A 114,581-nucleotide genomic window follows, 5' to 3' on the forward strand; every position below is an offset into this window, starting at 1 on the left:
CTGCGGCACCAGGCCAGCCAGCGCATGGGGCAGTTGCATAGACAGCCCACGCGCCTGGACCTGCGGATCTGCAAAGACCTGCGCCAAATCATTGATTGGCCCGCACGGCACGCCAACCGCCTCCAGCTGCGACACCCACTCAGCCGTAGTCTTGAAAACTGTTGCCTGCCTTATAAGGGGCACCAGCACTGCGCGATTGGCGACACGCTGCTTGTTACTCGCAAAACGCGGGTCATCACTCCACTCGGGCCGACCAGCCACTTCAGCAAACTTGCGAAACTGACTGTCGTTACCCACCGTAAGGATGAAGTCGCCATCGGCCGTAGGAAAATCCTGATACGGCACGATATTAGGATGAGCATTGCCAAGGCGCTGCGCAGCGACACCTGTAGTCAGATAGTTCATCGCCTGATTCGCCAGGCAAGCCACCTGCACATCCAGCAGCGCCATATCAATATGCTGACCGCGGCCACCCTGCTGCCGATGGGCCAGGGCCGCCAGAATTGCCACCGTCGAGTAAAGACCAGTCAATATATCCGTCAGCGCCACACCAACCTTTACCGGCCCCGCACCCTCGTCGCCCTCAGGCCGACCAGTCAAACTCATCAGGCCGCCCAGACCCTGAATCATAAAGTCATACCCGGCCCGCTTGGCGTAAGGCCCGGTCTGTCCAAACCCGGTAATCGAGCAGTAGATCAACTCTGGATTCAACGCCTTGAGCGACCCATAGTCCAACCCGTAGGCCTCCAGCCCGCCAACCTTGAAGTTTTCGATCAAGATGTCGGACTTCGCAGCCAGTTCTCGCACCAGTCGCTGACCTTCCGGCTTGGTGAAGTCGATCGTCACTGACTGCTTGTTACGATTGGCCGACAGGTAATACGCTGCCTCCCCCGTACTCTCGCCATACGCATCCTTCAGGAACGGCGGCCCCCAGGCACGTGTGTCATCACCATTGCCGGGGCGCTCGACCTTGATGACCTCAGCCCCGAGGTCAGCAAGTATCTGCCCCGCCCACGGCCCGGCGAGAACCCGCGACAAATCCAGCACCCGCAAATGCGACAAAGCACCCATGAGCCGAGCTCCTGTTAATAGAACGCCTGAAGACCGGTCTGCGCACGCCCAAGAATCAAGGCATGCACGTCATGCGTCCCTTCATAGGTATTCACTACTTCCAGGTTGACCAGGTGACGCGCCACGCCGAACTCATCGGAAATACCGTTGCCGCCCAACATGTCGCGAGCCATACGGGCGATATCCAGCGACTTGCCGCACGAGTTGCGCTTCATGATCGATGTAATCTCCACCGCCGCAGTGCCTTCATCCTTCATCCGCCCCAGACGCAGGCAGCCTTGCAACGCCAGGGTAATCTCGGTCTGCATGTCAGCCAGCTTTTTCTGAATCAGCTGAGTCGCTGCCAAAGGCCGCCCAAATTGATGGCGATCCAGGGTGTACTGACGCGCGGTGTGCCAGCAGAACTCGGCAGCACCCAATGCACCCCACGAGATCCCGTAACGCGCCGAGTTGAGGCAAGTAAAAGGCCCCTTCAGACCGCGAACATCCGGAAAGATATTCTCTTGAGGCACAAACACGTTATCCATAACGATTTCGCCCGTGATGGATGCACGCAAACCAACCTTGCCGTGAATCGCAGGCGTGCTCAGACCCTTCCAGCCTTTTTCCAGAACAAAGCCACGAATGTCGCCTTCATCATCCTTGGCCCAAACCACAAACACATCCGCGATCGGGCTGTTGGTGATCCACATCTTGCTGCCCGTCAGGCTGTAGCCGCCATCCACAGAGCGAGCACGGGTAATCATCGCACCCGGGTCGGAACCATGGTTCGGCTCTGTCAGACCAAAGCAGCCAATCCATTCACCCGAGGCCAGCTTGGGAAGATACTTCTGCTTCTGCGCCTCAGTACCAAACTCATTGATCGGAACCATCACCAGAGACGACTGCACGCTCATCATTGAGCGATAACCCGAGTCGACCCGCTCTACTTCACGGGCAATCAGACCGTAGCTGACATAGTTCAGACCGCTGCCGCCGTACTGCTCAGGGATCATCGCCCCCAGCAAACCTGTCTCACCCATCTCACGAAAGATCGCCGGGTCGGTCTTCTCATTACGGAAAGCTTCAAGAACACGCGGCGCCAGCTTGTCCTGGGCAAATTGCTCAGCGCTGTCGCGCACCATGCGCTCCTCTTCAGTCAGTTGCTGATCCAGCAACAGTGGATCAATCCAGTTGAAGCTTGCTTTACCCGCCATCAGAGAACCCTCGTGAAATAGATCAAATGTCGTAGATCGATCCTAGGCCGCCCTTAATAGAAGGACAAACGAGGATTACGCACCCTGTTGTGATAATTTCTCACTCTGTAGCCGATGAAAAAGCCATTTATGGCCGTCTTTAGTGAGGATGTCGTACATGCGCCGCAAAATCCCCAGCACCACAGCCCTGATCAGCTTTGAGGCAGCGGCGCGCCACGAAAGCTTCACCAAGGCCGCACAAGAACTATCTCTCACCCAAGGGGCCATTTGCCGACAGATAGCCAGCCTCGAATCGTTCATTGGCGTAGAACTGTTCAGACGCTCCAAACGCGGGGTAAAGCTGACCGAAGCTGGCCTTTCCTACAGTCGGCGGGTTGCAACTCAACTGGATGCAGTAGAACGGGACACCCTGTCCGTCATGGGCCAACAAGGCGCCAACACCATTGAACTGGCCCTTGTCCCTACCTTCGGCACGCAATGGCTGCTACCCCGCCTGAAGGACTTTCAGCAACAACACCCGGACGTCACGGTCAACCTGACCAACCGAACACGCCCCTTCCTGTTCGCCGACACCGATTTTGACGCGGCCATCTACTTCGGTGATGCCGACTGGTCCGGCACATCGTCCTACCGCCTGATGGGTGAAAACCCGGTACCGGTATGCAGCCCTTCTTTACTGGGTGCAGCCCAACATCTGAGCGCAGAAACCCTCGCAGAACTGCCCCTGCTGCAACAAACCACTCGCCCCTACGCCTGGCGACAGTGGTTTAACGCACAGGACATGAACGTGCCACGCGACATGACCGGCGCACGTTATGAGCTTTTTTCGATGCTGGCCCAGGCCGCCATGCACGACATGGGGGTAGCCCTGATCCCGCCTTTTCTGATTCAGCGCGAACTGGCCGAGAAGCGCCTGGTAATTGCCAATGAACGCCCGCTTTCCAGCACCAAGGCTTACTACTTAATGATCCCCGAGCGCAAAATTGAATCGGCCTCTCTGCAGGCCTTTCGCGACTGGCTGATCAAGCAGGCCGCGATCTACAGCCTTACCTGACTCCCCGCATCGTCCGGACAAACTATGTAGTGACGCATAAAAAAGCACTACATATATAAGCAAATGTCGCTATTTTACACTCGTTACTTTTGTCTAACTGGACAAACCTGCAAGGCAGTAACCACGCGGCCTGCAGGGTATTTCCGAAAGTTATGCTGCGATAACCAAAAGAAATCTGAAAAAAACTCAAAAACCCCCTCAAATCATTACAGGCCATGTATTCAAAGGGCTGCAGCTGACCCTTGCGACATTCGGTCACTGCATGACTTGTAGTTAATATCCCGTCACCCTCCATAAGTTCTTGAAGGCCAAAAAAATCGACGGCAGAATGCCCCGCCCCACCTGCATTCAGGCGGGGTCGTGCTGATCGGCCGCCCCAGATGCACCACCCGTAGTGCGCTGGCTTTCTTATAAAAGATCACGCAGGAGATATGACGTGCACATTGGTGTTCCTCTCGAAACCCAACCGGGTGAAACGCGGGTTGCTGCAACCCCCGAAACCATCAAGAAGCTGATCGGCCAAGGCCATAAGGTGACTGTTCAAAGTGGCGCCGGTGTTAATGCCAGCGTTATTGACAGCGCCTATGAAGCTGCAGGCGCGACTATTGGCAGCGCCACAGATGCATTCAGCGCCGAGCTGATTCTGAAAGTCGTCGCCCCGAACGACAGCGAACTGGCCCTGATCAGTAGCGGCACCGTACTGATTGGCATGCTCAACCCGTTCAGCAATGAAACCATTGCCAAACTGGCCGAACGCGGGATCACCGCCTTCTCTCTTGAAGCCGCCCCCCGTACATCCCGTGCGCAAAGTCTTGATGTGCTGTCATCCCAGGCCAACATTGCCGGTTACAAGGCAGTTCTGGTCGCCGCTCACCACTATCCGCGCTTCATGCCGATGCTGATGACCGCCGCCGGAACCGTTAAAGCTGCACGGGTGCTGATCCTGGGTGCCGGTGTTGCGGGTCTGCAGGCGATTGCCACCGCCAAGCGCCTGGGTGCCGTCATCGAAGCGTCGGATGTACGACCTGCGGTTAAAGAGCAGATCGAATCCCTGGGCGCCAAATTTGTCGACGTACCCTACGAAACCGACGAAGAACGCGAATGCGCCGTCGGCGTCGGCGGTTATGCCCGACCAATGCCTGCCAGCTGGATGCAGCGCCAGGCTCTGGCCGTTCACGAACGCGCCAAGCAGGCCGACATTGTTATCACCACCGCACTGATTCCGGGACGCAAGGCACCTGTGTTGCTGAGTGCAGAAACCGTCGCGCAAATGAAGCCCGGTTCTGTGGTCATCGATCTGGCAGCGGCCCAGGGCGGCAACTGCCCGCTGACCGTTGCCGACCAGGTCGTGGTCGAGCACGGGGTCACCATCGTCGGCTACACCAACCTGCCTGCCATGGTTGCCGCAGACGCCTCCGCGCTCTACGCCCGCAACCTGCTGGACTTCCTCAAGCTGGTCTTCACCCCTGAAGGGCAGTTCCAGATCAACCTTGAAGACGACATCGTCGCCGCGTGCCTGATGTGCCGCGACGGTCAAGTCGTGCGCAAAAACGGCTGAGGATAAAAACATGGAAGAGCTCATCTCCCCCGGTATCTACAACCTGATCATCTTCGTGCTGGCTATCTATGTCGGTTATCACGTGGTCTGGAACGTAACCCCTGCATTGCACACGCCCCTGATGGCCGTCACCAACGCCATCTCCGCCATTGTGATCGTGGGCGCCATGCTTGCCGCCGCACTGACGGTCACGCCACTGGGTAAAACCATGGGCACCCTGGCGGTCGCACTGGCAGCCGTAAACGTATTCGGTGGATTTTTGGTCACCCGGCGCATGCTGGAAATGTTCAAGAAGAAAGCACCTAAAGCCAAAGAAGAGGTGCGCAAGCCATGAGCATGAACCTGGTCACTGTTCTTTATCTGGTTGCATCGATCTGCTTTATTCAGGCGCTGAAAGGCCTGTCGCACCCGACCACCTCACGCCGCGGCAACTTCTTCGGCATGCTTGGCATGGGTCTGGCGGTAATCACCACCGTCGGCCTGATCTACAAACTGGGCAGCGAAATTGCGACCGCAGGCATCGGCTACGTGATTGTCGGCCTGCTGGTAGGCGGCACCGCAGGCTCGATCATGGCCAAACGTGTCGAAATGACCAAAATGCCTGAGCTGGTCGCTTTCATGCACAGCATGATCGGCCTCGCGGCAGTCTTCATTGCCATCGCTGCAGTGGTAGAGCCGCAATCGCTGGGCATCGTCAAACATCTGGGCGACGCCATCCCTGCCGGTAACCGTCTGGAACTGTTCCTCGGCGCGGCCATCGGTGCCATTACCTTCTCCGGTTCGGTCATCGCCTTCGGCAAGCTCTCGGGCAAATACAAGTTCCGCCTGTTCCAGGGCGCACCGGTACAGTTCAACGGTCAACACAAACTGAATCTGGTACTGGGCCTGGCCACGCTGGCACTGGGCATCACCTTTATGCTGACCGGCAACCTCAATGCCTTCGCACTGATGCTGGCATTGGCGTTCGTACTGGGCGTGCTGATCATCATCCCGATTGGCGGCGCCGACATGCCGGTCGTGGTCTCGATGCTTAACAGCTACTCCGGCTGGGCAGCGGCAGGCATCGGCTTCTCGCTGAACAACTCGATGCTGATCATTGCCGGCTCGCTGGTCGGCTCTTCGGGTGCGATCCTGTCGTACATCATGTGCAAGGCGATGAACCGCTCGTTCTTCAACGTGATCCTCGGCGGCTTCGGTGGCGCAGTCGATACCGCAGGCCCGGCAGGCTCGAAAGAAGCGCGCCCGGTGAAATCCGGCTCGGCTGACGACGCCACGTTCCTGCTGATGAACGCCGACACCGTGATCATCGTCCCGGGCTATGGCCTGGCTGTGGCACGGGCCCAGCATGCACTTAAAGAACTGACCGAGAAGCTGACCCATCGCGGCGTGACCGTGAAGTACGCCATTCACCCGGTAGCGGGCCGCATGCCCGGCCACATGAACGTACTGCTGGCCGAGGCAGAAGTGCCTTACGACCAGGTGTTCGAGATGGAAGACATCAACTCCGAGTTCGGCCAGGCCGACGTGGTGCTGGTACTGGGCGCCAACGACGTGGTCAACCCGGCGGCCAAGAACGATCCTAAATCGCCGATTGCCGGCATGCCGATCCTCGAAGCCTATAAAGCCAAAACCGTCATCGTTAACAAACGGTCCATGGCTAGCGGCTATGCCGGTCTGGATAACGAATTGTTTTATCTGGATAAAACAATGATGGTCTTCGGCGACGCGAAGAAAGTTATTGAAGATATGGTTAAAGCGGTCGAGTAACATCCCCGCCCCTGCAACACCGAGAACCCCGGAGCTGAATTGGCCGGGGTTTTTCTATTTATAAAGAACCCGACCAAAGGCTCTAAATCGGCCGCTGGCATTCGACCATGGTAGCGGGACGAAAGGCTCTGAAAATGAATAGACTGCGCCTCTTGCTTCCGTTGCCCGAGATAACAATCCATGTACCGTGAACGTATTCGCCTAACTTCCCTACACGACAAGGTCATGAGCGCCGCAGAAGCCGCCGACCTTATCAAAGACGGCATGACCGTCGGCATGAGCGGTTTTACCCGTGCCGGCGAAGCCAAGGCCGTCCCCCAGGCATTGGCCGAACGCGCCAAGCTGTCGCCGCTGAAAATCACCCTGATGACCGGCGCCAGCCTGGGCAACGACCTCGACAAGCAATTGACTGAAGCCGGCGTACTGGCTCGGCGCATGCCGTTCCAGGTCGACAGCACCCTGCGCAAGGCCATTAACGCCGGCGAAGTGATGTTCATCGATCAGCATTTGTCCGAAACCGTCGAGCAATTGCGCAACAAGCAACTGACCCTGCCGGACATCGCCGTTATCGAGGCCGTCGCAATTACCGAGCAAGGTCATATCGTTCCAACGACCTCCGTAGGCAATTCCGCCAGCTTCGCGATTTTCGCCAAACAGGTGATTGTCGAAATCAACATGGCGCACAACCCGAATCTGGAAGGTCTGCACGACATCTACATTCCGACCTACCGTCCGACGCGTACACCGATCCCGCTGGTCAAAGTCGACGACCGCATCGGTAGCACCGCGATCCCGATCCCGGCGGAAAAAATCGTCGCCATCGTGATCACCAACAAGCCGGACTCTCCGTCCACCGTGTCCGAGCCGGACAGCGAAACCGACGGTATCGCCTTCCACCTGATCAATTTCCTCAAGCAGGAAGTTGAAGAAGGGCGCATGACCAACAAGCTTGGTCCGCTGCAGGCAGGCATCGGCAACATTGCCAATGCGGTAATGTGCGGCCTGATCGACTCGCCGTTCGAAGACCTGACCATGTACTCCGAAGTACTGCAGGACTCGACCTTCGATCTGATCGACGCTGGCAAGATGAGCTTTGCTTCGGGCAGCTCGATCACCCTGTCCAGCCGTCGCAATGCCGACGTGTTCGGCAACCTCGAGCGCTACAAGGACAAACTGGTCCTGCGCCCGCAAGAGATCTCCAATCACCCGGAAGTGGTTCGCCGCCTGGGCATCATCGGAATCAACACCGCACTCGAGTTCGACATCTACGGCAACGTCAACTCCACCCACGTTTGCGGCACGCGGATGATGAACGGCATCGGTGGCTCGGGTGACTTCGCCCGCAACGCACACCTGGCGATCTTCGTTACCAAGTCGATTGCCAAAGCCGGAGCTATTTCCAGCGTTGTGCCGATGGTCAGCCACGTCGACCACACCGAGCACGACGTCGACATCCTGGTCACCGAGCAGGGCCTGGCCGACCTGCGTGGCCTGGCCCCACGCGAGCGCGCACGGGTCATCATCGACAACTGCGTGCACCCGGACTTCCGCGAAGCGCTGAACGATTACTTCAACAAAGCCTGCGCTATTGGCGGCCACACGCCGCACATACTGCGTGAAGCCCTGAGCTGGCATATCAACCTCGAAGAAACCGGGAAAATGCTGCCGTAACTCCCGTTCTAGACAGCCGCTGACAAAAAACACTATTTGCCAGCGGCTTTTTTTGGCGTAAATTTCAAAAACTGTACTACTGTACCGGTCAATTCATGGCCCTTCCCCGCCTTCCCCCTGCCAAAACAGTCCGTTTCGCACCACATTGGTGCTGACAGGTACAGTTGTGCTCATTTATGGCCGTACAGCACCCCTAAACAGTTAACTGGCCCATCGCAATACAGTTGAACTGTATCTACTGTGTATGGACACAGAAGAGGATCATTGGCATCAGTTAAACCACTAGCCAATGCCGCCACAAGCGGAAGGATGCCGTCATGGAACGTACACTCAGTTCCGATCTGTTCAACGAAAGCAACACAGTAAACAACCAGGCTTCCATGCCTTTGCGCGTTCTTGCCAACTTGATGTTGTGGCAGCGCCGAATCTCCAGCCGCCATCAACTGGCTCGCCTGGACTCGCGTCTTCTGGCTGATGCCGGGATTAGCGAAGCACAGCGTTACGAAGAGCTGAGCAAGCCGTTCTGGCGCTAATGAGCGCTCGCTGGCCCTGACCACCGGTCTATCGCCAGCACCCTGAATTGAAAAAACAGAACCCGTCGCGGATTACCGCTGACGGGTTTTGTCGTTTATGGGGCGAATTTTTAAGAGGCCATAGCCAGACAGGTACAGCTTCTAAAAACATTAAAACAGACAGGTACAGTTACACAAATACTTGATCCAAAGCACTTTGCGTACTCCAATCGGCAAAACATCCTTTGCTCAGCGCTGCCCTGCGCCTACTATTCGAGCCATAAGCGTCTATTTTAATAAGCTCATGTTTTGGAGTCTCACCATGCCCACCCTTCGTCTGTTTAGCGCCGCTGCCTTGCTGACCCTTGCTGCAAGCGCCAATGCCTCAAGCTTTATCGTTACCACCGATAGCATCGTGGGCACCCTCAAGGCCACTTCCGACCTGACGTCCGACGCCACCGGTTCGTTCCGCGACAACAAGATCGTGCGTGCTGCACGTGACGACGCCGCCAGCTTTGTAGCCAGCGAAGGAACCATTCGCGGTGTGAAACTGGAAAGCGCATTCGAGGCCATCCGCCAGCAAGCACCACAGTTGCAGGCCACCGACGCTCAACTGGCCCAGGCAATCCTGACCATTTGATTTTCGGATACGCCTGCCCCCTGTGGGGCAGGCTTGCCCGCAGAAGAAACACTGCGCTGCGCCGCTTCATGAAGAACCCCGCCTCGCGCTGGCTCTGCCCCGGCCATTACGCTAGCCTTGAGTCTCATTCCAACTGCCTCGAGACCCATGCGCTTTTCCTCTTTAGCTCTGCTTGCACTCTGCTGGACACACACAGCCCATGCCTTCGATCTGACCACCCAGAATGTGGTGCTCAGTGGTTACGTCACCAGTAAAGTGACGTCCGCGCCCTTTGATCACAAACTGATACGTGCCGCCCAGGATGATGCTGGCGTCTTCATTGCCAGTGACGGCCAACTGCGAGGAGCGCAGCTGGAATCTGCCTTGCGCTGCCTGCGCCGGAGTCATCCAGAATTGAGTGTCAGCGACCTTGAACTGGCACAAGCAATTCTCGTCCAATAAATACCCGCATTTTCTGGAGATGTTTCATGCGTAGCCCTTTAATTGTCGCGACCCTGGGTCTTTTGCTGCTCGCCGACGTGGCACAGGCACAGACCCTGGTCCAGACCAGCAACATCATTGTGCGGGCCTTTGGCCGCACCATTGACTTCACCTCGGACACCACCACCTCGATCCGCGACTCCAAAGTCGTGCGCGAGGCTCAGGATGACGCCGCCACTTTCGTTGCCAGCCAGGGCGACATTCGCGGTGTGCAGCTGGAATCAGCCTTCAGCACCCTGCGTGAGCGTGTCCCCGAAGCCCGTACCGCCAGCGACCAGGTCCTCGCCGAAGCCATACTCGCACTGTGAGGCGGTTAACGCGCTGGTTCTTCGTTTGTGGCCTGCTGCTTGCGGGCAGTGCCCAGGCCGCTCTGCATCTGCAACTCAAGACCGAAGGCCTGAGCCCGGCTGAACAACAGGCCAGCCAGGCTCTGCTGGACGAGGCCATGCAGAGCCTGCCACCGCGTTTTATCGAGCAGCTGGACCGACAGATTCTGGTGGGCTGGACCGATGACATGCCAAGCAATGCCTACGGCCAGGCGTCGCTGGTGTCAGAGCTGGACCTCAATCGCAAGCTGCTGGCCGGGCTGACCGACGGTTCTGCCGCCACCCTGCAGACCAACCGTCCCCACGGCACCGTGCGCCGGGAAATGCTCGCCACTGTGCTGCACGAACTGACCCACATCTACGACCGCGCCCGACTCTGGCCCGCCGCAGAGCGCAGCCTGATCCTGCGCTGCAGCAGACAAAGCAACAGCTCCGGAATCATTGGCCTGCCCGATCAATGCCGCGGCCAGACCGAACGCCGCTTCACCCTCAGCGATGATCCACGGCTGCTCGACCTGGCCGGCTGGCAGCAATATGTCGGACGCCGTGGCGAGCGCGAGCAAGACAACCACCAGATCGTTCGCAGCCCGGACCTTTACGAAGTCACCAACCCCAAAGAGTTTGTAGCGGTCAACATGGAGTACTTCCTCCTCGACCCGGCCTACGCCTGTCGCCGCCCAGCCCTCTACCGCTACTACAAGGCGCATTTCGGCTGGGCCCCGGCGGCCAGGGACGAATGCCCCAAAGGCTTCGCCTTCCTCAACGCCGGTAACGACTTTGCCCTGCAGCCCCTGGGCACCGTCGACCCGGAGCGGGTCTACGCCGTCGACTACCTGCTGGCCGAGGCCAACCAGGAGTGGGCCAGCCGCTGGGGCCACAGCATGCTGCGCCTGGTGATCTGCGCCCCCGGACGCCCGCGCGGCCCGGACTGTCGCCTCGACCTGCAAGAACACCTGGTTCTGTCCTACCGGGCATTCGTCAATGACGTACAGCTTTCAAGCTGGGACGGCCTGACCGGGGCTTACCCGTCACGCTTGTTTGTGTTGCCACTGGCCCAGGTTATCGACGAATACACCAAGACCGAACTGCGCAGCCTGGCTTCGGTGCCGCTCAAGTTGAGCCGCCCCGAAATTGAAGAAGTGGTTGAGCACGCTGCCGAGATGCACTGGAGCTATGACGGCAACTATTACTTCATCTCCAACAACTGCGCGGTGGAAACCCTGAAGCTGCTGCGCAGCGGTAGCGACAATAGCCAGCTCAAAGGGCTCGACAGCATCGTGCCCAATGGCCTGCTTGAAGTGCTTGAGGGCCGCGGGCTGGCCGACACCAGCGTGCTGGAGGATCCGAAAGAGGCCCTGCGCCTGGGTTACCGGTTTGACTCCTACCGCGACCGCTATCAAGCCATGTTCGACGTGCTCAAAACCCGCCTGCCAATCAAACAGACCACGGTTGAAGACTGGCTGGCCCTGAATGCCGACGAACGCCGGCCGTGGATCGAGAAGGCGGACCTGCGCTCGAGTGCTGCGCTGTTATTGCTTGAGCAGGCCAGCTTTCGTCGACAACTGCTGCTGGCCCAGGACGAGGTCAAGCAAAAGTACCTGGGCGCCCGCGGGCTCAAGGATGGCGGCATGGATAAAGCCAATAAAACCCTGCAGCAGATTCTCGCCACCAGCGGCTTTCTCAGCCGCCCGGCCGAGTTGCTCGGCAGCAGTGGTTATGGCCTGCCGCAAGCCAAAGAGTGGGAAGTGCTCCAGTCCGAAAGCAGCCAGCGCCAGCAGCAACTGCTGCGCCTGACCACTGACCTGGACCAGGAAGTGCGCGGCCTGCTTGAACCGGCCCGGGCGGCGGAAATTGCTGCCACCGAAGCCAACGTCAAACAGATCGGCGAGCACTTGCGGGCGATTCATAAAGCGTCAGGCGGGTTGCAACTGCCCTGATTCTGCTAACCCCCCCTGCAGGAGCGAGCTCTTTAGCCTGGCTGAAAACAGCTCGCTCCTGCAGGACTTGCCCGGCGTATCTCAGGCTCCCGGCACAAAGTGCTTCTGCACGGTGCCGTGGGCGATCAGCCGCGAGAGGTAGTTCATTTTCTCGGCATCCTGATCGACAAAGCGGAACGTCAGTTGCAACCAGTCACTGTCCGGCCTGGGCTCGTAAGCCACGATGGCATGCAGATAGCCATTGAGGCGCGCAACCTCGGCGTTCTCGCCCTGCTCAAGGTCCAGTACCGCACTGGCCAATACCTGAGGCAGCACTTCACCGCGACGCACCACCAGCAGCGCTTCCTTGAGGCTCAGGGCCTTGATCACGCACGCCTGGGTGCCGCTGGCCAGGCGCAGCTGCCCTTGACCCCGACCAGCCGGCACCTGAGCGGCAGGTTTTGCTGCTGGCGCCACCGGACGTGCAGCCGCAGCAGGAGCCGGGGTGATTACTTGGGCCTTGCCACCGGTCAGTGCATTCAGCGAGTCGTTACCGAAGGCGCTGCTCAAGCGTGCAGGTGCACTGCTCATCACGGCATCCAGCAAACCCGCCTTGGCAAAAGCCTTCTTCACCTTGGTCAACAACTGCTCGTTGGTGAAGGGCTTGCTGACAAAGTCTGAGACCCCGGCCTGAATCGCCTGAATCACATTTTCCTTGTCCCCGCGGCTGGTCACCATAATGAACGGCAGGGTTTTCAGATGATCCTGCTCACGGCACCAGGTCAGCAGTTCAAGGCCGGACATCTCCGGCATTTCCCAGTCGCACAGCACCAGATCGAAAGTCTCACGGGTCAGCAATGCCTGGGCTTTACGGCCATTGACTGCGTCTTCGGTCCTGATGCCCGGAAAATAGTTACGCAGGCAATTTTTAACCAGATCGCGAATAAACGACGCGTCATCCACCACCAGCACACTGACCTTGCTCATCGACTGCTCCTTTAAAATCCTGACCACCCTGCCCGCATTCAAAGCAATGTGCCAAGACCGACAGGCACCCCAACGGCATTAACGTTCGCAGAGCGCCTTGAATATGAATGCCAAAAACCAAAACGCCCGGCTAGAGCCGGGCGTTTTTTATCTCAGGCAGTCTTATTTATCGTCAGCAGACTGCACAACATTAGCTTTATCACCGCCTGTGCCTTCAACTTCTTCGCGCATGCGCTTGAGGCCCATGTGCCGCACGTCCGTGCCGCGCACCAGATAAATCACCAGCTCGGAGATATTGCGCGCATGGTCGCCAATACGCTCCAGCGAACGCAGAACCCAGATGATGCTCAACACACGCGAGATCGAACGCGGGTCCTCCATCATGTAAGTGGCCAGTTCGCGCAGTGCGGTCTTGTACTCGCGATCGATGATTTTGTCGTACTGGGCTACCGACAGCGCGAGGTCGGCATCGAAGCGGGCGAACGCATCCAGTGCATCACGCACCATGTTGCGTACCTGATCGCCGATGTGCCGCACTTCGACATAACCCCGGGGCGCCTCACCTTCTTCACACAGCTGAATGGCACGGCGAGCGATCTTGGTCGCTTCGTCACCGATGCGCTCCAGGTCGATCACTGACTTGGAGATACTGATGATCAGGCGCAGGTCAGAGGCTGCCGGCTGGCGACGGGCCAGAATGCGCAGGCATTCTTCGTCGATGTTGCGCTCCATCTGATTGATCTGATCGTCTATCTCGCGCACCTGTTGGGCCAGGCCCGAGTCGGCCTCGATCAACGCCGTGACGGCATCGTTGACCTGTTTCTCCACCAGGCCGCCCATAGCCAGCAAGTGACTGCGTACGTCTTCGAGTTCCGCGTTGAACTGCGCGGAAATGTGATGGGTGAGGCCATCCTTTGAAATCATGGTTTTGCTCCGCAAAAGCTTCAAGCGACCAGCTTCAAGCTGCAAGTTGATTGTGTCGTTACGCCAAACTGCATTTACTTGCCGCTTGAGGCCAACGGCTGCAGCTGCTGCTAGCCATAGCGCCCGGTGATGTAGTCTTCGGTCTGTTTCTTGGCCGGGTTGGTGAACAAGGTATCGGTGTCGCCGTACTCAACCATCTTGCCCATGTACATGAACGCGGTGTAGTCCGAAACCCGGGCTGCCTGCTGCATGTTGTGGGTCACGATCACGATGGTGAACTTGGACTTGAGCTCGTAGATCAGCTCTTCGACTTTCAGGGTCGAGATCGGGTCGAGTGCCGAGCACGGCTCATCGAGCAGCAGTACTTCAGGCTCAACTGCGATGGTACGGGCAATCACCAGACGCTGTTGCTGGCCGCCGGACAGACCCAGGGCCGACTCGTGCAGACGGTCCTTGACCTCATCCCACAGCGCCGCGCCCTTGAGTGCCCACTCTACCGCTTCGTCGAGCACGCGCTTTTTGTTGATGCCCTGGATCCGCAGACCGTAGACCACGTTTTCGTAGATGGTCTTGGGGAACGGGTTGGGTTTCTGGAACACCATGCCGACGCGCCGACGCAACTCGGCCACATCCTCGCCCTTGCGGTAGATGTTGTTGCCGTACAGGTTGATCTCGCCCTCGACACGGCAACCGTCCACCAGATCGTTCATCCGGTTGAAGGTGCGCAGCAAGGTGGACTTGCCGCAACCCGACGGGCCGATAAACGCGGTAACCCGTTGCTTGGGGATGTTCAGGCTGACGTCGAACAGCGCCTGTTTTTCACCGTAGTAAAGGTTCAGGCCCGGTACTTCAATGGCGACGGCTTCGTCAGCCAGGCTCAGGCTCTGTTTGCTGCGGCCCAGGGCTGACATGTTGATGCCGTGGGTGGGAGATTCATGCTGCATGGGTTGCTCCATACGCTAAAAATTCATTTCGCTTACCTCTGGCCGCTTATCAGGGCCAGAGGTTTACATGATTATTGTGGGAGCCGGCTTGCCGGCGATCCGGACAACGCGGTGTACATCTGAACCGTCGCGATGCCATCGCTGGCAAGCTCCCACATGACCCTTACGTGTATCAATCAGCTTTCCAGCGCCTTGTACTTCTCGCGCAGGTGGTTACGAATCCATACCGCCGACAAGTTAAGCGTTGCGATCACCAGTACCAGCAGCAGCGCGGTGGCGTATACCAGCGGGCGTGCGGCTTCGACATTGGGGCTCTGGAAGCCCACGTCATAAATATGGAAGCCCAGGTGCATGATCTTCTGGTCAAGGTGCAGGTACGGATAGTTGCCATCCAGCGGCAGCGACGGGGCCAGCTTGACCACGCCCACCAGCATCAGCGGCGCCACTTCACCGGCCGCACGGGCCACCGCGAGGATCATGCCGGTCATCATGGCCGGGCTGGCCATCGGCAGCACGATCTTCCACAAGGTCTCGGATTTGGTGGCACCCAGCGCCAGCGAGCCTTCGCGAACGGTACGCGGAATACGCGCCAGCCCTTCTTCAGTGGCCACGATCACCACCGGCACCGCCAGCAGCGCCAGGGTCAGCGAGGCCCACATCAGGCCCGGCGTACCAAAGGTCGGCGCCGGCAGTGCTTCGGCGAAGAACAGCCGGTCCACCGAGCCGCCCAATACATACACAAAGAAGCCCAGCCCAAACACGCCGTACACAATGGCCGGGACACCGGCCAGGTTGTTGACCGCAATGCGGATCACCCGGGTCAGGGTGTTTTGCTTGGCATATTCGCGCAGATACACCGCCGCCAGCACCCCGAACGGCGTGACGATCACGGCCATGATCAGGGTCATCATCACGGTGCCGAAAATTGCCGGGAAGATCCCGCCTTCAGTGTTGGCTTCACGGGGGTCCTGAGTGAGGAACTCCCAGATATTGCTGAAATACATCCCCAGCTTCTGCCAGCTGTTCATCGCGTTCGGCTGGTAGGCCTTGACCACCTTGCCGATGCTGATTTCCAGCTCTTTACCGTTGGCGTCGCGGGCCGTGAGGCTGTCGCGATTGAACTGCGCGTGCAAGTCCCCCAAACGCTCTTCGATGGCTTTGTAGCGGGCGTTCAGTTCGGCCCGTTCCGACTCCATGTCAGCTTGCGCTTGCGGGGTGAGCTTGCCGTCCAGCTCCAGCTTGCGACCATGCAGGCGGATACGCTCCAGCCCGTAGTTGATCGCACCGATGTCTTTCTTTTCCAGCTGGCTGAGTTGTGCCGCCAGTTCATTGATACGTTTGACCCGGGCTTGCAGTTCAGGCCAGGCCGCAGCACCTTCGGCGATTACTTTGCCGTTTTCTTTCACGTTGACCAGATAGCCGTAAAAATTGCCCCATTCGCGGCGCTCGATGGCCATCAGCTCCGGCGGCGTGGACTGGTTGGTCAGCCACTCGCCGACCACCCAAGTGAAGTCGTTGCCGTTCAGGTCACGGTTACCGACCTTGATCAGCTCCCGCGTCATGAACTCGGGGCCTTGATCGGGCACCGGCAGGCCGGCGCTTTTAAGACGCTCGCGCGGTACTTCTTCCTTTTGCACCACCTCGCCGATCAGCACGTGATTGGCATTACCCGGTACGTCGTACTGCGCGTGCACCAGGTCTGCCGGCCAGAAGTGACCCAGACCACGCACCGCGATGACCGACAACAAACCGATGGTCATGATGACCGCGATGGAAACCGCACCACCGCTGATCCAGACGCCGGGAGCGCCGCTCTTGAACCAACCTTTGAGGGAGTTCTGTTTCACAGACTTCTACCTTCCTTAAAGCGACGAATATTTCTTGCGCAGACGCTGACGAATCAGCTCGGCGAGGGTGTTCATGACGAAGGTGAACAGCAGCAGTACCAGCGCCGAGAGGAACAGCACGCGGTAATGACTGCCGCCCACTTCCGACTCCGGCATTTCCACCGCTACGTTCGCCGCCAATGTGCGCAAACCTTCGAACAGGTTCATTTCCATGACCGGGGTGTTGCCGGTGGCCATCAACACAATCATGGTCTCGCCTACCGCACGGCCCATGCCGATCATCAGCGCCGAGAAAATCCCCGGGCTGGCGGTCAGGATGACCACCCGGGTCATGGTCTGCCACGGTGTGGCACCCAGCGCCAGCGAGCCCAGGGTCAGGCCACGCGGCACGCTGAACACGGCGTCTTCGGCAATCGAGTAGATGTTCGGGATGACCGCAAAGCCCATCGCCAGACCCACCACCAGAGCATTGCGCTGGTCGTAAGTGATGCCCAGGTCGTGGGAGATCCACAGGCGCATGTCGCCGCCGAAGAACCAGGCTTCCATATACGGGCTCATATACAGCGACAGCCAGCCCACAAACAGAATCACCGGGATCAGGATCATGCTTTCCCAGCCGTCCGGCACCCGCAGGCGGATCGACTCAGGCAGGCGGCTCCAGGTGAAACCCGCCACCAGGATGCCGATGGGCATCAGCATCAGCAGGCTGAAAATCCCCGGGAGATGGCCCTCGACATAAGGCGCCAGGAACAGACCGGCGAAGAAGCCCAGGATTACCGTGGGCATCGCTTCCATCAGCTCGATCACCGGCTTGACCTTGCGCCGCAGGCTCGGGGCCATGAAGTAAGCGGTGTAGATCGCGGCAGCAACAGCCAGCGGAGCGGCCAGCAACATGGCGTAGAACGCCGCCTTCAACGTACCGAAGGTCAATGGCGCAAGGCTCATTTTCGGTTCGAAGTCGGTGTTGGCAGCCGTCGACTGCCAAACGTATTTAGGTTCGTCGTAGTTCTCGTACCAGACCTTGCTCCACAACGCGCTCCAGGACACTTCCGGGTGCGGGTTTTTCAGGGTCAGTGGCAGCAGCTTGCCGCCCTCTTCCACGATGATGCGGTTGGCTCGTGGCGACAACGCCATGATGCCGGGGCCTTCAGCAATTTTTTCGACCAGCAGGGTGCGATGCGCGGTGCTGTGGAACACACCGATTTCACCAGCAGCGTCCAGGGCCAGGAAGCCTTTGCGACGTTGTTCGGCGGTGATCTCGACAATCGGCGAGGTGCCCATCTGGAAACTGCGGATGTGCTTGAAGCGTTGCTCGCCATCCGGATCGCGCGCCATGAACCATTGGCTCAGACCACCCCTGGAGTCGCCGAAGATCAGCGAGATACCACCCACCAACTGGGTACTGGCGGTGATCTCTGTCGTGGCGTCATCAGCCAGCTTGTAGCGCCCGTTGAGGCTCTTGTCGCGCAGGCTGAACACATCGGCTTGCGCCCGCCCGTTAACCACATACAGCCACTGCTGGCGCGGGTCGACGTAGAGCGCTTTAACCTGTTCGGTCATTTGCGGCAGGTCGATGCGGGTCTCGGAATTCGTGACCTCGCCGGTCATCATGTTTTCTTCGCTGACCATCGACAGCACGTTCAACTGCGCACCGCTCGAGCCCGCCAGCACCAGCGTCGAATCGTTCACGCTGAGGTTCACGTGATCCAGCGCACGGCCCTGGGGGTCGAGCACAATCGGCGTTTCGCCATAGGGGTATTCAATGGCCGGGGTGATGGTCTTTTTGTTATCCGGGTAGCTGACACGGTAGCTGTGACGGAACACCAGGGCCTGACCGTTGGACAGGCCCAGGACCACCACCGGATTACCCGGCTGGTCTTCACCGATCGACGTCACTTGTGTGCCCGCAGGCAACGGCAAGTTGACCCGCGACAACTCGTCGCCCGTTTTGGCGTTAAAGAACAGCACCATGCCCTTGTCGGACACACGCATACCGACCTGATTCTGCTCCTCGACGGAAATCATCAGCGGCTTGCCGGCATCCTGCATCCATACCGGAGTCAGCGCCTGCTTGGCATTGAGGTCTGCGCCCTGAAACAGCGGGAACACGACATAGCCGAGGAAGAAGAAAATCAGGGTGATCGCGCCGAGCACGGCAAGACCGCCGATAAATACATACCAGCGGGTCAGGTGGTCTTTTAGCGCGCGGATGCGACGCTTGCGCTTGAGTTCAGGGGTATTGAAATCAATGCGCTTGGGAGCGGATGTCGTAGTCATTGGGGAATTGGCCAGATCATTCATGCGCACACCCTAGCGATCCTGTATGACAGAAAGATGACAAAGCAGTGACGCAGAAAATCCGCCGCCCAGTGGTGCTGGCAGCGGAGCGAAAAATGAGGTGAATCAGGAGCGCCTGTAGCGGCTGCCGGAGGCTACGACGGGCTGCGTAGCAGACCCGTTTTTGAAGGCCCTTCGGACCTTGCCGCAGCCTTCGTCAGCGACTACAGAGCTCTGGTTTATGCGCCTTCTTTCAAGCCCAGGTCAGCCAGTGCTTTGGCAGCGACTTTGGCTGGCAGCGGGATATAGCCGTCTTTCACGACCACTTCCTGGCCCTGCTTGGACAACACCAGCTTGATGAACTCGGCTTCCAGCGGGTTCAGCGGCTTGTTCGGTGCCTTGTTCACATACACGTAGAGGAAACGCGACAACGGGTATTTGCCGTTCAATGCGTTTTCTTCGGTGTCTTCAATGAACTCGGTGCTGCCCTTTTTAGCCAGAGGCACTGTTTTCACGCTGGCGGTTTTGTAACCGATGCCCGAGTAGCCCACGCCGTTCAGCGAGCTGCTAATGGACTGAACCACCGAAGCGGAACCCGGCTGTTCGTTCACGTTTGGCTTGTAGTCGCCTTTGCACAGGGCTTCTTCCTTGAAGTAGCCATAAGTGCCGGATACCGAGTTACGACCAAACAGTTGAACCGGCTTGTTCGCCAGATCGCCGGTCACACCCAGGTCGCCCCAGGTTTTAACGTCAGCTTTGGCGCCGCACAAACGGGTCGACGAGAAAATCGCGTCAACCTGCTCCATGGTCAGGTGCTTGATCGGGTTGTCCTTGTGGACAAATACCGCCAGGGCATCAACAGCCACCGGGATGGCGGTCGGCTTGTAGCCGAACTTCTGCTCGAAGGCAGCCAGTTCGTTGTCCTTCATCTTGCGGCTCATCGGGCCCAGGTTGGCGGTGCCTTCAGTAATCGCAGGTGGCGCGGTCGAAGAACCGGCAGCCTGAATCTGGATGTTCACGTTCGGGTATTCTTTTTTGTAAGCCTCAGCCCACAGGGTCATCAGGTTCGCCAGGGTATCGGAACCAACGCTGGACAGATTCCCCGACACACCGGTGGTCTTCACGTAGGGCTGAATAGCCGGGTCAACACCAACGGCAACCGCATTGGCAGTCGCAACGCCAGCGGCAACAAAAGTCAGGGCCGCCATCACACGCTTCAGTTTCATGCCTTACTCCTAACAAACGGGGTTAGATGAATCGGGGGCCAGTATCTTCAGGCCATGTGACCACTCTATGAACCGATTGTGACAATTGGATGAAAGGCCATCATTGTTTACAAATGATGGCCTTTCTGGAGAGGCTAATTATGTGTGACGACGAGGCCGGCTCGATCAGCGGCCCTTTTTCCACAAGTAGGCACCGACCAGCAAGCCCATGGTGCAGATGATTGCCACGTAGTACGCCGGGCCCATCGGGCTTTCTTTAAGCAGCAGGGTTACGGCCATCGGGGTCAGGCCACCAAAGATGGCGTAGGCCAGGTTGTAGGAAAAAGACAGGCCACTGAAACGCACCACCGCCGGAAAGGCTTTGACCATCACATAGGGCACAGCGCCGATGGTGCCTACAAATAATCCGCTCAAGGCGTACAGGGGAAACAACCAGTCCGGGTGCTGCAACAGGCTGTGGTAGAAGGTCCACGAGGTGATCAGCAGTCCGGCGCAACCCAGCACGAAGACTTTGCCGGCACCAAAGCGGTCAGCCAGTGCCCCCGAAGCAATACAGCCCAAGCTCAAAAAGACGATGGCCAGACTGTTGGCTTGCAATGAGGTGGTGGCAGAAAAACCGTACACGGTTTGCAGCACGGTCGGCGTCATCAATATGACCACGATGATCCCGGCAGACAGCAACCAGGTCAGCAGCATCGAAATCACAATTGCGCCGCGATGATCACGCAACACGGTCTTGAGCGGCACTTCTGCAGCCAGGGCCTTGCGCAGCTGCAACTCGGCGAACACCGGGGTTTCGTGCAACCAGCGCCGCAGATACACCGAAAACAGTCCGAACACCCCCCCCATGAGGAAAGGGATTCGCCACGCGTAATCGGCCACTTCCGCCGGGGTGTAGATCGTATTGATCGCAGTGGCCATCAACGAACCGAGCAAAATGCCCGCCGTCAGGCCGCAGGTCAGGGTGCCGCAGGCATAGCCCACGTGACGCGGCGGAACATGCTCGGCCACAAACACCCAGGCGCCCGGCACTTCACCGCCAATCGCCGCGCCCTGAATCACGCGCATCAGCAGCAACAGAATCGGCGCCCACATGCCGATCTGTGCATAAGTCGGCAGCAAGCCCATGATCAGGGTCGGCACCGCCATCATGAAGATGCTCAAAGTGAACATCTTCTTGCGCCCCAGCAGGTCGCCGAAGTGCGCCATGACAATGCCACCCAGCGGCCGTGCCAGATAACCCGCAGCAAAAATGCCGAAGGTTTGCATCAGGCGCAGCCACTCCGGCATGTCCGCCGGGAAGAACAGCTTGCCGACCACGGTGGCAAAAAATACAAAGATGATGAAATCGTAAAACTCCAGCGCACCGCCCAAAGCAGACAGCGACAAGGTTTTATAGTCATTACGGGTTAACGGCCGCGACGGCGGTGCAGCACTGGAAGGCTCTGTGATCATGGAGTATTGCTTCTCTTATTTGGGCTCGGCAAAAAGCTGCAACTACGCCGGCAGGGGCTGGGCAGGTTTTGAAAGATAACAAATTGTTTACAAAAGCACAGAGCTAGACGCACGCCTCGCTTAAAAAGCAGAATCCGAAGGTCGTCGGCCAAGCCAGTGATCGATATACTCGTTGGCTGTAAGAAACATTTGGAGACTTCTGAAAATGCTGTGCGAAACGTTCGCAGGGCATTCACCAGCTGATTCCGCAGAGTTTCCCTTGGTGCGGCTTATGAAGAACGTGACGAACGTAGTATGTTCGGGCTGAATCGTTTTTCTAATGACGCTTATTCACCCGCAATACACATGATGAATCACGGGTCAGAGGCCCTTAGGCATGCTAGAGCTCGAACAAGAAGATCCAATCCCGCAAGGTGACTTGGCCTTGCAAATCACCGCATTACCGCGCGAAACCAACGGTTTCGGCGATATTTTCGGCGGCTGGCTGGTATCACAAATGGACCTCGCTGGCACCGCAATGGCCAGCAAGGTCGCCGGGGGCCGTGTGGCTACGGTTGCCATTGATCGCATGGCATTTCTGGTGCCCGTGGCAGTCGGGGCCCAGTTATCGTTTTACACCCAGGCCCTGGAAATCGGCCGCAGCTCGATCCAGATGATGGTCGAAGTGTGGAGCGACGACCCGCTGTCCAGCGAATGGCGCAAAGTCACCGAAGCTGTATTTGTGTTCGTTGCCATCGATGGCAGCGGCCGCACGCGCTCCGTTCCGCCGCGCCGTTAAACCTCGCCGCGCTTTGCCTGTCTACTGCTGTCCTAGTCCCTGATATAGAGAGCCTGCCATGCACCACATTGAGTCAGTCACCCTGGACGAACTGGAGTGCTGGCACTTCCAGCATGGTCAGGCCCAACTATTGGTCGCCAAACAGGGCGCCCAGGTGCTCAGTTATCAGGTAGGCGATGAGCCGCCGATCATCTGGCTTAACGACAAGGCCCAGTACAAGGCAGGCAAAGGCATCCGCACCGGCGTCCCGGTCTGCTGGCCGTGGTTTGGCAATTTTGAACGCAACCCGCAAAGCGTAAAAGCCATGCGTCAGTCAGACGAGCCGGCAACGGCCCATGGGCTGGTGCGCACCCGCGAATGGGAGCTCCTTGAGTTCGACGATGCCGGTGAAGCACTGCACATCGAACTGGGCCTGCCCCACGTCGAAGGCGGCCTGCCCGGGTGGCCACACGATGTCGCACTGACCCTGAGCATTCGCCTGGACACGCAGCTGCACATCAGTCTCACCAGCCATAACCGCAGTGATATTCCGGTCACCATCAGCCAGGCGCTGCACAGCTATTTTGCGGTCAGCGATGTACGCAGGGTGCATGTCGAAGGGCTGGACGCACTGACGTATATCGACACGCTGCAAGACTGGAAACAGATCCGCCAGACCGGCGATTTGACCTTCAGCGGCGAAACCGACCGCATCTACCTCGACGCCCCGCAGCAGCTGAGCATTGTCGATAACGACTGGCACCGCAGTATTCAGCTCACCAGCCGCGGCTCACGTACGGCGGTGATCTGGAACCCGTGGATCGAGCGGGCCGAACAGTTTGACGACATGGCCGATGATGGCTGGCAACGCATGCTCTGCATCGAAACCGCCAACGTGATGGACGACGTGGTCACCCTGGAACCGGGTGCGAGCCATACCCTGGGTGTCAGTATTGCGAGCAAACGCCTGAAACCCTGAACCTGTAGGAGCGAGCTTTTTAAACAGCTCGCTCCTACAGTCAGATTGCGCGTAGTTAAGTTGCGTATCCCTTACAAATCCGCCTCAACCACCACCCGCACCTTGCTCGCATCCAGCGCATAGGCCGCATCCGCCAGATCATTACTGACTGTCTCAACCTTCAGCGTGCCCACCACCCACAATGGCGTGTAGATGTCGTCCAGCTTCAAGCCTTTGGGGTAGCGCACCAGCACCAACTGATTGGGCGGCGGTGGCGGCACGTGGATGCAGGCGCCAGGGTACGGCACCAGGAAAAACAGGGTACTGCGCCCCTTGGCATCGGTTTCCAAAGGCACGGGATAGCCGCCCAAACGGATATTTTTGCCGTTCATGGCAGGCACAGTTTTACTGGAATACATGACCGCCGGCAGGCCTTTGCTCTGCTTCAAACCACCCTTGGCAGTAAACGTACCATTGGCCTCGGGCGAGTCATGGTCGATTTCGGGCATTTGTTCGAGGGCTTTTTGATCCGACTTTGGCATCAGGTCGAGCCAGTCGGTTTCGGGCAATTGCGCCGCGTGTACCAGGCCACAGCCCAGTAAAAGAAAGATAAAAGCAAAACGACGCATGGCAGTCTCAATCAAAGAGGGCTTCTGACGCCGCGCATTCTAGCCTTCTCTGCGGCGAGCGCAGAGAGGGCCAGACCATTCAATCAGCTCTTTTTCGACACCATGTTGTAGATCACCAGCAGGATAACCGCCCCGATCACCGCACCAATAAAGCCGGCACCCTCGCCTGCCTTATAGATACCCAGTGCCTGTCCGCCGTATGTTGCCGCCAGCGAACCGCCGATACCCAGCAGGATAGTCATGATCCAGCCCATGCTGTCGTCGCCCGGTTTCAGGAAACGGGCCAGCAGGCCAACGATCAAGCCGATAAAAATGGTTCCGATGATGCCCATGGACGCTTCCTCTCTGTAGATGGCGTAAACCCAAGCCTAGTCAGCACTTTGGGATCACGCCATCAGAGAGTGGCGGTCACTGAATGGTTCCCGCCAATTAACGATTTACGCTTGATCGATCAACGCTTCAACACGCTGGATTTGCGCTTTGAGCGTCGCCAGGTCTGCACAACGCAGATTGGCATGACCCACTTTGCGGCCGACCTTGAAGGCCTTGCCGTAGTGATGCAAATGGCAGTCGGCAATCGCGATCACCTGCTCTACCGGCGGCACGCTGCCAATGAAGTTGAGCATTGCGCTCTCACCGACCTTGGCCGTCGAACCCAGCGGCAAACCGGCAATGGCGCGCAAATGGTTTTCGAACTGGCTGCACTCGGCGCCTTCAGTGGTCCAGTGCCCGGAGTTGTGCACACGCGGGGCAATTTCATTGGCCTTGAGGCCACCGTCGACTTCAAAGAACTCGAACGCCATCACGCCGACGTAGTCGAGTTGCTTGAGTACACGGCTCGAGTAGTCCTCGGCCAGCGCTTGCAACGGGTGATCGGTGCTGGCAACCGACAGCTTGAGAATGCCGCGGTCATGGGTGTTGTGCACCAGCGGGTAGAACCGGGTCTCGCCATCACGACCGCGCACGGCGATCAGCGACACTTCACCAGTGAAGGGTACAAAACCTTCCAGCAGGCAGGCGACGCTACCCAGCTCGGCAAAGGTACCTTCGACATCGGCCGCAGTGCGCAGCACTTTCTGGCCCTTGCCGTCATAACCCAGGGTGCGGGTCTTGAGCACGGCCGGCAACCCGATGCTGGCTACCGCTGCATCCAGATCCGCCTGGGACTGGATGTCGGCAAAGTCCGGCGTCGGAATCCCCAGGTCCTTGAACATGCTTTTTTCGAACCAGCGATCACGGGCGATACGCAGCGCTTCGGCACTCGGATACACCGGTACGAATTGCGACAGGAAGGCCACGGTTTCAGCAGGAACGCTTTCGAACTCAAACGTCACCAGATCGACTTCATCGGCCAGTTGGCGCAAATGATCCGGGTCGCTGTAGTCCGCACGCAGGTGTTCACCCAGCGCAGCTGCGCAGGCATCAGGCGCCGGATCAAGGAAAGCGAAGTTCATGCCCAGCGGAGTGCCCGCCAGGGCCAGCATGCGGCCCAGTTGGCCGCCACCGATTACACCGATTTTCATCGTCAAAAACCTCAGGCTTCGCGCGGGTCTGGATTGTCCAGAACGCTGTCTGTCTGCTCAGCACGGAATGCTTTCAATACGGTATGGAACTGCGGGTGCTTGGCGCCCAGGATGCTGGCCGACAATAGCGCTGCGTTGATCGCACCCGCCTTGCCGATGGCCAGGGTGGCAACCGGGATGCCTGCAGGCATTTGCACGATCGACAGCAGCGAATCAACGCCCGACAGCATCGCCGACTGCACCGGTACACCCAATACCGGCAAGTGGGTTTTGGCCGCACACATGCCTGGCAGGTGAGCAGCGCCACCGGCACCTGCGATGATCACCTCGATCCCGCGGCCTTCGGCCTCTTCGGCATACTGGAACAGCAAGTCCGGAGTGCGGTGGGCAGAGACCACTTTAACTTCGTAAGGAATGCCGAGTTTTTCCAGCATATCGGCGGTGTGGCTGAGGGTGGACCAATCGGACTTGGAGCCCATGATCACGCCTACCAGTGCACTCATCGTCGCGCCTCTTCTCTTGGGCGCCCGCAGGCGCGTCAAAAAACAACAAGCCACGTGGGGAAACCGACGTGGCTTGTTATAGAAATTAAGGCCGGTCAAGCCAGCCGAAGGCCGCGCAGTATACCCAAAAAGGTAAACAAAACGCATATTCCCCGACCATCTGTCTTTGATCCTGAAATCTGCTTCGACGCCCGGTTTTATTGACTTCAAGGTCAGGCCAGAAAACCTCCGGGCAGCGACTACACAGGCGCCTGGGCTGGTGCCGAAGGATTTTCCAGCTTGCGCCACAGCAAGCGCACGTTGGCCTTGCGCACCAGGGCGCAGCGGTACAAGCGAATTTCCAGCGGCACGTGCCATTGGGGCCCGCCACAGATCACCAACTCACCGCGCTCAAGCTCCGCCCGCACGCTTAACCGCGGCACCCAGGCGATGCCCAGCCCTTCAAGCGCCATGCTTTTAAGGCTGTCGGCCATGGCGGTCTCATAAATAGTGGTGAAGCGCAGGCTGCGCTGGCGCAGCAACAAATTCACCGAACGGCCCAAAAATGCCCCGGCGCTGTAGGCCAGCAACGGCACACTGGCATCGCCTTCCAGATCAAACAGCGGATTGCCGTCAGCGTCGGCAGCACACACCGGCAACATTTCGGTATTACCCAGGTGCAAGGACGGGAAAATTTCCGGGTCCATCTGCAATGCCGCATCCGGATCGTAAAAGGCCAGCATCAAATCGCAGCCGCCCTCACGCAAAGCATGCACCGCGTCTCCGACGTTAGTCGCAACAAGACGTGTCGCGATGTTCAGGCCTTCGTTACGCAACTGAGCGATCCAGCGCGGGAAAAAACCCAGCGCCAGGGAGTGTGCCGCAGCCACTTGCATGACCTCGCCCTGCCCGCCTTCCAGGTGATGCAAGTGACGCAAGACTTCGCCGAGCTGCTCGACCACGGTGCGCGCCGTGACCAAAAACAGCTGGCCGGCCGCAGTCAACTCCACCGGGGTGCGGGAACGATTCACCAGGGTCAGCCCCAGCGCCGCTTCAAGGCTGCGAATACGTCGGCTGAAGGCCGGCTGAGTCACAAAGCGACGCTCTGCCGCCTGGGAAAAACTGCGAGTGGCGGCCAGGGCACTGAAGTCCTCTAACCATTTACTTTCGAGATTCATCGAGTCCTCCCGGACGCGCACCAAATTGGGTCACACGTTCGACGCGGCCGTCGCGTCACGTCGTCATTATGCCGTTTATGCATAGGATAGTGTTTAAAGGCATTGGCCCAATTTTGTCTGCAGGCCTAGCATTCGCAGCGTTCCGGCTCAGACCGGGTCCTTATCGAGATGATTTCTATCATGTCCTCCGCTGCATCTTTCCGCACTGAAAAAGACCTGCTTGGCGTACTCGAAGTACCCGCTCAAGCGTATTACGGCATCCAGACCCTGCGAGCGGTGAACAACTTCCGTCTCTCCGGCGTTCCGATCTCGCACTACCCGAAGCTGGTCGTGGCCCTGGCCATGGTCAAGCAAGCCGCAGCTGACGCGAACCGCGAGCTGGGCCATCTGAGCGACGCCAAACACGCAGCCATCAGCGAAGCCTGTGCCCGTCTGGTGCGCGGTGATTTCCACGATGAATTCGTGGTCGACATGATTCAAGGCGGCGCTGGCACTTCAACCAACATGAATGCCAACGAAGTCATCGCCAACATCGCGCTGGAGGCCATGGGCCATCAGAAGGGCGAGTACCAGTACCTGCACCCGAACAACGACGTGAACATGGCTCAGTCGACCAACGACGCTTACCCGACGGCTATCCGTCTGGGCCTGCTGTTGGGTCACGATGCACTGCTGGCCAGCCTCGATAGCCTGATTCAGGCATTCGCCGCCAAGGGCGTCGAGTTCAACCACGTATTGAAGATGGGCCGGACTCAGCTGCAAGACGCGGTACCCATGACTTTGGGTCAAGAGTTCCGCGCATTTGCCACCACCCTGGGTGAAGATCTGGCCCGCCTGAAAACTCTGGCGCCAGAGTTGCTGACCGAAGTGAACCTGGGCGGTACTGCGATTGGTACCGGCATCAACGCCGACCCGCGCTACCAGCACCTGGCCGTGACCCGTCTGGCGACCATCAGCGGCCAGCCGCTGGTACCTGCTGCCGACTTGATCGAAGCCACTTCAGACATGGGCGCCTTCGTCCTGTTCTCCGGCATGCTCAAGCGTACCGCGGTCAAACTGTCGAAGATTTGCAACGACCTGCGCCTGCTATCCAGCGGCCCACGCACCGGCATCAACGAAATCAACTTGCCAGCGCGTCAGCCGGGCAGCTCGATCATGCCAGGCAAGGTCAATCCGGTAATCCCGGAAGCCGTCAACCAGGTGGCATTCCAGATCATCGGTAACGACCTGGCACTGACCATCGCGGCTGAAGGCGGCCAACTGCAACTGAACGTGATGGAGCCGCTGATCGCGTTCAAGATCTTCGACTCGATCCGCCTGCTGCAACGCGCCATGGACATGCTGCGCGAACATTGCATCGTTGGCATCACCGCCAACGAAGCACGTTGCCGTGAACTGGTCGAACATTCGATTGGTCTGGTGACTGCGCTGAACCCTTACATCGGCTATGAAAACGCCACCCGCATCGCCCGTATCGCCCTCGAAAGCGGCCGCGGCGTGCTGGAACTGGTGCGCGAAGAAGGCTTGCTCGACGACGCCATGCTCGACGACATCCTGCGCCCGGAAAACATGATTGCTCCGCGTCTGGTGCCTCTCAAGGCCTGATGCATGTAACAAAGTTCTGAATGCAAAGTTGCCGAGGGTGTTTTTAACGCCGCATCACCGAAGCCCGGGCACTTTGCGACAGAACTCAACGCTCACCAGGTCGAGGGACTAGACACCTCTCACCTTTTGAGGGCTTGCAGATACGTCTGCAGGCCCTTTTTTTTGCGCAAATTTTGTGGGAACCGGCTCCCACAAAGGACAAACAAAGAGGGCAAACACGACAGGATTCCAGGCCTTTTCAGACGACTCGCACATGAAAAATCAATCACTTATGCAGACGCTTCCAACACTCCTAGGTATAGTGCCGGCCCTCTTCCCGTGCGTGGGCCCTGCAACAGCGGCCACCGACAGTGCGGAAACAGCATCGTAAACCAAGCAGCAACATGGCCGGGATTCCCTTGATCGCCTACTTTTATGCCCTGTCTTGCCGGGCGTAATGAGCGATCCTGATTCGGCCGTGTTGCCATCAGATAAAAACAGCGAGGAATAATCCATGCTTGAAGTCATCAATGACTTCCTCTCAGGGAAAGTGCTAATCGTGCTCATGGTCGGGCTCGGTGGCTACTTCACGATCCGCTCGCGTTTCGTACAGTTTCGCTACTTCCTGCACATGTTTTCGGTCTTCAAAGACAGCCTGCGCAGCAGCGCCGGCGAACTTAGCTCGTTTCAGGCATTGATGCTGAGCCTGGCGGGCCGTGTGGGTGCGGGCAACATCGCCGGCGTCGGCATTGCCGTGACCCTGGGCGGCCCCGGTGCCGTGTTCTGGATGTGGGTGACCGCACTGGTCGGCATGTCCAGCAGCCTGATCGAATGTTCCCTGGGCCAGCTGTACAAGCGTCGCGACGCTGAAGGCCAACTGCGCGGCGGCCCGTCCTTCTACATGAAGTACGGCCTGGGCAAAATCTGGATGGGCAAGCTGATGGCCGTGCTGCTGCTGATCACCTTCGGTTTTGCCTTTATGGGCCTGCAAGCCCACGCCGTAACCCACTCGCTGCAAGACGCCTTCGGCTTTGAGGTCAATTACTCCGGCCTGGCCATCGCCATCCTGCTGGGGCTGGTGTTTATCGGCGGCATCAAACGTATCGCTTCGGTTGCCGACCTGCTGGTACCGGTCAAAACCCTGGCCTACATCGCAGTCACCCTCTACGTGATCGTGCTGCAATTCGACCACGTGCCGGCCATGCTGGGCCACATCGTCAAGAGCGCCTTCGGCCTCGATCCGGTGTTTGGCGGGCTGATCGGCAGCGCGATCGTGATGGGCGTCAAGCGTGGCGTATTTGCCAACGAAGCCGGCCTGGGCAGTGCTCCGAACGTAGCTGCCGTGGCCGATGTCGAGCACCCTATCGCCCAGGGCGTAGTTCAGGCGTTCAGCGTATTCCTCGACACCTTTGTGATCTGCACCTGCACCGCGCTGCTGATCCTGCTGTCCGGCTTCTACACCCCGGGCTTCGAAGGGGACGGCATCGCCCTGACCCAGAACTCCCTGGCGGCCGTCGTCGGCGAATGGGGCCGTGTGTTTATCAGCGTGGCCCTGGCGCTGTTTGTCTTTACCTCGATGCTCTACAACTACTATCTGGGTGAAAACAACCTGCGTTTCCTGGTCGGTGAGAGCCGCAAGGCACTGATCGGTTATCGCGTGCTGGTACTGGTGCTGATTTTTTGGGGTTCGATTGAAAACCTGCAAACCGTCTTCGCCTTCGCCGATATCGCCATGACCATGCTGGCGTTCGTCAACCTGGTCGCCCTGGCGATGCTGTTCAAGGTCTGCATGCGCGTGCTCAAGGACTACGACGACCAGCGTCGCGCAGGGATCAAGACACCGGTGTTCGATTCCAGTAAATTCCCGGATCTGGATCTGGACCTCAAGGCCTGGCCGCCACGACCGGCCGTCACGAGCGAAGAAACAAAACGCTGACACTCACGCGGCGGTTCTAATCAGAACCGCCGCGTTTTTGCTTATGGAGACTCATAAATGACTGCAGCCACCCATCACCCAGCCCAGCGCGTCATGGTGCTCTACACCGGCGGCACCATCGGCATGCAAGCCAGCGCCAACGGCCTGGCCCCGGCATCGGGCTTTGAAGCGCGCATGGCTGATTACCTCGCCAGCCAGCCACAGCTGCAAGTACCGCAGTGGCGCTTTCGCGAGATGAGCCCACTGATCGACAGCGCCAACATGACGCCCGCCTACTGGTTGCGCCTGCGCACCGCGATCATCGAAGCCGTTGAACAGGATGACTGCGATTCGGTATTGGTCCTGCATGGCACCGACACCCTGGCCTACAGCGCAGCGGCGATGTGCTTTCAACTGCTGGGGTTGCCGGCGCCGGTAGTGTTCACCGGCTCCATGCTGCCTGCGGGTGTGCCCGACAGCGATGCCTGGGAAAACGTCAGCGGTGCATTGAGCGCACTGGGGCAAGGCCAGCCCCACGGCGTGCAGCTGTACTTCCACGGCGCGTTGCTGGCACCGACACGCTGCGCCAAAGTGCGCAGCTTCGGACGCAACCCGTTTGTCGCGCTCAAGCGCAATGGCGGTACCCCCAAGGCCAATACCTTGCCGGGTGAGCTGATGTATCGCCAGCCCCGGCACGAAGCCAGTGTCGGCGTACTGCCACTGGTCCCGGGGATTGGCGCGGCGCAACTGGATGCCCTGCTCAATAGCGGGATTGAGGCGCTGGTGCTGGAGTGCTTCGGCAGCGGCACCGGCCCCAGCGACAATCCGGCCTTCCTCGCCAGCCTGCAACGGGCGCAGCAAAACGGCATAGTGGTGGTCGCCATTACCCAATGCCATGAAGGTGGCGTGGAACTGGACGTGTACGAAGCGGGCAGCCGCTTGCGTGAAGCCGGCGTGCTCTCGGGCGGCGGCATGACCCGGGAAGCGGCGTTCGGCAAACTGCACGCGTTACTGGGGGCCGATTTGCCCCTGGCAGAAGTGCGTCAGCTGGTCGAGCTGGATCTGTGCGGCGAGCTGGCGTAACCAGCTCCCCTTCCATCTGTAGGAGCGAGCTTGCCTCGCGATCTTTTTAAAAATCAAAAGATCGCGAGACAAGCTAGCTCCTACAGCGTCAGGGTACAGAGCTACATCGGGATCTATTTCACACCCCGGCACACAACTTGCTCGCTTCCTGCACCCTCATGCAGGAAGCCAACATGCTGCACTCCCACCTCACTACCCTCAACGCTGTATCGCTGGTACTCAGCACCTTCGAGGCCGAAGGCCTGTCCTGCGAAGCATTGCTGGCCGGCAGCGGCATTCGGGCCGCCGATCTGAGCCGCGCCGACACGCGCATTACCGCCAGCCAGGAAATGCAGGTGTGCGCCAACGCCGTGGCCTTGCGCCGCGAAATAGGCCTTGAGCTGGGGCGACGCATGCATGTGTCGTCCTACGGCATGCTCGGCTATGCCATGCTCACCAGTGCCACCTTAGGTGACGCTTTACGCCTGGCCTTGCGCTATCCGGCGCTACTGGGAACACTTTTCGAGCTCAGCCTCAGGGTCGAAGGCGAACACGTGTGGTTCTGCGCTGACCACTATCACGAAAATCCGCAGCTGGCCGTGTTCAATGCACAACTTTGCCTGGTGTCATTGACCGTTATTTGCCAGGACCTGCTGGGGCAGCCGTTACCCCTGCTGGCCGCCCGCTTCGCCCATAGCAAGCCGGACTATCACGCAAGCTATGACAGCACCTTCGACTGCACACGCACGTTCGAGGCTCAGGACAACGGCTTTGCCTTTGCCAGACACTGGCTCGATCACCCTCTGCCGCTGGCCGATGCCATCACCCACCAGGCGATGGCCGTGCGCTGCCGCAAACAAAACCTGGAGTTCACCGGCCGTCAGACCTGGCTGTCACGCATCCGCCAGCTGCTCGCCGGCCAACTGCATGCGGCACCGGGGCTGGAGGGCCTGGCCGAGCAGATGACCTGCTCGCCACGCACTTTGCGCCGACACCTGCGTGACGCCGGATGCAGCTATCAGGGGCTGCTCGACGAATTGCGCTTCGAGCGCGCCAAGCTGTTGCTCCACGAAACCGAATGGCCGATTTATCGGATTGCCGAAACCCTGGGCTTTAGCGAAACCGCGAGTTTTCGCCACGCGTTTGTACGCTGGAGCGGTGTCGCACCCAGCCAGTTCCGCGCGTAATAAAACCGTAGGAGCGAGCTTGCTCGCGAGCTCTTGATCGCGACATGGAAGAACTCGCTGCTACAGGTTTCAGTGGTTCAGGGGGCGAATTTCGGTCAGTGATTTCGGCCATATTTATCCCCTTTTGGCCGCTCCTGCCGTTCTCTGAAACCACCGCTGCCGCAAGACTGTAGGCCAACGCTCTAGCCTACGGAGAACAAGAAAAATGCTGACTATCTACTCGGACGATCACCATCTGCATCATGGCCGTTGTGAATTGATAGACGGGCAACTGATGCCCTGCTTTGAAATGCCCTCCCGCGCCGACCATATTCTGCAGCGCGTTCAAACCCGTGAGCTGGGGCCGGTGCAAGCCCCGCAAGACTTCGGACGCGATCCGATCCTGCGTGTGCACAGCGCGGCATATCTGGATTTTTTCGAGGGCGCCTGGGCGCGCTGGGCCGAGCAGGGTCTTGACGGCGACTTGATGCCCTACACCTGGCCTGCCCGCACCCTGCGCGCCATAGTGCCTGCCAGCTTGCACGGCCAACTCGGCTATTACAGTTTCGATGGCGGCGCCCCGATTACAGCGGGCACCTGGCGCGCAGCCTATAGCGCAGCCCAGGTTGCACTCACCGCCCAGGCCGCCATCCAGAACGGCGCCCCCAGTGCTTTCGCCCTGTGCCGTCCACCGGGGCACCACGCCGCCGGCGATTTGATGGGCGGTTATTGCTACCTCAACAATGCCGCGATTGCCGCTCAGGCCTTCCTGGACCAGGGTGGTAAAAAAGTGGCGATCCTCGACGTGGACTATCACCACGGCAACGGTACGCAGTCGATTTTCTATGAACGCAACGACGTGCTGTTCACTTCGATCCACGGCCATCCCAAAGCCGAATTCCCGTTCTTTTTGGGCTATGAAGACGAACTGGGCGAAGGTCCGGGTGCAGGCTTCAACTTCAACTATCCGCTGGCGGCCGGGTCGGCATGGGAGCGCTGGAGCGCGGCGCTGGAACTGGCCTGTGGCGAAATCGAAGGTTACGACGCTGATGTGCTGGTGGTTTCTCTGGGCGTGGACACCTTCAAGAACGACCCTATCTCCCAGTTCAAACTCGATAGCCCGGACTATCTGCGCATGGGCGAACGTATTGCACGTCTGGGCAAACCGACGCTGTTCGTGATGGAGGGTGGCTACGCGGTAGAAGAAATCGGGATCAATGCGGTCAATGTGCTCGAGGGGTTCGAAAGCGCCCGATAAGCCCCCGAACCTGCAGGAGCGAGCTTTACCGCGCAGCAACCAACAGCTCGCTCCTACATCCAGACCTTGCCCAGGCGGGCCAGCGCTGCCTTGATATCGGCCTCAGGCACCGCGGCAAAACCCAGCACCAGCCCTGCACGTTTATCCACAGGCACGCTCGAGTCTTGCAGCCAGTAGCCACTCAAACCGTTGATCTCCACCTCGGCCGCTTTGGCCTGAGCCAGCAATTGCTGTTCGCGCTCGAAACTTATGACCGGCACCGTCACATGCAGCCCCGCTGCAATGCTCGGCACCGGCCCCATCCCTGCTATTCCCTGGGGCCAATCTGCCAACAATGCATTACGCCGGCTCAAGGCCGCACGCCGCATGCGCCGGATATGCCGCTGAAAGTGCCCGGCAGCCATGAATTCGGCCATCACGGCCTGGGTACTGACCTCCGAATGCCGCATATCCAGGGAGCGCCGCCGGGCGAAAGGCTCAATCAAACCCTTGGGCAAGACCAGGTACCCCAGACGCAAGGCCGGGAACACCACTTTGCCGAAGGTGCCGACATAGATCACCCGCCCCTGACGGTCCAGTGCCGCCAACGGGGCCAGCGGGGCCCCGCAGTAACGGTACTCGCCGTCGTAGTCGTCTTCGATGATCCAGCCCTGGTTGCGCTCGGCCCAGTCCAGCAACTCAAGGCGCCTGGCCAGACTCATGGTCACACCCGTCGGGTACTGGTGGGATGGCGTCACATAGGCCAGCCGGCAGTTATTCAACTGCTTGAGTGCCGAGCAATCCATACCCTCCTGATCGACCGCTATGCCCTGCATTTTTGCCCCTGCAATCGCAAAGGCATGGGCCGCTGCGCGGTAGCCGGGATTCTCGACCGCCACCCCGTCGCCAGGCTCAACCAGCAGCTGTGCACAAAGGCTAATTCCTTGCTGCGCGCCACTGGTGATCAAAATTTGATCGGCCGAGCACGATAAACCACGGGAAGTGCGCAAATAGACGGCAATTAATTCACGCAGCCGCTCATCCCCTGCCGGATTGCCATAACACAGCTGCTGCAAGTCCGGCTTACGCCAAAAAGCCGCCTGCAGCTTGCTCCAGACCTCGAAAGGGAATAAGTCAAAGGCTGGCACCCCCACCCGGAAAGCCCGCGGAACTCCGCTCGGAGGAAGGTCAAGCGAGTGCTGGCCAACCCTGTCCAAAGCAGTGCTGTGGATAACTTTACTGGACGTAATTACAGGTAAATCAGCCTTTTTTGTGGATAACCCTGGGGATAAGCCTGTTGAAAACCCTGTGGACAAGTTTGTGGACAACTTTTTTCGCGGGAGGGCTTTTTCCGGCAACTGCGCGACATAAGTGCCATCACCGATTCGCCCCTCGAGAAAGCCCTCGGCATACAACTGGTCATAGGCCCGTACCACGCTGTTTCGGGAGATGCCGAGCGCCAGCGCCAGATCGCGACTCGCCGGCAACCGCGAGCCACTGCCAAGGCGGCCATCCAGTACCCGCTGGCGCAATGCCTGATAGAGCTGGCGGGTCAGGCCTTTTTTTGGATCAAGCTCGATACCGGCAGGGTTGAAGGCGATGGACAGCGCTGAATCCGGCATGGATTGGACCTATAAAAATGACCATTAATGGCTCTTACAACGAGCCAATAGCCTGCCTAGGATGCAGTCATTCGCCAAGGAAAATTTCTATGTACGTGCCCCGCGCCTTCGCAGAAAGTGACATTCACCTCTTGCATCAGCAGATGCAGGCCACCCCGTTGCCCGTGCTTGTGACCCATGGCAGCCAGGGCCTGGTCGCCAGCCATGTACCACTGCTGCTGAACCCGGACGAAGGCCCCAATGGCACGCTGTATGGCCACCTTGCCCGTGCCAACCCGCATTGGCAGGCACTTGCGCAAGGCGCCGAGGCGCTGGTTATTTTTGCCGGGGAGCAGGCTTATGTCAGTCCGTCCTTCTACCCCAGCAAAGCTGAAGACGGCAAATCCGTACCCACCTGGAACTACCTTGCCGTTCACGCCTACGGCCAGGCCCAGGTGTTCGATGATGCCGAGCGCCTGCTGGCCCTGGTCAGTCGCCTGAGCAACAAGCACGAAGCCGGTCGCGCCGAGCCGTGGTCCGTCAGCGACGCCCCCCCGGGATTACATCGACAGCATGCTCAAGGCGATTGTGGGTTTCAGCCTGCCGATCACCCGCCTCAACGGTAAACGCAAACTCAGCCAGAACCGCAGCGCCGCCGACCAGGCCGGTGTGCGCAATGGACTGCTGGCCAGCAACAACCCGCAAGACCACGCCCTCGCTCAATTAATTGCTAAGGAATAGCAACATGGCTCAGCCACTGCAGATCAAACCCGCCAGCGCCGCCGATCACGATCAATGGCTGCCGCTCTGGCAGGCGTATTTGAGTTTCTATAAAACCGAACTGCCCGCCGCAGTCAGCCAGTCGACCTGGGAGCGTTTTCTCGACCCGGCCGAACCGACCCACCTGGCGCTCGCCTGGAAGGGCAACGAAGCTGTAGGCATGGTGCAGTTCATTTATCACCGCTCCAACTGGAGCATTGGAAACTCCTGCTACCTTCAAGACCTGTTTGTCAGCCCCCAGGTGCGCGGCACCGGTGCCGGGCGCTTGTTGATCGAGCATGTATACGCCACCGCCAAAGACAATCAGTGCGCCAAGGTGCACTGGCTGACCCACGAGACCAACGCTACCGCCATTCAGCTCTATGAGCGAATAGCCGAGCGCCCCGGCTTTATTCAATTTCGCAAAGCCTTGTCATGAAAGGAACGCGCAATGCCTGAAGATCTACAACATTGGCAGCCAGCCAGAACCCCGGATACGCGAACCCTCGAAGGACGCTTCATTCGTCTGGAAAAGCTCGACCCGGCCCGTCATGGCGATGAATTATGGCTAGCCTTACAAGGCCCCGAGGGCGATCCCAAGCTGTGGGATTACTTGCCGTACGGGCCTTTCAATGAACGCCCGGCATTTGATGCCTGGCTGCAGAACAACGCGGCCAGCCGCGACCCGCACTTCTATACCGTCGTCGATCAGGCCAGTGGCCAGGCCCAGGGCACCATCAGCCTGATGTGCATTGTTGCCGAACACGGACGCATAGAGATCGGCCACGTCACGTTCGGCGCGCCGATGCAGCGCTCGCCGAAAAGTACCGAGGCGGTCTACTTGCTGGCCAAGGAGGCTTTCGCCCTGGGCAATCGACGTCTGGAGTGGAAGTGCAACAATGACAACGCCAGATCGAAACGTACTGCAGTACGACTCGGGCACACATACGAAGGTGTCTTCCGCCAGCATATGGTGGCCAAAGGCAAAAATCGTGATACCACGTGGTACAGCATTATCGGTACGGAATGGCCCGCTATAGCGGCAGGCTTTGAAAAATGGCTGGCACTGGATAACCAACCAGAAAGTGGCCAGATCAAGTCTCTGGAAGAATGCAGGGCAGCAACTGTATAAAATTTGATCAATGCGCCCGACAAGGACTGTCGGGCGTTTTTGTGTCTGGAAGGGGTTAAAACTTTACTGGGGTTTAACCGGGTCATTTCTGCACCCGTCACTCAGCCCTTATGAGTGATGAGCTGACAAACCCCGCGAGCAATCTCGTTCCTGCAGGTCTGTACGCACCTCAAATTGCAGGCAAAAAAAAGGGGAGCACATGCTCCCCCGAGGTTTAAAGCGTTTGGATCAAAGGCGGTATCAGGCTTCGATTTCGATCAGGATTTCGCCCGGGTTGACGCGATCGCCTTTGATCACATGGATGAGGAGGATCTTGCCAGCGATGGCGGCCTGTACTTCGGTCTCCATTTTCATCGCTTCGGTAATCAGTACCGATTGGCCAGCCTTGACGGTGTCGCCCACCTTGACCAGTACATCGACAATGTTGCCCGGCATGGCAGTGCTGACGTGCCCAGGCTCGCTGGCCTGCTTGCGCTTGCTGGATGCACCGCCGACGAACTGGTTGAGCGGCTCGAACACCACTTCTTCGGGCATGCCGTCGATGGACAGGTAGAAGTGGCGCTTGCCCTCAGCCTTGACGCCCACACCGGTGATGTCGACGCGATAGCTTTCACCGTGGACGTCGATCACGAACTCGGTCGGTACGCCTTCGCCACCGGCGCTGCTCACGCCGCCCGCTTCAGGAATAGGCAGCAGCACTTCCGGCGCCAGGGTGCCAGCAGCACGCTCCTCGAGGAACTTGCGACCGATATCCGGGAACATGGCGTAGGTCAGCACGTCCTCTTCGGACTTGGCCAGCGCGCCGATTTCGCCACGCAACTTGACCATTTCCGGCTTGAGCAGGTCCGCTGGACGCACGTCGATCAGCTCTTCGTTGCCGATGGCCTGACGACGCAACTGCTCGTTGACCACGCCCGGCGCTTTGCCGTAGCCGCCCTGCAGGTAGAGCTTCACTTCGTTGGTGATGGTTTTGTAGCGCTCGCCGGCCAGTACGTTGAAAAACGCCTGGGTGCCGACGATCTGCGAGGTCGGGGTGACCAGCGGCGGGAAGCCCAGGTCTTCACGCACACGCGGGATTTCGGCCAGCACTTCGCTCATGCGGTTCAGCGCGCCCTGCTCTTTGAGCTGGTTGGCGAGGTTGGAGATCATCCCGCCCGGCACCTGATTGACCTGAACCCGGGTGTCGACCGCGGTGAATTCGCTTTCAAACTGGTGGTATTTTTTGCGCACGGCGTAGAAGTACAGACCGATTTCCTGCAGCAGCGCCAGGTCGAGGCCAGTGTCGTATTCGCTGCCTTTAAGGGCGGCAACCATCGACTCGGTACCCGGGTGGCTGGTGCCCCATGCGAAGCTGGAGATCGCGGTGTCGATATGACTGGCACCGTTTTCGATGGCCTTGAGCTGGCACATGGCGGCCAGACCGGCAGTGTCATGGGAGTGGATAAAGATCGGCAGGCCGATTTCAGCCTTCAGCGCTTTGACCAGCTCGCCCGTGGCGTACGGGGTCAGCAGGCCGGCCATGTCCTTGATCGCCACCGAGTCGCAACCCATGGCTTCCATTTGTTTGGCCTGGGCCACAAAGGCCTCGGTGGTGTGCACCGGGCTGGTGGTGTAGGCGATGGTGCCCTGGGCATGCTTGCCAGCCGCCTTGACCGCCTCGATGGCGACGCGCAGGTTGCGCACGTCATTCATGGCGTCAAAGATGCGGAATACGTCGATGCCGTTAACCGCCGCCTTGGCAACGAAGGCTTTGACCACATCATCGCTGTAGTGGCGGTAGCCGAGCAGGTTCTGGCCACGCAACAGCATTTGCAGGCGCGTGTTAGGCAAGGCTGCGCGCAACTGGCGCAGACGCTCCCACGGGTCTTCTTTCAGGAAGCGTACGCAGGCATCAAAGGTGGCGCCGCCCCAGACTTCCAGCGACCAGTAGCCGACTTTGTCGAGCTTGTCGCAAATCGGCAGCATGTCTTCAGTGCGCATGCGGGTGGCCAGCAGCGACTGGTGAGCATCACGCAGGATGGTGTCAGTTACAAAGATCTTATTGGACATGAAAATATTCCTCACAGGCCTGCGTGGGCGGCAATGGCGGCGGCGATGGCCAGGGCCAGCTCTTCGGGTTTGCGCTTGATCGAATAGTTGGTCAGTTCAGGGTGGCTTTCTACGAAGCTGGTATTGAACTGGCCACTACGGAATTCCGGGTTACGCAGAATTTCCTGGTAATAGGCGGCGGTGGTTTTGACCCCCTGCAGACGCATATCGTCGAGGGCGCGCAAACCCCGGTCCATCGCTTCTTCCCAGGTCAGCGCCCACACCACCAGTTTCAGACACATGGAGTCGTAATACGGGGGAATGGTGTAACCGGTATAGATCGCCGTGTCAGTACGCACGCCAGGCCCGCCGGGCGCGTAGTAACGGGTGATCTTGCCGAAGCTGGGCAGGAAATTGTTTTTCGGGTCTTCGGCATTGATCCGGAATTGCAGGGCAAAGCCGCGGTGATGAATGTCTTCCTGCTTGATCGACAGGGCCAGGCCGGAGGCGATGCGAATTTGTTCGCGAACAATGTCGATGCCGGTGATTTCTTCGGTGATGGTGTGTTCGACCTGCACCCGGGTATTCATCTCCATGAAGTACACCTCGCCCTCGGCGAGCAGGAACTCCACGGTACCGGCGTTCTCGTAACCCACCGCCTTGGCTGCGCGCACGGACAGGTCGCCGATGTAGGCGCGCTGCTCCGGGGTCAACTGCGGGCTTGGGGCGATTTCGATCAGCTTCTGGTTGCGGCGCTGGATCGAGCAATCACGCTCGAACAGATGCACCACGTTGCCGAAACTGTCGCCGAGAATCTGCGCCTCGATGTGCTTGGGGTTAACGATGCATTTTTCGAGAAACACTTCAGCCGAGCCAAAGGCTTTGGTGGCTTCGGAGATAACCCGGGGGAATGCCTGTTCAAGCTCTTCGCGGCTGTTGCAACGACGAATCCCGCGACCGCCGCCACCCGATGTGGCTTTAAGCATCACCGGGTAACCGATGCGCTCGCCTTCGATCAGTGCTTCGTGGATATCGGCAACGTTGCCCTCAGTGCCCGGAGTAACCGGCACACCGGCCTTGATCATGCTGCGGCGCGCTTCGGTCTTGTCGCCCATGCGGCGAATGACTTCAGCGGACGGACCAATGAACTTGATTCCGCGCTCGGCGCAAATGTCAGCCAGTTCGGCATTTTCTGACAGAAAACCGTAACCGGGATGCAAGGCATCACAACCGGTTTCAACGGCCAGGTTCACCAGCTTGCGCGGGTTGAGATAGCCGGCCAGCGGGTCTTCGCCAATGCTGTGCGCTTCATCGGCGCGCTTGACGTGCAAGGCATGCCGGTCAGCTTCGGAATAGACCGCAACAGAGCGGATACCCATCTCGGCGCAGGCACGCACGATGCGGACGGCAATTTCTCCGCGGTTGGCGATCAGGATCTTTTTTATCACTTGGAGTTTTCCTAAAGCCTATGGAACAAACGACCTGCTAGACCAGGTCGGCACGTGTCCAAATGTGTCTGAACCGTTGTGGGCTCACACTAGACCCACGCAGAGATAAACAAAAATCAATATTTCTTGGGTGATGCATAAGCAAAGACTTATAGTTGAATGACTTGCTCAGCCGGATAACTTACAAAAAATGCGTAAGTCATTGATGCGTATCACTTTTAGGCAGCTTCAAGTTTTTAACGAAGTCTGCGATCTGCGCTCTTACAGCCGTGCAGCTGAAGAAATGTCTCTCACTCAACCCGCCGTCAGTCTGCAAATTCGGCAGCTGGAAGAGCTGATCGGGCAGCCTTTATTCGATTACGTCGGTAAAAAGCTGTACATGACCGAGGCCGCTGAAGCGCTTCAGCTGGCCAGTCGAGATATTTTCGGGCGCCTGGAAAATCTCGATATGCAGCTTTCCGACATGCTGGGGTCACTGCAGGGGCAGCTGAAACTGGCGGTCGAATCGAGCGCCAAGTATTTCGTCCCGCACCTGTTTGCCGCATTCAAGCGCCAGCATCCGGAAGTCAATTTGCAGCTCACCGTGGTCAATCGCGCACAGGCTGTGCGCAGGCTGTCGGACAACCGCGACGACCTGGTGATCATGTCGATGGTGCCGCAAGACATGGGCCTGGAATTTTTGCCGTTTTTGAATAACCCGATTGTTGCCGTGGTCCCGGCGGACCACCCGCTGTGCGCTCTGGGCCCGTTACGTTTACAGGATCTGGAGCCTTACACCCTGCTGATGCGCGAGCAGGGATCGGGCACGCGCATGGCCTGCGAAGAATATTTCAAGGAAAAGCGCGTGCACTTCAATCACACACTGGAAGTGGCATCGAACGAATCCCAGCGTGAATGCGCAGTGGCCGGGCTGGGAGTGGCGCTGTTGACGCGCCACGCCGTCAGCCTGGAGCTGGCGACCGGACTGCTGCGCGAGCTGCCGGTCGAGGAGTTGCCGCTGTATCGCAGCTGGTGCGTGGTGCAGGCCAAAGCCAAGCGCCTGTCACCGGTGGCCCATGCTTTTCTGGACTTTATTCGCAGTGAACGCCTGCAAATCAGCGCACTGGTTGAGCGTTTCGACGGTCACTTGCCGAAATAGCCTGCCAGTAGTTAAGCGAGTTGAGGTCGGGATAATCGGCAGTTTCCATACTCAACTGACGCTGATTCGTACGGTCTTCAATCGCACGACGGAAGGCCATGCGCCGCTGGTCTTCTTGCTGACGACGGGTTTTGACGGCGCTGTTGCGTTCTTCGTAAGGCTGGGCCATTTCGAGTCTCCCAAGGCGTGTACGGGAGTTTCACGATGGACTTTGTTTATGACGACTTGGCGAAAGGGGGATGACAGGAAAATGAAGGCTGACAAAGTGCCTTATCTGCAGGAGCGAGCTTGCCTCGCGATCTTTTAAAGATCAAAAGCTCGCTCCTGCAGTGATTGTGCGGCGCTTAATCGTCGTGGCTTTTCAGCGACTTGGGTGACAGGCGCAGACTGCGAAGGCTGCGTTTAACGCTTTTGAGGTGGTTGACCAGGCTTGGACCGCGGGCCATGGCAACCCCCATCGCCAGCACGTCAATCACCACCAGGTGGGCAATACGCGACGTCAGCGGGGTATAGATTTCGGTGTCTTCGTGAACATCGATCGCCAGGTTGATGGTCGAAAGCTCGGCCAGGGGCGTTTGGCTTGGACACAACGTGATCAGGGTGGCGCCACTTTCGCGCACCAGATTGGCAGTGATCAGCAGGTCTTTGGAGCGGCCGGACTGTGAGATGCAAATCGCCACGTCAGTAGGCTTCAGGGTTACGGCCGACATCGCCTGCATGTGCGGGTCAGAGTAGGCAGCAGCGGTCAGCAGCAGGCGGAAAAACTTGTGCTGGGCATCTGCCGCTACAGCGCCAGAGGCACCAAAACCATAGAACTCGACCCGCTGGGCCTGGGACATGGCCGTCACGGCTTGCTGCAACGCTACCGGGTCGAGCTTTTCGCGCACGTCCATCAAGGTGTGCAGCGTGGTGTCGAAAATTTTCAGGCTGTAATCGGCAACCGAGTCGTCTTCATGAATCGCGAACTGACCAAAGCTGGCGCCAGCGGCCAGGCTTTGGGCCAGCTTGAGTTTCAGGTCCTGAAACCCGGAGCAGCCAATCGCGCGGCAAAAACGCACGATCGTGGGCTCACTGATGCCGACGCTGTGAGCCAGATCAGCCATGGAACTGTGCATTACAGCCGCAGGATCAAGCAGCACGTGATCGGCGACCTTGAGTTCCGATTTACGTAACAGGTGGCGTGACTGGGCGATATGTTGCAGCAGGTTCAAAGGGCAGGACTCGGTCTGTAAGCGGCGGGCGCCGGGGATGTAGCAATCTTGTAGTTATACTACAAGAAATCGCTTTCTGCCCAACCAATACATCGTCCTGCTCCAGTACTTCCCGCCATGTAGCTCTTTTTGACACTACATAACAACGACACCGGTGCGCAGCAAATCGCCTAAAGCCGTGGCGTTTACCGGACGACTGATCAAGTAACCCTGAACCTCGTCGCATCCCTGGCTCCTGAGAAACCCAAGTTGCACCTCATCTTCAACACCTTCAGCCACCACCTTGAGCTCCAGGCTGTGGGCCATGGCAATAATCGCAATGGTAATGGCATCGTCTTCGCTGCAGCGTCCGACACCGCGAATAAATACTTGATCGATCTTCACGTAATCCACGGCAAACCGCTTGAGGTAGCTGAGGGATGAATAACCGGTGCCGAAGTCATCGATCGCCAGCTTCACCCCCAACTCATGGAGCAACTGGAAGGTCGTGATGACGTGTTCAACATTGTCCAGCAGCTGGCTTTCAGTCAATTCGAGCTCCAGGCAGTGCGGCGCCAGCCCGGTTTCTTCGAGCACCTGACGCACCAGGCTGACCAGCTTGCCCTGGCGCAACTGATGCCCCGAAAGGTTGACCGAAACCCGTATCGCAGCCAGCCCCGCACGTTGCCACTCACAGGCCTGACGACAGGCTTCGCGCAGCACAAACTCGCCGATGGCACCGATCAGGCCGGTCTCTTCAGCCAGGGCAATAAAGTCGCTCGGTGGCACGCTGCCCAACTGGGGATGGTCCCAACGCACCAACGCTTCGGCCGCATGCAGACGTCCCGTACGCAGGCACAGCTTGGGTTGATAGAAAACGTTGAGCTGGCCTTCGGCGATGGCTTTACGCAGTTGGTTTTCCAGCTGAAAACGCTCAAGGGTACTGTGTTGCAGACTGTGACTAAAAAACTGAAAAGTACCGCCGCCCACGTGCTTGGCTTGCTGCATGGCCTGGCTTGCCTGATTGACCAGGGTCGCAATGTCTCGGGCGCTGTCGGGCAACAGGCTGATCCCCATCGACGCACTGATCACCAGTTCATGGCCATCAATCAGCAACGGGCGGCTGAGTTTGCTCAACAAGCGGGTGGCCACCCGCGCCAGGCTGGTCAGGCTGGCATAGGTATCGAACAGGACAGCAAACTCATCGCCCGACAGGCGCGCAATGGTGTCGGCCTCGGGCAAGGCCTTGGTGAGGCGCTCTGCCACTTGCTGCAGCACCTGGTCTGCCAGTTCATGCCCAAGGCTGTCGTTGAGCAGCTTGAAACGGTCGAGATCGATGTGCAGCAGCGCCAGGTTGCGCGAGCCTTGACGCACCCGCTGGCTGGCCTCCTCCAGACGCTCCTTGAATAAAAGGCGATTGGCCAGACCGGTGAGCTCATCAAAATGGGTCAGGTGGCGCACCCGCACCTCAGAAATGCGGCGCGCTGAAAGGTCGCTGATAAAGGCCACGATATGACTGACACTCCCGGCCCCGTCGCGCACCACTTTGAGTTGCAGCCACTGAGGATAGAGTTCGCCGTTTTTGCGGGTTTCAACCAACTCCCCTTGCCAGCTGTCATGCAGGCCAAGCAAGGCCTGAATGGCTGGAAAATGACGACAGGCATCGCGGCTGCAGGCCAGTTCATCAACCCGGCGCCCGGTCAGCTCTTCAACCGCATAGCCACTGATATGACTAAACGCCTGATTGACCGCCAGCATTTTGTAAGCCGGGTCGAGAATCACGATACCTTCGCCGGCCGCTTCAAACACGGTTGCGGCCAATCGCCGCTGCTCCACTTCACGCGCCAGTTCGATGTTGAGCTGTTTACTCAGGACGTTGGCTTGCTGCAGGTCTTCAAACACCTTCTGGTGATGCCGACGACGTATGTGTCGGTCCTGATTGATTTTCCAGCCGAGCACACCCACCAGCGCCAGAAAAATACCGGACCCTATGCCAATAACACCACCCAGCGAGCTAAAACCCTGAATCATTGGCAAAATTCTTAATTAGTGGATGAGCCAAAAAGTTTCCCGAGCATACACAAGCAACGCCTGCTACCAAATAGACGAAAACAGCGGCAAGAATTCATCCGCACACTCCGTTCACTGCCGGCCCTGCTTTTCATCACAACCGGCAAAGCAATGCCCGACACGGATTGGGGTTTGCCCGGTTTGCCTGCTCCCCCTAGAATGGCCCGATGCGCGATGATCTCTCTCTATTATTAAATTCTCTCAACGATGCCCAACGTCAGGCCGTCACGGCCAGTGTCGGGCGTCAGTTGGTTCTGGCCGGCGCAGGTTCCGGCAAAACCCGTGTGCTGGTGCACCGTATCGCCTGGTTGATCCAGGTCGAAAACGCGTCGCCCCACTCCGTACTGTCGGTGACGTTCACCAACAAGGCCGCTGCCGAGATGCGTCATCGCATCGAACAGTTGATGGGTATCAACCCGGCCGGCATGTGGGTAGGCACCTTCCACGGCCTGGCTCACCGCCTGTTGCGTGCTCACTGGCAAGAAGCCGGGCTGAGCCAGACCTTCCAGATTCTCGACAGCGATGACCAGCAACGCTTGGTCAAACGGGTGATTCGCGAGCTGGGCCTCGATGAACAGCGCTGGCCGGTGCGTCAGGCGCAATGGTTTATCAACGGCCAGAAAGATGAAGGCCTGCGCCCCAAACACATTCAGGCCAGCGGCGATTTGTTCCTGGCCACCATGCGCAACATTTACGAAGCCTATGAAGCCGCGTGCCAGCGCGCCGGTGTGATCGACTTCTCCGAGCTGCTGTTGCGCGCCCTCGATCTGTGGCGCGACAACCCGGGGCTGCTGGCGCATTACCAGAAGCGTTTTCGGCACATTCTGGTGGACGAATTCCAGGACACCAACGCCGTTCAGTACGCCTGGCTCAGACTCCTGGCCCAGGGCGGCGACAGCTTGATGGTGGTGGGCGATGACGACCAGTCGATTTACGGCTGGCGCGGCGCCAAGATTGAAAACATCTATCAGTATTCAACCGACTTCCCGGACGCCGAAACCATTCGTCTGGAACAAAACTATCGCTCCAGTGCCGGCATCCTCAAAGCGGCCAACGCCCTGATTGCCAACAACACCGGGCGCATGGGCAAAGAACTGTGGACCGATGGCGGCGAAGGCGAAGCGATCAATTTGTACGCAGCCTTCAATGAACACGACGAAGCACGGTATGTAGTCGAAACCATCGAAAGCGCCCTGAAAACCGGTCTTTCCCACAGCGATATCGCCATTCTGTACCGCTCCAACGCCCAGTCCCGGGTGCTTGAGGAAGCGTTGCTGCGCGAGCGTATTCCCTACCGTATTTATGGCGGTCAGCGCTTCTTCGAACGCGCCGAAATTAAAAACGCCATGGCCTACATGCGCCTGCTTGAAGGCCGTGGCAATGATGCGGCGCTGGAGCGGGTAATTAACGTCCCGGCTCGCGGCATTGGCGAAAAAACCGTCGAGGCCATTCGTGAGCACGCACGCCACAGCGATGTGTCGATGTGGGAAGCCATGCGCCAGCTCATCGCCAACAAGGCTTTGCCCGGTCGCGCTTCTGGCGCCATCACCGGCTTTATCGAGCTGATCGAAAATCTTTCGGCAAAAGTCATGGAGATGCCGCTGCATCTGATGACCCAGACCGTCATCGAGCAAAGCGGACTGATTGCCTACCACCAGGCGGAGAAAGGCGAAAAAGGCCAGGCCCGGGTAGAAAACCTTGAGGAACTGGTGAGCGCGGCACGCAACTTCGAAAACAATGACGAAGATGAAGAACTGTCGCCATTGGCCGCCTTCCTCGGGCACGCGTCGCTGGAAGCGGGCGACACCCAGGCCGAAGAGCACGAAGACGGCATCCAGCTGATGACGCTGCACAGTGCCAAAGGCCTGGAGTTCCCGTACGTCTTCCTGGTGGGTATGGAAGAAGGTCTGTTCCCGCACAAGATGAGCCTGGAGGAGCCCGGCCGCCTTGAAGAAGAACGTCGTCTGGCCTACGTGGGCATCACCCGGGCGATGCATAACCTGGTGATGACCTACGCCGAAACCCGTCGCCTGTACGGCGCCGAAACCTACAACAAGGTTTCACGTTTCGTGCGTGAGGTGCCGAAAGGACTGATTCAGGAAGTTCGACTTTCCAACAGTGTCAGTCGTCCTTTCGGCGGCGGTCAAAAGCAGAGTGCCAGCAGTCTGTTCGGTGGTTCGGAGATCCCGGAAACCGAATTCAAACTCGGCCAGTTGGTCAAGCATGCGGTGTTCGGCGAAGGTGTCATCCTCAACTTCGAGGGCGCAGGCGCACAGGCGCGGGTGCAGGTGAACTTCTCCGAGGGCAGCAAGTGGCTGATGATGGGCTACGCCAAACTTGAAGCCGTCTGACAGCTGGCCTACAGCTATTCAGGAATAAGATAGGTTGGCCCTGGACGCTTGCGGGAGCTGAATTGCCAGCGATACAACGAATGCGGTCACCTGATGCACCGCGTTCATGTAATCGCTGGCAAGCCAACTCCCACAAGATATTTCCCGCCTTCCTGCTTTGAAAAAATCCAACTCTTACATCCAAACAGGCAAAAGCCCGAAACACTTCACCGCTAGCCAGCCATACCTCACCTGTGCAACATGGCGCGCGTGTCATCCACAAATGGGAACCCCTTATGAAACGTTTTCTTAGCATCGCCATGGCGCTGTGCATCGGTTTGACGATGAGTCTCGACGCAAACGCCAAACGCTTCGGCGGCGGCAAGAGCTTTGGTTCGGCCCCTAGCCATCAAACGCGTCAGGCCGCTCCAGCCGCCGCAGCCCCTGCTGCTGCGGGCGCAGCTGCCAAAGCCGGCGGTGCTTCGCGCTGGCTCGGCCCTCTGGCCGGCCTCGCTGCTGGCGGCCTGCTGGCCTCCATGTTCATGGGCGGCGGCTTCCAGGGCATGCAATTCTTCGACATTCTGATCATGGCGGTCATCGCCTTCCTGATCTTCCGCTTTATTGCCGCCCGTCGCCGCAAGCAACAGTCTGAAATGATGGCCCCGGCAGGCCACGCGCCAATGCAACGCGAAGCGTTCGATGCCAAGCCTGCAGCCTCGATCTTCGGTGGTGGCTCGGCTGCACCTGCAGCACGTCCGGTGATCAACGCTCCGGCCTGGTTCAACGAACAGAACTTCCTGGAAGCTGCGCGCAACCATTTCCAATCCCTGCAACAGCACTGGGATGCCAACGAAATGGACAAGATTGCCGAGTTCGTAACCCCGCAAATGCTCGACTTCCTCAAGCGTGAGCGTGCGGATCTGGGTGACGGCTTCCAGTCGACCTACATCGACAACCTGACCGTTCAACTGGACGGCCTGGATGATCGTGCTGACAAAACCATCGCGACCCTGACCTTCAGCGGTCTGTCGAAGTCTTCGCGCTTTGACCAGGGCGAAGCGTTCAGCGAAAGCTGGAACATGGAACGTCAGCAAGGTGATAACCAGCCTTGGCTGGTTGCCGGTATTCGCCAGAACGGCTAATCCATCAGGCATTGCACGCTGTAACCAAAACCCCGGACTTGTCCGGGGTTTTGCATTTCACGATTGCACTTATAACGAGCTACTGTATAAAGCGCGTCATATAAACCGCGCCATAGAGCATGAGGATTGAGGTCGTGGAAGAGATCATCGAACAACTACGTGAACAAAATGAGCCAGTGCCAGTGCCCCTGGAACTGCCAGACGAAGACCAATTGGTGGAAATCGAAGAACAACTGTTCATCGATATCCCGTTCGTATTCAGAGAGTTTTTGCTGACTGTCAGTGACGTGGTGTATGGCAGCCTGGAGCCGGTCACCGTAACCGATCCTCAGTCCCACACCTATCTGCCTGATGTAGCCGCGACCGCTTGGGATGCCGGTGTAGATCGCAGCCTGATCCCGATTTGTCAGGACGGTGACGACTACTACTGCGTTGAGGAAGACGGCACCGTGGTGCTGTGGTCCGGCGAAGAAGAACTGGTTACCGAAGAGACGTGGGAATCCGTCTGGCACTGGGCGCGGGACGTCTGGCTGGAAAGCTGATAGCTGTCCGCCCCGGGTTATTTTGCAGGAGCAGGCTTGCTCGCGAAGGCATCCGCACTGAATTCAGTGCGTCGCCAGCACCGCGAGGCAAGCTCGCTCCTGCAGAGACCGACTGTCTAGTGCCCCCCCTCCTTGTGATTATCCAGAGTTTCCAGCAGCGCCACCTGCATGCGCGTATGAATCCGGATAAACCAGCGCCACAATACTGCTGCAACCCCCGCCGCCACTACCGCAATCACCATCAGCAATTCATTGGTCGGCAAGATGCTCGCCGACAGTGCTGACAGCAGCAGAAAAATCACCAGCAACGATAAAATCGGGATCACTTCAGAGATCACCCGACGCAGGCGCTGGGTGTGCCGCCCGGCCATTTCAGGCTTGACGCCCATCTCCGCCAGCAACATCGACAGCGCTTTAAGCTTGCGATAGGCCGCGATCAAAAACGGCAGCGAGAGCAATAAGGCCGCCCCCCAGATCATGCCTTTTTGCCAGCTTGGCTCCAGGATCCAGCCCTGTAGATAGCGCCCGATTCGCGGAGCGAAATATCCGCCAGCAAAGAAAATGGCAATGACCAAAGCCAGATTCACCCCCACCTGAAGCAGTATTTTCCGGATCATGGCCGCCAGTAACGCACCCTCTCCCTGAGGCTGAATACTGCGCAGCCATTCGCCATACAGCCCAAAAACCCGGGACAGGCGATTCGGCATGACCTGCGCCAGCTTGTGCGAGAGCGGATCTGCGGCGCGAATCAGGTAAGGCGTCATCAGGGTAGTGAGCACCGACACAGCGACCGCTACGGGGTACAAGAAGCTGCTGGTGACCTGCAATGTCATCCCCAGCGCCGCGATGATGAAAGAGAATTCCCCAATCTGCGACAGCCCCATCCCGACCCGCAATGACGTCCGTCCGTCGTTACCTGCGATAAACGCGCCCAAGCCGCAAGAAAGCATCTTGCCCAGTACCACCGCGATGGTAATCACCACGATCGGCAGTGCGTATTCCAAAAGAATCGCCGGGTCGAGCATCAGCCCTATGGCGACGAAAAAGATGGCGCTGAACAAATCACGCACGGGTTCGATCAAGCGCTCGATTTTTAGCAACTGACGAGATTCGGCCATGATCGCGCCGATCAGGAAGGCCCCGAGTACCATGCTGTATTCCAGCTTGACCACCAGCAGGCAGAAGCCAAAACACAGCCCGAGCACAGTGATCAGCAACATCTCATTACTTTCAAACCTGGCGACATAGGCCAGCACTCGCGGCACCAACAAAATCCCGATGACCAGGGCCACGATCATAAACAACGACAGTTTACCTACGGTCGAAAACACCTCTTCGGGGCTGACGCTGCCGCTGACCGCAATACTGGACAGCAGCGCGATAATCCCGATACCTAAAATATCCTCAACGATCAGTACGCCAAAAATAAGCTGCGCGAAGCGCTCATTTTTCATCTTCAGGTCGTTAAGCGCCTTAACGATGATGGTGGTCGAGGAAATGGCCAGAATGGCCCCCAGAAACAGCGAGTCCATGGTGTTCCAGTCAAACCAGCGACCAATTTCGTAACCGATCCAGATCATCAGCGTTATTTCCATAAACGCTGCGATAAAAGCCGTGGCCCCCACCTTGAACAGTTTGCGCAGGCTAAATTCCAGCCCCAGGCAAAACATCAAAAAAATCACGCCCAGTTCGGCCAGGATCCGGATCGTCTCTTCGTCGTGGATCAAACCAAATGGCGGGGTGTGCGGCCCGATAATAAAACCTGCAACGATGTACCCCAGAACTACGGGCTGCTTGAAGCGGTGGAAAAGGATGGTCACCACGCCTGCAACCAGCATGATGACTGCCAAATCCTGAATAAAACTGATGGCATGCATGGCTTGACGCTCCTTGTTTAATTATCACCAGGCAACAAGACGACAGACGCAGCTACTTAAGCTGTGCAAATCACCGTTTTAAATGTAGGAATTTCCCGATTGACGGGTTTTTGCAGGTTAACACTGCGACTTCGAGCTGAAAGGCAGTGCAATATATGGAAACAGATGGACATAAGCGTGACGGCAGCCAAAACCGTAGCGTCCCGTTATTTACTGTTTCAAAAATCGACAAGTATCCACAGAGATACCCATTTCACTGCTGCAACACTACCGCGAGCCTGCTGCTATGGAACCCGGAAACGCCCAACTGTCGATGACGGTCCTGATGACCCCGGATATGGCCAACTTTTCTGGCAATGTTCACGGCGGAACCCTGCTCAAGTACCTCGATGAAGTCGCTTACGCGTGCGCCAGCCGCTATGCGGGTCGTTATGTAGTCACCCTGTCGGTGGATCAGGTGATTTTTCGCGAGCCGATCCACGTCGGCGAGTTGGTCACCTTCCTCGCATCGGTCAACTACACCGGCAACACCTCGATGGAAGTCGGGATCAAGGTGGTCACCGAAAATATCCGTGAACGCTCAGTGCGCCATACCAACAGCTGTTTCTTCACCATGGTAGCCGTGGACGACGACCGCAAACCCGCGGCCGTACCGCCTTTGCAACCGGTGAACAGCGAAGACAGGCGCCGTTTTATCCAGGGCAAGCAACGTCGCCAGATCCGTCAGGAGCTGGAGCAGCGCTACAGAGAGTTGAAACACGAAGGGGTATAACGCGCTACAGAACGCTGTGGGGGCTGGCTTGCCAGCTCCCACAAATTATCTGTGATGTGCCTACAGATTGATCGGCACAGCTTCAAACCGCACGCGCGGATGGGCTATGCGGTCCTGGGCCCTGACCAGTTGCAGCTCATAGCTGGTGCACGCCTGGGTTTCGAGCAACACCTCATGCACTGCCGCTGCCGTGAACTCGAACGCAGCCACTAGGCTGTCGCCCAGCAGCACTCGCGCCAGGAACAATCCGGACGTCAGGTCGCCAACCCCCACAGGCTGACGCGGGAAGGCCAGCAACGGGCGGCGCAAGTGCCAGTTACCCTCAGCGGTCACCAGCAGCATCTCGAAGCTCTCTGCCGGCTTGCCGGGATATGACAAGTGCTTGACCAGCACGGCCTTCGGGCCGCGTGCCAGCAAACTGCGCGCCATCGCCAGACAGTCGAGCAGTGATTGCGGATGACGACCGCAGAAGCTGTCGAGCTCCAACTGGTTCGGACATAAAAAATCCGCCATCGCGGCAGCTTCTTCGAGCAGGAAGCTACTGACTTCCTCGGGCACGATGCAGCCCTTTTCAGGGTGCCCCATTACCGGGTCGCAGAGGTACAGCGCATTCGGGTTAACCGCTTTAATGCGCGCCACACCACTGAGGATCGCCCTCCCTTGCGCGGCACTGCCCAGGTAGCCGGACAGGACCGCATCGCAATTGCCCAACTCACCGATTGCGGCAATACCCTCGACCAGTGCAGGAATTTGTTCAGGAGCCAGCACTTCCCCCGTCCACTGACCATACTGGGTGTGATTGGAGAACTGCACCGTGTTCAAAGGCCATACGTTCACCCCGACGCGCTGCATGGGAAATACAGCAGCGCTGTTGCCGGCATGGCCGAAAACCACGTGGGATTGGATGGCGAGTAAATGAGGTGTACGTTTCATGCCGGATTCCAGACTACGGGTGGATTCAAGCCACGCAGTATGCGGCTAAATGCAGCCTGTACGACAGGCTGAAGACGCAGTTAAGCTGAACCTAATCTGTTGGAGCGCACTTAATGCTGACCCTTGGAAATATGTTTGTGCTGATGCTGCTGGCAACTGGCGCTGCCTGGCTGTGGCACAACCACGGCCTGCGCGAACGGGCGCTGGAGCGGGTCAAACAACACTGCAAAAACCTTGATATCGATTTACTGGATGAGAACGTCGCGCTTAAAAAAATCGGTCTGGTAGCCGATGCCAACGGCCGCAAGCGCCTGGCGCGCGTGTATAACTTTGAATTCACGGTAACCGGCGAGCAACGCCACACCGGGACCATCACGCAATTCGGTGCCCATAGCGCAAAAATCGAACTGCCGCCCTACCCGTTCAAAACTGAACCTGAACCGAGCGAAATCCCCAGCGCCCAGGTGATTGAACTCAGCCAATGGCGCCAGGACCACAGCAAGACCCGTCACTGACCCCGGATGGCTGACGAAGCGCCCGCAAGAGCTGCCGAAAACTGCTCCTGCGGTTAGCCACTACCTTCAAGACATCGCAGGTAAAATGCCTGTGGATAACTTTTCAAAAACCAGCCCTGAACCCCCGAAATAGACGCTTGATCCGGATTTTAGCCGGGAATAATTCATGCTCGCGCCGAAGATTGTAGGACAACTTTACCAGCACAAAATGTGCCCGAAACGCCCTGTTATCGACCCAAGCAGGCAACCATGCCTGGGCAAAAGACTACTCGATGCAGTTTTTCAGCCCGTACAGCAATGAATTCACGTCCTGTGGCTGATCGAAAATGAGTTCAATGCGTGAATCCTTGCGCCACTCACTCGGTTTCCAGTCTGCAACACAGTTATCCACAGAATTTGTTGAAAACCAGCCCGTAGAGCCATGGATAACCAGTTTGGCGCGACGCCAATCCAGACTTTCCAGCCACTGCTGCAAACGCCCCAGATCAAATTGCCGGGACGGATGCCAGCACCACCCCGCACTCCACCCTTCAGGGTCAAGCCGGGTCATTACAACCGGGGTATCGGGACTGGAAAACACCCTGCCAATTTGATTAATGTCCTTATAAATCAACGAGTTATCCACAGCATGAATAACATTCATATTGGCTGCAGGCAGCGTATTTAAAGGGATTCGGCCATGTTCGGTCCATACAATCGGGCACTTTGGCAGGTCATATGCAATTCGCTCACGTTGCTCGTTTTGCACACTATTAGATTTATTCATGACCACTAAACCGGCGATTTCCAGGGCCGTTTTCTGGGTTTGAGGCAGGGGTTTTCCCTGGGCCAGTGCTTGTGCATCCAGCACCATGACACAGGGCTGCAACGCCAAAACCCCCAGCCACGGAGCCTCGCTGAGTTGCTTGATGATTTGGGCCGGATGCCCCAGACCGGAAGGCTCAATAAACAATCGATCGGGACGAGCCTTGCGTAAAAGACGGCTCAAACCGATCTGAAACGGCGCGCCATTGACGCAACACACGCAGCCACCCGCCACTTCGGCAATGGCGACAGCACCGTCCTGCTGGCTCATTAAAGCCGCGTCCAGGCCAATTTGACCGAACTCATTGACCAGTACAGCCCAGCGTTCGTGTTCAGGCTTTTGCGTCATCAGGTGCTGGAGCAGACTGGTTTTGCCGGCCCCCAGGGGACCGGCAATCAGGTGGGTGGGAATGTTGTGCAACATTTTTGCCGGCTTCTGTATTGATCGAAGTAAACAATATGCCTCAGGCCAGCCAATCGAGGGTCAAAATCAGCCGCCGCTCTCCCAGAGCCAATGCCGGCGAACGATGGATCAGGCCAGCCCCCTCATTGCCCTGCCATTTTTCGCCCTTGAGCAATGCCACCTCGCCGGTATTTATTTGCTCAATTAACCGACAGTCCAGTGGTTCGGCCTGGGGTTGTCCTAGCTGACAGCGCTCCATCACGCCCTCCTTCAACCACTGGCTGCCTATCCCCGCGTAAGTGGTAATAAGTCGTACAGGCACGTGATCCACATGAAATCTTGGGCACATCGCCTTATCCAGAGCCCTCAGACGCAGCCCAATGCGTTTTGCGCCCAACAAACAGGCATAGGCACTGACGAGCCAGGAAATGTCGGCAATAAAGCTCTCATAGCCCTCCAGATCGTTGAACCTTGAAGCAAGGCCGCTGAGGTTCGGCTGGGCCTTTTCATCGGCCATTTCAAGCACCAATGCGTCCGCCAGAGGCTCATCCAGCGAAAGTAACAAAGCTGAAAAATCGGTGATCTGGACCGGCAACTGACGCTGCCAAATGGTCATATTGACGTCATCCTGAAGAATTTTCGCCATCACATCCGGGCTTGTTCCCCGCACGTCACCGACCGCCGGGCGGGCAATTTGAGCGAGCGTTTGCATCATCCGGCCACCTCTTCGTGCCATTGCCCAAACGGATCGTTCAGCTGCTTCCACACCTCGACCCCCAAGCTCATTTCTGCATCCGAGAGCAAACAGGCATCGAGTTCCGCCGTCAGCAGCAAAAAGTCTATGTGCTGACCGATAAACACCAGCTCCTGACGGCAGTCTGCGGTGTCCGGCAACCACTTTTGCAGGATTTCAGCCCTGGTTTGTGCATCTTCTGGCCATTGATCGCGGGGCACGAAACGCCACCAGCGTCCGGCGAATCCATAGCGCATCAGGCCCCCGGCCTGGGACCAACTGCCTGCTTCCTGGTACTTGCTGGCCAGCCAGAAAAAGCCCTTTGAACGCAGCAGTTTGCCGTTGGTCCAGGGCCGATCAATAAAATTAAAAAAACGCTCGGGGTGAAACGGCCGGCGCGCGCGATAAGCCGTGGAAGCGATGCCGTATTCCGCAGTTTCCGGCACATGCGCGCCGCGTAACTCTTGTAACCAGCCCGGTGCCTGGGCTGCCCGCTCGAAGTCAAAACGGCCGGTATTGAGGATTTTTTTCAGAGGGACTTCACCCATCACCATCGGAATTATTTCGGCCTGGGCATTCAGGCGCTCAAGAATGGCGATTAATTCCAGGCGGTCGGCGCGACTGATGAGATCACTTTTGCTGATCAAGATAACGTCTGCGAACTCAATTTGTTCTATTAGCAGATCGGTTATTGAGCGTTCATCGTCTTCACCCAGGGTCTCTCCACGGGATGCCAGGCTCTCCGAGTCCTGGTAATCCTGCAAAAAATTCAGGCCATCGACCACAGTGACCATGGTGTCCAGGCGAGCGATATCGGCCAGGCTTTGGCCTGAATCGTCGCGAAAAGTGAAAGTTTCTGCCACCGGCAGGGGTTCCGAAATACCGGTTGATTCGATCAATAAATAATCAAACCGCCCCTCTTTGGCTAACTTGCTGACTTCTTCAAGAAGGTCTTCACGCAGGGTGCAACAGATGCAGCCATTGCTCATTTCGACCAGTTTTTCTTCGGCCCGATTGAGGCTCACATCGCGCTGAACCTCACCACCATCAATATTGATTTCGCTCATGTCATTGACGATGACGGCCACGCGCAAGTTGTCGCGATTGCGCAAAATGTAATTGAGTAGGGTACTTTTTCCTGCTCCGAGAAATCCGGACAGCACAGTCACCGGCAAACGTTTTGACATGGGAGTTCCTCACCAGGGTTAGCAGGTCAAAGCGCCCGCTTTAAGGCCGACCGTTTCCGATCGTCGATAATGATACATTATAACAATACAAAGCATTAGAATTGTTATCTTGTAACGTTTCGCCATTCACTCGATGGAAGCCCTAATGAACGCCCTGACCCTTCCGGACATCGCCTCGCAAAACGCCCGACAATCTCTACCCCTCGAATGGGTCGGCATGTGCGGGATCGCATTGCCCGTGCTGATTAACGCTCAGCGACACACCGCAACAGCCGATGCAGGCGTTAGCCTGGATGATGGAGAAGCTCGCGGGATCCACATGTCGCGCCTTTATCTCGCGCTAGAAGTTCTAGAGTCGCAGGAGCTGAACCCTCTACTTTTGAAAATAATTTTGCAGCGATTTCTCGACAGTCACGATGATTTATCGATCTGTGCCTACCTGAGAATTCACACCCAATTGCTGCTAAAGCGGCCGGCACTGGTCAGCCCTTTAAGCGGCTGGAAGAGTTACCCGGTGAGCATCGATGCATCTCTGAAAAACGGAATGTTCCACGTGGAACTAAAAATTGAGGTGACCTATTCATCCACCTGCCCGTGCTCGGCGGCATTGGCCCGGCAGTTAATTCAGCAACAATTCGTCAGTGACTTTGCCAACCAGCCGCTGCATCACGCCGATGTATTAACCTGGCTTGGCAGTTCACAAGGCATAGTCGCAACACCCCATAGCCAAAGAAGCACCGCTTGCCTGCAGCTCAACCTGAGCTCCGAGCTACAGTCTTTGCCGATCGAAATGATCATTGATGAGGCAGAACGAGCGCTGGGGACTGCGGTACAAACTGCGGTGAAGCGCGCAGATGAACAAGCCTTCGCTCTGGCCAATGGGCAGAATTTAATGTTTTGTGAAGATGCCGCGCGGCGCTTGAATGTGGCACTGAAGACAGCTCCCGGGGTGAAAGGCTTCATGCTGAAAGTGGTTCACGCCGAAAGTCTGCACAGCCATGATGCCGTCGCTGAAAGCCGCTGGAACTGGAGAGTCTGATGATCCGCAAAAATCCGTCCGGCGATTTACCGCAAATTGCAGAGTCCGCATACGTCGACAGAACCGCCATCATCTGCGGCAAGGTGGTGATTGGCGAGAACGTATTCGTCGGGCCATATGCCGTTATCCGCGCCGACGAAGTAGACAAGGACGGCGGTATGCAGCCCATCAGCATTGGCGCCAATTCCAATATTCAGGATGGCGTAGTCATACATTCAAAGTCCGGGGCGGCAGTGACCATTGGTGAATACACTTCGATTGCCCACCGCTCCATCGTCCACGGGCCATGCCGTGTTGGCGACCGGGTGTTCATCGGTTTCAACAGTGTGCTGTTCAATTGCGAGCTGGGGGATGGTTGCGTGGTCCGGCATAACTCGGTCGTCGATGGCCGCGACCTGCCGGATAATTTTTATGTGCCGTCAACGACACGTATCGGACCCAACACTGACCTGAGCCAGTTTTCTCCCGTCAGTGTCAGTGCCTCGGAGTTTTCAGAGGATGTAGCGCGCACCAACGTAGATCTGGTGCGCGGCTATAAAGCGCTGCAAAACGAATTTTAATCAGCCCGTGGTTTGACTGTTCCACAGTTCTGTCCGAGCCAGACCGCGCGGGTATCCATGCTGCCTTTTTGCTGGATGCCCGTCGCGTTGAAGGTGCCATTGACCTGGGTAGTGAATTCACGATCGCTGACGAAAGTTGCTATCCCGGCACCCTGGGCTTTTGGGCAACTAAAGCGGAACTTCCATTTATTTCCACTACGCTCAGTGATCTGCTGATTACATCCTGACTTGGGATCGGTCAGTGGAATCTCATCCGATTTAACCTGATCGGGCGTGAGACAAACCCGAACCCCCTTGCCTCCCATGGTCAGTCCCTGATTCTCCAATTGGGCTTTTTGTTCCGGGGTCAGCATGTTCTGTAATTGGCCTAGCATTACCTGCAAGTCAGGCAGTTGCTGACCATCTACCTGCATGTTGCTGGAGGTAAGTTCCCACAGACCCGGTTGCAGCATCTGGGCCTGTGCAGCTACGGGGATCGACAAACCACAGGCCATAAATAACCCAAGCAGACGAACATTCATCAAGAAACTCCTACGGAATTGTCCGCATTAGACGTCAAAAACTGAAGGGCGTTGCACGCGCAACTAAATAGGGACATTCATAACAGAACATGGTCTGTTAGTAGTTACAACGTCGGACATTGAGGAGCAAGGATACGCATGGATTATCTAGGCCCACACGTTTTCGGATACCTGATTTTATTAATCCACAGCCTGGGCTTGATTGCCGCAGTGCATGCCGTACTGACTGTGAGAACGGCGCAGGGCTCGATTGCCTGGGCCATGTCATTATTCTTCATCCCCTACTTCACACTTATTCCCTATCTGATATTTGGCCGCAGTACGTTCGACGATTACATTCGCGCCCGACGCGAAGCCAATCAGGAAATGCGTGAAGCCATCACCGATCTCAACTGGCGCCCCTGGGTTGAGGAAGCACTGGCAGCCCGCAGCTCCAAAGCTTATACCTCGTTGCGGGCCATGCCCAAGTTGGGCCGCATGCCCTGCCTGGCGAACAACAGCGTGCGTTTGCTGATAAATGGCACCGCCACGTTCGAGGCGATTTTCAAGGCCATACGCGAGGCGAAACAGGTCGTACTGGTTCAGTTTTTTATTGTCCATGACGACGACATCGGCATGAAGTTGCACGCTCTGCTGTTGGAAAAGGCTGCCCAAGGGGTTGCGGTCTATTTGCTCTACGACAGCATTGGTAGCCACTCCTTGCCCAAAAGTTACGGCGAAAGCCTGCGCGCTGGCGGTGTACAAACCTATGCCTTCGCTACCCGTGGCGGATGGATCAGCCGCTTCCAGGTGAACTTCCGCAACCATCGCAAAGTGGTGGTGGTGGATGGTGTGACGGGGTTCGTTGGCGGGCATAACGTCGGCGACGAATACCTGGGGGCCAAACCGCCGTTATCGCCGTGGCGCGATACCCATGTCGAAGTCAGCGGTCCGGTGGTGGCCTGCCTGCAGGAATCATTTGCCGAAGACTGGTTCTGGGCCGCACGCAAATTACCGCCCCTGATCCTGCCGCAAAGTTATCCGGACGGTGGGGTGCTCTGCCAGTTCCTGGCCAGCGGCCCGGCAGATCCTTACGAAACCTGCTCGCTGTTTTTTGTCGAAGCCATTCACGCAGCCAACCACCGGGTGTGGATAACCACGCCCTACTTCGTACCTGATGAAGCGGTGTTCTCGGCATTGCGCCTCGCAGTCCTACGCGGGGTCGATGTCCGCATCCTGATACCGTCACGTCCCGATCACAAAATTGTCTACGCGGCTTCCAGTCTGTATGCCTTTGAAGCAGTGCGCGCAGGCGTGCGGATCTTCCGTTACCAGCCCGGCTTTGTGCATCAAAAAGTGGTGTTGGTAGACAACGAAATCAGCGCCATCGGCAGTGCCAATATGGACAACCGTTCGTTCCGCCTCAATTTTGAAGTCATGCTGCTCACCGTCGACCAAGGGTTCGCCAGCCAGGTGGAGAACATGTTGCTCGATGACTTCGCCCTGGCCCGGGAGATCACCGAGGCCGACATCAAGGCCACCCACCGTCTCCAGCAACTGGCCATGCGCGTTGCCCGGCTGGTTTCCCCCGTACTATAAAAAAGGCCGTGTCGCTTTGCGCGGCACGGCCTTTTCGCCCGGCGAAAACTCTTAGCGATAAATATCCGCACGGGTAGGTGGTAATTCCAGCGTGCCATCCGCATGGGGTTTGGTCGCCAGTATCTGGTCTATGTTGATCCAGCCATGGGCAAAGGCGTAGGCACAGCCCGCAAGATACAGGCGCCAGATACGCAAGATTTGCTCAGGAACCATTTTTGCTGCTACTTCAAGATTGCTCTCCAGGCGCTGACTCCAATGCTCCAGCGTGCGCGCGTAATGCAGGCGCAGGCTTTCAACATCGACCACTTCCAGCCCGGCCTCACTGATCTCGGCAGTCATCATTGACAGGTGCGGCAGCTCGCCATTGGGAAATACATAGCGCTCGATAAAATCCCCGGCTCCACGGCCGACAGGTCGTCCATCCGTGTGTTTGGCGGTAATCCCGTGGTTCATCACCAGGCCACCTTCACGTACGGCTTTGGACAGAATCTCGCAATACTCTCGCAGGTTGGCATGCCCTACGTGTTCAAACATCCCGACACTGACAATTTTGTCGAACCGGCCATCCTGTGGCAGATCCCGATAATCCAGCAGTTGCAGGTCGACTTTATCTTGCAGGCCTTCGGCGTTGACCCGTTCTCGTGCCAGCTTCAATTGCTCTTTGCTCAGGGTAATGCCAAACACCTTGACCCCGAACTCACGGGCGGCAAATCGCGCCAGGCCACCCCAACCACAGCCAACATCGAGCAAGTACTCGCCAGGCTTTAGCCGCAACTTGCGACACAGCAGCCGGAACTTGGCTTGCTGTGCTTCGTCCAGGCTCTCTTCACCGGTTTCGAAATAGCCACAGGAATAGGCCATGTCACGGTCAAGCCACAGCTGGTAGAAGTCGTTGGATAGATCGTAGTGATAGGAAATGGATGCAGCGTCTGTGGCTTTGTCGTGGTGAACACGAGATGGCGCCGTGTCTTCTTCCTCGATAAGCGCCTGACTCAATTCATCACACACCCGTATGACTTCACTGATGGACCCCTCCAGTTCGAGTCGTCCTTCAACAAATGCACTCCCCAAAAGATCAAGACTCGGGTGAGTAAACTCAGCCACCAGAGCCGGATCCTTGACCACAATCGTAACGCTGGGCGTCGGGCCAAAACTGAACTCGTGACCGTCCCAAAGCCTTAGGCGTAATGGAAGCTGAAGTTTCTGTAAGGCCGGTGGAAGTTGCGCGAGCATCTGTAATCCTCCTACATTTCAGACGTAAGATTACAGGGTAGTTGATTAACAGAAACTTTCAGCCCCATGGGCCAGAAGGTTGAAGCTAGAGCGTGCGACGGTTTAGAAACCCCAAGCTCAACCAATCCTTGAACCAGGTCACGGCCTGCAGTGCCGCCCCTTCTTCATGGGTGACTTCGAGTGCTGAGCACAGTTGGGCAAATGACCACCCGCGGTTCATGCCTTGCAAAGCACTGGCCTCTTCAACGCCGAGGCTGCGATATTGACAGACCTGCCCGGCTCGCCAGATCAGACACACTTCCATGGCTTCAATCCGCTCGCTGGGCACAAAAGATTCACCGGCTTTGTACGCCTGCCAGAGCATCAACGTGTTGAACCGGCACTCTACCCACTGCGCACTCGGGACCAGCTCAACCTGTAAGTCGGGCCAGGCACTCGCGGGCAAAGCAGTCATCTCTTCACAGGTTAGAGGCTGCCGGGAGGGTGCATCGAAGGCCAGGGTGAAGGCCCATTCCAGAGTCGCCATCTCAACCAGAGGTGCTGCCTGTTGTTGATCCAGATACCCCGATAAAAACCCGGCGAAACCTGCACCGAACCAGCGCAGGCTGAAATGCGCAGAAGGACACTGCCGGATGTAAGCAACCGCCCATTGCTCGAACTCCGCGTCGCCAACCCAATACACCAGCGCCGGATAGTCGCCCCGCAGGGCTTCAAGCAATCGCCCGCGATAAGCATTGTGATAAATCGCCAGCCCGCCGGATACGTCCAGCGTCGGCCCCCCCTGCAAGCTGGTCACCCATGACGAAGGCGCCTCTACGGCATCACTCAGCAGGTAATTTTCAAACGCCAGTTGCCATTCATTCAGGCGCATAGCGATTTTCGCTCTACAACCTGTTGCCCCAATTGGCGAGCCTTGACCAGCTCGGCCATCAAGGTTTCAAAGGGCGGGTAATGGTCATCGCGCTCAATTAAAGTCGCAACCGGGCCCAGGCGCTCCAGGGTTTTTTGATACAGCGCCCAGACCGGGTCGCTTATGGGCTGATCATGGGTATCGATCACGTAGTCGCCATAATCACTGTGGCCGGCCAGATGCAACTGGCGGATTTTTTCAGCGGGCAGGCTGCTGATAAATTCCCAGGGATCAAAGCCATGGTTGCGCGCGCTGACATACACGTTGTTTACGTCCAGCAATAACTCGCAGCCGCTGAGTTGAGTCAGAGCGTCAAGAAATGCCCACTCGGTAAATTCATCAGCACTCGAACGCACGTAACTGGAGACATTTTCCAGGATCAACGGCCGGCCCAAAAAATCCTGAACCTGGCGTACTCGCCCGGAGATGTAATGCAGACTTTCTTCGGTATAGGGCAAAGGCAGCAAGTCATGGAGCTGATGCGCATTGCCCCGGCTCCAGCACAAATGATCTGAAATCCAGACCGGCTGCACCCGTTCGGCGAGCTTTTTGAGCTGGCGTAAATACTCGAAGTCCAGCCCATGGGGGCCGCCGATCGATAGCGATACACCGTGCATGACCACAGGGTATTGCTCGGCAATCGCCTCGAGATAAAACAGCGCTTTGCCACCCTCGACCATATAGTTTTCGGAAATTATTTCGAACCAGTCCACCGCCGGCGACTGTTCAAGTATCGGTTGATAGTACTCACTGCGTAATCCGAGGCCGTAGCCCGGGCGGGGAAGGTTTTTTTGCATCACGGCATTCTCGCTGAAGTACCCGCAGCAACCATCAGTACTGCCGCGGGCACATGGCTGTTGGATTATTTCCCGACCGTGCCACCTGCTTCCATACACGCTGATTGAGTCATGGCCTTGAAGCCCTGGCCTTTGCAGGCACCCTGCCCCTTGCAGGCATTGTCGGCGGTTTTACAATCGTTCATGCCTTTGCACGAGGTCACACCATAGCAATGCACTTGCGCATCGGCGGCTGACACTTGAGTGGCAACACCGGCAAACAGGGAGGCGGCGGCAAGAGCAAGAGCGGCACCCGCCGCTGCGGATTTGATAGTCATTTTTGTATCCTCGATGAGCGTCATGGTACGTCGGGCAAACACAATGTCAGCTGCGACGTACCACTAGAGATCCACCGGGCAAACTTGTTACAGCGGCCACCCGAAATATTTCAACGCTCATCGACCAATGCCTGCAAAGGCTCGTGGAACCTCAACAATCGCCCTGCATTGCCCAATACCAACAACGTACTGAGGTTATGCAACAGCGCGGCAATCATTGCCCCCGCCACGCCCAGCCAACCAAACGCGGCAGCGGCGACGATGGCCAGGGTCCAGCCCAGACCTATGACCACATTGACCTGCAGGGTGTGCCGGCATGCACGGCTCAACCGCACGCACGTGCCCAGGCGCCGTAAATCACTGCCAATCAGCACAATGTCGGATGAGGCCAGAGCGATGTCGGCGCCGCCCGCGCCCATGGCCACACCCACCACACCAGCCTTGAGTGCCAGTGAATCGTTGATGCCATCGCCCACCACCATCGGACGAAAGCCCCGCTCGATTTCGCTCAACACCCGGGTCAATTTATCTTCAGGCAAAGCCTGGGCCTGAACCTCGCTGATGCCCACCACCCGGGCCAAATGCTCTGCGACACTCTGACGGTCACCGGTCAGCAACACCTGGCGCCCGAGCCCCAGCTCACGCAACTCGCTCAAGGCTTGCCGGGCCTCAGGCTTGACGCTGTCGGCGAGCAACAACCAGCCCAGAAATTCCCCGCCCAGGGACAGGCCGGCAATGGGTCCGTCGTGCCCGGGTACCGGGGTAGTGACGATGCCCAATTGCTTGAACAACTCGGGGCGCCCCAATGCAGCCTCACCCTGCCCGGTACTGGCGACAACGCCCAACCCCTGGCGCTCACGAACCTCGGTTAGCGCCAGCATCTGCTCGTGACTCACCAACCCGGCCAGCGCCCGGCTTACCGGATGACTGCTGGCCGCGCCCAAACTGGCGGCAAGTTGCAGCAGAGGCTGGTGCCCGGTCAGATCAGATTCAATGGCTTGCAGGCGCAAGGTGCCGTACGTCAGGGTGCCGGTCTTATCCACCACCAGCGACGTGAGGTCGGCCAGCTCTTCAAGAAACGCCGAGCTGCGGATCAATATCCCGTGGCGCGCCGCCACCGCAATCCCGGCAATGGCCGTCGCCGGTGCCGACAACACCAAAGCGCAGGGACACGCCGCGACCAGCACGGCGAGCATCGCTTGTGCATCGTTGGTGATAAACCATGTGACCGCCGCGATCATCAACACCAACACCATGTAGCCACCGGCATACCGCTCCAGCAACCGAGTGATGGGCGGTTTCGAGCGCTCGGCGTTTTGCATCAGAGCGATCACTTTGCCCAGGGTCGATTCATCGCCGGTTCGCGTGACCTCTATCCGTAACAACCCATCCAGGTTGATCGCCCCGCCAAAAATCGGCATCCCCGCGCTCACTTCCAGGGGTACTGACTCACCGGTAATCGAAGCGGTGTCCAGACTGGCCTGGCCCGACAGCACCACGCCATCGGCCGGGACCCGGTCACCGGCGCGCACTTCAACCTGATCGCCGTGCTTCAGACTGGCGTTGTCGACTTCCTGCAAACTGCCGTCTGCTTGAAATAAACGCGCCTGGCTGCGGGTTAATTTGCCCAGGGCGTGAATCGCTTCCTGGGAGCCGATGACACTGCGCTCTTCGAGTACGTGGCCAAAAATCATGATGATCGGCAGCAATGCCGCAGTCAGCAAATCGCCGGTGGCCCATGCACCGAGCATCGCCAGTGCAATCAGTTGATCGGTGATCCCGTGCAGGCTCGGATAGCGCAGGCTGTACCACGCCGAACGCATGACCGGCACCGCGACCAGCAGCGATGCAAACCCCAGCAGCAACTGACTGGTACCGACTTGCACTGGCATGAACCAGCGCCAGACCAGGCCCAGGCCCAACAGACCCAGCGCCAGCATGGCCAGAGTGAGCTGGCGGGCGGCGCTGCGTTGTTCAGCGCTGGTCAGCATACCGACGGCGGGCTGTGTGGCAGAGGTACTCATTGTCCGGCTCCCTGAATAATCAGACGGGAATCATCTTTCGGGTCAACGCTGGTGACAGAACCCGCCTGCCCCAGAATGTTCGGCAAGCGCTCGCGGTACAGACGTAACAGCAAACCCGGATCACTCCCGGCCTGTTGCACCTTGGCCAGACTGGCAATGGCCGACGTGTCGGCCTGCGCCTTGGCCAAGCGCTCACTGGCTTGAGCCCGGGCTTGCTCGACGGTGCGGTCGGCTTGCTGGGTCGCGGTCTGGGAAAGTTTGGCGGCATCGTTGCGGGCATTGGCCACGGCCTTTTGCGCTTGTTGGCTGGCCGTCAGTACCGCGTTGAACGCATTCACCGCAGGGCCCGGCAAACTCGATTGCACATCAACCCGTACCACTTCCAGTCCCAGCCCCTGCCCGGTGGCACTCAATGCCGCGAGTTGCTGGTTGATGCCCTGGACCAAATCGCCACGCAAGCGCTCGCGTCTTTCTGCGGCCTGGCTGTCACTGCCGATCAGTTCAGGGCGCGCCACCAGAATAGTGTCCAGGTCCCGCGCCGCCGTAAGGGCTACCGCGCTGCGGGTCACCAATCGGTCCAGCGCCGGCAAAACGTGTTCGCCCTGCAGCACAAACCCGTAGGGTTGGGTGACGTTGTAAAACACCCGCACATCCAGTTGCACCACCCCTGCGTCGCCGGTCAATAAATACCCGGAGCCAGCCAGGGCATCATTGATCGGTGTGGCAAACGAGGCCACGCGATCGGCCTGCAGCGCCACATCCGAGCGCAACAGGTTTTCGATGCGGCGCTCGCTCACCCGATCTGCCGCAGGCACGATGACCACTTGTTCGAAAGGCCTTGGCCAGGCCAGCAGCAGCCCGGCATTTTGAATCCGGTCCAGTGCGCCCATGCGTAACACCACCGCACGATTTTGCGGATCGATCTGGCGTACGTTGGAAACGCCCCAGGCGATGGCTGCAAACACAGTGACCGCGTACAGCCCCAGAAAAGCCAGGCGCCCGGCCTGCTGCCACGGGCTGCTGCGCCCCGGAATCTCATCAGGTGTCTGGCTCATGGCGTCGATCCAGCCTTGGGGTCCAGGGTCGGCGGGCCATCCACCAGCACCCGGAAGGGAGCGGCGTCGGTACGCAAAATAATTTTTGTGCCCGGATTAACCATGGTTCCCAAGGTATCGAGCGAACGCAGCAAGTTGTACAGCTGCGGCGAGCTGGCATAAGCCCGGCCATAAATCTGCGCTGCTTCCACCCGCGACTGGGCCTCGATAGCGGCTGCTTTAACACTGGCATCCGCTTGCAGAATCCGCGCATCACGCTCGGCGGCGGAACGGATTTGCGCCGCTTCACGCTTGCCTGCCGCGGTACGTTCTGTGGCGATGGTTTCGCGCTCGGCGCGCATCCGGTCAACCGTAGCGGTGAGCGTGACCGAGGGCAGTGTCAACCGCTCGACACCTACCTGGAGCACGCGAACCCCGTAGGTACTGAGCAATTGCTGTTCGATCTGCTGGCGCAACTGCGCTTCAAAATCGGCGATTTTGACTTGGCTGGCATCCGTATTCACCAGGCTTGAGAGATCAAAACTGGCGGCGGTGGTTTCCAGCGCCGAGCCCACAAACGTACGGATTTGCCGGGCCGCTTCGTCTGGCTGATTCTGCACTGCACGCATAAAACGCTGCACGTTTTCGGTATCGGGCTGTACCTGCCAGGCCACATAGGCCTGAACGATAATCCGCAGACCATCCCGGGTGCCAACGTCCTGCAAGCCGCTGGAGGTAGTGCGCAGACGTAAATCCACCGGCACGCTGATTTCAAACGGAGCCGGCCAGCGCCAGCCTAGCCCGGGTTCGAGCAGCACCCGCGCCGGGTTGCCAAAGCGGGTTATTACCGTCGCTTCGCCGGATCGCACTTGCACCAGACTTGCCGCGGCTACGGCAAACAGCACCAGCAATGTCGCCCAACCCATGCGCCGCCACGGAAACGGGCCCGGTTCATGGCCCGCGCCATGATGATGGCCATGATGTGAACAGCCATGGTGATGGCCGCTGTGATCGTGTTGCTCAGGTGAATGTGACTGAGTCAAAAGAGGGCTCCTTACTGAACAGCTTTACGCGGCGCGACAGGATCGGCCGGCAGCGTGAAAGAACGCAGATCGAGGGTCGGCGCGCTGCTGCCCCCAAGGCGATGGTCGAGGATCAGCAATTTTGCGTTGTTCAGGCCCGTGCTCAACTGGCCCAGGTACTGCTCCAGGACAAAGGCGTATCCGGCACGGGCATAGGCTTTTTGTTCAGCATCAAAACGCAGGTCGGCAGTCTGTGCCGTGGCATTCACTTCATGGGCGCTGGCATGGGCCTGATCCAGAGCGGCGCTGGCAAGCATTTGCGCAACGTTGCTTTGCTCACTGGCCGCCCCGCGTTCGCGGGCAATCAGGGCCTGCGCGCTGATTTGCGCGGCCTGTACCCCGTGATAAGCGTTGGCGGCACCGGCAGGCGGATGGATGGCCTCAACCACGGTGGCGAGAATTTCCACCCCGCTGTCGAGGGTATCCAGATCCTTTTGCACTGCACGCCCGATGTCGGCGGCCAGTGCGATGCGTTGCTCGCCAAGCACGCCGTCCAGGGTGCGCGAGGCAAAGTCATGCACCAGAATTCGGCTGGCAGTACTGCGGATCAAGGTCGGCACATCGTCGCAGTGATAGGTGGCGGCAATCGCCGCCTGGTCGCTCAAACCAATGCGGTACACGAAACGCACGTCCATGTTGACGATCTGAAAGCCCTGTTTATCGTGGTTGTCGCTGGCAATGACCTGGGACTTGTCATTGATATGGGTGGCATCCCACAACCGGTTGGCCGTGACCGGCGGCGCCCCGTCTGCGGGAGTCAGTACTGGCTCGCCAGCCGATTCGGTAGCGGTGGCCAGTTCATGCACGACGCCGTTTTCCACCGCCAGCACCCGGCCCAGCGGCCAGGGCAAACCGGCGTGCAGGCCCGGTGCCAATACGGCCACCGGCTTGCCGAAGCGCTCATAGATCCCACGCCCTTGCAGGGGGATTTCATTCACGCCACTCAGCACCCAACCGACGACAACCACCAGGGCCAATACCGGTAAGAATGCTTTGCGCATGTAGGTGAACGCCCAGATCTGGCGCAGATCGATGCCAAACCGGTTGTGCAATTCATGCTGCAGGGCCAGCAATGGTTGCGGCGGCCAGCGCAGCATGCCGGCGATAAAACTTTGCGCAATCATGCGCGGCTCAAGCTTGTCACGCCGCGGACTGAACAATGCCGCCACTGCCCGCAACATCAGTTCAATCGCAACCGCCGCAGGCAACAGGCCGATCAATACCGCGAGTCGCGCCGGCCACAGGGCCTCGACGCTGCTGAACAGCAAACACAGCGCACTGAGCAAAAAGGTGATGATCGGTACCCGCACCAGCGGCGCCAAAGACCGGGCCTCAGGCCATTGTGCGGGTTGTTGTTGTACCAGGTAGCGTTCCAGCACCAACAGGGCAAATGCCAATAGCACCGCACAACCTGCCGCGATACTGCCCCAAGTACCCAGGGCAACACCCGGCAATGCAAGGTTCCAGGTGTGTTGCACACTCCACCATGCCAACCCGCCGAGGCCTGCCAGCCACAGCGCCGGGGCACCGATATTGACTATCAAGCGGTACGACTCGCGGCTCAGGCTCTGGCAAAAGCGCTCATAGGCACTCAACACTTCGTCGGGTTGAGCCTCAATGGCCTCGGGTGGTACGGGGTGTAATGCGCTATTGCGCCAACTGGCGACCCAGAACGCGGATTGCGCGCCTGCCGCCAGAACCAGCAACGCCGCCGCATTGTTGTTGAGCAATACCGGCCATAAAGACTCTGACGAAAACAGGCTGATAAAAAAAGCCACTGCCCACGCCATCAATGCCAAAGCCGCCAGTACGACCCCTAATTGAAAAAGCTGACGAGCCTGAGCAGAGGCACTGTGAAAACGAGACAAAGACTCAAGACCGCCCTCCTCGGCATCTAAATCGACACGCATGGAAGCTCCATATTTTGAAATATCTAGTTACGATAAAACAAAATCAGTGAAACTTCTGTCGGCCGGAGGCGATCTTCATCTTTCTATAAAGACCGCTCGTAGCGTTACTCCGGGTGTGCGATCAACTGCTTGGCCAGGGCTTCAAATGCCGGAATGGTTACCGGATCGTTGGCCGCATTGCCGGCGATCGGATTGGAGGCATAACGTACGATCACCATCTCGGCTTTGGGATCGATATAGATCCGCTGGCCGTATACCCCACGCGCCATAAAGGCACCGTCCGGGTTATGGGTGACCCACCACATGTTGCGATAGCTGCCGCCCTTGAGCAGGTCATAACCGGCCTTGGCGAAGGCGGCTTTATCACCACCGGCACGGATATCATCGACCACGGCCTTGGGCACAATCTGCTGGCCCAGGTACTGGCCATCATTGCGGATCATCTCGCCAAACCGCGCCAGATCACGCAACCCGGTGTTCAACCCGCCGCCAGCAAATGGAGTACCGATGGAGTCGACGGTGAAGTAGGCATCCTGTTCAGCACCCAGGCGTTGCCAGATTCTTTCAGACATCAGTTGCGCAACGTTACGCCCTGTCACCCGGGCAATTACCCAGCCCAGGACATCGGTATTGACGGTTTTATAAGCAAAGGCCTGGCCGTGTTCGCCCAGCGGTTTGACGGTCAGCAAAAACTCCATATACGTGCGCGGGCCGGTGTAGTCCTTGGGTTTTGGCAGTGGGCTGCCCGCTGCCGAGTGTTGCCAGACTTCAGCATTCGGGTCGGCATAGTCTTCGCTGTATTTAAGCCCGGTGGTCATGTCCAGCACCTGGCGCAGGGTGGCGTTGCCAAAAGCAGATGTGGCCAGTTCCGGAACATAGTCCGCGACTTTTTTATTGGCATCCAGAGTGCCATCGGCCACCAGCATGGCACCCATGGTCCCGACCACCGATTTGGTGACCGACATGGCGCCGTGCTGACCCTCGGGGTTGAGCACACCGAAGTAACGCTCGTAGACCACTTGCCCGCGATGCAGTACCACGATGCCATCGGTGTAATTGGCCGCCAGGGACTGTTCCCAGGTCATTGGCTGTTGGCTGCCCAGGGGCACAAAGGTCAGCTTGTCGATATCACTGCGCAACGCCCGAGCCAGCGGCACCGGTGCTCCCAGGCCACGGGATACATTGGTGGTAGGCATCAGTTGGCGGAAGTTGGAAACGCTCCAGCGCATTGCCGGAAAATTGAAATAACTGCCATCGGCAAAACGCACGATACGATCGGCCGGTGGTGGCGCGCCGACCATCCAGCCCATAGTCTTGGGATCGCTGGCGGCGGCATCGGGGTAAGTGGTTTTGTCGGCTGCGCAGGCAATGGAAGCTGCCAGGCACGAGAGTAAAAAAAACGCACCGGTGCGGGCGGGATTCAGAAGATGCTTAAACATGCATACGCCTCAGTAAAGGAACGAGACTCGGGCCAACAACAGAACTGAATGTTCCTTTTCAATTCCTGGCCGCGCATCACCTTGCGGCATGCCGGCTACTTTGCATAGCTTGAATCTGATCCGGGAGCCGGCAGCTACAGGTCCTGGGTCTGCATGGGCGATTTATATTTTTATTTCCCCGATCAGAGCTTCCAGTTGGTGAAAGTCGCTATGGATATTTCTTTTTTTGCGCCAGATCATATCCAGCGTAAAGGTCGGAAAACCTGCAGGGGGGTTAAGAATTTTTATCTGCGGCGGTATGGGCAACGTCGGCAATATTTTTTTCGGAATCGCGATCAGTGACGGAACCGACAATAAAATATTGACCCCGGCGTGGTAGGAATTGGCGCGGGTAACTATTTTTCTGCTGCGTGCCTGCTTGCCCAGCCAATCATCCACCATGTTTTTTTCCGATAACCATGGCGTTGGAAATACCTGGGGTGTTTCACAGAATTCATCAATATTCAGTGTCGTTTTCGGCTGATGCTTTTGCACACTGGATAAGCACACAAAAGAATCTTCACTGATGCTTCGATAGTCCAAAAGCGGATGACGCTGGTGATAGCCCGCGCCGAAACCGAAACATACATCGGTCTCCCCTTCCAGTACCCCATTGATCGGTAAATCTTCACCCAGGCGGCTCACACCCAATGACCAGTTACGCCCTGCCGAACGGACTGACTGCAAGAGCGCGGGCAGCATCAATATTTCGAAATACTCGGGGGCAGTGATGTTCCACTGCCGGGTCGCCGATGTCTGGGCAACCCCCTCTTTGGCGCACTGGTTAATGCACTGGACAATATTTTGCAGGTAAGGCTGCATGGCCAATACCCGCGCGGTGGGCTGCATGGCGCCTTCGCAGCTTTCAAATAATTTGTCGTCGAAACAATTGCGCAGTTTTTTCAGGCTGTAACTGATGCTCGACTGACTCAAGTTGAGTATTTCCGAGACCCGCTTGGCGCTGCGGTTTTCAATCAGCAACAAAACAATCGAAATGTCCTGCATATCCAATTGCTTCAGTGCGTTGGTATAAAGCATGTCGACTCCCTGACGGTGTAATCCTCGTGCCAAAAACAACTCAACCCGTATTGCCGGTCAAGTGGGCTATACCAATTATTACACAATAAAGTGCCGGATCGCTTGTGGCGTGCAACTACCGGCGGTGAAAGAAATCAACCTGATTGATGCCTGCCTTTGTTGCCTGAAGAGAAGACAGTCGCGATAATTCATATATTTCTTTTTCCGGCATCTGCGATCACCCGGAGAAACGTGAGTTCTAGAGATGCACATAATAGAGCTGTTCCTCCAAGCCTTTAAGCTGGCAAGTTTATAATAAACTTCAGCCTCCCCTATAACTACTCATTAGAGCGGGCCGAGCATGATGGCAAGGCAACTATTAGCAGGCGCTATATACAAGTATTGTTCAAGTTATTGATCGATACCCTCGCCCCCCGAAGAGCCCTGTACTTTGAAAACTGTTTGCGGGCTCTTGAAGCAGGTCTTCGTTTTTAGTTGTGGCTTCAATCGATCGATCCAGATAACTGGCGCCTGTGCCAACAGGATGAGTGTTGTCAATAAAGTAACCACCGCGTGTTCCTGTATCACGAAGGCCAGAATAATTGATGCGGGATTCCTGGCCCAAAACAACTGTCTCCAGCGGCGGCTGGATATCCATGCAGGCCCTGTCTTCGCGATCGATGCGAACAGCCCCGGGCGCGGGCATGGAGCCATGGCGACAATCTTCTGGAGCACTTGCCAGCCGTCGGATGACGCAGGCAGAACCCGTGCTGCAACGGGTGAAGGTGCAGACTGGTTTGCAGTTGCTCAGGTTTTCGCTTCCCGGCGGCCTTGGCAAGGAACGGCACGACCGGATCCGCCTCGACGAGGAACCGTTCGCCACCCCGGGTTAGTGCGGGCTGGCGTATTCGATGACAGAAAAGCGTCATCCGGAGCATGGCTGGCCGGGAGGGTGAGGCCAGGATTCAGCACAGCTCAGGACTTGTTTTTGAAAATCCTTAAGTGGAAAGTTTTCATTTGATCAATTAAAGTAACTCACAAGTTTTAAAAAGCGTTTTTACCTCATCGTTAATCAGGATGATGAAAGCCAACCCCGAGACTGCAGCGGTGGGACTTGAAGGATCTAACATGAACAAGAAATCTACGCGGCTAACCATATTGATTGATACTCCAACCAAGGAAAAACTGGAGGCCCTCTCTGAGATGGCTGATCTCACGGTCTCGCAGATCCTTAGAAAGCTAATCAAGAATCATCTGAATACTCTTGAGGTGCCCAATAACCTGCCACCTGGAGAGTCAAGCAATGTAAGCTCACATATAATCAATTAGTATTAAGTCTTTGACTAATCCTAAAGTATTATGTTGCTGCCTCATCTATAACTAAATGATTAATAGTGGATGCTGGCCGCGGGTTATATGATGCCCGACCTGTGTGATTTTATAGTCCGCCTGCCCGCTAGAGCGCTGTCCTGCAGGACAAAATAACTTTATTTCAGTCAGCACTCTGTCGTCATCTGACGTTGATAATGGATTTGATTATGTCTTTGATACAGCAACTCCAGGCCTGTCATGCATTGTTAAGCGAATCCACTGCAGACCTCGGTGACCCCAGCGCTGCAGCCGAGCCTTGTACATTATTTTTTTCTCTCAGTGACGGTACACAGCGGGCCCGGGTATTCCACGTCAGCGCCGACACGTTTGAAAATGCGTGGAGCGCCGGCCTGCTGAACCTTGCACAGCAGCCGCAGGAGCGCCAGTGGTTAAGGGTTGAACGCGCCGTCAACATCATGCCGCTGTCGTGGGCTCAATTTCAGGAACGCCTCAAGCGCCACAAACGTAACTACTTCAGATACGGCATGGCCTTCGACCCAGCCCTGGTCACCGCCATCACCGAACAGGAAATCAACGCCAACGCCATTCTTTACGGTGGCCCCAACGTTCCTCTTGCCTCGTTCAACATAAACAATTATCTGATTTATGCGAAAAGACGCTTTAGCCATTCAGTCGCTCAAGTCGCGGCCATGCAAGCACAGTCGGACTCTCAAACCCCGGTTTATCTGTTCCAGACTCAAGCTGTGTTTTGTGCCGAAGACGGCAAAGCCCATCCGCTGAGCAGCAGCGGGCCAGATGTCGGCCGACGACGCCTCAGCGGGTTACTGAGCGCGGCCGAAATCAAGGACAAGGTAACGACAGCCTCGGATTTTCTCGGCCGTCAGGTCAAGGACAGCGGGCAGTTCATCTATGGCCAGTTCCCGTGCTTCGATCGTACGATCCAGAACTACAACACGCTGCGACACGCCAGCACCACCTATTCGATGATCGAGGCCTGGGAGCTGACCGCAGATGATGCGCTTGAAGCATCAATACGTCGCTCCCTTGGCTATCTCACCGAACAGCTGATCAAGCATTACACCTTGCCCGATGGCAGCGCGGCAGCGTTCCTGGTGGATGAGGGAGATGAGATCAAACTGGGCGGCAATGCGGTCTGCCTGCTGGCGCTGGTCAAGTTCAGCGAGGTCACCGGCACCCGCGACTATCTGCCGCTACTGACAGCCCTGGCCAATGGCATCAGCTGGATGCAAGACCCCTTCACGGGCGGCTTCAATCATGTCTTGCATGCCAAGGATCTGAGCGTTAAAGCCCCGTTCCGGATCATCTATTACGACGGTGAAGCCGCATTCGGGCTGATGCGTCTTTATGGCTTGAGCGGTGACGAGCGCTGGCTGAATGTGGTGGAAAAAGCCTTCGATTATTTCATTGCCAAAGAACACTGGCGCGAGCATGACCATTGGTTGAGCTACTGCGTCAATGAGCTGACCCGCCACCGTCCGGAAGAAAAGTATTTCCGTTTCGGCTTGAACAACGTGACGGACTATCTGGACTTTGTCCTGTTGCGCATCACCACCTTCCCGACCTTGCTTGAGCTCATGATGGCCGCCCAGCAGATGCTGCAGCGAATCAGCCAGGAACCGTCGCTGCGCCATCTGCTCAACGAAGTCGATCTGGACAAGTTCTATCGCGCGCTGCACTACCGCGCCGGCCATTTACTGAATGGGTATTTCTGGCCGGAAACTGCCATGTTCTTTCGCAATCCTGAGCGCATCGTCGGCTCGTTTTTCATCCGCCACCACGCGTTCCGGGTGCGCATCGATGATGTGGAGCACTACCTCTCCGGGTTCATTGCGTACCACCGCTACCTGCTTGATGGTGCACCACAAGTCCAGTACGAGCTGCCGGTGGCCAATGGCTGGCGCTGGGATGCAGAAAGTGTTGCACAAGCCACTGGCGGCTCCTGGGCAATAGCTCCCGAGGCCGGTTGGCAAGCAACAGGCCTGGCTCCATCCATGGCTTACTTCAAACCGCATCGCATGCTGAACCGCCCTGAAAGCAAGATCGGGATCAATGAAGCACGACTGGCGCGTCTCTGGGCCAAAGCTGACGTAGCACAACGCCCGTCAGCTTTCATTTGTTCCGACCCGACACCCTACCTGAACGCCGGATTACCTGTGCTGCAAGTCCCGGACACGGCTGACGCCATGCTGCAACTGGGGCGCTACGCCCGGCAGGCATTTACAGGCCAGGTATTCGGGGTCACGGGCAGTGCCGGCAAAACCACCGTGGTCGCCATGCTTACCCATGCCTTGCAAACACTGGGTACCGTGGCGCAAACCGACGGCAATGCCAACCTGCCCCATGGCATCGCCTGGAACATGGCCTGCATGACCGACCCGGCTCAATTCTGGGTACTGGAAATGGCCGTGGGCAGGATGCCGATCAATTCGGATCTGGTTCGGCCTCACGTCGCAGTCGTCACCAGCCTGTCGCCTGCGCACCTGGAATACCACGGCACCCTGGAGAACCTGGCGCGCAAGAAAAGTGCGATTTTCAGATCCATGGCGCCGGGCAGCCACGCTGTGCTGAACCGCGATATGCCTTATTTCCAGGTATTCGCTCAAGCAGCCGAGCGGGCGCAATTGACGGTGCTCAGCTATGGCGAACACCCACACGCCGATCTGCGGATGATCGAGTGCAAGAGCATGCCGTCACACTTTCAGATCACTGCCAGCCTGCAGGGGACGACGGTGCGCTTCAACCTTCGCGCACGCGGTCGGCACATGGTGCTTAATGCCCTGTCGGTACTGGCGTCGCTGGTTGCCGCGGGCCTGCCGACAGCCGAAGCACTGAGTGCGCTGGAGACATTCGAGGCCGTTTCCGGTCGTGGCAATACACTGCAAATCCCCTGCGCAGACGGTGATTACCATCTGATTAACGATGCCTACAATGCCAACCCTGGGTCCATGGTGGCTTCGTTGAAGATGCTCGCCGAATTACCCGTCCCGGCCAATCAGCGGGTTGCGGTTCTGGGGGATATGCTTGAGCTCGGCCCGGATACGTCGCGCTATCACCTTGAGCTGGCGGAATATCTTGTCGCCGCCTCTCCTCGACACACCGTGCTTTGCGGGCCGCAGATGCATGCGCTTTACATGCACTTGCGCGACCAGTCGAGTGTTGTGTGGTTTGAGGACATCAAGGCGCTGCAGGTCAAACTGCCAGAGCAGGCTGCGCATTGGTTTCGTGCAGGGGACTGGGTGCTGGTAAAAAGCTCGGGCGGTACCGGCCTCTCGGAACTGGTCGAATCGCTCACGCGCACCGGGCAGTCTGCAACGGCCTGACTGGCAGCGCGCCGCTCGACACTCAATTGCTGGCGATGAAGGGCGTTTTCACTGTGTGAACCCAGCGTTCCTGGAAGCATCGCCAGCAAGCCCGCTTCTGGCACAGGCGGAAGCAGTCTTGAGGGCAATGTCGTTGCGCAGTTGATGGTTAGCCGGCGCAATGGCCGGTGCCTCGATCAACCGTGCCGTGTGCCCGGCATCTTTTAGCGCCTGGTAAAACTTTTTCTGCAACTCAAAAGGTGCAACCTGATCGCCGGGATTGCCGATCACATACAGCGGCCGGGCAGCCACCCTGGAAATGCCGCTGATATGCTCTAGGGGATCGTAGGGGTTGAACAAACCATTGGTGTCGCGCCCGTCACGGGCAGGCAGGCCTTTGGTTTGACGAATCATGCGGGCTCGCTCGAGCAAGCCGAAAGCGCCCGACGTCATGACCGCGCATTTCACGTCCGTACGCCCCAGTGTCAACAGAGATGCAACCACCGTTGCCCCACCGCTGTGCCCCAGCAACACAAACTGCCCGATGCCATAACGCTTGCGCAATTGGTCGAGCGCAACCGCCAATGCCTGAAACTCACTGGCCTGACGCCGCTGCCCGTGGTTACCGCTGGAGCCGTAGGTGCCCGGACGCGCCACTATCACCACCGGCACGCCGGCTCGCCGGGTCAGCGTGGCGGCCTGCTTGTCTTTGGCCGTGAGGGTGTTGCCCGCTATGGCTTCGGGAGGGCGGTGCATTTCGATGTTCCGGTCACCATGAAACATTACGATCACTACCGGAGCATGCTCTAGCGGCGAAGAACTGAAGTAGCGGATACAGGCCTTGCCGCTGACAAACTCGACCCACAAAGCCGAGTCCGGGTCGACACAGGACGCCTGGTTGGCCGCAGTGTTCCACAGCAACGGGACGTCATCCGTGCCCAGCGCCCATGCCGGCGAGCAGGCCAGAACTGCCAGGCAAAGCAGTAACCGCGAAACAACCATCGCCCACCTCCGACTAGCGTTCGCGCAATGCTTCACGCGCACGGTTCATGGGTTTGATCAAATAATCGAGCACGGTTTTACGGCCCGTCTTGATGTCTGCCGCGGCAATCATTCCCGGTACGATGGCAAAGGCCTTGCCGGCCTTGTTGTGAAGTTCATTGTCATTGGTGCGGATAAACACGCGATAGTAGAAGACCTCGGGTTTGACTTCGTCCTGAATGGTATCGGGTGAAATGGTGACCACCTTCCCGTCCATGCTGCCGTAGATGGAGTAGTCATAGGCTGTGATCTTGACCTTGGCATCCTGGTCCGGGTGGATGAACGCGATGTCCCGGGGTGAGATACGGGCTTCGATCAACAACTGGTCATCCATGGGTACGATCTGCATCAACCGGCCATTGGGCGGGATGATGCCGCCGATGGTGGTGACTTCAATGCCTTTCACAATTCCGCGCACCGGTGAGCGCAAGGTTAACCGGGTGACCGAATCGGAGCGGCCCTTGAGTACCGAAGCCAGGGTTTGTACATCGGAGTTGGCCTTGGCCAGTTCTTCGCCGGCGCGCACCATGTATTCGGAACGCGACTGGGTAAGCTTGAGCTCAAGCTCGGACTTCTGGCGTTTCAGGCGCAAGACCTCAACGTTACTCGCCGCACCGACCCGGGCCAGGTTCTCGGTGATTTCCAGTTCACTGCGCACCAGCCCCAGAGAGGCGCGTACTCCGGCCTGAGACTCTTCAAGCCCCTTGCGTCGGGTCTTGTAAAGATCTGTTTCGGCTGCAATCAGCGCCGGATAACCTTTGAGTTCCTCGTCAAACGTCAGGGTTGTGCCGCTCACTTCCGCCTGCAACCGCGCCACACTGGCCAGGGATGAACGGTACTTGGCCGCACTCTCACCCAGGTTGGACTCGGTTTTGGTAGGGTCGAGCCTGGCGAGTACTTCTCCCTGCTTGACGATGTCACCTTCGGCGACATTCAGCTCGGTAACGATACCGCCCTCCAGCGACTGAATAACCTGCTCGCGAGACGACGGGATGACCTTGCCGGTGCCTGTCGACACCTCATCTATTTCAAACAAATAAGCCCACGTACCAAACGCCAGCAGCATCAAGGCAACGCACCAGACAATACGTGTAGAGCGCACGACGACTGCGTCATCGAGGCCATCATCGGACTGACTACCGGTACCTCGGGAAGCCCCCGCCATCGGAGTGCCTCCCTGGTGCTGCGAACCCGAAGCACTCGTTTTATTGGACATCTGAACTATCCTTTCGCGCAGTCAATTGCATGGGGCAGCTGGCTCACTGCGGCTGACTCTTGGGTTTTGAAAGTTGGGCAATCGCGTTGTCCTTGGTGTCATCGATCACCACCATGCCGTTGTCGACGACGATGATGCGGTCCACCAGACTCAGTACATTCATACGGTGTGTCGCGATAATCAGCGTGCGCTGCGCGCCCCACTGCGCCAGGCTCTGAATCAGCTTGCGCTCGCTGGCATCGTCCAGTGCAGCAGTAGGCTCATCCAGCAGCACGATCTGCGGCTGGCGAATAATCAGTCGCGACAGCAACAACGACTGGCGCTGGCCACCGGACAGGCCAAGCCCCCCCTCCAGAATCATATGGTCCATGCCCAACGCAAACTTACCGATAAACTCCAGTGCGCCCGTCAGCGCCAGCGCTTCGAGGATTTCCTTGTCGCCTGCGTGCGGGGCACCCATCGTCAGGTTTTCGCGCAAGGTGCCGTGAAACAGTCTCGAGTTCTGGGTCAACAGGCCCACGTCGCGGCGTATATCGGCCGGGTCGATATGGCTGAGTCCCACACCATCCAGCGTCAGGGAACCTGCGCTGAGGTCGATCATGCCAGCCAGCGCCTGCAGCAGCGTTGACTTGCCGGCACCGTTTCGTCCAAGCACTGCGATCCGTTCACCCGGAGCAATCTTCAATGCCTTGACCGTCAAGGCCGGCATGGGTGCCTCTTCGGAATATTTGAACACTGCCTGTTTGAATTCATAAGCGCCACGCACCACGGGTAGGTGTACACGTTTGCTGCCTTCGGCCTGATCGATCGGCAATTTCATGATCCGATGCAAACCCTGCAGGGCCACTTTGGCCTGTTGCCAGCGGGTCATCACCAGAGTGATCTGAGACAAGGGTCCCATCATTCGCGAAGCCAGAATTGACGAGGCCACAAGGCTACCAGTGGTCATATCCCCCAGCATCACCATCGGTGCACCGATGACTACCACCACCGCGAAAACGCCCCCTTGCACGCACTGGGTCCAGGTCATCAGGCCGTTGGTGAGCATCCGCGAACGAAGGCTGGCCTCGGCAGCAGTGGCGTTGTAATGGTTCCATTGCTGCTGAAAACGCGGTTCGGCCTGCAGCATCTTGATGTCGTCCAGGCCTTGCACGGTCTCCACCAGCATGGCGCTGCGCAGCGCGCTCTCACGCATGGACTGGTTAGCCAGCACTGCCAGTTTTTTCTGCGCCAGCAGGCCCGGGATCACCATAAACAACACGGCCCCCAGCGGTACTGCCACCAAAGGTCCGGCAATAAACCAGTAGATCACCACAAACATCAGAAAAAACGGCAGGTCAGCCAAAGCGCTGGCAGTGCTGGAGGTAATCAGCTCACGTAGCTGCTCCAGCTCGCGCAACTGCGAAATAAACGAGCCGGTCGATTTCGGCCGGGCGCTGTTGCGCAGTCGAATGGCATGCCCGAATACCAGATCAGACACCCGTATGTCCGCACGCTTGCCCAACAGGTCGGTGATGCGCACACGCATGACCCGCAGCACAAAATCGAAAAACAACGCCAGCATCACCCCACCGAACAGCACGTAGAGGGTCGGCATCGATTCGGCCGGAATTACCCGGTCGTATACCTGCATCGAAAACAGCACACCGGCAAGGCCCAGGACGTTCGCCGCCAGGGAAGCCAACATGACATGGCCATAGGGACGCATGTCGCGCAAGACGATGTTTTTGAACCAGCTCTTGTCGTAGGGTTTTTCGTAATCATCAACCCGCGAATCCCTGGCCGTCTGGCTGGGCCGCAGAATCAGCGCCTTGCGCGCAGACGCAAGTATCTGGGCACGGCTGATGCGGCTTTGCAGGCCTTGGTCGCCACTGTAGACAATGCCCAGTTCATCGTCGTCGTTGAGGGCCTGCAGCACGCCGATCTGGCCATCGTCAAACTGCAGCACCAGCGGCAGTCGCCTGTTCACCAGCAAATCCTGGCTAAAGTCGACGATCTTCAGGCTCATGCCGGCCTGTCGCGCCATCTGACGCAGTACTTCGTCGACATCTGCGTCCTTGCTCCACTGGGTGGCAATACGCACATTCTGAGCCGAGTAATCCAGGCGATGATGCCGGGCAACAAGTAATATCGCCTCCAGCCAGCCTTCGTAACTGAGTGCGCGAACATCTTCCAGAGTCTGGGGTTCGGTGGCGTTCGGGGTTTCAAGGTTCACTGCGTCATTCATGGTTGAATCTCCACGCCTTGGATCGTGCTGCTATCCAGATTGAACGCCGTACGCAATCCACTGCTGTTATAGAGGCAATCGATTTCCAGGCGGTGCAGATCGGCGGTGGTGTTGGCCCGATCCATGGCGGCCTGGTGGATTTCCTGCTCGGCGTTCAACAAATCGAGTAGCGGCCGCGTACCCAGCTCAAGGTATTGCTGGCGATACAAATCGCGGGTTTCAGAAATGCTGCGTTCACGAAAATCCAGGGTAGTCAGCCGCTGTTCGAGGCTCGACGTTTGATCCTTGGCCTCCAGCAGGCCCTGGCGCACGGCCAGCCGAGCGGCATCATTGGCAGCCTGGGCAGTGCGCAGAGCCTGTCCGGCAGCCGATTTTCGGGCGTTGATGGCTCCCCCCTGATACAGCGGCATTTCAACGTTGAGATAAATACCGTAGCGCGTGCGGTCGCGACCGCCGAGGGTGCCATCGTCATTGTTACTGTCCAGGTATTGGGTAGCCGACGGGTCCAGCGAAACGGTCGGCAACCCTTCGGCCTTGGCCAGGGCAATTTGCGCCAAGGCATCCACCTGTTGAGCCTGGGCGATCAACAGCGAAGGCGTCATCACTTCATCAGCATTGACCCCCTGGCAGGATTGGCTCAATGAAGGCGGTACACCGTTAGAAACACTGACCGATGTTTGTGACCCGAGCAAAGAACTCAGGGTGCTGCGCCACCGGTTATAGAGCGCCGTGTATTGCAGCTGAGTGGCTACGGCCGCCTCAACCCGCGAGCGCGCCTGGATCAAGTCAGAACGGGTGCTGGCCCCCATATCGCTACGCTTTTGCGCCAAGTCGGCGATGGCTGTCAGGCCCTTTACCTGCGCCTTGGAAATAACCAGCAACGCCTGATAACGCTGCAACTCGATCACGGCAAAGGCGGTATCGCGCGCCACCTGGTCAATGGCCAACAAAACTGACGCCTGCCGACCACTGAGTTTGGCCTCGGCGCTGTTCACCGCACTGTCCACCTTGCCGAAGTCATACAGCATCTGCGACAGCGACAAGGTAAAGGCCTGGCTTTGACCGTTACCGGTCAGCCCCGAGTCATACCCGGAGTTGAGTCCCGCCCGAATCTGCGGGTAGTAGCCAGCACGAGCCACGGTGACGTAGTCGTTTTGCTGGTAAAGCTGACCGATCGACTCCGAGATGGCGGGATGCCATGCCACGGCCAGTTGAACCGCGCGCGGTAGATCGAGGTTGTCGGGGACTGCATTTCGGGGAGCTGCGGGTTGGCTCGCGCCGAACGAATCGCCCGGTAAATTCTTGCCCACATCTGTTGGGCTGATGATGTTGATGCTTTCAGGTTCATAGTCACGTGTCAGCGCTACGGCCTGTTCTATCGTCAATGGCTGAACGGCAATAGCCAACAAAGCCATATAAAGGAACCCGAACCGATCCTTAGGTTTCAAGTAATACTCCAACTTGGCTTGTGATCAAAAAGAGAAACACTTACACGCCATGCAGATGTTTGAACTTCAGTGACATTCACAGCGTTACTCGAATTCGGTATGCAACGCCCGGGCGGGGCAAAGTGCCCCGCCGGGATCGTTACAGTTGTGAGTTGAAAGGATGAAGGGAAAACGCCAGGCCTTGCGGCCTGACGCTCCCCCGCCGACAACGTGGTTAAACCACGTTGATACCGCTTTGCACCCAAAGTTGATGGGTCTCATCTTCCTGGCTGGTGTACACCACGTACTCCTGCCCGTTCTCCAGTTGCGTACTGCCCACTGTCCAGTTACCCGTCAGCTGAACGCTATCTTCATCGTCACCCTGGATAAACAATCTATCCGTGCCGGTTGACGTCAGTGCTACCAGATCTTCAAGACTCACAGTCAGATCAACAGCACTGAAATCGTTCAGGTCAATGCTCTCGACATTGCTGGCGTTACCGATCAGCAAGTGCAAGTTGATCGACGCATCGCCACCCTCCCAAACCTGGGTATCGGAACCGTCTGCTTCATGTACCGCAACAAAGCCGGTGTCATGAGTGGCAATCGGATCAGTACCGTCGGCAACTTCAGTGAGCTTAGCCTGTGACGAATCATCCACAACCGAGGCTGCTGCAAAACCTGGAGAATCAGTGCCAGGGTTGCCCGGATTAGCATCGTCCCAGACCAGGCCGCTGCCTGGAGAGTCAATACGGATATACAGAGTGGCAGTGTCCATCTGGCCACTTGGTGTGGTGAGTTGGTAACTGAAGCTGTCGACTTGACCGATGTTTGTCGACGCTCCTCCCTCGGTCGGTTTGTAGCTGTAGTCTCCGTTGCCCTGAATTGTCAGCGTGCCAAAGTCACCCTGCACCACCGTACCGATTTGACCCGGTACTACGTAGGCCCCGTCGACCAGCACACTCAGTACAGTCAGCGAAGAACCTTGGCTGTCTGCAACAGAGTGATCACCAGCTGCCAGAACATTGCCTGTTACGGCAATTGTCGGACCTGTGATCTCCACGCCCGTATGGGTGGCCAGTGTCTGCACAACACTTACAGCGGTCCCCACCGCTACCTTGGCCGTCGACGAAGACAACCGATAATCACCTGCACCCAGGGTGAAGGTATGTGTCGCATCGGTTGTGCTTTGACCAGGCTCGTTAACCCAGGTCGTACCATTGAATTTCTGCAGGACAATGGTGGTCGTGGCAGACGATCCAGTGCGATTGACAAACAGCTCCGCCGTCATTCCAGCCTCGACCGTCACGGTCTGCCCGAAATGCTCGGTGACAGTGCCCAACACCCCGGGCCCTGTGTAGTTGGTTGCCGTAGAAGGACTGTTAATCACCTGGAGAACCAGATCAACCTGCGCCGTGTCGATGTCATCGGTCGCCAGCAACTCCCCAGTACCCGGGGCCGTTGGATTGGCAGGATCCCAGACCACCGTGCTGTCAGTACTGTCGGTCCGCACGTACAGCGTAGCCGTAGCCGTGCCGCCCGCCGGTGTCGTCAGTTGATACACGAAGGCATCCAGTTTCCCGATGTCCGCAGGGTTGCCATTTGAGGTGTAGGTGTAACTGCCGTCAGCGAAGATCGTCAGCGCACCGTACAACCCGGTCACTACTGTTCCTACAGCAGGATCGGCATTCACAGCCTCACCATTGACCGTATTAACCGTCGCATCTGCGCCAGTACCAGTAGAGTCCGGTATACCGGAGACTCCGTTATCGGTGATTACGTTGCCTTCGACTACACCACCCGTGGCTGTGAAATCGACCTGACTTTCATTGGTCACACTGACCACTGCGGACGCACCGGAGAGCACGGCCAACAGACTAGGGTTTATGTCCATGGTGAGACGGTACTGACCCGCCGCCAGGCCTTCGACCTTCGCCGTAGTAGAGGAACCTAACAGCCCTAGCAAATCGAGCAATCCTGCCCCGTTGCTACCTTCCTGGACTGGTTTCCAACCGCCGGCCCCGTCACTTACCTCAAGCCTGACGGTAACTCCACCGTTGAGCAGAGAAAGTACATCGGCCTGTTTGAATGTCAGGTTCAGCGTGCCCTCGGTGTCATTAGCCACCGTGAAAGTCTGAACCGCCGGAGGTGTGCCAACCGGGATACCAAGCACATCCGCCAGCCTAAGAACGCTCATATTCGCGAGACTGGTCTGAGTTGTGACCGGTGTAAGCGTCAGCTCCGCAGTGGCCACATCATCGTAGGCGTCCAGGTCAGCGTCCGCATCGGCGTCGGCGTCGGCGTCGGCGTCCGCATCGGCATCGGCATCAGCGTCAGCATCGGCATCGGCATCGGCATCGGCATCGGCATCAGCATCAGCATCAGCATCGGCATCCGCATCGGCATCCGCATCGGCATCCGCGTCGGCATCAGCGTCGGCATCAGCATCGGCATCCGCATCCGCATCCGCATCGGCGTCAGCATCGGCATCCGCGTCGGCATCGGCATCGGCATCCGCATCGGCATCCGCATCGGCATCCGCATCCGCATCGGCGTCAGCATCCGCATCCGCATCCGCATCGGCGTCGGCATCCGCATCCGCATCCGCATCGGCGTCGGCATCCGCATCCGCATCGGCATCCGCATCCGCATCCGCATCCGCATCCGCATCGGCATCAGCATCCGCATCCGCATCCGCATCCGCATCGGCATCGGCATCAGCATCCGCATCCGCATCCGCATCAGCGTCGGCATCCGCATCCGCATCAGCGTCCGCATCAGCATCCGCATCAGCGTCGGCATCCGCATCCGCATCCGCATCCGCATCCGCATCGGCGTCAGCATCCGCATCCGCATCGGCATCAGCATCCGCATCCGCATCCGCATCCGCATCGGCATCAGCATCCGCATCAGCATCAGCATCAGCATCAGCATCAGCATCCGCATCAGCATCCGCGTCGGCATCAGCATCGGCATCGGCATCCGCATCGGCATCCGCATCGGCATCAGCATCAGCATCAGCATCCGCGTCGGCGTCGGCGTCGGCGTCGGCATCAGCATCCGCATCGGCATCCGCATCGGCATCCGCATCGGCATCGGCATCGGCATCAGCATCCGCGTCGGCGTCGGCGTCGGCGTCGGCGTCAGCATCCGCATCCGCATCCGCATCAGCATCGGCATCCGCGTCGGCGTCGGCGTCCGCATCGGCATCCGCATCCGCATCCGCATCCGCATCCGCATCCGCATCCGCATCCGCATCCGCATCCGCATCCGCATCCGCATCCGCATCAGCGTCCGCATCAGCATCCGCATCAGCGTCGGCGTCGGCATCAGCATCGGCATCGGCATCGGCATCGGCATCGGCATCAGCGTCAGCATCCGCATCCGCATCCGCATCCGCATCCGCATCGGCGTCAGCATCCGCATCCGCATCCGCATCAGCGTCGGCATCGGCATCGGCGTCGGCGTCGGCATCCGCGTCAGCATCCGCGTCGGCATCGGCATCCGCATCCGCATCCGCATCAGCATCAGCATCAGCATCAGCATCAGCGTCCGCATCGGCGTCGGCATCGGCGTCAGCATCCGCATCCGCATCCGCATCAGCGTCGGCATCCGCATCCGCATCAGCGTCCGCATCAGCATCCGCATCAGCGTCGGCATCCGCATCCGCATCCGCATCCGCATCCGCATCGGCGTCAGCATCCGCATCAGCGTCGGCATCAGCATCCGCATCCGCATCCGCATCCGCATCGGCGTCAGCATCCGCATCAGCATCAGCATCAGCATCAGCATCAGCATCCGCATCAGCATCCGCGTCGGCATCAGCATCGGCATCGGCATCCGCGTCGGCATCCGCATCGGCGTCAGCATCAGCATCAGCATCCGCGTCGGCGTCGGCGTCGGCGTCGGCATCAGCATCAGCATCGGCATCCGCATCGGCATCCGCATCGGCATCGGCATCGGCATCAGCATCCGCGTCGGCGTCGGCGTCGGCGTCGGCGTCAGCATCCGCATCCGCATCCGCATCAGCATCAGCATCCGCGTCGGCGTCGGCGTCGGCATCAGCATCAGCATCGGCATCCGCATCGGCATCGGCATCGGCATCGGCATCAGCATCCGCGTCGGCGTCGGCGTCGGCGTCAGCATCCGCATCCGCATCCGCATCCGCATCAGCATCAGCATCCGCGTCGGCGTCGGCATCGGCATCAGCGTCCGCATCGGCATCCGCGTCAGCATCCGCATCCGCATCCGCATCCGCATCAGCGTCGGCATCGGCATCGGCGTCGGCGTCCGCATCAGCGTCAGCATCGGCATCCGCATCCGCATCCGCATCCGCATCGGCGTCGGCGTCGGCGTCAGCATCGGCATCCGCATCCGCATCCGCGTCCGCGTCCGCATCCGCATCCGCATCCGCATCAGCATCCGCGTCGGCATCAGCATCGGCATCAGCGTCCGCATCGGCATCAGCATCGGCGTCGGCGTCGGCATCGGCATCGGCATCGGCATCGGCATCGGCATCGGCATCGGCATCAGCGTCAGCATCGGCATCCGCATCAGCATCCGCATCCGCATCCGCATCCGCATCAGCATCAGCATCCGCGTCGGCATCAGCGTCGGCGTCGGCGTCGGCGTCGGCGTCGGCGTCAGCATCGGCATCGGCATCCGCATCCGCATCCGCGTCCGCGTCCGCGTCGGCGTCGGCATCGGCATCGGCATCGGCATCGGCATCAGCGTCCGCATCGGCATCGGCATCGGCATCGGCATCAGCATCGGCGTCGGCATCAGCGTCAGCATCGGCATCCGCATCCGCATCAGCATCAGCATCAGCATCAGCATCAGCATCAGCATCAGCATCAGCATCCGCGTCGGCATCAGCATCGGCATCGGCATCGGCATCGGCATCAGCGTCAGCATCGGCATCGGCATCGGCATCGGCATCCGCGTCAGCATCCGCATCCGCATCCGCATCCGCATCAGCGTCGGCATCGGCATCCGCGTCAGCATCAGCATCGGCGTCGGCATCCGCGTCGGCATCCGCATCGGCGTCGGCATCGGCGTCGGCGTCAGCATCCGCGTCAGCATCGGCATCGGCATCGGCGTCCGCGTCGGCGTCGGCGTCGGCGTCGGCGTCGGCGTCGGCATCAGCATCCGCGTCGGCATCGGCATCGGCATCGGCATCGGCGTCAGCATCAGCGTCGGCATCCGCATCCGCATCCGCATCGGCATCGGCATCGGCGTCAGCATCCGCATCCGCGTCAGCATCAGCGTCGGCATCCGCATCAGCATCCGCGTCGGCATCGGCATCGGCGTCCGCATCGGCGTCGGCGTCCGCATCGGCATCCGCATCGGCGTCGGCATCAGCATCGGCGTCGGCATCCGCGTCAGCATCCGCGTCGGCATCGGCATCCGCATCGGCGTCGGCATCGCCAGGCGTCGGCATCCGCGTCGGCATCGGCATCGGCGTCGGCATCCGCATCCGCATCGGCATCGGCGTCGGCGTCGGCGTCCGCATCGGCATCGGCATCGGCATCGGCATCGGCATCGGCATCAGCATCGGCATCGGCATCGGCATCGGCATCGGCATCGGCGTCAGCATCCGCGTCGGCGTCGGCGTCGGCATCGGCATCGGCATCGGCATCGGCGTCAGCATCGGCATCGGCGTCGGCGTCGGCGTCCGCATCAGCGTCAGCATCGGCATCCGCATCCGCATCGGCGTCGGCGTCGGCGTCGGCGTCGGCGTCGGCGTCAGCATCGGCATCGGCATCCGCGTCGGCATCGGCATCGGCGTCCGCATCGGCATCCGCATCGGCGTCGGCGTCGGCGTCGGCGTCGGCATCAGCGTCCGCATCAGCATCAGCATCAGCGTCAGCATCGGCATCGGCATCGGCATCAGCATCCGCGTCGGCATCGGCGTCGGCGTCGGCGTCGGCGTCGGCGTCGGCGTCGGCGTCAGCATCCGCGTCGGCGTCGGCGTCCGTCTCATTCAAGTCAGAACTAACAACTTGGGTCGGGTTCGAAATATTGCCGGCGGCATCCGTCAGGGTCACGCCCAGGGTTTCGCCATTGACTCGCGGGGTGGCCAGTTCAATCGCAAAGTTCCCGAAGTTATCAACGTGGCCTGTGCCTATGGAGTTACCGTCGGCATCTCTGATGGTCACATCTGTGTTTGCTTCACCTTTGCCGGAAACAGTGATGCCGTCATGACTGACGGCAAGGTTGGTTGGCGCATCAGGCGCCGTGGTATCACCAGCAATCACTTGCGATGGAGACGAAACGTTACCGGCGGCATCCGTCAGGGTCACGCCCAGGGTTTCGCCATTTTCTCGAGGATGATCCAGCTGGATCGCAAAGTTGCCATCGGCTCCAACTTGACCTGTGCCTATGGTGTTGCCGTTGGCATCCTTGATGGTTACGGTGGTGTTTGGTTCACCTTTACCGGAAACCGTAGTGCCATCAGCAGATACGGCAAGTTCGGTTGGGGCGTCCGGCGCTGTTGTATCTCCCGCGTCCACTTGCGTCGGGACCGAGACGTTGCCCGCGGCATCCGTCAGGGTCACGTCCAGGGTTTCGCCATTGACTTGAGGGTGATCCAGATTTACCGCAAAGTTGCCATCGGCTCCGACGTGGCCAGTGCCAATGGTATTGCCAGCTGCATCTTTGACGGTCACGGTGGTGTTCGCTTCACCTTTGCCGAAGACAGTCAGACCATCAGCAGCAACGCTAAGATTGGTCGGGGCATTGGGAGCTGTCGTGTCAGACGTAATGCCATTGCCGCCGTCACCGCCGCCACCACCGCCACCACCGTGGGATAACGCTGCGATTGCCGCGCCAGCACCCAGCAGGCTCAGACCCCAGACTAACCAGTCCGGTACACCAGCGCCTGCTTGTGCAGCAAGGGCCAGATCTTCAAGTGATCCGAGTTCGCTAAACGTAAAACCTGAATAGGGAGTGGAGTAACTTCCAAGAAGCAGTGTGCCGTCGTCATTTTCAAGGACTAGCTGATTCGCTGCGCCGTCCTCACCTACCACAAAGAAATTCTGGATTGTGACCGTCTCTCCCGACTTAAGGGTCACTACCAAGTTTTTACCCGATTGTTGCATCGATTGAATCGATGCCTGACTTATGGGCAGTTTGACAATACTGGTTTCTTTAAGGGCAATGTTCCCGAACGTTTGTTCGGTCGCCGCCCCCGTCGACTTATCGACAATGACTATATTCTTCATCGGACACCTTTTTTATTAAACCAAGCAAAACCAATAACAAAAGCGAGCCGAACGCCTACGCAGCTTCTGAATGAGAAGCTGAGCATTCGAACAAGCGAAAGTTATGTGAGTTTTTAAATAAACCCTGGCTCAGCCCACGCCCGCGCGCTCACTTAGCAACGGGCGTATGACCCGCAGCGAGAGGCAGTAAGGGCCGTAGCACAAGGGGTTTACAGCCAGATACCGTGTCGGTATCGAGCAGGAAAGGCAGTGCTTGGGCAGGGGGTTGATCACCGTAGGCTCTCCATGTCCTTTGCCCGGAAATACCGGGATGGGCATCCTTTTACTAAGCAAATCAAGCATGCCTATCAAAGGTGCAAGAGTTGAATGCGTCATCTTAGTGGCAGGGTTTTTAACCCCACCAAAACGACTCGCTTACGGGATACTAACCGCCTAAAAATCATCTTCAAAGAGAAAAGTTCAATCGCCAAACAGGGTCGCTTATAGCCTATGGCAACTTGTGATATGTCACCGCCAATCAAGTTAGACGCTTTGATAACCCTATGTGAATTTCATTATAATGAAATCATATTCAAGTCAAATCACAGGTGTTCCTGATGAGTGCTGGATGAGTGATTCGTCTGTTTTTCAAGAACATCACGACGTTATATTTTTTTAAAAAATCCGACAGATGGTAAGTCGCCAGATGGCTCACACGCCGCCACCCTCGGTGATTTAACAGACGAGCTTCAGTGCAACGGCTGGTATCAGCCTGACAAGCGCCAGAGATGAGAATGCCCTGTAGCGACCAGGTGCCTGCCCGCCACCCATGAAAAAAATCGCTGTCATTGCAGATACTCGTAGAAAAACGATGCACCGCCTCGCCAGGCAAGATGACGCGAAATGCGCCGCATTGGGCTGTAACTGTCGTGGGGGGGAGGCATGACTATCCAGGTTTCAATGTGGCGAGATAGCCTTAGCGCGAGGTCTGTTGCAGGGCTATCAAGGGGGGCAGAATAGCCAGTGGAAGCTGAAAGGAAGTAGAGCCGTCAAAGTCAAAAGAGTTAAGCCAAATGACGCAGATATAATATCGACTGTGGGTACTCGATGGCTGTCAGTGACGAGGCCATCAAGACTTTCTGGGAGCCCAGTGCTTTGGGCACGAGATTCACCTTGAATGAACCCTATATTTGTTGATTAAACTTTACGCGCCTATGACATATGGCGACCGAACAGTTGCGGAATATTATTCTCAGAGCAAGCAAGCATTACAACTGGCAACTTAAACAACACTGCCCCCGGAATACTTTGAATACAAATAGACAACTTATACACATAAAGCACTTATAGAAACCTCCAGACCTCAGCATTCTTTATATTTAACGCCTGTTGGCGCTTATATATAAAAGTCATATTTGTGGCGAAAAAACGACGGCAAATGGATAAATATACATCCACCGAGATTAACAAACGGGTTTAGAGGGCCTTGCAGTTAGACAATCAAAACTGTGGCAAAGGGTCTCCGTATTCAGGACCGGACCAGCCGGAGGCTGCGGGCGCTTTGCAGCTATAACTGCACCTATTGCTCAGTGTTCAGACATCAGCCGCGAGGCCCCCAAGGACGGGACCTCGCTTTGCGTGCGTGATGCAGATTGTAGAGTTGCTCAAGGCAGGAGGCAGTAGGAAAGACCTGGCCGGCTCCTGCAACAGATTAAGTTCTCTAAATCCAATTACGCTCAACGCTAACTGCTTATTCCACGGTGACCGATTTGGCTAGGTTGCGTGGCTGATCCACATCGGTGCCTTTGAGCACGGCAACGTAGTAAGACAGCAGTTGCAGCGGGATGGTGTAGAGGATCGGCGCCAGTACATCATGGATGTGCGGCATGTTGATCACATGGGTGCCTTCGCCATTGGTCATACCTGCTTGCTCGTCAGCGAACACAATCAGTTCACCGCCACGGGCACGAACTTCCTGCAGGTTGGACTTCAGTTTTTCCAGCAGTTCGTTGTTCGGCGCCACGGTGACCACCGGCATGTCGTTATCCACCAGTGCCAGCGGACCATGCTTCAACTCGCCTGCCGGGTAAGCTTCGGCGTGGATATAGGAAATTTCTTTCAGCTTGAGAGCACCTTCCATCGCTACCGGGAACTGCGCGCCACGACCCAGGAACAAGGTGTGGTGCTTGTCGGCAAACAGTTCGGCGACTTTCTCAATCGTGGCATCCATCGCCAGTGCTTCACCCAAACGCGCAGGCAGGCGGCGCAGTTCTTCAACCAGTTGCGCTTCGACACCGGCTTCAAGAGTGCCACGCACCTGCCCCAAAGACAGGGTCAGCAACAGTAAGCCAACCAGCTGGGTGGTGAAGGCTTTGGTCGACGCCACACCAATTTCGCGACCCGCCTGGGTCAGCAGGGTCAGGTCAGACTCACGTACCAGTGAGCTGATGCCAACGTTACAAATCGCCAGGCTGGCGAGGAAACCCAGTTCTTTGGCGTTACGCAGTGCAGCCAGGGTGTCTGCGGTTTCGCCCGATTGCGAGATCGAAACAAACAGGGTGTCAGGCTGGACCACGACCTTGCGATAACGGAACTCGCTGGCCACTTCAACCTGGCACGGAATTCCGGCCAGACTTTCGAGCCAGTATCGGGCAACCATCCCCGCGTGATAGCTGGTACCACAGGCAACGATCTGAACATTGCGCACTTTGGCGAACAATTCAGCAGCCTGTGGACCGAATGCCTGAACCAGTACGTGGTCCTGGCCCAGGCGGTTTTCCAGGGTGCGTTGCACCACCGCTGGTTGCTCGTGAATTTCCTTGAGCATGTAGTGACGGTATTCGCCTTTGTCCGCAGCTTCAGCACCATCACGGTACTGCACGGTTTCACGCTGCACGCTTTTACCGTTCACGTCCCAGATTTGCACGCTGTCACGGCGGATTTCAGCGATATCGCCTTCTTCCAGGTACATGAAGCGGTCAGTGACCTGGCGCAATGCCAATTGATCGGAAGCCAGGAAGTTTTCACCCAGGCCCAGGCCAATCACCAGCGGGCTGCCACTGCGTGCAGCAACCAGACGATCCGGCTGTTTGGCACTGATGACGGCCAGGCCGTAAGCACCGTGCAGCTCTTTAACCGTGGCTTTCAAGGCTTCGGTCAGGTCGCTTTGATCTTTGAGTTTGTGATTGAGCAGGTGTGCGATCACTTCGGTATCGGTGTCCGACGTGAACACATAACCCAAGCCTTTGAGCTGTTCGCGCAGGGCTTCATAGTTTTCAATGATGCCGTTGTGCACGACAGCCAGGTCGGAACCCGAAAAATGCGGGTGAGCATTACGCTCGCTGGGTGCACCATGGGTCGCCCAACGGGTGTGGGCAATGCCCAGGCGCCCCATCAGCGGCTCACCGGCCAGAGCTTGTTCCAGCTCGGCCACTTTGCCATTGCGGCGCATGCGTTCCAGCGTACCGTTGTGGGTAAACACTGCTACACCGGCGCTATCGTAGCCCCGGTATTCAAGACGTTTCAGGCCTTCAAGCAGAATGGCCGTGATATTGCGTTCAGCGACTGCGCCAACGATTCCACACATAATATTCTCCTAGCTTAGGGCGGCGCATAACAGTGTTATGCCCCGGGCCTGAATCTGTTCGCGTGCCTCCATGGACAAGCGATCATCTGTAATAAGGGTATGGACGCTGCTCCAGGGCAGTTCCAGGTTGGGTATCTTGCGACCAATTTTGTCGGACTCGACCATCACAATCACTTCACGCGCGACCTCGGCCATGACTCGGCTCAGGCCCAACAATTCGTTAAAAGTTGTGGTGCCACGCAACAGATCGATGCCATCAGCGCCGATAAATAATTGATCGAAATCGTATGAACGCAGCACCTGCTCAGCCACCTGGCCCTGGAAGGACTCGGAATGAGGGTCCCAGGTACCGCCGGTCATCAACAGCACGGGTTCATGTTCGAGTTCGCTCAGGGCCCTGGCGACATGCAACGAATTGGTCATTACCACAAGACCAGGTTGCTGGCCCAATTGTGGAATCATCGAAGCGGTGGTGGTGCCGCTGTCGATGATGATGCGCGCATGTTCCCGAATCAGGCCAACCGCCGCACGGGCAATGGCTTGCTTATAAAGAGAAACGGGCTGGGCGGGATCACTCACCAACTCTTGCGGCATGGTGATGGCACCACCGTAACGACGCAGCAGCAGACCGTTACTTTCGAGTGCGGCCAAATCCTTGCGGATCGTCACTTCGGAAGTTTCGAAGCGCTTGGCCAGCTCATCCACACTGACTTCACCTTGCTGCGCAAGCAAAGCCAGGATGTTGTGGCGGCGTTGAGGCGTATTGCGTTTCGACATGAGAGCCTAAGTTTCGTTTCGAAAGATAACGAAAGCAATGAGACCCGATCCCGTAATCAGCGTCAACAATTTTTTGTAGCTTTTAAGCAGTGAATAACTCGCTGAGCTGGCGCAGGGCGGGGCGATTGGCTGATATAGACGCGGATAAAACAAAGCCTTATCCACAGGCAGTGGATAAGGCTTTTGCTAACTTGCTGATTTTAAACAGTTATACGACAACCTGTTTTACCCACAAAAACACTGTTTTCGCTTGTGGATAACTTCAAATCAAGGCTTTGGCAGCTTTACCGGGCGCTTCCAGCCATCGATATTGCGTTGCCGTGCCCGACCAACGGCCAGCTGTTCGACGGCTACGTCCTGATTAATGGTCGATCCGGCTGCCGTGGTGGCTCCGCTGGAGATATCCACAGGTGCCACCAACGAGTTGTTCGAACCAATAAATACGTCGGCTCCCAACACGGTCTTCCATTTGTTGGCGCCATCGTAATTGCAGGTGATGGTGCCCGCGCCGATGTTGGTGCGCGCACCAACTTCGGCATCGCCCAGGTAAGTCAGGTGACCGCACTTGGCATCTTCGCCGAGGTGGGCGTTTTTCAACTCTACAAAGTTACCCACATGGGCGCGGGCATCAAGCACGCTACCCGGACGCAAACGGGCAAAAGGACCGGCATCGCTGCCCTCGCCCATCACGGCACCGTCGATATGGCTATTGGCCTTGACCACCACCCCTTTACGCAGGGTGCTGTCTTTGATCACACAGTTGGGACCAATCACCACGTCATCTTCGATGACCACACGGCCTTCGAGAATCACGTTGATATCAATCATGACATCGCGCCCGACTGTGACTTCACCGCGCACATCGAAGCGCGCCGGATCACGCAGGGTCACACCCAGGGCCATCAGGCGACGGGCTTCACGTAGCTGGTAATGACGCTCCAACTCCGCGAGTTGTTTACGGTCGTTGGCGCCCTGCACTTCCATCGGGTCGTGGGCATGCTCAGTGGCCACCACCAGACCATCAGCAACTGCCATCGCGATCACATCGGTCAGGTAGTACTCGCCCTGTGCATTGTTATTCGACAGCCGGCTCATCCAGTCAGCCAGACGTCCAGTGGGCAATGCCAGAATGCCAGTATTGCCTTCAGTGATCGCACGTTCAGCCTCGGTGGCGTCCTTGTGCTCGACAATGGCGCAGACCTTGCCTTCGGCGTCACGCACGATGCGGCCATAGCCGGTCGGGTCCGCCAGGTTAACGGTCAACAAACCCAGCTGCTCCGGGCCTACCTGTTTCAGCAGGCGCTCCAGGGTCGGCACCTCGATCAGGGGTACATCGCCGTACAGAATCAGTACGTTCTGCGCGGTCAGAAATGGCAGCGCCTGGGCGACGGCATGCCCTGTGCCCAGCTGCTTGTCTTGCAATACAAAGTTCAGATCATCGGCCGGCAGGCGTTCACGGACCAATTCGGCCCCGTGCCCGATGACCACGTGGATGCCTCTCGGTTTGAGTTGCCGGGCGCTGTGGATAACATGCCCGAGCATGGAGTTTCCGGCGACGGGATGCAGAACCTTGGGCAGGGCCGAACGCATGCGGGTGCCCTGACCTGCAGCGAGAATAACGATATCGAGAGACATGACTGGCTACCAATCCTGGGTGGTCAGCGGCTGCGACCAGAAGTAATTCGCGGAAAAAGAAAAAGGGTAGCCGAGGCTACCCTTTTTAATCAATCACACAATGAAGCAGGAGGCTTAGCCGCCGAACTTTTTGCGGATTTGCTGGACGGTGCGCAGCTGAGCTGCGGCCTCGGCCAGACGTGCAGCAGCAGATCCGTAATCGAAATCTGCGCCTTTCTCGTTCAGTGCCTTCTCGGCTGCCTTGACGGCGGCCTGAGCGGAGGCTTCATCCAGGTCGGCAGCACGTTGCACGGTGTCGGCAAGAACCTTGACCATGTTCGGCTGAACCTCGAGGTAACCACCAGAGATGTAAAACACCTCGGCTTCTCCACCCATTTTGATCAGGCGGATCGGACCTGGCTTGAGTTCAGTGATCAGCGGAGCGTGACCCAGAGCGATACCAAGATCACCCAGGCTGCCGTGCGCAATCACCATCTCGACCTGACCGGAAAAGATTTCTCCTTCCGCACTGACGATATCGCAATGGACTGTCATCATATTAGCCATCTGATTGCCTCAACCTGATTAGCGCCCGTTACCGGGCGCCGGAATTACAGTTTCTTGGCTTTCTCGATCGCTTCTTCGATGCCGCCGACCATGTAGAACGCTTGTTCTGGCAGGTGGTCGTAGTCACCGTTGAGGATGCCTTTGAAGCCAGCAATGGTGTCTTTCAGGGAAACGTATTTACCCGAAGCGCCAGTGAAGACTTCTGCCACGAAGAACGGCTGAGACAAGAAACGCTGGATCTTACGAGCGCGGGATACCAACTGCTTGTCGACTTCCGACAGCTCGTCCATACCCAGGATCGCAATGATGTCCTTCAGTTCTTTGTAACGCTGCAACACGTACTGAACGCCGCGAGCGGTGTCGTAGTGTTCCTGGCCGATTACCATCGGGTCCAGCTGGCGCGAAGTCGAATCCAGTGGATCCACCGCCGGGTAGATACCCAGGGATGCGATGTCACGGGACAGTACGACAGTGGCGTCCAAGTGGGCGAAGGTGGTCGCCGGCGACGGGTCAGTCAAGTCATCCGCAGGTACGTATACCGCTTGGATCGAAGTGATCGAACCGTTCTTGGTCGAAGTGATGCGCTCTTGCAGAGTACCCATCTCTTCAGCCAGGGTCGGCTGGTAACCTACTGCGGAAGGCATACGGCCCAGCAGTGCGGATACTTCAGTACCGGCCAGGGTGTAACGGTAGATGTTGTCAACGAACAACAGTACGTCGTTACCTTCGTCACGGAACTTCTCGGCCATGGTCAGGCCGGTCAGTGCTACGCGCAGACGGTTACCCGGCGGCTCGTTCATCTGACCGTAAACCAGTGCCACTTTGTCCAGAACGTTGGAGTCCTTCATCTCGTGGTAGAAGTCGTTACCCTCACGGGTACGCTCGCCCACACCAGCAAACACAGAGTAACCGCTGTGTTCCATGGCGATGTTACGGATCAGTTCCATCATGTTTACGGTTTTGCCTACACCGGCACCACCGAACAGACCAACCTTACCGCCTTTTGCAAACGGGCAGATCAGGTCGATAACCTTGATGCCGGTTTCCAGAAGGTCGTTGCCGCCCGCTTGATCAGCGAAGGACGGTGCAGGACGGTGAATGCCCCAGCGCTCTTCGGTATCAATCGGACCAGCTTCGTCGATCGGGTTGCCCAGAACGTCCATGATCCGGCCCAGAGTCGCTTTACCGACCGGTACGGAGATGGCTGCGCCAGTGTCGGTGACTTCCAGACCGCGCTTCAAGCCCTCGGTGGAACCCATCGCAATGGTACGAACCACGCCGTCGCCCAGCTGCTGCTGAACTTCCAGAGTGGTTCCGGCCGCGCTTTGTACTTTCAGCGCGTTGTAGATGCTCGGTACGTTTTCGCGTGGAAATTCCACGTCGATCACGGCGCCGATGATTTGAACGATACGTCCGCTACTCATAGCTGGATCCTCTGAATATTTGAACCGTTAAACCGCGGCAGCGCCGCCGACGATTTCCGAGATCTCTTGGGTGATCGCAGCCTGACGCGCCTTGTTGTAGATCAGCTGCAAATCGCTGATCAAATCACCGGCGTTATCAGTGGCGTTCTTCATCGCGATCATCCGCGCAGCTTGTTCAGCTGCACTGTTCTCGACCACCGCCTGGTACACCTGCGACTCCACGTAACGAACCATCAAGCCGTCTAGCAGCTCTTTGGCGTCCGGTTCGTAGAGATAGTCCCAGTGGTGCTTGAGTTCTTGATCCGGGGTCGCCACCAGTGGAATCAATTGCTCCACAGTAGGCTGTTGCGTCATGGTGTTGATAAACTTGTTGGACACCACGGACAGGCGATCAATACGGCCTTCCAGGTAAGCATCCAGCATCACCTTAACGCTGCCGATCAAATCATTGATCGACGGTTCTTCACCCAGATGGCTGATTGCAGCGACGACGTTACCGCCGAAGTTACGGAAAAAAGCCGCACCTTTGCTGCCGACCACGCACAGATCAATCTCGACGCCGTTTTCACGGTTTACCGCCATGTCCTTGACCAAAGCCTTGAACAGGTTGGTATTCAAACCACCGCACAAGCCACGGTCACTGCTCACAACCACATAACCCACACGCTTAACTTCGCGGTCGATCATGAAAGGGTGGCGGTATTCCGGGTTGGCGTTGGCCAAATGCCCAATAACCTGGCGGATGCGCTCCGCATAAGGACGGCTAGCAGCCATGCGCATTTGTGCCTTGCGCATTTTGCTGACCGCCACTTTTTCCATGGCGCTGGTAATCTTTTGCGTGCTTTTGATGCTCGCAATCTTACTGCGAATCTCTTTTGCGCCTGCCATGTAACACCTATCAGGTTAGCAAGCGGGAGCCTTGCGGCTCCCGCTGCGGCTTACCAGGTTTGGGTGGCCTTGAACTTCTCGATGCCGGCTTTGATGCCAGAATCGATTTCGTCATTGAAGTCACCTTTAACGTTGATCTTCGCCATAAGCTCGGCGTGATCGCGGTTGAAGTAAGCAATCAGCGCTTGTTCAAAGCTACCGATCTTGGTGATTTCGACGTCAGTCAGGAACCCACGCTCAGCGGCATACAGCGACAGCGCCATGTCAGCGATCGACATTGGTGCGTATTGCTTCTGCTTCATCAGCTCGGTAACGCGCTGACCATGCTCAAGTTGCTTACGGGTCGCTTCGTCCAGGTCAGATGCGAACTGGGCGAATGCCGCCAGTTCACGGTACTGAGCCAGAGCGGTACGGATACCACCGGACAGCTTCTTGATGATCTTGGTCTGAGCGGCACCACCCACACGGGATACCGAAACACCGGCGTTCACTGCAGGACGGATCCCGGAGTTGAACATGGCCGATTCCAGGAAGATCTGACCGTCAGTGATGGAAATCACGTTGGTCGGAACGAACGCGGAAACGTCGCCAGCTTGAGTTTCGATGATCGGCAGTGCGGTCAGGGAACCGGTTTTGCCGGTCACTGCGCCGTTGGTGAACTTCTCTACGTACTCTTCGGATACGCGGGATGCGCGCTCCAGAAGACGGGAGTGGAGATAGAACACGTCGCCCGGGTAAGCTTCACGGCCTGGTGGACGGCGCAGCAGCAGGGAAATCTGGCGGTAAGCCACTGCTTGCTTGGACAGATCGTCATAAACGATCAGTGCGTCTTCACCGCGGTCGCGGAAGTATTCGCCCATGGTGCAACCGGAGTACGGTGCCAGGAACTGCAGCGCTGCGGATTCGGAAGCACTGGCAGCAACGACGATGGTGTTAGCCAACGCGCCGTTTTCTTCCAGCTTGCGAACCACGTTGGCGATGGTCGATTGCTTCTGACCGATCGCTACGTATACACAGAAAATGCCGCTGTTCTTCTGGTTGATGATCGCGTCGATCGCCAGAGCGGTTTTACCGATCTGACGGTCACCGATGATCAGCTCACGCTGGCCACGGCCGACAGGGATCATGGCATCGACAGCCTTGTAGCCAGTCTGTACAGGCTGGTCTACCGACTTACGCCAGATCACGCCTGGAGCAACTTTCTCGACTGCATCAGTCTCGGTGTTGTTCAGCGGACCTTTGCCATCAACTGGGTTACCCAGTGCGTCGACAACGCGACCCAGCAGTTCCTTACCAACCGGAACTTCCAGGATGCGGCCAGTGCACTTGGCGCTCATGCCTTCAGCCAGAGTCGTGTATGCGCCCAATACAACAGCACCTACAGAGTCTTGCTCCAGGTTGAGGGCCATGCCGAAGACGCTGCCCGGAAACTCGATCATCTCGCCGTACATTACGTCGGCCAGACCGTGAATCCGCACAATACCGTCAGATACGCTGACGATGGTGCCTTCGTTACGGGCTTGGGAGGTCACATCGAGTTTTTCGATGCGGCCCTTGATAATTTCACTTATTTCGGAAGGATTGAGTTGCTGCATTGCTCTGCTGCCCCTTCAAACTCAAGATTTCAATGCTTCGGCAAGGCTTGCGAGTTTTCCGCGAACCGAGCCATCGATAACCAGGTCGCCGGCGCGGATGATGACACCACCTATAAGGCTGGCATCCTCCGCAACTTGCAGGCGCACTTCCCGGTTGAGTCGTGCACTGAGAACCTTGGCGAGTTTGTCTTGCTGTTCTTGGTCCAATGTAAAAGCACTGGTCACTTCTACGTCTACCGACTTCTCTTGTTCAGCCTTGTACAGGTCAAACAGAGCGGCGATCTCCGGCAATAGCGGGAGACGGTCGTTTTCGGCAACGACGTTGATGAAGTTCTGCATTTTTACATCGAACTTGTCGCCGCACACGTCAATAAACGTGGCGGCCTTTTCTGCGCTCGTCAGTCGCGGGGCCTTGAGCACGCGCTGCATAGTGTCGTCTTGCGACACTGCTGCAGCCAGGCCGAGCATGGCTGACCAAGAGGCCAGTTGCTGGTGGGCCTGGGCGTGCTCGAAGGCTGCCTTAGCGTAAGGTCGGGCCAACGTGGTCAATTCTGCCATGATCGCCCTCGCTTAAATTTCAGCAGCCAGTTTATTAACCAGCTCCGCGTGCGCGTTTTGATCGATTGTGGCACCCAGGATCTTTTCAGCGCCTTCAACGGCCAGGCTACCCAATTGGGTGCGCAGCGCGTCTTTGACACTGTTGATTTCCTGTTCGATCTCGGCCTGAGCCTGAGCCTTCACACGGTCAGCTTCAACGCGAGCCTGTTCACGGGCTTCGTCTACGATCTGAGTACCGCGTTTCTTGGCTTGCTCAATGATTTCAGCTGCTTGAGCCTTAGCTTCGCGCAGTTGTTGACCCGCTTTATCTTGGGCCAACTCCAGGTCGCGAGCTGCTCGGTTAGCAGCGTCCAGTCCAGCCGCAATCTTCTTCTGACGTTCTTGCAATGCCGCGATGACCGGAGGCCACACGAACTTCATGCAAAACAGTACAAAAATGAAGAACGCAACGGACTGGCCAATCAGGGTTGCATTAATGTTCACGCCAACACCTCGCTCGTTCGTTGTCCATCACTCTAATCAACTCGAAAATTCGAGTGATTAGCCAGCGAGTTGACCAACGAAGGGGTTCGCGAAGGTGAAGAACAGTGCAATACCAACACCGATCATGGTTACGGCGTCGAGCAGACCGGCAACGATGAACATTTTAACTTGCAGCATTGGAACCATTTCTGGCTGACGCGCTGCGCCTTCCAGGAACTTGCCGCCCAACAGGCCGAAACCAATTGCGGTACCCAGTGCGCCCAGGCCGATCAACAGTGCAACAGCGATAGCGGTTAGACCAACTACAGTTTCCATCTTTCCTCCCGACTTTTACGTCGTATGGTTTAGGTTTTTTAGATTAAAGCGGTAAAACAAAATCATTTTGCGACACCCCCATGCCGGAGCAGGGGGCGCCAGACTCGCCGAGACGGGTCTTAGTGGTTATCTTCGTGTGCCATCGACAAGTAGACGATGGTCAACATCATGAAGATGAACGCTTGCAAGGTGATGATCAGGATGTGGAATACAGCCCACGCCCATTGCAGCACCACGCCCAGACCGCTAAGCCAAAGCAGGCCGCTGCCGAACATTACGGCGATCAGGATAAATACCAGTTCGCCAGCATACATATTGCCGAACAGACGCAGAGCCAGCGAGATTGGCTTGGCAATCAGCGTCACGAATTCGAGCAGGAAGTTCACCGGAATCAGCAGCGCCTGAATAAAGATATTCTTGCTGCCAAACGGGTGCAGGGTCAGTTCACCGATGAAACCGCCGATGCCTTTGACTTTGATGCTGTAGAAGATGATCAGTGCAAACACCGACAGGGCCATGCCCATGGTCGCGTTTGGATCTGTCGTCGGTACGGCACGGAAAGGGATGTGCGGGTCGCCAGTGATCAGCATCGCCAACTGAGGAATCCAGTCAACCGGTACCAGGTCGATGGCATTCATCAGGAATACCCAGACGAAAATGGTCAGCGCCAGTGGTGCAATGACGGCACTGCGACCATGGAAGCTGTCTTTCACACTGCCATCAACGAATTCAATCAAAACCTCTACGAAGTTTTGCAGTGCGCCTGGTTGACCGGAAGTTGCCTTCTTGGCCGCCATGCGGAATACGAGGATGAAAATCAGACCGACAAACAGCGACCAGCCGAGAGTATCGACATGGAACGCCCAAAAGCCCATTGATTTAGCTTCTGCAACGGTGTGAGCAAAGCCCCAGCCACCATCAGGTAGCTGCCCGAAGGTCAGGTTCTGTAAGTGGTGCTGGATATAGCCCGAAGCGGTTGTTTCTGCCATGGTTGCCTCAAACGCCCTAAGGTCTCGAAAGTGTTGTTCTCATTAGCAGGGGAGCGAACCAACTGACCAGTTGGGTCAGCACGAAGACGCCGAATACAGCTAGCGGCGCCAGTGGCTTCACACCTGCAAACGTCAGCGCGAACAGCACTGCCGTCAAAATTAATTTGCCTGCCTCGCCAGCGTAAAACGACCGGACGATGGCTTGCGCTGCTCGGGCGCCGGAAAACCGGAAAGCCCTGTGAGCAAAATACACATTGGGTAGCAAAGCTATCAGGCCTCCGCAGAGTCCTGAATATCCGGCTACGACTCCATGCCATTGCCAGAGCCCCAGAGCAGCCAGCAATAAAACGACAAATTGAGCCAGTAAAACTGGAAATACCGCCAAGCGATGGAACGGCAAGCGGTTTGGCGTGCGGGTTTCCATCACAACTGCTCCTCAAAGGTCGGCTGCCAAAAGAAAAAAACTTGGCATAATTTGTGCCGACAAAATGCGCGCAGAGTATAGGGGCGCTTAATCCCCTATTCAACTGTCAGGTAGTGATTTCCGACTGCGCGCTACATGAGGAAATGTTTCAGCGGATGTGAGCAAGCACTCCTTGAAGCTCATCCAGAGAGTTGTAACCAATGACTAACTGACCCTTTCCCTTCTTACCGTGGCGAATCTGCACCGCAGAGCCTAGGCGCTCGGCCAGACGCTGCTCGAGCCGGGTGATATCCGGATCGGTTTTGACCGGTTCGGCAGGCTCTTGCTTGCCACTCAACCACTGGCGAACCAGGGCTTCGGTCTGACGCACGGTCAAACCACGTGCGACAACGTGTCGCGCCCCTTCAACCTGCTGATTTTCAGGCAAACCCAGGAGTGCCCGGGCATGACCCATTTCCAGGTCACCATGGGACAGCATGGTTTTGATCACTTCCGGCAATGAAATCAACCGTAACAAGTTAGCCACAGACACCCGGGACTTACCCACAGCATCGGCCACCTGTTGCTGAGTCAGCTGGAACTCTTGCTGCAAACGCTGCAAGGCCACGGCTTCTTCAATCGGATTGAGGTCTTCACGCTGGATGTTTTCGATCAGCGCCATTGCAATGGCAGTTTCATCCGGTACGTCTTTGACCATCGCCGGGATGGTGTCCTTGCCCGCTTGCTGACTTGCACGCCAGCGGCGCTCACCGGCAATGATCTCAAAACGCCCGCCAGCGATCGGACGCACCACGATCGGCTGCATCACGCCCTGAGACTTGATCGAACTCGCAAGCTCTTCAAGTGCCTGGGGGTCCATGTCGCGACGAGGCTGGTATTTACCGCGCTGGATCAAGTCCAGGGGCAAATGCTGCAGTTCGCTTTGATCAACCTTGACCGCTTGTTCTTCCAGCGAGCTGACCGTAGGACCACTCAGAAGAGCATCCAGTCCGCGTCCGAGACCTCGTTTCTTGACGGCCATGGGATTTCCTTAAGTTGGCTGAGCAGTGCGGGAGGTACGACGTTGACGACGAACCAGCTCGCCCGCCAGGGCAAGGTAAGCAATCGCGCCACGGGAATTTTTGTCATAGGCCAGGGCAGGCATGCCATAGCTTGGCGCTTCAGCCAGACGGATATTGCGCGGAATCACGGTGTCGTAGAGCTGCTCGCCAAAGTGTTCCTTGAGCTGGGCCGAGACATCGTTCATCAGGCTCAGACGCGGATCGTACATAGTCCGCAGCAAGCCTTCGATTTTCAGGTTCGGGTTCAGCAGCTCAGCGATACGCTTGATGTTATCCACAAGGTCGCTCAAGCCTTCGAGCGCGAAGTACTCGCACTGCATGGGGATAATCACCCCGTCGGCAGCGACCAGAGCGTTCAGGGTCAGCATCGACAGTGACGGCGGGCAATCGATCAGGATGTAGTCGTAGCTCTCACGGACCGGGGCCAGTGCAGTACGCAGACGGCTTTCCTTCATCTGCATTTCGAGCAGTACGACTTCAGCCGCGGTCAGATCGCGGTTAGCTGGCAGTAACTGGTAACCACCGTGTTCGGAGTAGTGCATGGCCTCGGCCAGATCACACTCACCGATCAACAGGTCATAAACTGAATTCTCGAGACCATGCTTATCCACACCGCTACCCATGGTGGCGTTGCCCTGTGGATCGAGGTCGATCAGCAGTACGCGGCGCTTGGTCGCGACCAACGATGCTGCGAGGTTGATACAGGTGGTGGTTTTACCCACACCACCCTTTTGGTTCGCTATTGCGAATACCTTAGCCATTCTTGCTTGCGTTCCCAATCATGCCGTGCGGCGCAGTATCAGCAGATGGCGTTGGCCTTGGCAACCCGGAACGGTCAAGGCGTGTTCGCCATCGAGACGAAAATCAGACGGCAATGCTACCAGCTCATCGGCCGGATGAACGCCCTTCATTGCCAACCAGCGCGTTTCGCTGTCACCAAGGTGACGCGTCCAGTTGCTGAAGTTTTCCATACTGCTGAAAGCTCTGGACACAATTCCAGTGAACGGTTGCGCAGGCTGATACTCCTCGACGCGACTGTGGATAACTTGCAGGTTATCCAGCTTGAGCTCGAGTTTGACCTGGGTCAGGAAGCGGGTTTTCTTGCCGTTACTGTCCAGACAGGTCACTTGCGACCCGGGAAACAGGATGGCCAAGGGAATCCCCGGCATGCCGCCGCCACTACCGACATCCAGCCAGCGGCCGTTTTCGATGAAAGGCATCACGCTCAGACTGTCGAGCAAATGGCGCGACACCATTTCGTCGGGGTTACGCACAGCCGTAAGGTTGTAGGCCTTGTTCCATTTGATCAACAGGGCGAGATAACCCAGCAACTGCTGGTGCTGGGCCTCGGTCAGATCGACGCCCAGCTGGCGTGCACCTGTGGATAACTCTTCAGCATGTTGTGCGGTAACCAGCGAACTCAAGCGTTTTGCTCCAACTTGCGGCCAGCGCCGCGTTTTTTCAGGTGAATCATCAACAGGGAGATCGCAGCCGGTGTCACACCGGGAATGCGCGAAGCCTGGCCCAGCGTCTCGGGACGCGTAGCACCCAGCTTGCTCTGGATCTCTTTCGACAGTCCGGAGATGTTCGTGTAATCGATATCCACAGGCAGTTTGGTATTTTCACTGGCCCGCAGACGAGCAATCTCATCCTGTTGACGATCGATGTAACCGGCATATTTGGTCTTGATTTCAACCTGCTCGGCCACCAGCGGATCGGTTGCACCCTGCCCTGTCACTTCGATCAGACCGACGTAATCAATTTCGGGACGGGTCAGCAGATTCAGCAAATTGTATTCGTGGGTCAAAGGCGTACCGAACCGGGCTGCAATCGCTTCACCCTGTTCAGTGCCCGGGCGAACCCAGGTGCTCTTCAAGCGCTGTTCTTCCTGCGCGATGCTTTCGCGCTTGGTGCAAAACGCAGCCCAGCGGGCGTCGTCGACCAGGCCAAGCTCGCGTCCTTTCTCGGTCAGACGCATATCGGCGTTGTCTTCACGCAGGATCAGGCGGTACTCGGCCCGGGAGGTGAACATCCGGTACGGTTCTTGAGTTCCCAAGGTGATCAGATCGTCCACCAGGACCCCGATGTAGGCCTCATCGCGACGAGGGCACCAGCTGTCTTTGCCCTGTGCAAGCAATGCCGCGTTGGCGCCGGCGAGCAAACCTTGTGCTCCGGCTTCTTCGTAACCGGTGGTGCCGTTGATTTGTCCGGCAAAGAACAAACCGCCGATCACCTTGGTTTCGAGGCTGTATTTCAGGTCACGGGGATCGAAATAGTCGTATTCGATGGCATAACCTGGACGCACGATGTGGGCGTTTTCCATACCGCGGATCGACTGCACAATCTGGATCTGCACATCGAACGGCAAGGAAGTGGAAATCCCGTTCGGGTACAGCTCGTGGGTCGTCAAACCTTCAGGTTCGATAAAGACCTGGTGGCTTTCCTTGTCGGCAAAGCGATGAATCTTGTCTTCGATGGACGGGCAATAGCGCGGACCAATGCCCTCGATAACACCCGAATACATCGGTGAACGATCAAGGTTGGCAGCAATGATTTCGTGGGTGCGGGCGTTGGTATGGGTAATCCAGCAACTGACTTGAGCCGGATGCTGTTGCTTGTTGCCCATGAACGACATCACTGGAATCGGGGTATCGCCAGGCTGTTCGGTCATGACCGAAAAATCCACTGAACGACCATCAATACGCGGTGGTGTACCGGTTTTCAGGCGACCGACCCGTAATGGCAGTTCACGCAGGCGCTGTGCCAGGGCGATCGAAGGTGGATCACCGGCCCGGCCGCCTGAATAGTTCTGCATTCCGATGTGGATAAGTCCACCGAGGAAAGTGCCTGTGGTCAAAACCACGGCATCGGCCATGAAACGCAGACCCATCTGGGTTACTACGCCACGGACCTGATCCTGTTCAACGATCAGGTCATCAGCCGCTTGTTGAAATATCCACAGGTTGGGCTGGTTTTCCAGAATTTCCCGTACTGCCGCCTTGTACAGAATGCGGTCGGCCTGTGCACGGGTTGCACGCACTGCCGGGCCTTTGCGGCCATTGAGTACACGGAACTGGATACCGCCTTTATCGGTGGCAATCGCCATCGCGCCACCGAGGGCATCGATTTCTTTAACCAGATGGCTTTTACCAATCCCGCCAATCGCAGGATTGCAGCTCATTTGCCCGAGGGTTTCCACGTTGTGGGTCAACAGCAGGGTTTTTACGCCCATACGTGCTGAAGCAAGTGCAGCCTCGGTTCCGGCGTGACCGCCGCCGATGACGATCACTGCAAAACGGGAAGGGAAATTCACCACGCACCTCGTGCCTGTTTCTAGGGGTTTTTGGATAGACCGCAAAGTATAGGGACTTCGCCCTTCTTAAAGAACCCTTTGCACAAAATTTAACCAGCTGTGGATAAGGCCAGATAGATAAATAAATAGAGAAGAAATTTATAAAGCTTTGTTTTTATGTTTATTACTACTGAGCGACCTATCTGTGGATAGATTGCTGAAGGCCTTTAAACTCGTACTGTACAGAGATTCAAAAATCTGTGGTTAGGTGCCAATGAGGGGTTTGGATAAGTACTTTAAGCTTGTGGATAAAGACCTCGCTTATCCACAGGGGTGGTTATCTTCAGTTTTCAGGCCTACTTACCCACCGAGCTAAGGGGCGGTTATGCACAGGGCTTATTTCATGTTTATTGTGCAATCCAGCCAATAAACAGGCAGCCGAAGGCCGCTCGAATGGCTGTTTCATCAAGCGGCCTGACGATCGGTAGCTGGGTAAAGCGAAAAATGCCTGAAATTAACCCCTTCAGACGGAGATATTCAGCCAGCCTGAGGTCGAGGCCTCAAGCCTGTGGGTAATTCCGATAGCGTCCACAAACGCTTCATCGTGGGAAGTCACGATCAAAGTCCCCCGGTACTGCTGGAGCATCGATTCCAGGGCCCGGATAGAGGGCAAATCGAGATGATTGGCCGGTTCATCCAGCAATAAAAGCTGTGCTGGCTGTTGTGCATAAAGCACACATGCCATTGCCGCTTTCACCCGCTCACCCCCACTGAGCTGTGCACAAGTCTGGTTTACCTGGTTAGCGTCAAGGCCTAATTGCGCCAGCCGCGTACGCAATTCACTGTCATTGAGCTCCTGGTTCAGAGCGCGCAATTGCTCAAGCACTGACAGCCCGGGCTCCAGCAATGTCAGATGCTGGTCGAGATAAGCCGCTGTCACAAAGGTGTGAGCCTGGCCCGATATGATAGGAAGCTGCCCGGCCAAAACCTTGAGCAAGGTCGACTTGCCGCAACCGTTTGGCCCCACAAGGGCGACTCGCTGGCCCCGACTCAGGGTCAGGTTGACCAGCTGCAGAGGCTCAGCCCCCCGGGGCAAACGAGCATCTATCAGCTCTGCGATTTGCAACGGTACGTTTTGGCTGCGTACAGGTGGATACACAAAAATGCTCTGTTGGTCTTCTACCTGGCTTGCAGCCAGGTGGACCTTGGCAGACAAGGCCTGATGTGCAGCGTTTTGTTGCAGCCGCAGTTTGCCGCTACTGGTCTGACTGCGTTCCTTTTGCCGATCCAGCAGGATCTTCGCCTGGTTACTGCCACTGGCCTGTTGCTTGCCTCGGGCTTGCCTGCGCTCAAGGCGCTCCCTTTGCTCACGCAGGGCATGCTCCTCGCGTTTGCGTTCAACCTTGGCTGATTCCAGTCGTTGCAGGGCCGACTGTTGCTGCTGGTCTTTGGCCTGTGCATAAAACGAGAAGTTGCCGCCATAGCTGGTGAGTCCCAGGGATGAGAGTTCCACGATGCGTTCCATGCACTCCAACAATTCGCGGTCATGGCTGATCACCAGCAGACCGCCGGGCCAACGTTGCAGTTGTTGATACAAAGCCTGTCGGTGCTGACGATCGAGATGATTGGAAGGTTCATCCAGTATCAAAAAGTCGGCTTCAGACAAAAAAGCGCCCATCAAAGCTACGCGCATGGCTTCGCCACCACTGAGCGCCGAAGCAGGTGTCGAAGGATTCAGGTGGGCGAGTCCGTTTTGCTGCAGCTGGTCGAGCAATTGCTGACGAATGTTCCACTGCTCTCCTACGCAGTCAAAGTCCGCTTGGGCAGTGCTGCCTTGCCCGATACGCTCAAGGGCACAGAGGATGGGCTGCACGCCTGCCAGATCGGCCAGGGTCCGCTCTGATTCAAGGCTGACTTGCTGTGCCAGGTAATACACCGATCCGTTGCGCAGACAGCGACCTGAGGCAGGCAAGATATCCCCTGCGATTAGACGCGCCAGGATACTTTTGCCCACGCCATTGCGCCCGATCAGGCCTGTGGGGCGTTGGTCGAGGTGCAAATCAAGGTCAGAAAACAGCGGGCTACCGTCGGGTAGCTGATAAGAAACGCTTTCCAGCGTCACATAGGGAACGTGAGTCATATGCACTCCAAAGATGCCCAGAACTGCCCCTGCTGTGAGGGGAATAAGAACTGGCCGCAAGAATCGCGGCGGCATCAATGACGCATTGGACTAACACCTCTGTGGATGTGGGGGAATGGAAACTATACCGAAAACTGTAGGAGCGAGCTCGCTATCTTTTAACCGCTCGCTCCTACAGGGATCTTGGCTATTTACCGATACAGAAGCTGGAGAAGATCCGTCCCAGCAGATCATCCGAGCTGAATGCCCCGGTAATCTCGCCGAGGGAATGCTGGGCCTGACGTAAATCCTCCGCCAGCAACTCACCGGCACCCGCCAGGGTCAGCTGTGCCCTGCCGTGCTCCAGGGCATCACTTGCATGGCGCAACGCCTCCAGGTGACGACGGCGTGCACTGAAGCTGCTCTCAGAGGTCTGCTCGTAGCCCATGCAGGCCTTGAGATGATCGCGCAGCAACTCGAGGCCATCTCCGGCATCTGTGGAGCGGGCACTCAAGCTGATGGTCACGTGGCCATCGTCACAGACCTGCAGACGAATATCCTCTCCGGTCAGGTCAGCCTTGTTGCGGATCAAGGTTACTTTGGCCGGGTCCGGACGCTGCTGCAAAAACTCGGGCCACAGGGCAAAGGGGTCATCAGCCTCTGGTGCAGTCGCATCCACCACCAGCAACACCCGGTCAGCTTCACCAATGGCCTTGAGGGCTCGTTGTACACCGATTTTTTCGACTTGATCATCGGTGTCGCGCAGACCTGCAGTGTCTACCACGTGCAACGGCATGCCATCGATGTGGATATGTTCACGCAATACGTCACGGGTGGTGCCGGCAATTTCAGTAACAATTGCGGCTTCGCGTCCGGCCAGTGCGTTGAGCAAGCTGGACTTTCCTGCATTGGGCCGGCCGGCAATCACTACTGTCATGCCGTCCCGCAACAATGCGCCCTGGCCTGCCTCGCGCATCACGGTGGATAACTCTTGGCGAACCTTGTCCAGCATCCCCAGCACGTGGCCATCGGCCAGAAAGTCGATTTCCTCTTCCGGAAAATCAATCGCAGCTTCGACGTAGATGCGCAAACCGATCAATTGTTCGGTCAAGTTATGCACACGCTGCGAAAACGCTCCCTGCAAGGAGCGCAAGGCATTGCGTGCCGCCTGTGCAGAGCTGGCCTCGATAAGGTCGGCAATGGCTTCGGCCTGGGCCAGATCGAGCTTGTCATTCAAAAATGCGCGTTCACTGAACTCGCCCGGGCGTGCCAGGCGGCAACCCAGTTGAATACAGCGTTGCAGCAACATATCGAGAACAATGGGGCCGCCGTGACCTTGCAGTTCCAGCACGTCTTCGCCGGTAAAAGAGTTGGGGCCCGGGAAGTACAGCGCGATGCCTTCATCGAGTACTTCGCGGTTTTCCCCATAAAACGGACCGTAGTGGGCGTAGCGCGGCTTCAATTCGCGCTCGCTGAATGCTTTGGCTGCGATGCTTGCGAGCGGGCCGGAGATACGCACGATACCCACACCACCTCGGCCTTGGGCAGTTGCCACAGCGGCAATGGTTTCAGCAGCAACACTCATAAAACAGGCCTCAAAACAAAAGTGATGGAAAGCAAAACGCCCCACTAGGGGGCGTTTTGAGTGGTGCTCACCAGAGTAAGTTACTCGGCTGCTTTTTTGGTAGCAGCTTCGACCTTACGTGTGATGTACCACTGTTGGGCGATGGACAGGCAGTTGTTCACAACCCAGTACAGCACCAGACCAGCCGGGAACCACAGGAAGAAGAAGGTGAAGATGATTGGCATCAGCTTCATCACCTTGGCCTGCATCGGATCCGGAGGAGTCGGGTTCAGACGCTGCTGGATGAACATGGTTGCGCCCATGATGATCGGCAGAATGAAGAACGGGTCCTTGATCGACAGGTCGGTAATCCAGAGCATGAACGGCGCCTGGCGCATTTCAACACTTTCCAGAAGTACCCAGTACAAGGACAGGAAGACCGGCATCTGCACCAGAATCGGCAAGCAGCCGCCCAGCGGATTGATCTTCTCTTTCTTGTACAACTCCATCATCGCTTGCGACATTTTCTGGCGATCATCACCGAACTGCTCTTTCAGAGCGGCCAGTTTTGGTGCCACAGCGCGCATGCGGGCCATCGACTTGTAGCTGGCGGCCGACAGAGGGAAGAAGATCCCTTTGATCAGCATGGTCAGGAAAATGATCGACCAGCCCCAGTTACCTACCAGGCTGTGGATATGTTGCAGCAGCCAGAAAATAGGCTGGGCAATGAACCACAGGATGCCGTAGTCGACAGTCAGTTCCAGGCCTGGGGATAACTCTTTGAGCACACCCTGGCTTTTCGGACCGGCGTACAAGGTAGCGCTGGTTTCGCCTGTTTTGCCCGGCTCAACGGTCAAGGTTGGACCGGTAAAACCGATGATGTAGTTGCCCTGGCTGTCTTTACGGGTCTGAACTACGTTGGAATCACCCTTCTGAGGAATCCACGCGGTTACAAAGTAGTGTTGCAGCCATGCAACCCAGCCACCTTGAACGGTTTCTTTCAGCTGGCCCTTGTCGATATCTTTCATCGACACTTTTTTGTACGGCTCAGAACTTGTCCACAGGGCGGCGCCCAGGTAAGTCGCAGTGCCGGTGGCGGTGCTGGAAGAAGGATCGGAGCTGTTGTCGCGTTTCAATTGCGCGAACAGGTTGCCGTTCCACGGCTTGCCGCTCTCGTTATCAATCAAATAGCTGACTTGAACATCGTACAGGCCACGCTTGAGCGTGAAACGCTTGATGTAGTTGATCCCGTTTTCGCTGAATTTCAGGTCAACGACCAACTGATCCTGGCCTGGAGCCAGTTCATAAGTCTTTTTATCTGTGCTGAAAACCGGGCGACCTGCAGGGCGGGCATCCGGTCCATCAACACCTGTCAGGCCGCTTTGAGCCAGATAGGTGCGTTCGTTGCCGTTATCGAACAACTGGAAAGGAACATCCGGGAGGTCCTGACGGCGCGGATAAAGCGGCAGACGCAACTGGGCAATGTCGCCACCCTGTGGATCAATCGCAATGTCCAGAACATCCGTTTTCAGGTGGATGAGATCTTTGCTTGCAGCAACCGGAGTTTCAGTCGGTGTGCTGGTATCGCCATTGGCGCTGGGTACATCGGCACTGTTGGAAGCGTTGTTACCTGAAGCCGTGTCGGGCAAAGCCGGCGCGGTGGTGCTGCTGGCGGCAACATTCTGAGTCGGCAGTGCAGCTTGGCCGTAGTCCTGGTTCCATTTCAGGACCATAACGTAGGACACGACTGCTAGAGCGACGATCAGGATCGTGCGTTTAATATCCATGATTACTCGGCCATCGAAGAAGAACGGGAGGTAGGGATAGGTGGAACCGGGTCGTAACCACCGGGATTCCACGGGTGACAGCGACCTAAACGACGAAAGGTCAGCCAGCCGCCGCGAAGAACGCCATGATTTTCGATGGCTTCCAACGCGTAGCAGGAACAACTGGGGTAGAAACGGCAGTGGCTGGCCATCAAAGGACTAATGGCATAACGATAAAACTGGATCGGAACGAGCACCAGTTTACGCATCAGGACTGCCTACCCCTACAGTTTCGGTTTTAACCGCTGGAACTGGCGCGTTACGGGCCAGACGCTTCCAGAGTTTGCCGAAATGCTGAATCAATTCGGGGTTCTCTACGTCACCCAAACCTTTGCGCGCGACGATAACGATATCCCAACCAACCAGTAAATCCTGGTGGAGACGAAACGATTCACGCATCAAACGCTTAAGGCGATTGCGCTCAACGGAGAGCTTTACGCTCTTTTTACCGATCACTAACCCCAAACGGGGGTGATCGAGATCGTTGCTGCGCGCAAGGAGCAGGAGATTTTTCCCCGGAACCTTGCCGGTGGGGGAGTCAAAGACTGCCTTGAAATGTCGGGGAGTGAGTAACCGCTTTTCCCGACTGAAGTCCTGACTCACCACCATTGTCTGATTATCAAACTGCCAGACGTGCACGGCCTTTGGCGCGGCGACGCGACAGGACTGCACGGCCGTTTTTGGTTGCCATGCGAGCACGGAAACCGTGAGTGCGGGCGCGTTTGATAGTGCTTGGTTGGAAAGTACGTTTCATGTCGTGCTACCTGGTTCGTCCACAACGGGCCGGAATGGCCCCCGTTTTAAGAGACCGGCGATTCTAGAGAAAGCAAGCCGATAGGTCAATTTCCAACCAACGTTTACTGCTAAATAGATGTTTGGCCTTTTGCACAGCCCTTTCACCAGCCAACTATAAAAATAAAGAAACGAAGTATTTAAAGCTCTTTTATAAAGCTTATTAAACTTAGGGACGCCATCTTCTGTGGATAACTCGCTCGAGGCTAGATAAATCAACGTTCTCAGAGGATGACAACACTGTCGAGAAGCCGTGCTCTGCCTGTGCTGCACCCTCGGATAAGCTGTGCACGAAAGGGCTATTTATCCACAGGCCACTTATGCACAGAGTTTCGACCCCACTTGTGCAACGAGCTTAGGCCCGCTTATCCACAGACCTTATGCACATACCATTTGTCGCTTTGTTCACAGCAAAAAGGCGAATCTCCCCTTATAGGCAGGCAACCTACATGTGGATAAGTGGGCGAGTGCTCGCTACAATGGCGCCTGTTTTTGC

Annotated in this window: 94 protein-coding genes and 1 pseudogene (1 of these 95 only partly in view); 31 read left to right on the forward strand and 64 right to left on the reverse strand. The window is 57.5% G+C overall.

Annotation, left to right across the window (positions count from 1 at the left end):
* A protein-coding gene (locus JQ848_RS22120) for a CaiB/BaiF CoA transferase family protein (protein WP_003438165.1) crosses the window boundary here: on the reverse strand, window positions 1–1,071 show its 5' portion. Its footprint begins 150 nt before the window's first position; 1,071 of the gene's 1,221 nt are visible here — the first part of the coding sequence; it begins with the start codon at window positions 1,069–1,071; its stop codon lies off the left edge, out of view.
* 14 nt (window positions 1,072–1,085) lie between these two features.
* Window positions 1,086–2,267, reverse strand: coding sequence for an acyl-CoA dehydrogenase (locus JQ848_RS22125; RefSeq protein ID WP_003438163.1), 1,182 nt, complete (start codon window positions 2,265–2,267; stop codon window positions 1,086–1,088).
* Between the two features lie 157 nt (window positions 2,268–2,424).
* Here JQ848_RS22125 and JQ848_RS22130 point away from each other — a divergent pair, with 157 nt between their 5' ends.
* The 10 genes from JQ848_RS22130 (at window position 2,425) to JQ848_RS22175 (ending at window position 12,212) form a co-directional block, all read left to right on the forward strand.
* A complete protein-coding gene (locus tag JQ848_RS22130; protein ID WP_010657074.1) occupies window positions 2,425–3,321 on the forward strand; it encodes a LysR family transcriptional regulator in 897 nt (298 codons plus the stop codon).
* 436 nt (window positions 3,322–3,757) lie between these two features.
* Window positions 3,758–4,879, forward strand: a complete 1,122-nt coding sequence (locus JQ848_RS22135) for a Re/Si-specific NAD(P)(+) transhydrogenase subunit alpha (protein ID WP_202211197.1) — start codon at window positions 3,758–3,760, stop codon at window positions 4,877–4,879.
* A gap of 10 nt (window positions 4,880–4,889) precedes the next feature.
* Window positions 4,890–5,213: an NAD(P) transhydrogenase subunit alpha part 2 gene (locus JQ848_RS22140; protein WP_003438157.1), complete on the forward strand. Its 324-nt coding sequence runs from the start codon at window positions 4,890–4,892 to the stop codon at window positions 5,211–5,213.
* Window positions 5,210–6,646: an NAD(P)(+) transhydrogenase (Re/Si-specific) subunit beta gene (locus JQ848_RS22145; RefSeq protein ID WP_003438156.1), complete on the forward strand. Its 1,437-nt coding sequence runs from the start codon at window positions 5,210–5,212 to the stop codon at window positions 6,644–6,646. The genes JQ848_RS22140 and JQ848_RS22145 overlap by 4 nt, the downstream gene beginning before the upstream one ends.
* A 180-nt stretch (window positions 6,647–6,826) precedes the next feature.
* The gene (locus JQ848_RS22150; RefSeq protein WP_003438154.1) at window positions 6,827–8,317 is read left to right on the forward strand and encodes an acetyl-CoA hydrolase/transferase family protein; all 1,491 of its coding nucleotides are present in this window, start codon (window positions 6,827–6,829) and stop codon (window positions 8,315–8,317) included.
* Between the two features lie 317 nt (window positions 8,318–8,634).
* Window positions 8,635–8,850: a DUF1127 domain-containing protein gene (locus JQ848_RS22155; protein WP_003438153.1), complete on the forward strand. Its 216-nt coding sequence runs from the start codon at window positions 8,635–8,637 to the stop codon at window positions 8,848–8,850.
* A 301-nt stretch (window positions 8,851–9,151) separates the two neighbouring features.
* Window positions 9,152–9,469 (forward strand): DUF2388 domain-containing protein, encoded by a 318-nt coding sequence (locus JQ848_RS22160; RefSeq protein ID WP_003438151.1) that lies wholly within the window; start codon window positions 9,152–9,154, stop codon window positions 9,467–9,469.
* 147 nt (window positions 9,470–9,616) lie between these two features.
* Complete coding sequence (locus JQ848_RS22165; protein ID WP_003438149.1) at window positions 9,617–9,910, forward strand: DUF2388 domain-containing protein; 294 nt, start codon at window positions 9,617–9,619, stop codon at window positions 9,908–9,910.
* Between the two features lie 26 nt (window positions 9,911–9,936).
* Entirely contained in the window at window positions 9,937–10,257 is a 321-nt protein-coding gene (locus JQ848_RS22170; RefSeq protein WP_010657071.1) for a DUF2388 domain-containing protein, read from the forward strand.
* The gene (locus JQ848_RS22175) at window positions 10,254–12,212 is read left to right on the forward strand and encodes a DUF7844 domain-containing protein (protein WP_003438146.1); all 1,959 of its coding nucleotides are present in this window, start codon (window positions 10,254–10,256) and stop codon (window positions 12,210–12,212) included. Before JQ848_RS22170 ends, JQ848_RS22175 begins: the two co-directional genes overlap by 4 nt.
* An 81-nt stretch (window positions 12,213–12,293) precedes the next feature.
* Here JQ848_RS22175 and JQ848_RS22180 read toward each other — a convergent pair whose 3' ends face one another.
* The 7 genes from JQ848_RS22180 to JQ848_RS22210 all read right to left on the reverse strand — a co-directional run bounded on the left by JQ848_RS22180 (window position 12,294) and on the right by JQ848_RS22210 (window position 21,851).
* A complete protein-coding gene (locus JQ848_RS22180; protein WP_010657070.1) occupies window positions 12,294–13,178 on the reverse strand; it encodes a response regulator in 885 nt (294 codons plus the stop codon).
* Window positions 13,179–13,340: 162 nt separating this feature from the next.
* Window positions 13,341–14,102: a phosphate signaling complex protein PhoU gene (gene phoU / locus JQ848_RS22185; RefSeq protein WP_003438141.1), complete on the reverse strand. Its 762-nt coding sequence runs from the start codon at window positions 14,100–14,102 to the stop codon at window positions 13,341–13,343.
* A 110-nt stretch (window positions 14,103–14,212) separates the two neighbouring features.
* Window positions 14,213–15,046 (reverse strand): phosphate ABC transporter ATP-binding protein PstB, encoded by an 834-nt coding sequence (pstB, locus tag JQ848_RS22190; RefSeq protein WP_003438139.1) that lies wholly within the window; start codon window positions 15,044–15,046, stop codon window positions 14,213–14,215.
* Window positions 15,047–15,222: 176 nt separating this feature from the next.
* Window positions 15,223–16,893 carry a phosphate ABC transporter permease PstA gene (gene pstA / locus JQ848_RS22195; protein ID WP_003438137.1) on the reverse strand — a complete coding sequence of 557 codons (1,671 nt, stop codon included), beginning with the start codon at window positions 16,891–16,893 and terminating at the stop codon, window positions 15,223–15,225.
* Window positions 16,894–16,908: 15 nt separating this feature from the next.
* Window positions 16,909–19,194, reverse strand: a complete 2,286-nt coding sequence (locus tag JQ848_RS22200) for an ABC transporter permease subunit (protein ID WP_161720132.1) — start codon at window positions 19,192–19,194, stop codon at window positions 16,909–16,911.
* Window positions 19,195–19,409: 215 nt separating this feature from the next.
* A complete protein-coding gene (locus JQ848_RS22205; RefSeq protein ID WP_003438133.1) occupies window positions 19,410–20,396 on the reverse strand; it encodes a phosphate ABC transporter substrate-binding protein PstS in 987 nt (328 codons plus the stop codon).
* A 165-nt stretch (window positions 20,397–20,561) separates the two neighbouring features.
* A complete protein-coding gene (locus tag JQ848_RS22210) occupies window positions 20,562–21,851 on the reverse strand; it encodes an MFS transporter (protein ID WP_003438131.1) in 1,290 nt (429 codons plus the stop codon).
* Window positions 21,852–22,227: 376 nt separating this feature from the next.
* On the opposite strand from JQ848_RS22210, the gene JQ848_RS22215 reads away from it, so the two are divergent.
* A complete protein-coding gene (locus tag JQ848_RS22215) occupies window positions 22,228–22,629 on the forward strand; it encodes an acyl-CoA thioesterase (RefSeq protein WP_003438129.1) in 402 nt (133 codons plus the stop codon).
* A gap of 58 nt (window positions 22,630–22,687) precedes the next feature.
* Complete coding sequence (locus tag JQ848_RS22220; RefSeq protein WP_003438128.1) at window positions 22,688–23,587, forward strand: D-hexose-6-phosphate mutarotase; 900 nt, start codon at window positions 22,688–22,690, stop codon at window positions 23,585–23,587.
* A gap of 71 nt (window positions 23,588–23,658) precedes the next feature.
* Here JQ848_RS22220 and JQ848_RS22225 read toward each other — a convergent pair whose 3' ends face one another.
* The 5 genes from JQ848_RS22225 to JQ848_RS22245 form a co-directional block, all read right to left on the reverse strand.
* Window positions 23,659–24,195, reverse strand: a complete 537-nt coding sequence (locus tag JQ848_RS22225; protein WP_003438126.1) for a DUF3299 domain-containing protein — start codon at window positions 24,193–24,195, stop codon at window positions 23,659–23,661.
* Window positions 24,196–24,278: 83 nt separating this feature from the next.
* Window positions 24,279–24,527, reverse strand: a complete 249-nt coding sequence (locus JQ848_RS22230) for a GlsB/YeaQ/YmgE family stress response membrane protein (protein ID WP_003438124.1) — start codon at window positions 24,525–24,527, stop codon at window positions 24,279–24,281.
* A gap of 105 nt (window positions 24,528–24,632) precedes the next feature.
* Entirely contained in the window at window positions 24,633–25,718 is a 1,086-nt protein-coding gene (locus JQ848_RS22235; RefSeq protein WP_003438122.1) for a 5-(carboxyamino)imidazole ribonucleotide synthase, read from the reverse strand.
* 11 nt (window positions 25,719–25,729) lie between these two features.
* Window positions 25,730–26,221, reverse strand: a complete 492-nt coding sequence (purE, locus tag JQ848_RS22240; protein ID WP_003438120.1) for a 5-(carboxyamino)imidazole ribonucleotide mutase — start codon at window positions 26,219–26,221, stop codon at window positions 25,730–25,732.
* Between the two features lie 239 nt (window positions 26,222–26,460).
* On the reverse strand, window positions 26,461–27,378 hold the full coding sequence (locus tag JQ848_RS22245; protein WP_003438119.1) for a LysR substrate-binding domain-containing protein: 918 nt from the start codon (window positions 27,376–27,378) through the stop codon (window positions 26,461–26,463).
* A gap of 180 nt (window positions 27,379–27,558) precedes the next feature.
* Here JQ848_RS22245 and aspA point away from each other — a divergent pair, with 180 nt between their 5' ends.
* From aspA to JQ848_RS22270, 5 genes are all read left to right on the forward strand, one after another.
* Window positions 27,559–28,983, forward strand: coding sequence for an aspartate ammonia-lyase (gene aspA / locus JQ848_RS22250; RefSeq protein ID WP_003438118.1), 1,425 nt, complete (start codon window positions 27,559–27,561; stop codon window positions 28,981–28,983).
* A gap of 493 nt (window positions 28,984–29,476) precedes the next feature.
* Window positions 29,477–30,898, forward strand: coding sequence for an alanine/glycine:cation symporter family protein (locus tag JQ848_RS22255; protein ID WP_003438116.1), 1,422 nt, complete (start codon window positions 29,477–29,479; stop codon window positions 30,896–30,898).
* 57 nt (window positions 30,899–30,955) lie between these two features.
* Window positions 30,956–31,960, forward strand: a complete 1,005-nt coding sequence (locus JQ848_RS22260) for an asparaginase (protein WP_003438114.1) — start codon at window positions 30,956–30,958, stop codon at window positions 31,958–31,960.
* Window positions 31,961–32,133: 173 nt separating this feature from the next.
* Window positions 32,134–33,126 (forward strand): AraC family transcriptional regulator, encoded by a 993-nt coding sequence (locus tag JQ848_RS22265; RefSeq protein ID WP_003438112.1) that lies wholly within the window; start codon window positions 32,134–32,136, stop codon window positions 33,124–33,126.
* A 205-nt stretch (window positions 33,127–33,331) separates the two neighbouring features.
* A complete protein-coding gene (locus tag JQ848_RS22270) occupies window positions 33,332–34,363 on the forward strand; it encodes a histone deacetylase family protein (protein WP_202211199.1) in 1,032 nt (343 codons plus the stop codon).
* A 53-nt stretch (window positions 34,364–34,416) separates the two neighbouring features.
* Here the strand turns inward: JQ848_RS22270 and pdxR are convergent, their stop codons facing one another.
* Window positions 34,417–35,964: a MocR-like pyridoxine biosynthesis transcription factor PdxR gene (pdxR, locus tag JQ848_RS22275; RefSeq protein ID WP_202211201.1), complete on the reverse strand. Its 1,548-nt coding sequence runs from the start codon at window positions 35,962–35,964 to the stop codon at window positions 34,417–34,419.
* A gap of 89 nt (window positions 35,965–36,053) precedes the next feature.
* Between pdxR and JQ848_RS22280 the strand changes: the two are divergent.
* From JQ848_RS22280 to JQ848_RS22290, 3 genes and pseudogenes are all read left to right on the forward strand, one after another.
* Window positions 36,054–36,684, forward strand: a pseudogene (locus tag JQ848_RS22280) (FMN-binding negative transcriptional regulator).
* Between the two features lie 4 nt (window positions 36,685–36,688).
* Window positions 36,689–37,141, forward strand: coding sequence for a GNAT family N-acetyltransferase (locus JQ848_RS22285; protein ID WP_010657064.1), 453 nt, complete (start codon window positions 36,689–36,691; stop codon window positions 37,139–37,141).
* Window positions 37,142–37,153: 12 nt separating this feature from the next.
* On the forward strand, window positions 37,154–37,834 hold the full coding sequence (locus JQ848_RS22290) for a GNAT family N-acetyltransferase (RefSeq protein WP_202211202.1): 681 nt from the start codon (window positions 37,154–37,156) through the stop codon (window positions 37,832–37,834).
* Window positions 37,835–38,074: 240 nt separating this feature from the next.
* On the opposite strand, the gene oadA is transcribed toward JQ848_RS22290, so the two are convergent.
* Together oadA and JQ848_RS22300 are read right to left on the reverse strand one after the other, a co-directional pair.
* Complete coding sequence (gene oadA, locus JQ848_RS22295) at window positions 38,075–39,883, reverse strand: sodium-extruding oxaloacetate decarboxylase subunit alpha (RefSeq protein WP_003438100.1); 1,809 nt, start codon at window positions 39,881–39,883, stop codon at window positions 38,075–38,077.
* An 11-nt stretch (window positions 39,884–39,894) separates the two neighbouring features.
* Complete coding sequence (locus JQ848_RS22300) at window positions 39,895–41,310, reverse strand: acetyl-CoA carboxylase biotin carboxylase subunit (RefSeq protein WP_003438098.1); 1,416 nt, start codon at window positions 41,308–41,310, stop codon at window positions 39,895–39,897.
* A 190-nt stretch (window positions 41,311–41,500) separates the two neighbouring features.
* Between JQ848_RS22300 and JQ848_RS22305 the strand changes: the two genes are divergently transcribed.
* On the forward strand, window positions 41,501–42,448 hold the full coding sequence (locus JQ848_RS22305; RefSeq protein WP_003438097.1) for a LysR family transcriptional regulator: 948 nt from the start codon (window positions 41,501–41,503) through the stop codon (window positions 42,446–42,448).
* Here the strand turns inward: JQ848_RS22305 and JQ848_RS22310 are convergent.
* The 3 genes from JQ848_RS22310 to JQ848_RS22320 form a co-directional block, all read right to left on the reverse strand.
* Entirely contained in the window at window positions 42,405–42,617 is a 213-nt protein-coding gene (locus tag JQ848_RS22310) for a PA3496 family putative envelope integrity protein (RefSeq protein ID WP_003438094.1), read from the reverse strand. The genes JQ848_RS22305 and JQ848_RS22310 overlap by 44 nt on opposite strands.
* 175 nt (window positions 42,618–42,792) lie before the next feature.
* Entirely contained in the window at window positions 42,793–43,659 is an 867-nt protein-coding gene (gene hexR, locus JQ848_RS22315) for a transcriptional regulator HexR (protein WP_003438091.1), read from the reverse strand.
* A gap of 135 nt (window positions 43,660–43,794) precedes the next feature.
* Window positions 43,795–45,669, reverse strand: a complete 1,875-nt coding sequence (locus tag JQ848_RS22320) for a putative bifunctional diguanylate cyclase/phosphodiesterase (protein ID WP_010657063.1) — start codon at window positions 45,667–45,669, stop codon at window positions 43,795–43,797.
* A 206-nt stretch (window positions 45,670–45,875) separates the two neighbouring features.
* On the opposite strand from JQ848_RS22320, the gene uvrD reads away from it, so the two are divergent.
* The 3 genes from uvrD to JQ848_RS22335 all read left to right on the forward strand — a co-directional run bounded on the left by uvrD (window position 45,876) and on the right by JQ848_RS22335 (window position 49,722).
* Entirely contained in the window at window positions 45,876–48,059 is a 2,184-nt protein-coding gene (gene uvrD, locus JQ848_RS22325) for a DNA helicase II (RefSeq protein ID WP_003438087.1), read from the forward strand.
* Window positions 48,060–48,334: 275 nt separating this feature from the next.
* Entirely contained in the window at window positions 48,335–49,180 is an 846-nt protein-coding gene (locus JQ848_RS22330) for a Tim44 domain-containing protein (RefSeq protein WP_127196930.1), read from the forward strand.
* A 134-nt stretch (window positions 49,181–49,314) separates the two neighbouring features.
* Entirely contained in the window at window positions 49,315–49,722 is a 408-nt protein-coding gene (locus tag JQ848_RS22335) for an SMI1/KNR4 family protein (RefSeq protein ID WP_003438083.1), read from the forward strand.
* Window positions 49,723–49,838: 116 nt separating this feature from the next.
* Here JQ848_RS22335 and JQ848_RS22340 read toward each other — a convergent pair whose 3' ends face one another.
* Window positions 49,839–51,599 (reverse strand): cation:proton antiporter, encoded by a 1,761-nt coding sequence (locus JQ848_RS22340; RefSeq protein WP_003438081.1) that lies wholly within the window; start codon window positions 51,597–51,599, stop codon window positions 49,839–49,841.
* Between the two features lie 286 nt (window positions 51,600–51,885).
* On the opposite strand from JQ848_RS22340, the gene JQ848_RS22345 reads away from it, so the two are divergent.
* Window positions 51,886–52,371: an acyl-CoA thioesterase gene (locus JQ848_RS22345; protein WP_003438079.1), complete on the forward strand. Its 486-nt coding sequence runs from the start codon at window positions 51,886–51,888 to the stop codon at window positions 52,369–52,371.
* 60 nt (window positions 52,372–52,431) lie between these two features.
* On the opposite strand, the gene pdxY is transcribed toward JQ848_RS22345, so the two are convergent.
* Entirely contained in the window at window positions 52,432–53,304 is an 873-nt protein-coding gene (pdxY, locus tag JQ848_RS22350; RefSeq protein ID WP_003438078.1) for a pyridoxal kinase PdxY, read from the reverse strand.
* A 113-nt stretch (window positions 53,305–53,417) separates the two neighbouring features.
* Between pdxY and JQ848_RS22355 the strand changes: the two genes are divergently transcribed.
* On the forward strand, window positions 53,418–53,819 hold the full coding sequence (locus JQ848_RS22355; RefSeq protein WP_003438076.1) for a DUF3301 domain-containing protein: 402 nt from the start codon (window positions 53,418–53,420) through the stop codon (window positions 53,817–53,819).
* Between the two features lie 265 nt (window positions 53,820–54,084).
* On the opposite strand, the gene JQ848_RS22360 is transcribed toward JQ848_RS22355, so the two are convergent.
* The 3 genes from JQ848_RS22360 to zigA are packed head-to-tail and all read right to left on the reverse strand — an operon-like array spanning window position 54,085 to window position 56,946.
* Window positions 54,085–55,047, reverse strand: a complete 963-nt coding sequence (locus JQ848_RS22360) for a CobW family GTP-binding protein (RefSeq protein ID WP_010657062.1) — start codon at window positions 55,045–55,047, stop codon at window positions 54,085–54,087.
* Between the two features lie 40 nt (window positions 55,048–55,087).
* A complete protein-coding gene (locus JQ848_RS22365) occupies window positions 55,088–55,741 on the reverse strand; it encodes a DUF1826 domain-containing protein (RefSeq protein WP_202211204.1) in 654 nt (217 codons plus the stop codon).
* Window positions 55,738–56,946 (reverse strand): zinc metallochaperone GTPase ZigA, encoded by a 1,209-nt coding sequence (gene zigA / locus JQ848_RS22370; RefSeq protein ID WP_202211206.1) that lies wholly within the window; start codon window positions 56,944–56,946, stop codon window positions 55,738–55,740. The genes JQ848_RS22365 and zigA overlap by 4 nt, the downstream gene beginning before the upstream one ends.
* 145 nt (window positions 56,947–57,091) lie before the next feature.
* On the opposite strand from zigA, the gene folE2 reads away from it, so the two are divergent.
* Together folE2 and JQ848_RS22380 are read left to right on the forward strand one after the other, a co-directional pair.
* Window positions 57,092–57,985 carry a GTP cyclohydrolase FolE2 gene (folE2, locus tag JQ848_RS22375; protein ID WP_010657061.1) on the forward strand — a complete coding sequence of 298 codons (894 nt, stop codon included), beginning with the start codon at window positions 57,092–57,094 and terminating at the stop codon, window positions 57,983–57,985.
* Window positions 57,985–58,545 carry a gamma carbonic anhydrase family protein gene (locus JQ848_RS22380; protein WP_003438067.1) on the forward strand — a complete coding sequence of 187 codons (561 nt, stop codon included), beginning with the start codon at window positions 57,985–57,987 and terminating at the stop codon, window positions 58,543–58,545. The genes folE2 and JQ848_RS22380 overlap by 1 nt, the downstream gene beginning before the upstream one ends.
* Here the strand turns inward: JQ848_RS22380 and JQ848_RS22385 are convergent.
* A complete protein-coding gene (locus tag JQ848_RS22385; protein WP_003438065.1) occupies window positions 58,542–59,066 on the reverse strand; it encodes a DUF3617 domain-containing protein in 525 nt (174 codons plus the stop codon). The genes JQ848_RS22380 and JQ848_RS22385 overlap by 4 nt on opposite strands.
* A gap of 138 nt (window positions 59,067–59,204) precedes the next feature.
* Between JQ848_RS22385 and cls the strand changes: the two genes are divergently transcribed.
* On the forward strand, window positions 59,205–60,644 hold the full coding sequence (gene cls / locus JQ848_RS22390) for a cardiolipin synthase (RefSeq protein WP_003438063.1): 1,440 nt from the start codon (window positions 59,205–59,207) through the stop codon (window positions 60,642–60,644).
* A 51-nt stretch (window positions 60,645–60,695) separates the two neighbouring features.
* Here cls and cfaB read toward each other — a convergent pair whose 3' ends face one another.
* The 10 genes from cfaB to JQ848_RS22440 all read right to left on the reverse strand — a co-directional run bounded on the left by cfaB (window position 60,696) and on the right by JQ848_RS22440 (window position 72,467).
* Window positions 60,696–61,877, reverse strand: a complete 1,182-nt coding sequence (gene cfaB / locus JQ848_RS22395; RefSeq protein WP_202211208.1) for a C17 cyclopropane fatty acid synthase CfaB — start codon at window positions 61,875–61,877, stop codon at window positions 60,696–60,698.
* An 85-nt stretch (window positions 61,878–61,962) separates the two neighbouring features.
* A complete protein-coding gene (locus JQ848_RS22400; RefSeq protein ID WP_202211210.1) occupies window positions 61,963–62,748 on the reverse strand; it encodes an HvfC/BufC N-terminal domain-containing protein in 786 nt (261 codons plus the stop codon).
* Window positions 62,739–63,584: an MNIO family bufferin maturase gene (gene bufB / locus JQ848_RS22405; protein WP_202211212.1), complete on the reverse strand. Its 846-nt coding sequence runs from the start codon at window positions 63,582–63,584 to the stop codon at window positions 62,739–62,741. The genes JQ848_RS22400 and bufB overlap by 10 nt, the downstream gene beginning before the upstream one ends.
* A gap of 65 nt (window positions 63,585–63,649) precedes the next feature.
* Window positions 63,650–63,901 carry a BufA2 family periplasmic bufferin-type metallophore gene (gene bufA2 / locus JQ848_RS22410; protein ID WP_003438056.1) on the reverse strand — a complete coding sequence of 84 codons (252 nt, stop codon included), beginning with the start codon at window positions 63,899–63,901 and terminating at the stop codon, window positions 63,650–63,652.
* A gap of 110 nt (window positions 63,902–64,011) precedes the next feature.
* Entirely contained in the window at window positions 64,012–65,925 is a 1,914-nt protein-coding gene (locus tag JQ848_RS22415; RefSeq protein ID WP_202211214.1) for a cation-translocating P-type ATPase, read from the reverse strand.
* Complete coding sequence (locus JQ848_RS22420; RefSeq protein WP_202211216.1) at window positions 65,922–66,980, reverse strand: SPFH domain-containing protein; 1,059 nt, start codon at window positions 66,978–66,980, stop codon at window positions 65,922–65,924. Before JQ848_RS22420 ends, JQ848_RS22415 begins: the two co-directional genes overlap by 4 nt.
* A complete protein-coding gene (hflC, locus tag JQ848_RS22425; RefSeq protein WP_127196942.1) occupies window positions 66,977–68,002 on the reverse strand; it encodes a protease modulator HflC in 1,026 nt (341 codons plus the stop codon). The genes JQ848_RS22420 and hflC overlap by 4 nt, the downstream gene beginning before the upstream one ends.
* An 11-nt stretch (window positions 68,003–68,013) precedes the next feature.
* A complete protein-coding gene (hflK, locus tag JQ848_RS22430; protein WP_202211218.1) occupies window positions 68,014–69,951 on the reverse strand; it encodes a protease modulator HflK in 1,938 nt (645 codons plus the stop codon).
* A 104-nt stretch (window positions 69,952–70,055) separates the two neighbouring features.
* A complete protein-coding gene (locus JQ848_RS22435; protein WP_202211220.1) occupies window positions 70,056–71,390 on the reverse strand; it encodes a serine hydrolase domain-containing protein in 1,335 nt (444 codons plus the stop codon).
* Between the two features lie 162 nt (window positions 71,391–71,552).
* Window positions 71,553–72,467, reverse strand: a complete 915-nt coding sequence (locus tag JQ848_RS22440) for a LysR family transcriptional regulator (RefSeq protein WP_003438040.1) — start codon at window positions 72,465–72,467, stop codon at window positions 71,553–71,555.
* Window positions 72,468–73,574: 1,107 nt separating this feature from the next.
* On the opposite strand from JQ848_RS22440, the gene JQ848_RS22810 reads away from it, so the two are divergent.
* A complete protein-coding gene (locus JQ848_RS22810; RefSeq protein WP_029612854.1) occupies window positions 73,575–73,775 on the forward strand; it encodes a ribbon-helix-helix protein, CopG family in 201 nt (66 codons plus the stop codon).
* Between the two features lie 209 nt (window positions 73,776–73,984).
* Complete coding sequence (locus JQ848_RS22445) at window positions 73,985–77,119, forward strand: UDP-N-acetylmuramoyl-tripeptide--D-alanyl-D-alanine ligase (protein ID WP_202211222.1); 3,135 nt, start codon at window positions 73,985–73,987, stop codon at window positions 77,117–77,119.
* A 48-nt stretch (window positions 77,120–77,167) separates the two neighbouring features.
* Here the strand turns inward: JQ848_RS22445 and JQ848_RS22450 are convergent, their stop codons facing one another.
* From JQ848_RS22450 to rpmH, 28 genes are all read right to left on the reverse strand, one after another.
* Window positions 77,168–78,100 carry an alpha/beta hydrolase family protein gene (locus JQ848_RS22450; RefSeq protein WP_202211224.1) on the reverse strand — a complete coding sequence of 311 codons (933 nt, stop codon included), beginning with the start codon at window positions 78,098–78,100 and terminating at the stop codon, window positions 77,168–77,170.
* 13 nt (window positions 78,101–78,113) lie between these two features.
* Window positions 78,114–79,304, reverse strand: a complete 1,191-nt coding sequence (locus JQ848_RS22455) for an HlyD family efflux transporter periplasmic adaptor subunit (protein ID WP_003438031.1) — start codon at window positions 79,302–79,304, stop codon at window positions 78,114–78,116.
* Window positions 79,305–79,398: 94 nt separating this feature from the next.
* Window positions 79,399–81,582: a type I secretion system permease/ATPase gene (locus JQ848_RS22460; protein WP_003438029.1), complete on the reverse strand. Its 2,184-nt coding sequence runs from the start codon at window positions 81,580–81,582 to the stop codon at window positions 79,399–79,401.
* Window positions 81,579–82,997: a TolC family outer membrane protein gene (locus tag JQ848_RS22465; RefSeq protein ID WP_160626458.1), complete on the reverse strand. Its 1,419-nt coding sequence runs from the start codon at window positions 82,995–82,997 to the stop codon at window positions 81,579–81,581. The genes JQ848_RS22460 and JQ848_RS22465 overlap by 4 nt, the downstream gene beginning before the upstream one ends.
* 247 nt (window positions 82,998–83,244) lie before the next feature.
* Window positions 83,245–88,497, reverse strand: coding sequence for a BapA/Bap/LapF family large adhesin (locus JQ848_RS22815; RefSeq protein ID WP_408003746.1), 5,253 nt, complete (start codon window positions 88,495–88,497; stop codon window positions 83,245–83,247).
* Window positions 88,391–90,232: an Ig-like domain-containing protein gene (locus JQ848_RS23055; RefSeq protein ID WP_202211226.1), complete on the reverse strand. Its 1,842-nt coding sequence runs from the start codon at window positions 90,230–90,232 to the stop codon at window positions 88,391–88,393. The genes JQ848_RS22815 and JQ848_RS23055 overlap by 107 nt, the downstream gene beginning before the upstream one ends.
* Window positions 90,233–91,961: 1,729 nt before the next feature.
* Window positions 91,962–93,797 carry a glutamine--fructose-6-phosphate transaminase (isomerizing) gene (gene glmS, locus JQ848_RS22480; protein WP_003438011.1) on the reverse strand — a complete coding sequence of 612 codons (1,836 nt, stop codon included), beginning with the start codon at window positions 93,795–93,797 and terminating at the stop codon, window positions 91,962–91,964.
* A gap of 9 nt (window positions 93,798–93,806) precedes the next feature.
* Window positions 93,807–94,574 carry a DeoR/GlpR family DNA-binding transcription regulator gene (locus JQ848_RS22485; protein ID WP_003438010.1) on the reverse strand — a complete coding sequence of 256 codons (768 nt, stop codon included), beginning with the start codon at window positions 94,572–94,574 and terminating at the stop codon, window positions 93,807–93,809.
* Between the two features lie 267 nt (window positions 94,575–94,841).
* Window positions 94,842–96,209, reverse strand: coding sequence for a bifunctional UDP-N-acetylglucosamine diphosphorylase/glucosamine-1-phosphate N-acetyltransferase GlmU (gene glmU / locus JQ848_RS22490; RefSeq protein ID WP_202211228.1), 1,368 nt, complete (start codon window positions 96,207–96,209; stop codon window positions 94,842–94,844).
* Window positions 96,210–96,323: 114 nt separating this feature from the next.
* A complete protein-coding gene (locus JQ848_RS22495; RefSeq protein ID WP_003438007.1) occupies window positions 96,324–96,743 on the reverse strand; it encodes a F0F1 ATP synthase subunit epsilon in 420 nt (139 codons plus the stop codon).
* Window positions 96,744–96,799: 56 nt separating this feature from the next.
* Window positions 96,800–98,179, reverse strand: a complete 1,380-nt coding sequence (gene atpD / locus JQ848_RS22500; protein WP_003438005.1) for a F0F1 ATP synthase subunit beta — start codon at window positions 98,177–98,179, stop codon at window positions 96,800–96,802.
* 27 nt (window positions 98,180–98,206) lie between these two features.
* Window positions 98,207–99,067: a F0F1 ATP synthase subunit gamma gene (gene atpG, locus JQ848_RS22505; RefSeq protein WP_003438003.1), complete on the reverse strand. Its 861-nt coding sequence runs from the start codon at window positions 99,065–99,067 to the stop codon at window positions 98,207–98,209.
* Window positions 99,068–99,117: 50 nt separating this feature from the next.
* A complete protein-coding gene (atpA, locus tag JQ848_RS22510) occupies window positions 99,118–100,662 on the reverse strand; it encodes a F0F1 ATP synthase subunit alpha (RefSeq protein ID WP_003438001.1) in 1,545 nt (514 codons plus the stop codon).
* 21 nt (window positions 100,663–100,683) lie between these two features.
* Window positions 100,684–101,220, reverse strand: a complete 537-nt coding sequence (locus tag JQ848_RS22515; protein ID WP_003437999.1) for a F0F1 ATP synthase subunit delta — start codon at window positions 101,218–101,220, stop codon at window positions 100,684–100,686.
* Window positions 101,221–101,232: 12 nt separating this feature from the next.
* Entirely contained in the window at window positions 101,233–101,703 is a 471-nt protein-coding gene (locus JQ848_RS22520; protein ID WP_003437998.1) for a F0F1 ATP synthase subunit B, read from the reverse strand.
* Between the two features lie 57 nt (window positions 101,704–101,760).
* On the reverse strand, window positions 101,761–102,018 hold the full coding sequence (gene atpE, locus JQ848_RS22525) for a F0F1 ATP synthase subunit C (RefSeq protein ID WP_002555987.1): 258 nt from the start codon (window positions 102,016–102,018) through the stop codon (window positions 101,761–101,763).
* 119 nt (window positions 102,019–102,137) lie between these two features.
* Complete coding sequence (gene atpB / locus JQ848_RS22530) at window positions 102,138–103,007, reverse strand: F0F1 ATP synthase subunit A (protein ID WP_161719247.1); 870 nt, start codon at window positions 103,005–103,007, stop codon at window positions 102,138–102,140.
* A gap of 16 nt (window positions 103,008–103,023) precedes the next feature.
* On the reverse strand, window positions 103,024–103,431 hold the full coding sequence (locus JQ848_RS22535) for a F0F1 ATP synthase subunit I (RefSeq protein WP_003437994.1): 408 nt from the start codon (window positions 103,429–103,431) through the stop codon (window positions 103,024–103,026).
* Window positions 103,432–103,579: 148 nt separating this feature from the next.
* On the reverse strand, window positions 103,580–104,452 hold the full coding sequence (locus JQ848_RS22540) for a ParB/RepB/Spo0J family partition protein (RefSeq protein ID WP_003437992.1): 873 nt from the start codon (window positions 104,450–104,452) through the stop codon (window positions 103,580–103,582).
* A 9-nt stretch (window positions 104,453–104,461) separates the two neighbouring features.
* Window positions 104,462–105,253 (reverse strand): ParA family protein, encoded by a 792-nt coding sequence (locus JQ848_RS22545; protein ID WP_003437990.1) that lies wholly within the window; start codon window positions 105,251–105,253, stop codon window positions 104,462–104,464.
* 18 nt (window positions 105,254–105,271) lie between these two features.
* Window positions 105,272–105,916: a 16S rRNA (guanine(527)-N(7))-methyltransferase RsmG gene (gene rsmG / locus JQ848_RS22550; RefSeq protein ID WP_003437989.1), complete on the reverse strand. Its 645-nt coding sequence runs from the start codon at window positions 105,914–105,916 to the stop codon at window positions 105,272–105,274.
* Complete coding sequence (gene mnmG, locus JQ848_RS22555; RefSeq protein WP_010656722.1) at window positions 105,913–107,805, reverse strand: tRNA uridine-5-carboxymethylaminomethyl(34) synthesis enzyme MnmG; 1,893 nt, start codon at window positions 107,803–107,805, stop codon at window positions 105,913–105,915. The genes rsmG and mnmG overlap by 4 nt, the downstream gene beginning before the upstream one ends.
* 502 nt (window positions 107,806–108,307) lie before the next feature.
* The gene (locus JQ848_RS22560) at window positions 108,308–109,924 is read right to left on the reverse strand and encodes an ABC-F family ATP-binding cassette domain-containing protein (RefSeq protein WP_010656723.1); all 1,617 of its coding nucleotides are present in this window, start codon (window positions 109,922–109,924) and stop codon (window positions 108,308–108,310) included.
* Window positions 109,925–110,111: 187 nt separating this feature from the next.
* Window positions 110,112–111,488: a tRNA uridine-5-carboxymethylaminomethyl(34) synthesis GTPase MnmE gene (gene mnmE, locus JQ848_RS22565; protein ID WP_003437982.1), complete on the reverse strand. Its 1,377-nt coding sequence runs from the start codon at window positions 111,486–111,488 to the stop codon at window positions 110,112–110,114.
* Window positions 111,489–111,568: 80 nt separating this feature from the next.
* Complete coding sequence (gene yidC, locus JQ848_RS22570) at window positions 111,569–113,254, reverse strand: membrane protein insertase YidC (RefSeq protein ID WP_202211230.1); 1,686 nt, start codon at window positions 113,252–113,254, stop codon at window positions 111,569–111,571.
* Window positions 113,255–113,256: 2 nt separating this feature from the next.
* Complete coding sequence (yidD, locus tag JQ848_RS22575) at window positions 113,257–113,502, reverse strand: membrane protein insertion efficiency factor YidD (RefSeq protein WP_003437980.1); 246 nt, start codon at window positions 113,500–113,502, stop codon at window positions 113,257–113,259.
* Window positions 113,495–113,896, reverse strand: a complete 402-nt coding sequence (gene rnpA, locus JQ848_RS22580) for a ribonuclease P protein component (protein WP_029612709.1) — start codon at window positions 113,894–113,896, stop codon at window positions 113,495–113,497. The genes yidD and rnpA overlap by 8 nt, the downstream gene beginning before the upstream one ends.
* A 16-nt stretch (window positions 113,897–113,912) precedes the next feature.
* Complete coding sequence (rpmH, locus tag JQ848_RS22585) at window positions 113,913–114,047, reverse strand: 50S ribosomal protein L34 (protein WP_003213577.1); 135 nt, start codon at window positions 114,045–114,047, stop codon at window positions 113,913–113,915.
* Between the last annotated feature and the right edge of the window lie 534 nt (window positions 114,048–114,581).

It is taken from the genome of Pseudomonas paraversuta (genome assembly GCF_904067025.1).
Lineage (GTDB): Bacteria > Pseudomonadota > Gammaproteobacteria > Pseudomonadales > Pseudomonadaceae > Aquipseudomonas > Aquipseudomonas paraversuta.

What these genes read in the sequence shown, in the direction of transcription:
- JQ848_RS22310 (WP_003438094.1), bottom strand. Translation starts at nt 42,617, where the DNA reads ATGGCCCAGCCTTACGAAGAACGCAACAGCGCCGTCAAAACCCGTCGT.
- yidC (WP_202211230.1), bottom strand. Translation starts at nt 113,254, where the DNA reads ATGGATATTAAACGCACGATCCTGATCGTCGCTCTAGCAGTCGTGTCC.
- JQ848_RS22285 (WP_010657064.1), top strand. Translation starts at nt 36,689, where the DNA reads ATGGCTCAGCCACTGCAGATCAAACCCGCCAGCGCCGCCGATCACGAT.
- zigA (WP_202211206.1), bottom strand. Translation starts at nt 56,946, where the DNA reads ATGTCAAAACGTTTGCCGGTGACTGTGCTGTCCGGATTTCTCGGAGCA.
- JQ848_RS22815 (WP_408003746.1), bottom strand. Translation starts at nt 88,497, where the DNA reads ATGCCGATGCGGATGCGGATGCCGACGCCGATGCCGATGCCGACGCGG.
- cfaB (WP_202211208.1), bottom strand. Translation starts at nt 61,877, where the DNA reads ATGCTCGCGCAACTTCCACCGGCCTTACAGAAACTTCAGCTTCCATTA.
- JQ848_RS22320 (WP_010657063.1), bottom strand. Translation starts at nt 45,669, where the DNA reads ATGATTCAGGGTTTTAGCTCGCTGGGTGGTGTTATTGGCATAGGGTCC.
- atpA (WP_003438001.1), bottom strand. Translation starts at nt 100,662, where the DNA reads ATGCAGCAACTCAATCCTTCCGAAATAAGTGAAATTATCAAGGGCCGC.
- atpE (WP_002555987.1), bottom strand. Translation starts at nt 102,018, where the DNA reads ATGGAAACTGTAGTTGGTCTAACCGCTATCGCTGTTGCACTGTTGATC.
- JQ848_RS22245 (WP_003438119.1), bottom strand. Translation starts at nt 27,378, where the DNA reads ATGAATCTCGAAAGTAAATGGTTAGAGGACTTCAGTGCCCTGGCCGCC.
- JQ848_RS22180 (WP_010657070.1), bottom strand. Translation starts at nt 13,178, where the DNA reads ATGAGCAAGGTCAGTGTGCTGGTGGTGGATGACGCGTCGTTTATTCGC.
- bufB (WP_202211212.1), bottom strand. Translation starts at nt 63,584, where the DNA reads ATGCAAAAAAACCTTCCCCGCCCGGGCTACGGCCTCGGATTACGCAGT.
- phoU (WP_003438141.1), bottom strand. Translation starts at nt 14,102, where the DNA reads ATGATTTCAAAGGATGGCCTCACCCATCACATTTCCGCGCAGTTCAAC.
- JQ848_RS22545 (WP_003437990.1), bottom strand. Translation starts at nt 105,253, where the DNA reads ATGGCTAAGGTATTCGCAATAGCGAACCAAAAGGGTGGTGTGGGTAAA.
- JQ848_RS22400 (WP_202211210.1), bottom strand. Translation starts at nt 62,748, where the DNA reads ATGCGCCTGAATGAATGGCAACTGGCGTTTGAAAATTACCTGCTGAGT.
- yidD (WP_003437980.1), bottom strand. Translation starts at nt 113,502, where the DNA reads ATGCGTAAACTGGTGCTCGTTCCGATCCAGTTTTATCGTTATGCCATT.
- JQ848_RS23055 (WP_202211226.1), bottom strand. Translation starts at nt 90,232, where the DNA reads ATGAAGAATATAGTCATTGTCGATAAGTCGACGGGGGCGGCGACCGAA.
- pdxR (WP_202211201.1), bottom strand. Translation starts at nt 35,964, where the DNA reads ATGCCGGATTCAGCGCTGTCCATCGCCTTCAACCCTGCCGGTATCGAG.
- JQ848_RS22170 (WP_010657071.1), top strand. Translation starts at nt 9,937, where the DNA reads ATGCGTAGCCCTTTAATTGTCGCGACCCTGGGTCTTTTGCTGCTCGCC.
- hflK (WP_202211218.1), bottom strand. Translation starts at nt 69,951, where the DNA reads ATGCGTGTCGATTTAGATGCCGAGGAGGGCGGTCTTGAGTCTTTGTCT.
- JQ848_RS22265 (WP_003438112.1), top strand. Translation starts at nt 32,134, where the DNA reads ATGCTGCACTCCCACCTCACTACCCTCAACGCTGTATCGCTGGTACTC.
- JQ848_RS22230 (WP_003438124.1), bottom strand. Translation starts at nt 24,527, where the DNA reads ATGGGCATCATCGGAACCATTTTTATCGGCTTGATCGTTGGCCTGCTG.
- JQ848_RS22440 (WP_003438040.1), bottom strand. Translation starts at nt 72,467, where the DNA reads ATGCTTTATACCAACGCACTGAAGCAATTGGATATGCAGGACATTTCG.
- glmS (WP_003438011.1), bottom strand. Translation starts at nt 93,797, where the DNA reads ATGTGTGGAATCGTTGGCGCAGTCGCTGAACGCAATATCACGGCCATT.
- JQ848_RS22380 (WP_003438067.1), top strand. Translation starts at nt 57,985, where the DNA reads ATGATCCGCAAAAATCCGTCCGGCGATTTACCGCAAATTGCAGAGTCC.
- JQ848_RS22415 (WP_202211214.1), bottom strand. Translation starts at nt 65,925, where the DNA reads ATGAGTACCTCTGCCACACAGCCCGCCGTCGGTATGCTGACCAGCGCT.
- JQ848_RS22140 (WP_003438157.1), top strand. Translation starts at nt 4,890, where the DNA reads ATGGAAGAGCTCATCTCCCCCGGTATCTACAACCTGATCATCTTCGTG.
- cls (WP_003438063.1), top strand. Translation starts at nt 59,205, where the DNA reads ATGGATTATCTAGGCCCACACGTTTTCGGATACCTGATTTTATTAATC.
- rpmH (WP_003213577.1), bottom strand. Translation starts at nt 114,047, where the DNA reads ATGAAACGTACTTTCCAACCAAGCACTATCAAACGCGCCCGCACTCAC.
- aspA (WP_003438118.1), top strand. Translation starts at nt 27,559, where the DNA reads ATGTCCTCCGCTGCATCTTTCCGCACTGAAAAAGACCTGCTTGGCGTA.
- JQ848_RS22540 (WP_003437992.1), bottom strand. Translation starts at nt 104,452, where the DNA reads ATGGCCGTCAAGAAACGAGGTCTCGGACGCGGACTGGATGCTCTTCTG.
- JQ848_RS22355 (WP_003438076.1), top strand. Translation starts at nt 53,418, where the DNA reads ATGCTGACCCTTGGAAATATGTTTGTGCTGATGCTGCTGGCAACTGGC.
- JQ848_RS22345 (WP_003438079.1), top strand. Translation starts at nt 51,886, where the DNA reads ATGGAACCCGGAAACGCCCAACTGTCGATGACGGTCCTGATGACCCCG.
- JQ848_RS22125 (WP_003438163.1), bottom strand. Translation starts at nt 2,267, where the DNA reads ATGGCGGGTAAAGCAAGCTTCAACTGGATTGATCCACTGTTGCTGGAT.
- JQ848_RS22560 (WP_010656723.1), bottom strand. Translation starts at nt 109,924, where the DNA reads ATGACTCACGTTCCCTATGTGACGCTGGAAAGCGTTTCTTATCAGCTA.
- JQ848_RS22205 (WP_003438133.1), bottom strand. Translation starts at nt 20,396, where the DNA reads ATGAAACTGAAGCGTGTGATGGCGGCCCTGACTTTTGTTGCCGCTGGC.
- JQ848_RS22130 (WP_010657074.1), top strand. Translation starts at nt 2,425, where the DNA reads ATGCGCCGCAAAATCCCCAGCACCACAGCCCTGATCAGCTTTGAGGCA.
- JQ848_RS22365 (WP_202211204.1), bottom strand. Translation starts at nt 55,741, where the DNA reads ATGATGCAAACGCTCGCTCAAATTGCCCGCCCGGCGGTCGGTGACGTG.
- purE (WP_003438120.1), bottom strand. Translation starts at nt 26,221, where the DNA reads ATGAGTGCACTGGTAGGCGTGATCATGGGCTCCAAGTCCGATTGGTCC.
- JQ848_RS22360 (WP_010657062.1), bottom strand. Translation starts at nt 55,047, where the DNA reads ATGTTGCACAACATTCCCACCCACCTGATTGCCGGTCCCCTGGGGGCC.
- JQ848_RS22270 (WP_202211199.1), top strand. Translation starts at nt 33,332, where the DNA reads ATGCTGACTATCTACTCGGACGATCACCATCTGCATCATGGCCGTTGT.
- atpG (WP_003438003.1), bottom strand. Translation starts at nt 99,067, where the DNA reads ATGGCAGGCGCAAAAGAGATTCGCAGTAAGATTGCGAGCATCAAAAGC.
- pstB (WP_003438139.1), bottom strand. Translation starts at nt 15,046, where the DNA reads ATGCAGCATGAATCTCCCACCCACGGCATCAACATGTCAGCCCTGGGC.
- JQ848_RS22330 (WP_127196930.1), top strand. Translation starts at nt 48,335, where the DNA reads ATGAAACGTTTTCTTAGCATCGCCATGGCGCTGTGCATCGGTTTGACG.
- JQ848_RS22460 (WP_003438029.1), bottom strand. Translation starts at nt 81,582, where the DNA reads ATGAATGACGCAGTGAACCTTGAAACCCCGAACGCCACCGAACCCCAG.
- JQ848_RS22455 (WP_003438031.1), bottom strand. Translation starts at nt 79,304, where the DNA reads ATGGCGGGGGCTTCCCGAGGTACCGGTAGTCAGTCCGATGATGGCCTC.
- JQ848_RS22290 (WP_202211202.1), top strand. Translation starts at nt 37,154, where the DNA reads ATGCCTGAAGATCTACAACATTGGCAGCCAGCCAGAACCCCGGATACG.
- mnmE (WP_003437982.1), bottom strand. Translation starts at nt 111,488, where the DNA reads ATGAGTGTTGCTGCTGAAACCATTGCCGCTGTGGCAACTGCCCAAGGC.
- JQ848_RS22160 (WP_003438151.1), top strand. Translation starts at nt 9,152, where the DNA reads ATGCCCACCCTTCGTCTGTTTAGCGCCGCTGCCTTGCTGACCCTTGCT.
- JQ848_RS22260 (WP_003438114.1), top strand. Translation starts at nt 30,956, where the DNA reads ATGACTGCAGCCACCCATCACCCAGCCCAGCGCGTCATGGTGCTCTAC.
- JQ848_RS22305 (WP_003438097.1), top strand. Translation starts at nt 41,501, where the DNA reads ATGCGTAAGTCATTGATGCGTATCACTTTTAGGCAGCTTCAAGTTTTT.
- JQ848_RS22210 (WP_003438131.1), bottom strand. Translation starts at nt 21,851, where the DNA reads ATGATCACAGAGCCTTCCAGTGCTGCACCGCCGTCGCGGCCGTTAACC.
- JQ848_RS22535 (WP_003437994.1), bottom strand. Translation starts at nt 103,431, where the DNA reads ATGGAAACCCGCACGCCAAACCGCTTGCCGTTCCATCGCTTGGCGGTA.
- JQ848_RS22200 (WP_161720132.1), bottom strand. Translation starts at nt 19,194, where the DNA reads ATGAATGATCTGGCCAATTCCCCAATGACTACGACATCCGCTCCCAAG.
- JQ848_RS22810 (WP_029612854.1), top strand. Translation starts at nt 73,575, where the DNA reads ATGAACAAGAAATCTACGCGGCTAACCATATTGATTGATACTCCAACC.
- JQ848_RS22150 (WP_003438154.1), top strand. Translation starts at nt 6,827, where the DNA reads ATGTACCGTGAACGTATTCGCCTAACTTCCCTACACGACAAGGTCATG.
- JQ848_RS22465 (WP_160626458.1), bottom strand. Translation starts at nt 82,997, where the DNA reads ATGGCTTTGTTGGCTATTGCCGTTCAGCCATTGACGATAGAACAGGCC.
- folE2 (WP_010657061.1), top strand. Translation starts at nt 57,092, where the DNA reads ATGAACGCCCTGACCCTTCCGGACATCGCCTCGCAAAACGCCCGACAA.
- bufA2 (WP_003438056.1), bottom strand. Translation starts at nt 63,901, where the DNA reads ATGACTATCAAATCCGCAGCGGCGGGTGCCGCTCTTGCTCTTGCCGCC.
- JQ848_RS22145 (WP_003438156.1), top strand. Translation starts at nt 5,210, where the DNA reads ATGAGCATGAACCTGGTCACTGTTCTTTATCTGGTTGCATCGATCTGC.
- JQ848_RS22225 (WP_003438126.1), bottom strand. Translation starts at nt 24,195, where the DNA reads ATGCGTCGTTTTGCTTTTATCTTTCTTTTACTGGGCTGTGGCCTGGTA.
- glmU (WP_202211228.1), bottom strand. Translation starts at nt 96,209, where the DNA reads ATGTCTCTCGATATCGTTATTCTCGCTGCAGGTCAGGGCACCCGCATG.
- JQ848_RS22420 (WP_202211216.1), bottom strand. Translation starts at nt 66,980, where the DNA reads ATGAGCCAGACACCTGATGAGATTCCGGGGCGCAGCAGCCCGTGGCAG.
- uvrD (WP_003438087.1), top strand. Translation starts at nt 45,876, where the DNA reads ATGCGCGATGATCTCTCTCTATTATTAAATTCTCTCAACGATGCCCAA.
- JQ848_RS22255 (WP_003438116.1), top strand. Translation starts at nt 29,477, where the DNA reads ATGCTTGAAGTCATCAATGACTTCCTCTCAGGGAAAGTGCTAATCGTG.
- JQ848_RS22340 (WP_003438081.1), bottom strand. Translation starts at nt 51,599, where the DNA reads ATGCATGCCATCAGTTTTATTCAGGATTTGGCAGTCATCATGCTGGTT.
- JQ848_RS22485 (WP_003438010.1), bottom strand. Translation starts at nt 94,574, where the DNA reads ATGTCGAAACGCAATACGCCTCAACGCCGCCACAACATCCTGGCTTTG.
- JQ848_RS22235 (WP_003438122.1), bottom strand. Translation starts at nt 25,718, where the DNA reads ATGAAAATCGGTGTAATCGGTGGCGGCCAACTGGGCCGCATGCTGGCC.
- atpD (WP_003438005.1), bottom strand. Translation starts at nt 98,179, where the DNA reads ATGAGTAGCGGACGTATCGTTCAAATCATCGGCGCCGTGATCGACGTG.
- pdxY (WP_003438078.1), bottom strand. Translation starts at nt 53,304, where the DNA reads ATGAAACGTACACCTCATTTACTCGCCATCCAATCCCACGTGGTTTTC.
- JQ848_RS22385 (WP_003438065.1), bottom strand. Translation starts at nt 59,066, where the DNA reads ATGAATGTTCGTCTGCTTGGGTTATTTATGGCCTGTGGTTTGTCGATC.
- JQ848_RS22495 (WP_003438007.1), bottom strand. Translation starts at nt 96,743, where the DNA reads ATGACAGTCCATTGCGATATCGTCAGTGCGGAAGGAGAAATCTTTTCC.
- JQ848_RS22165 (WP_003438149.1), top strand. Translation starts at nt 9,617, where the DNA reads ATGCGCTTTTCCTCTTTAGCTCTGCTTGCACTCTGCTGGACACACACA.
- JQ848_RS22435 (WP_202211220.1), bottom strand. Translation starts at nt 71,390, where the DNA reads ATGTTTAAGCATCTTCTGAATCCCGCCCGCACCGGTGCGTTTTTTTTA.
- oadA (WP_003438100.1), bottom strand. Translation starts at nt 39,883, where the DNA reads ATGTCCAATAAGATCTTTGTAACTGACACCATCCTGCGTGATGCTCAC.
- JQ848_RS22155 (WP_003438153.1), top strand. Translation starts at nt 8,635, where the DNA reads ATGGAACGTACACTCAGTTCCGATCTGTTCAACGAAAGCAACACAGTA.
- JQ848_RS22445 (WP_202211222.1), top strand. Translation starts at nt 73,985, where the DNA reads ATGTCTTTGATACAGCAACTCCAGGCCTGTCATGCATTGTTAAGCGAA.
- JQ848_RS22215 (WP_003438129.1), top strand. Translation starts at nt 22,228, where the DNA reads ATGCTAGAGCTCGAACAAGAAGATCCAATCCCGCAAGGTGACTTGGCC.
- JQ848_RS22450 (WP_202211224.1), bottom strand. Translation starts at nt 78,100, where the DNA reads ATGGTTGTTTCGCGGTTACTGCTTTGCCTGGCAGTTCTGGCCTGCTCG.
- JQ848_RS22220 (WP_003438128.1), top strand. Translation starts at nt 22,688, where the DNA reads ATGCACCACATTGAGTCAGTCACCCTGGACGAACTGGAGTGCTGGCAC.
- JQ848_RS22515 (WP_003437999.1), bottom strand. Translation starts at nt 101,220, where the DNA reads ATGGCAGAATTGACCACGTTGGCCCGACCTTACGCTAAGGCAGCCTTC.
- atpB (WP_161719247.1), bottom strand. Translation starts at nt 103,007, where the DNA reads ATGGCAGAAACAACCGCTTCGGGCTATATCCAGCACCACTTACAGAAC.